Origin of the sequence: Pseudoflavitalea rhizosphaerae, assembly GCF_003991355.1 — a bacterium.
Taxonomy (GTDB): domain Bacteria; phylum Bacteroidota; class Bacteroidia; order Chitinophagales; family Chitinophagaceae; genus Pseudobacter; species Pseudobacter rhizosphaerae.
Map to the genome: position 1 here is coordinate 1 of NZ_RCSU01000019.1, position 115,343 is coordinate 115,343.

General features: G+C 47.1%; 84 protein-coding genes and 1 riboswitch (1 of these 85 running past the window's edge). Of the genes, 59 read left to right on the forward strand and 25 right to left on the reverse strand.

Features of this window, described 5'->3' with window-relative positions; translation table 11 throughout:
• Window positions 1–64 precede the first annotated feature (64 nt).
• From D9Y29_RS24055 to D9Y29_RS24070, 4 genes are all read left to right on the forward strand, one after another.
• On the forward strand, window positions 65–1,093 hold the full coding sequence (locus tag D9Y29_RS24055) for a nucleoside hydrolase (protein WP_127132798.1): 1,029 nt from the start codon (window positions 65–67) through the stop codon (window positions 1,091–1,093).
• Window positions 1,094–1,176: 83 nt separating this feature from the next.
• Window positions 1,177–2,223: an SGNH/GDSL hydrolase family protein gene (locus tag D9Y29_RS24060; protein WP_164735533.1), complete on the forward strand. Its 1,047-nt coding sequence runs from the start codon at window positions 1,177–1,179 to the stop codon at window positions 2,221–2,223.
• Window positions 2,224–2,583: 360 nt separating this feature from the next.
• Window positions 2,584–3,024, forward strand: a complete 441-nt coding sequence (locus D9Y29_RS24065) for a response regulator (protein WP_127132800.1) — start codon at window positions 2,584–2,586, stop codon at window positions 3,022–3,024.
• Window positions 3,025–3,076: 52 nt separating this feature from the next.
• Window positions 3,077–3,868 carry a S1/P1 nuclease gene (locus tag D9Y29_RS24070; protein ID WP_127132801.1) on the forward strand — a complete coding sequence of 264 codons (792 nt, stop codon included), beginning with the start codon at window positions 3,077–3,079 and terminating at the stop codon, window positions 3,866–3,868.
• A gap of 216 nt (window positions 3,869–4,084) precedes the next feature.
• Here D9Y29_RS24070 and D9Y29_RS24075 read toward each other — a convergent pair whose 3' ends face one another.
• The 4 genes from D9Y29_RS24075 to D9Y29_RS24090 form a co-directional block, all read right to left on the reverse strand.
• Complete coding sequence (locus tag D9Y29_RS24075) at window positions 4,085–5,272, reverse strand: C1 family peptidase (RefSeq protein ID WP_127132802.1); 1,188 nt, start codon at window positions 5,270–5,272, stop codon at window positions 4,085–4,087.
• A 101-nt stretch (window positions 5,273–5,373) separates the two neighbouring features.
• Entirely contained in the window at window positions 5,374–7,302 is a 1,929-nt protein-coding gene (locus tag D9Y29_RS24080; protein ID WP_127132803.1) for a PAS domain-containing sensor histidine kinase, read from the reverse strand.
• A gap of 85 nt (window positions 7,303–7,387) precedes the next feature.
• Window positions 7,388–7,783 (reverse strand): response regulator, encoded by a 396-nt coding sequence (locus D9Y29_RS24085; RefSeq protein ID WP_127132804.1) that lies wholly within the window; start codon window positions 7,781–7,783, stop codon window positions 7,388–7,390.
• Window positions 7,784–7,810: 27 nt separating this feature from the next.
• Window positions 7,811–8,353 carry a CinA family protein gene (locus tag D9Y29_RS24090; RefSeq protein WP_127132805.1) on the reverse strand — a complete coding sequence of 181 codons (543 nt, stop codon included), beginning with the start codon at window positions 8,351–8,353 and terminating at the stop codon, window positions 7,811–7,813.
• A gap of 38 nt (window positions 8,354–8,391) precedes the next feature.
• Between D9Y29_RS24090 and D9Y29_RS24095 the strand changes: the two genes are divergently transcribed.
• Window positions 8,392–8,943, forward strand: coding sequence for a putative glycolipid-binding domain-containing protein (locus D9Y29_RS24095; RefSeq protein ID WP_127132806.1), 552 nt, complete (start codon window positions 8,392–8,394; stop codon window positions 8,941–8,943).
• On the opposite strand, the gene bla is transcribed toward D9Y29_RS24095, so the two are convergent.
• Window positions 8,940–9,803 (reverse strand): subclass B3 metallo-beta-lactamase, encoded by an 864-nt coding sequence (gene bla, locus D9Y29_RS24100; RefSeq protein ID WP_127132807.1) that lies wholly within the window; start codon window positions 9,801–9,803, stop codon window positions 8,940–8,942. The two genes, D9Y29_RS24095 and bla, sit on opposite strands and share 4 nt — an antisense overlap.
• Before the next feature lie 155 nt (window positions 9,804–9,958).
• Between bla and D9Y29_RS24105 the strand changes: the two genes are divergently transcribed.
• The 13 genes from D9Y29_RS24105 to D9Y29_RS24165 all read left to right on the forward strand — a co-directional run bounded on the left by D9Y29_RS24105 (window position 9,959) and on the right by D9Y29_RS24165 (window position 24,281).
• Window positions 9,959–10,495: an RNA polymerase sigma factor gene (locus tag D9Y29_RS24105; RefSeq protein WP_241238033.1), complete on the forward strand. Its 537-nt coding sequence runs from the start codon at window positions 9,959–9,961 to the stop codon at window positions 10,493–10,495.
• Between the two features lie 4 nt (window positions 10,496–10,499).
• A complete protein-coding gene (locus tag D9Y29_RS24110; protein ID WP_127132808.1) occupies window positions 10,500–11,291 on the forward strand; it encodes an anti-sigma factor in 792 nt (263 codons plus the stop codon).
• Between the two features lie 136 nt (window positions 11,292–11,427).
• Window positions 11,428–12,138: a ferritin-like domain-containing protein gene (locus D9Y29_RS24115; protein ID WP_127132809.1), complete on the forward strand. Its 711-nt coding sequence runs from the start codon at window positions 11,428–11,430 to the stop codon at window positions 12,136–12,138.
• Window positions 12,139–12,148: 10 nt separating this feature from the next.
• Window positions 12,149–12,988, forward strand: coding sequence for a ferritin-like domain-containing protein (locus D9Y29_RS24120; RefSeq protein ID WP_127132810.1), 840 nt, complete (start codon window positions 12,149–12,151; stop codon window positions 12,986–12,988).
• 25 nt (window positions 12,989–13,013) lie between these two features.
• The gene (locus tag D9Y29_RS24125) at window positions 13,014–13,403 is read left to right on the forward strand and encodes a hypothetical protein (RefSeq protein ID WP_127132811.1); all 390 of its coding nucleotides are present in this window, start codon (window positions 13,014–13,016) and stop codon (window positions 13,401–13,403) included.
• Between the two features lie 153 nt (window positions 13,404–13,556).
• Window positions 13,557–13,967 (forward strand): YaaI family protein, encoded by a 411-nt coding sequence (locus D9Y29_RS24130; RefSeq protein WP_127132812.1) that lies wholly within the window; start codon window positions 13,557–13,559, stop codon window positions 13,965–13,967.
• Window positions 13,968–14,133: 166 nt separating this feature from the next.
• Entirely contained in the window at window positions 14,134–14,874 is a 741-nt protein-coding gene (locus tag D9Y29_RS24135) for an SDR family oxidoreductase (RefSeq protein ID WP_127132813.1), read from the forward strand.
• Between the two features lie 80 nt (window positions 14,875–14,954).
• Window positions 14,955–15,878: a helix-turn-helix domain-containing protein gene (locus D9Y29_RS24140; protein ID WP_127132814.1), complete on the forward strand. Its 924-nt coding sequence runs from the start codon at window positions 14,955–14,957 to the stop codon at window positions 15,876–15,878.
• Between the two features lie 114 nt (window positions 15,879–15,992).
• On the forward strand, window positions 15,993–16,580 hold the full coding sequence (locus D9Y29_RS24145; protein ID WP_127132815.1) for an RNA polymerase sigma factor: 588 nt from the start codon (window positions 15,993–15,995) through the stop codon (window positions 16,578–16,580).
• 107 nt (window positions 16,581–16,687) lie between these two features.
• A complete protein-coding gene (locus D9Y29_RS24150; RefSeq protein WP_127132816.1) occupies window positions 16,688–17,857 on the forward strand; it encodes a FecR family protein in 1,170 nt (389 codons plus the stop codon).
• 172 nt (window positions 17,858–18,029) lie between these two features.
• Window positions 18,030–21,683, forward strand: a complete 3,654-nt coding sequence (locus D9Y29_RS24155) for a SusC/RagA family TonB-linked outer membrane protein (RefSeq protein ID WP_127132817.1) — start codon at window positions 18,030–18,032, stop codon at window positions 21,681–21,683.
• A 10-nt stretch (window positions 21,684–21,693) separates the two neighbouring features.
• On the forward strand, window positions 21,694–23,028 hold the full coding sequence (locus D9Y29_RS24160) for a RagB/SusD family nutrient uptake outer membrane protein (RefSeq protein WP_164735534.1): 1,335 nt from the start codon (window positions 21,694–21,696) through the stop codon (window positions 23,026–23,028).
• 11 nt (window positions 23,029–23,039) lie between these two features.
• Window positions 23,040–24,281 (forward strand): TlpA family protein disulfide reductase, encoded by a 1,242-nt coding sequence (locus D9Y29_RS24165; protein WP_206513866.1) that lies wholly within the window; start codon window positions 23,040–23,042, stop codon window positions 24,279–24,281.
• Between the two features lie 60 nt (window positions 24,282–24,341).
• Here the strand turns inward: D9Y29_RS24165 and D9Y29_RS24170 are convergent, their stop codons facing one another.
• The gene (locus D9Y29_RS24170; protein WP_127132819.1) at window positions 24,342–25,013 is read right to left on the reverse strand and encodes a hypothetical protein; all 672 of its coding nucleotides are present in this window, start codon (window positions 25,011–25,013) and stop codon (window positions 24,342–24,344) included.
• 91 nt (window positions 25,014–25,104) lie between these two features.
• Complete coding sequence (locus tag D9Y29_RS24175; protein ID WP_127132820.1) at window positions 25,105–25,410, reverse strand: hypothetical protein; 306 nt, start codon at window positions 25,408–25,410, stop codon at window positions 25,105–25,107.
• A 364-nt stretch (window positions 25,411–25,774) separates the two neighbouring features.
• On the opposite strand from D9Y29_RS24175, the gene D9Y29_RS27100 reads away from it, so the two are divergent.
• The 28 genes from D9Y29_RS27100 to D9Y29_RS24315 all read left to right on the forward strand — a co-directional run bounded on the left by D9Y29_RS27100 (window position 25,775) and on the right by D9Y29_RS24315 (window position 70,584).
• Complete coding sequence (locus D9Y29_RS27100) at window positions 25,775–25,942, forward strand: hypothetical protein (RefSeq protein WP_420902519.1); 168 nt, start codon at window positions 25,775–25,777, stop codon at window positions 25,940–25,942.
• A gap of 225 nt (window positions 25,943–26,167) precedes the next feature.
• Entirely contained in the window at window positions 26,168–27,091 is a 924-nt protein-coding gene (locus D9Y29_RS24185) for a sugar phosphate isomerase/epimerase family protein (RefSeq protein ID WP_127132822.1), read from the forward strand.
• Between the two features lie 354 nt (window positions 27,092–27,445).
• Window positions 27,446–28,864, forward strand: a complete 1,419-nt coding sequence (locus D9Y29_RS24190) for a DUF5005 domain-containing protein (protein ID WP_127132823.1) — start codon at window positions 27,446–27,448, stop codon at window positions 28,862–28,864.
• A gap of 54 nt (window positions 28,865–28,918) precedes the next feature.
• Window positions 28,919–32,245, forward strand: coding sequence for a SusC/RagA family TonB-linked outer membrane protein (locus tag D9Y29_RS24195; RefSeq protein ID WP_127132824.1), 3,327 nt, complete (start codon window positions 28,919–28,921; stop codon window positions 32,243–32,245).
• Between the two features lie 10 nt (window positions 32,246–32,255).
• The gene (locus tag D9Y29_RS24200; protein WP_127132825.1) at window positions 32,256–33,746 is read left to right on the forward strand and encodes a RagB/SusD family nutrient uptake outer membrane protein; all 1,491 of its coding nucleotides are present in this window, start codon (window positions 32,256–32,258) and stop codon (window positions 33,744–33,746) included.
• Between the two features lie 46 nt (window positions 33,747–33,792).
• Window positions 33,793–34,791: a FecR family protein gene (locus D9Y29_RS24205; RefSeq protein WP_127132826.1), complete on the forward strand. Its 999-nt coding sequence runs from the start codon at window positions 33,793–33,795 to the stop codon at window positions 34,789–34,791.
• Window positions 34,792–34,861: 70 nt separating this feature from the next.
• The gene (locus D9Y29_RS24210; RefSeq protein ID WP_127132827.1) at window positions 34,862–37,150 is read left to right on the forward strand and encodes a GH92 family glycosyl hydrolase; all 2,289 of its coding nucleotides are present in this window, start codon (window positions 34,862–34,864) and stop codon (window positions 37,148–37,150) included.
• A gap of 8 nt (window positions 37,151–37,158) precedes the next feature.
• The gene (locus D9Y29_RS24215; RefSeq protein ID WP_127132828.1) at window positions 37,159–40,071 is read left to right on the forward strand and encodes a discoidin domain-containing protein; all 2,913 of its coding nucleotides are present in this window, start codon (window positions 37,159–37,161) and stop codon (window positions 40,069–40,071) included.
• A gap of 237 nt (window positions 40,072–40,308) precedes the next feature.
• Window positions 40,309–42,003: a RagB/SusD family nutrient uptake outer membrane protein gene (locus D9Y29_RS24220; RefSeq protein WP_127132829.1), complete on the forward strand. Its 1,695-nt coding sequence runs from the start codon at window positions 40,309–40,311 to the stop codon at window positions 42,001–42,003.
• Between the two features lie 19 nt (window positions 42,004–42,022).
• Window positions 42,023–42,448, forward strand: coding sequence for a DUF5004 domain-containing protein (locus D9Y29_RS24225; RefSeq protein WP_164735535.1), 426 nt, complete (start codon window positions 42,023–42,025; stop codon window positions 42,446–42,448).
• Window positions 42,449–42,463: 15 nt separating this feature from the next.
• Window positions 42,464–43,438, forward strand: coding sequence for a DUF4961 domain-containing protein (locus D9Y29_RS24230; protein WP_127132831.1), 975 nt, complete (start codon window positions 42,464–42,466; stop codon window positions 43,436–43,438).
• Window positions 43,439–43,481: 43 nt separating this feature from the next.
• On the forward strand, window positions 43,482–46,550 hold the full coding sequence (locus D9Y29_RS24235; RefSeq protein ID WP_127132832.1) for a SusC/RagA family TonB-linked outer membrane protein: 3,069 nt from the start codon (window positions 43,482–43,484) through the stop codon (window positions 46,548–46,550).
• Between the two features lie 11 nt (window positions 46,551–46,561).
• Window positions 46,562–48,262 carry a RagB/SusD family nutrient uptake outer membrane protein gene (locus tag D9Y29_RS24240; protein WP_127132833.1) on the forward strand — a complete coding sequence of 567 codons (1,701 nt, stop codon included), beginning with the start codon at window positions 46,562–46,564 and terminating at the stop codon, window positions 48,260–48,262.
• 24 nt (window positions 48,263–48,286) lie between these two features.
• The gene (locus tag D9Y29_RS24245) at window positions 48,287–51,322 is read left to right on the forward strand and encodes a SusC/RagA family TonB-linked outer membrane protein (RefSeq protein WP_127132834.1); all 3,036 of its coding nucleotides are present in this window, start codon (window positions 48,287–48,289) and stop codon (window positions 51,320–51,322) included.
• A 257-nt stretch (window positions 51,323–51,579) separates the two neighbouring features.
• The gene (locus D9Y29_RS24250) at window positions 51,580–52,971 is read left to right on the forward strand and encodes an SGNH/GDSL hydrolase family protein (protein WP_127132835.1); all 1,392 of its coding nucleotides are present in this window, start codon (window positions 51,580–51,582) and stop codon (window positions 52,969–52,971) included.
• 26 nt (window positions 52,972–52,997) lie between these two features.
• Window positions 52,998–55,532 (forward strand): glycoside hydrolase family 38 C-terminal domain-containing protein, encoded by a 2,535-nt coding sequence (locus D9Y29_RS24255; protein WP_127132836.1) that lies wholly within the window; start codon window positions 52,998–53,000, stop codon window positions 55,530–55,532.
• Between the two features lie 7 nt (window positions 55,533–55,539).
• A complete protein-coding gene (locus tag D9Y29_RS24260; protein WP_127132837.1) occupies window positions 55,540–57,849 on the forward strand; it encodes a GH92 family glycosyl hydrolase in 2,310 nt (769 codons plus the stop codon).
• 59 nt (window positions 57,850–57,908) lie between these two features.
• Entirely contained in the window at window positions 57,909–58,787 is an 879-nt protein-coding gene (locus D9Y29_RS24265) for an ROK family protein (protein WP_127132838.1), read from the forward strand.
• Window positions 58,784–59,809 (forward strand): LacI family DNA-binding transcriptional regulator, encoded by a 1,026-nt coding sequence (locus D9Y29_RS24270; protein WP_127132839.1) that lies wholly within the window; start codon window positions 58,784–58,786, stop codon window positions 59,807–59,809. The genes D9Y29_RS24265 and D9Y29_RS24270 overlap by 4 nt, the downstream gene beginning before the upstream one ends.
• Before the next feature lie 72 nt (window positions 59,810–59,881).
• A complete protein-coding gene (locus tag D9Y29_RS24275) occupies window positions 59,882–60,109 on the forward strand; it encodes a hypothetical protein (RefSeq protein WP_127132840.1) in 228 nt (75 codons plus the stop codon).
• A gap of 34 nt (window positions 60,110–60,143) precedes the next feature.
• Window positions 60,144–60,716, forward strand: coding sequence for an RNA polymerase sigma-70 factor (locus D9Y29_RS24280; protein ID WP_127132841.1), 573 nt, complete (start codon window positions 60,144–60,146; stop codon window positions 60,714–60,716).
• Window positions 60,709–60,909, forward strand: coding sequence for a HipA N-terminal domain-containing protein (locus tag D9Y29_RS24285; RefSeq protein ID WP_127132842.1), 201 nt, complete (start codon window positions 60,709–60,711; stop codon window positions 60,907–60,909). Before D9Y29_RS24280 ends, D9Y29_RS24285 begins: the two co-directional genes overlap by 8 nt.
• Entirely contained in the window at window positions 60,909–61,574 is a 666-nt protein-coding gene (locus D9Y29_RS24290; RefSeq protein WP_127132843.1) for a HipA domain-containing protein, read from the forward strand. Before D9Y29_RS24285 ends, D9Y29_RS24290 begins: the two co-directional genes overlap by 1 nt.
• Window positions 61,575–61,859: 285 nt before the next feature.
• Complete coding sequence (locus tag D9Y29_RS24295) at window positions 61,860–62,834, forward strand: ribonucleotide-diphosphate reductase subunit beta (protein WP_127132844.1); 975 nt, start codon at window positions 61,860–61,862, stop codon at window positions 62,832–62,834.
• A gap of 43 nt (window positions 62,835–62,877) precedes the next feature.
• Window positions 62,878–64,593: a ribonucleoside-diphosphate reductase subunit alpha gene (locus D9Y29_RS24300; protein ID WP_127132845.1), complete on the forward strand. Its 1,716-nt coding sequence runs from the start codon at window positions 62,878–62,880 to the stop codon at window positions 64,591–64,593.
• A gap of 99 nt (window positions 64,594–64,692) precedes the next feature.
• Window positions 64,693–64,886: riboswitch (cobalamin riboswitch) on the forward strand.
• A 180-nt stretch (window positions 64,887–65,066) separates the two neighbouring features.
• On the forward strand, window positions 65,067–67,391 hold the full coding sequence (metE, locus tag D9Y29_RS24305) for a 5-methyltetrahydropteroyltriglutamate--homocysteine S-methyltransferase (protein WP_127132846.1): 2,325 nt from the start codon (window positions 65,067–65,069) through the stop codon (window positions 67,389–67,391).
• 60 nt (window positions 67,392–67,451) lie between these two features.
• A complete protein-coding gene (locus D9Y29_RS24310; protein ID WP_127132847.1) occupies window positions 67,452–67,832 on the forward strand; it encodes an acyl-CoA thioesterase in 381 nt (126 codons plus the stop codon).
• A gap of 199 nt (window positions 67,833–68,031) precedes the next feature.
• Window positions 68,032–70,584 carry a zinc-dependent metalloprotease gene (locus D9Y29_RS24315; protein ID WP_127132848.1) on the forward strand — a complete coding sequence of 851 codons (2,553 nt, stop codon included), beginning with the start codon at window positions 68,032–68,034 and terminating at the stop codon, window positions 70,582–70,584.
• A 65-nt stretch (window positions 70,585–70,649) separates the two neighbouring features.
• On the opposite strand, the gene D9Y29_RS24320 is transcribed toward D9Y29_RS24315, so the two are convergent.
• Window positions 70,650–71,690, reverse strand: coding sequence for a class 1 isoprenoid biosynthesis enzyme (locus D9Y29_RS24320; protein WP_127132849.1), 1,041 nt, complete (start codon window positions 71,688–71,690; stop codon window positions 70,650–70,652).
• A gap of 196 nt (window positions 71,691–71,886) precedes the next feature.
• On the opposite strand from D9Y29_RS24320, the gene D9Y29_RS24325 reads away from it, so the two are divergent.
• A complete protein-coding gene (locus D9Y29_RS24325) occupies window positions 71,887–72,822 on the forward strand; it encodes a ring-cleaving dioxygenase (protein ID WP_127132850.1) in 936 nt (311 codons plus the stop codon).
• An 86-nt stretch (window positions 72,823–72,908) separates the two neighbouring features.
• Here D9Y29_RS24325 and D9Y29_RS24330 read toward each other — a convergent pair whose 3' ends face one another.
• From D9Y29_RS24330 to D9Y29_RS24340, 3 genes are all read right to left on the reverse strand, one after another.
• Entirely contained in the window at window positions 72,909–74,051 is a 1,143-nt protein-coding gene (locus D9Y29_RS24330) for an efflux RND transporter periplasmic adaptor subunit (RefSeq protein WP_127132851.1), read from the reverse strand.
• Window positions 74,052–74,057: 6 nt separating this feature from the next.
• Complete coding sequence (locus tag D9Y29_RS24335) at window positions 74,058–78,413, reverse strand: CusA/CzcA family heavy metal efflux RND transporter (protein WP_127132852.1); 4,356 nt, start codon at window positions 78,411–78,413, stop codon at window positions 74,058–74,060.
• Between the two features lie 93 nt (window positions 78,414–78,506).
• The gene (locus tag D9Y29_RS24340; protein WP_127132853.1) at window positions 78,507–78,827 is read right to left on the reverse strand and encodes a hypothetical protein; all 321 of its coding nucleotides are present in this window, start codon (window positions 78,825–78,827) and stop codon (window positions 78,507–78,509) included.
• A gap of 226 nt (window positions 78,828–79,053) precedes the next feature.
• On the opposite strand from D9Y29_RS24340, the gene D9Y29_RS24345 reads away from it, so the two are divergent.
• The 5 genes from D9Y29_RS24345 to D9Y29_RS24365 all read left to right on the forward strand — a co-directional run bounded on the left by D9Y29_RS24345 (window position 79,054) and on the right by D9Y29_RS24365 (window position 87,576).
• Complete coding sequence (locus tag D9Y29_RS24345) at window positions 79,054–79,635, forward strand: RNA polymerase sigma factor (RefSeq protein ID WP_127132854.1); 582 nt, start codon at window positions 79,054–79,056, stop codon at window positions 79,633–79,635.
• A 69-nt stretch (window positions 79,636–79,704) separates the two neighbouring features.
• On the forward strand, window positions 79,705–80,766 hold the full coding sequence (locus D9Y29_RS24350) for a FecR family protein (RefSeq protein ID WP_127132855.1): 1,062 nt from the start codon (window positions 79,705–79,707) through the stop codon (window positions 80,764–80,766).
• A gap of 72 nt (window positions 80,767–80,838) precedes the next feature.
• On the forward strand, window positions 80,839–84,003 hold the full coding sequence (locus D9Y29_RS24355) for a SusC/RagA family TonB-linked outer membrane protein (RefSeq protein ID WP_127132856.1): 3,165 nt from the start codon (window positions 80,839–80,841) through the stop codon (window positions 84,001–84,003).
• A gap of 10 nt (window positions 84,004–84,013) precedes the next feature.
• The gene (locus D9Y29_RS24360) at window positions 84,014–85,447 is read left to right on the forward strand and encodes a SusD/RagB family nutrient-binding outer membrane lipoprotein (RefSeq protein ID WP_127132857.1); all 1,434 of its coding nucleotides are present in this window, start codon (window positions 84,014–84,016) and stop codon (window positions 85,445–85,447) included.
• 23 nt (window positions 85,448–85,470) lie between these two features.
• Window positions 85,471–87,576 carry a hypothetical protein gene (locus tag D9Y29_RS24365; protein WP_127132858.1) on the forward strand — a complete coding sequence of 702 codons (2,106 nt, stop codon included), beginning with the start codon at window positions 85,471–85,473 and terminating at the stop codon, window positions 87,574–87,576.
• On the opposite strand, the gene D9Y29_RS24370 is transcribed toward D9Y29_RS24365, so the two are convergent.
• From D9Y29_RS24370 to D9Y29_RS24390, 5 genes are read right to left on the reverse strand one after another with little or no spacing between them, the layout of a single operon-like run.
• Window positions 87,560–88,312, reverse strand: a complete 753-nt coding sequence (locus D9Y29_RS24370) for a phosphatase PAP2 family protein (protein ID WP_127132859.1) — start codon at window positions 88,310–88,312, stop codon at window positions 87,560–87,562. The two genes, D9Y29_RS24365 and D9Y29_RS24370, sit on opposite strands and share 17 nt — an antisense overlap.
• A 35-nt stretch (window positions 88,313–88,347) precedes the next feature.
• On the reverse strand, window positions 88,348–90,303 hold the full coding sequence (locus D9Y29_RS24375) for an LTA synthase family protein (RefSeq protein WP_127132860.1): 1,956 nt from the start codon (window positions 90,301–90,303) through the stop codon (window positions 88,348–88,350).
• 3 nt (window positions 90,304–90,306) lie between these two features.
• On the reverse strand, window positions 90,307–92,709 hold the full coding sequence (locus D9Y29_RS24380; RefSeq protein ID WP_127132861.1) for a TonB-dependent receptor: 2,403 nt from the start codon (window positions 92,707–92,709) through the stop codon (window positions 90,307–90,309).
• Window positions 92,710–92,747: 38 nt separating this feature from the next.
• Window positions 92,748–93,791, reverse strand: coding sequence for a sensor histidine kinase (locus D9Y29_RS24385; RefSeq protein WP_127132862.1), 1,044 nt, complete (start codon window positions 93,789–93,791; stop codon window positions 92,748–92,750).
• Window positions 93,788–94,462: a response regulator transcription factor gene (locus D9Y29_RS24390; protein ID WP_127132863.1), complete on the reverse strand. Its 675-nt coding sequence runs from the start codon at window positions 94,460–94,462 to the stop codon at window positions 93,788–93,790. The genes D9Y29_RS24385 and D9Y29_RS24390 overlap by 4 nt, the downstream gene beginning before the upstream one ends.
• Before the next feature lie 73 nt (window positions 94,463–94,535).
• Between D9Y29_RS24390 and D9Y29_RS24395 the strand changes: the two genes are divergently transcribed.
• From D9Y29_RS24395 to D9Y29_RS24425, 7 genes are all read left to right on the forward strand, one after another.
• The gene (locus tag D9Y29_RS24395) at window positions 94,536–95,231 is read left to right on the forward strand and encodes an RNA polymerase sigma factor (protein WP_164735536.1); all 696 of its coding nucleotides are present in this window, start codon (window positions 94,536–94,538) and stop codon (window positions 95,229–95,231) included.
• A gap of 68 nt (window positions 95,232–95,299) precedes the next feature.
• The gene (locus D9Y29_RS24400) at window positions 95,300–96,439 is read left to right on the forward strand and encodes a FecR family protein (protein WP_127132865.1); all 1,140 of its coding nucleotides are present in this window, start codon (window positions 95,300–95,302) and stop codon (window positions 96,437–96,439) included.
• A 134-nt stretch (window positions 96,440–96,573) separates the two neighbouring features.
• Entirely contained in the window at window positions 96,574–100,020 is a 3,447-nt protein-coding gene (locus D9Y29_RS24405) for a SusC/RagA family TonB-linked outer membrane protein (RefSeq protein ID WP_127132866.1), read from the forward strand.
• Window positions 100,021–100,038: 18 nt separating this feature from the next.
• Complete coding sequence (locus D9Y29_RS24410; RefSeq protein ID WP_127132867.1) at window positions 100,039–101,463, forward strand: RagB/SusD family nutrient uptake outer membrane protein; 1,425 nt, start codon at window positions 100,039–100,041, stop codon at window positions 101,461–101,463.
• Window positions 101,464–101,480: 17 nt separating this feature from the next.
• Window positions 101,481–102,224: a DUF4843 domain-containing protein gene (locus D9Y29_RS24415; RefSeq protein ID WP_127132868.1), complete on the forward strand. Its 744-nt coding sequence runs from the start codon at window positions 101,481–101,483 to the stop codon at window positions 102,222–102,224.
• A 12-nt stretch (window positions 102,225–102,236) separates the two neighbouring features.
• Window positions 102,237–103,700 (forward strand): PKD-like family lipoprotein, encoded by a 1,464-nt coding sequence (locus D9Y29_RS24420; RefSeq protein ID WP_127132869.1) that lies wholly within the window; start codon window positions 102,237–102,239, stop codon window positions 103,698–103,700.
• Between the two features lie 2 nt (window positions 103,701–103,702).
• A complete protein-coding gene (locus D9Y29_RS24425) occupies window positions 103,703–105,853 on the forward strand; it encodes a redoxin domain-containing protein (RefSeq protein ID WP_127132870.1) in 2,151 nt (716 codons plus the stop codon).
• A 259-nt stretch (window positions 105,854–106,112) separates the two neighbouring features.
• On the opposite strand, the gene D9Y29_RS24430 is transcribed toward D9Y29_RS24425, so the two are convergent.
• The 9 genes from D9Y29_RS24430 to D9Y29_RS24470 all read right to left on the reverse strand — a co-directional run.
• On the reverse strand, window positions 106,113–106,526 hold the full coding sequence (locus D9Y29_RS24430; RefSeq protein ID WP_127132871.1) for an arsenate reductase ArsC: 414 nt from the start codon (window positions 106,524–106,526) through the stop codon (window positions 106,113–106,115).
• 14 nt (window positions 106,527–106,540) lie between these two features.
• The gene (arsB, locus tag D9Y29_RS24435; RefSeq protein WP_127132872.1) at window positions 106,541–107,620 is read right to left on the reverse strand and encodes an ACR3 family arsenite efflux transporter; all 1,080 of its coding nucleotides are present in this window, start codon (window positions 107,618–107,620) and stop codon (window positions 106,541–106,543) included.
• Window positions 107,621–107,638: 18 nt separating this feature from the next.
• Window positions 107,639–108,496 carry an arsenite methyltransferase gene (locus tag D9Y29_RS24440; protein WP_127132873.1) on the reverse strand — a complete coding sequence of 286 codons (858 nt, stop codon included), beginning with the start codon at window positions 108,494–108,496 and terminating at the stop codon, window positions 107,639–107,641.
• Window positions 108,497–108,553: 57 nt separating this feature from the next.
• Window positions 108,554–108,883: an ArsR/SmtB family transcription factor gene (locus D9Y29_RS24445; protein ID WP_127132874.1), complete on the reverse strand. Its 330-nt coding sequence runs from the start codon at window positions 108,881–108,883 to the stop codon at window positions 108,554–108,556.
• 90 nt (window positions 108,884–108,973) lie between these two features.
• Window positions 108,974–109,723: a hypothetical protein gene (locus D9Y29_RS24450; protein WP_127132875.1), complete on the reverse strand. Its 750-nt coding sequence runs from the start codon at window positions 109,721–109,723 to the stop codon at window positions 108,974–108,976.
• Window positions 109,724–109,741: 18 nt separating this feature from the next.
• Window positions 109,742–110,533, reverse strand: a complete 792-nt coding sequence (locus tag D9Y29_RS24455) for a hypothetical protein (protein WP_127132876.1) — start codon at window positions 110,531–110,533, stop codon at window positions 109,742–109,744.
• A gap of 26 nt (window positions 110,534–110,559) precedes the next feature.
• Window positions 110,560–113,991, reverse strand: coding sequence for a carboxypeptidase regulatory-like domain-containing protein (locus D9Y29_RS24460; protein WP_127132877.1), 3,432 nt, complete (start codon window positions 113,989–113,991; stop codon window positions 110,560–110,562).
• An 88-nt stretch (window positions 113,992–114,079) separates the two neighbouring features.
• Window positions 114,080–115,075, reverse strand: a complete 996-nt coding sequence (locus D9Y29_RS24465; protein WP_127132878.1) for a FecR family protein — start codon at window positions 115,073–115,075, stop codon at window positions 114,080–114,082.
• Window positions 115,076–115,126: 51 nt separating this feature from the next.
• Window positions 115,127–115,343 carry the end of an RNA polymerase sigma factor gene (locus D9Y29_RS24470; RefSeq protein ID WP_127132879.1) on the reverse strand. It continues 398 nt past the right edge of the window, so 217 of the gene's 615 nt are visible here — the last part of the coding sequence; its start codon lies beyond the right edge, outside the window; its stop codon occupies window positions 115,127–115,129.

Below are 115,343 nucleotides of genomic sequence, written 5' to 3' on the forward strand. Positions count from 1 at the left end.
AACAAAAGTCACTCGCCGGGAGGCGAGCGACTGCCCACACGCTGATCAATTCAAAAATTGTTTTATGAAAATAATCTCCTGTTTCGCATTTGCAGCATTCCTTTTTGTGAGTTGTAACAACAATCCCAAAGAGGAAAAACCAGTACCCGTATCCGTGATCTTCGATACCGATATCGGTAATGATATCGATGATGTTCTTGCCCTGCAAATGTTGTTCGATTACGAGAAAAGGCAAAAAGTGAAATTGCTCGGTATCACCATCAGCAAATCATATCCCCGGGTGATCGATTATATCGATGGATACTGCCGATTACACGGCCATGCCGATATCCCTCTCGGATATGCGTACAATGGCGTGAACCCCGAGCCGCGCCGCTATGTGCCTGCCACGCTGGATACTACCATCGATGGTAAGAAGCTTTTGTTCCCACAGCGAAGCATAGCCGATAGTCTGCCGGAAGGATACAAACTGATCCGCCAGTTACTGGCCAAAGAGCCTGATCATTCCGTGGTGCTGGTGGTGGTAGGGCCTGAAACCAATATCGCGCGACTCCTGCAATCCGGAGCTGATGAACACAGCCAGTTGAATGGAGTAGGCCTCGTAAAACAAAAAGTGAAACTGGTGTCTGTAATGGGAGGCGTTTACACCAATGAATTCAATTTCCCTGAATGGAATATTGTACAAGACCTGGAAGCAGCGAAAATATTATTTGCGCAATGTCCGGTACCGGTTGTGGCAAGTGGTTTCGAGATAGGCGACAAGTTCCGTTACCCGGCTAAGAGTATCCAGAACGATTTCGGGGGCGGTCATGCCAATCCATTGGTGATGTCTTACATTACTTATGATACCATGCCTTATGAGCGTCAGACCTGGGACCTCACCTCAGTATTGTATGCCGTTGAACCTGAAAAAGCCTGGTTCGATCTTTCTCCCAAAGGAAAGATCACAATCGAGGCTGACGGCAAATCCAGCTTTGCAGAAGGAAAAGGAGAGCAGCAATATCTCATATACAAGAACAATCAGCAACCCGTGCTGAACAGGCTGGTGGAACTGGTAACAGGAAAGTCAACTGAAAATAAAGATCAGCATTAGATAATATAGTGCCAGCCTGGTAAGACTGCAGCCATTATTTTTATCGGATAGAATCAAACCCGATTGCCCCGATGACAAAAATAATGGCTGCATTTTTTTTGCTGTTCATCTTCTGTGATGCCCGCGCACAGCTCAAATGGTATAGCGCTGCTGATCCGAACCTGCATTTTGTTGGCCGTATCGATTTCTCCAATCCTCAGCTTCCCCGTTTCTGGGCGCCTGGTGTGTATTGCACCGGTAAGTTCAAAGGAGATTCAGCATTGCTCCTGGTGAAAGATGAACTGCTCTGGGGTTCCAACCATAATTATATTACGATCGTGATGGATGATGAGCCGCCGGTCCGGCTGAAACTCAAATCTGCCTCCGATACCGTTTTGCTGAAAGCAAAAAAGAAAAAAAATACACACCGTTTTCTATTCTGCAAAGCCACAGAGTCAAATATCGGTTACTGCGTAATTGCGGGCATTGCCTGTGAAGCCTTGCTGGCTCCGGATCCGCTTCCGGTCAGGAAGATAGAATTCATCGGCAATTCCATCACCTGCAGTGCGGGCAGTGATGCTTCGGTTATCCCATGTGGTAAGGGAAAATGGGAAGACCAGCACAATGCTTACCTGGGATATGCTGCCATAACAGCGAGAGCATTGCAATCGCAATGGCAACTGACTGCCGTTTCAGGAATTGGCCTGATGCACAGTTGCTGTGGACTGAAAATTACTATGCCGCAGGTCTTTGATAAGATCAGCCTGCACAGGGATACGATTGCGTGGAATTTCAACAGGTACCAGCCTGATGTTGTAACCGTTTGCCTGGGCCAGAATGATGGCGTACAGGATTCAACGGAATTTTGTTCCCGGTATATCAGTTTCCTGCAAACATTGCGTGCGTATTATCCTTCGGCTGAACTGATCTGTCTTACCAGCCCGATGGCTGATGCGAAGCTCAATAATATGCAACGCAATTATCTGCGAAAGATCACCACTGCCATGCAGTTGCAGGGAGATCAAAAGGTCTCTCATTATTTCTTTTCGAAAATATACAACAAGGGTTGCGACTGGCATCCTGATCTGGAAGAGCACGCACTGATTGCAGCAGAATTGACAAAGTATATCCGGAAGCGGATGAAATGGTGATCTTATTCCAACCTCTTCAATTTTTTTTTCGGGGGACAGCTTTCTTTTTTTCAACCTTTTTTTTGGGAGGTTGTGGTGTTGCCCCCGGCAATTCTATTTTACGCTTTTTATTGGGCTGGCCGGGAGCTTTCTTTTTCTTGTCAGATCCATTGTTCATGATTCTTGAATTTGATACCTGAATTGTGGCACAAAACCGGAACCAGGCAGACAAGGCGCAACTTTTAACAGAATTATACAGCGGTCGGGGAGATAATTACGCAACTTTATTATCTGTTGCATTAGGCAAGCCCTCCGAATAACTGTCATTAAAAGTCAATAAGACCCCCTTAAATCCTATCTTAGCAATCTAAATTAGTCCATATGGGTGCTTTGGCTCTACAACGGGATATAATGCTGGCAGAAGATGATTCCGATGATGTTGAGATCTTCGATCTCGGTTTAAAGGGACTGGAATTCCCATATCTGCTCAGACATGCTGAGAATGGAGATGTGTTGTTCATCATGCTGAAAGACAAACTGCCTTATATTCTTTTCCTGGATATTCATATGCCCTGTAAGGACGGCATTGCCTGCATTGTAGAGATCCGCAAGAACCGGGAGTATGATAAGATGCCTGTGATCATGTACACTTCGGAAATTTCCAAAAAGATAATAGAGGAAGCCTATCGCAGCGGCGCCAATCTTTATCTCGCTAAAACCAATACCATCGCTGATCTCACGGATAAGTTGAGTAAAATATTTTCCATAGATTGGGACAATTACCTGCATTTCCCGCCACATAGCCAGTTTATAGTGGATTGACGGATGCAAAATCAGCGCAATTGCTGTATTTTGGCCGGGCAAATCATCTTGTATGAAAACAATGAGAAAACTATTGCTGGCAGCGATATTGTTCTATTTTCCCCTGCATTCCATGGCCTGGGGCGTACTGGGGCACAGGATCGTGGCAGAGATCGCAAATTCTTACCTGACCAACAAAGCACGCAAGCAGATCCAGCGGATTCTCGGCAATGAATCCATGGCCATGACCAGTAACTGGCCCGATTTCATCAAGTCCGATACCAGTTTCAATTACCTCAGCCCCTGGCATTATATCAACCTTCGTGAAGGGCTTACCGAAGCCGCAATCGAACTTCGCCTGAAACAGGATACTACCGTAAATGCGTATACTAAGATCGGCTGGCTTACCGAACAATTAAAAGACAGGGAACTTCCTGTCGATAAGAAACTCATGTACCTCCGCCTGTTGATCCATCTCGTAGGAGATGTGCATCAACCCATGCATGTGGGAAGATTTGAGGACCTGGGTGGCAATCGTATCCGCGTGCAATGGTTCAATAGTCCTACCAATCTACATGTTATCTGGGACGAGAAGCTGATCGATTTCCAGCAACTCAGCTATACCGAATATGTAAAGGCGATCAATCATACTACGAAAGAACAACGCAAAGCCTGGCAGGCAGAGTCCACCAGCCGCTGGATCATCGATTCCTATAATATTGCACAACAGCTCTACGCAGAGATCACATCGTCTGATCAGAAACTTTCCTACCGATACAATTTCGATCATGTAAAAACCCTCAATGATCAGTTGCTGAAAGGCGGAGTGCATCTGGCTGGACTACTGAATCAGATCTTTGGATAAAAGTAAAAGCTTCAAATGATGGGGCTGACTAAAAAGGTCAGAGAGCTGGCAGTCGCTCGCCTCCCGGCGAGTGTCTTGTATTTGTTCGCCTCCGGCGAACACTGAGTTGCCAGAGGCGACTGAATAAAGCTCACTCGCCGGGAGGCGAGCGAGTGGGCTCCCCGAAATTCTAAGAAGGTAGCTTTTGGGTCAGCTCCATTATTTGAAATCAGTTTTCTACAATTTCAGTTTTTGTGCAATGCCTTTCGGTACAGCGTTTTTGTGCACCATGATGGCAGTTGACTTGTATTGAACGTAGTTCTTGGTTACGTAGAGGAACCCTTTGTAGTCGTTAGACAGACCCCAGGAGTTCTTCACCACATAATATTCCCTGCCGTTCTGATCTTTGGAAATACCAACGATCTGCATGCCGTGGTCGTCCTGTGTTTCGTAGTTGTCGAATGCTTTTTGACGGAGCTCGGCAGTGATGGCCATTTCATTTTTGGGACCGTTGAAGAGATCAGCCTGTTCGGCGGGCGTCATTTTTTCGAAAGGTTTTTCGGGAACATAGGCAACGCCATTCTTCCAGCTGAAATATTTTTCGCTCACGTCTGTGGCCCAGCCTACAGAGTATCCTGCTTTCAGGGCATTGTCGATAATATCGGTGAGATCAGTATGTGTTACATTATACACGTAGCTGAAGCTCCAGTTATCGGGAACTGGCAGGAATGTTTGTGTGTAGAAGGGAGCGGTAGTGAGGGAAGACAGCTCGATATAATCATTGGCATTGAGGCCGATCACTTCTTTGGCGAAGGATTGCGGGGTATAGTTTTTGCCTTTGTAGTTGAAAGTTTCAGGAACTTTTCCGAGGTATGTATCCAGCACGGCAGTGAAAGCGGGCAGCCAGTTGGGTGTGAGCTGTCCATTGCTATTCTTGATAACGCCGTCCAGCATTCCTTTCAGGAGGTCCTGCATCTCGGCGAATTTATTTTTATCCGTACCATAGTTCAGGCCGGTGTACAGTTCCTGTGGGAGTGCGCCATACTTGGCGTAGATATTGGTAACATCGTGGAGAGCGCCACCATCGCCCCAGCTAACAGCGCCATGCATACGAACATAGTTCTTTGCTTTTTCGATGTAAACGCAGCGTGCGGTATAGATCTCAGCGATGTCTACCGGTTGACGTCCGGTACGGATCATTTCAGATTCCAGGAAGGAGTTTCCTGAATAGCTCCAGCAGGTACCGCTGCTGCCCTGGTTCTTCACATCTGTGCAGTTGAGGGAGATCACGGGAGTGAATACAAATTTTTCTTTGGCTTTTGCACTGGCATTCGCATTGAGCGAGTTCACCAGATTGTCCTGGGCGTAGGAGGCAATCGCAGCAAAGCCTGTGAGAGCGATGAGAGAGGCTTTCTTCAAGTTCATGTAATTTTTCATTTTGAGGGGCCAAAGATAGGGGCAATGAAAAATACAGGCATTACCGTACCTGTATCTTTTTTCATATTTTAATGTAGAAAGATGAAAAACTAGAACCGTTTGATGGGAATGGTGACGATAAAGGAGGAGCCTTTCCCTTCTTCACCGGTGGCGGTGATAGTGCCATTATGTCTCTCCACAATCTTCTTACAGAGAGCCAGTCCAAGGCCTGTTCCTTCATACTGGTCCCTGGCATGGAGGCGGGTGAATGTATTGAAGATCCTGTCTGCGTGTTCTTGTGAAAAACCAATACCATTATCAGTAAGTGTGATCTCCAGTTGTGGTTTTTCTGATTCCTGGTGAAGGAGGCTGTTGATGAGAATTACCGGCGGAACTTCTTTCCGGGCAAATTTCAGGGAGTTGTTGATCAGGTTATAGAACAATTGGTAGATCAGCAGTGGCGCCCCTTCGAATCCGGGAAACGACGAATACCGGATACTCGCACCTTTCTGCTGGATCAATACTTCCAGGTCTGTTTCGATATTGAGCAGGATCTCATGCAGGTTCACTTCACTGTAAGCCTGTTCCAGATTGGTTACAGTGGAATAATTCAATACACCTTCGATCATATTGTTCATCCTGTCTGTTGCGCCGTAGATCTTGTTAAGATAAAGGAATGCCGTTTCTGGTATTTGTTGTCCAAATTCCTTCTCCAGGCGATTGGTAAAGATCTTTACTTTTCTCACTGGTTCTTTCAGGTCGTGGGAAGCAACATGGGCAAACTGGAGGAGATCGTCATTGGAGCGTTGCAGCTCATGCGTTCTTTCTTTCACCAGTTGTTCAAGGTTTTCTTCCACTATTTTCCTTTCTTCAATATTGGTGAGGGCGCCAACCCATTTATGGATAGTGCCGGACTCATCTTTAATAGGATTACCTACAACATAGAACCAGTTGAAGCTGCCGTCTCTGGCCCTGAGCTGGAATTCTATTTTTACAGAATGCCCGGTTTGGATCGCTTCCTGCCATTTTTCAAACACTGGTTTAACATGAGAGGGATGGATGTATTTCGTCCATCCATCACCGGCAGAATCCAGTGCTGAGCCACCAGTATAATTATACCATTGGTGATTGAAAAAATCGCAGAAGCCGTCTGGTCTGGCTGTCCAGATCAGTTGGGGCAGTGATTGTGTAAGACTTCGGAATTTATCCTCACTTTGTTTGAGTGCGTCTTCGGCCAGTTTAAGATCGGAAATATCACGAGTAGTGCCGGCCACTGCTGTCACTTCGCCTTGTTCGTCCAGTACTGGTGCAAAAATGTAATCATAGATGCGTCTGCCGAGTGTGGCATGTGGAAAGGATACTTCTCCGCGGACAGGTCGTTTGGTGGCTTTCACCTGGTCTATTTCCCGTTCATGCATTTCTGCATGCCAGGGCTCATAACCCAGCTCTATCAGGTATTTGCCCATGGATTCTTCCCAGGTTTTGCCCCACATATCCAGCAGGGCTTTATTGGCATAAATGAACCGGTAATCGAGATCGAAAACATAGATGAGATCTGGCGTGCTGCCTGCAATGGCTTCATGTAATCTCTTGCTGGCCATCAATTCCTCTCTGGTTATCCTTAGTTCTTCTTCCACTTCTTTCCGGGCAGTAATGTCTGATGCAGTGCCAAACCATTCGATGATCTCATGCTGATCATTGAAAACGGGAGCAGCGCGGGTTAGGGTCCAACCGGGAGTTCCATCGGATTTTACCACGCGGTGTTCCAACTGGAATACTTTCTTATGAAGGATAGCATTGTGGATCGCGGATTGTATCAGATGCTGGTCTTCCGGATGGATATACCTTGTGAGCCAGTCGTTGATCGGCTGGCCGCTATCGGAAAGAAAACCTCTGCCATCCAGTTCATGCATGATGGTCCAGTCGGGGTTCATTCTGTATATTACGTCAGAAGTGGCGTTCACAAGCGCCCTAAACCTTCGTTCGCTATCTTCCATCAGCTGAATGGAATTGTCCATAACCTGAACAGTCTTCTTCATTCCCGGGCATTATTGGTTGGCAAATCGTGTGTGCCGATGTGTTTTACAGGGCAACAGTTATGCTTAAAAATTTGTGCCAGCAGCTTCAGAGGGAGAGCAGTTTGCCTGCCAGCGCCTGAAGTTCTTCCATCCTGTCTGGCTTCTTGAAAAAATGGGTAGCTCCGTTCTCTTTGCAGATCTTTTCATAATGCGTTGCGTTGGATGTGCTCCAGATCACTTTGAGAATATGGTTAAACCTTTCCACATTACGCAGGGTGGCCAGCACTTCCGCTCCGGTCATGTCCGGCATATTATAATCGAGGATAATGATATCAGGGAGCGGACCTGCGGGTCCGTTCATCAGTATATGCAGTGCCTGCCGGCCTGATTGTGCTGTGATTATTTCGGGTGCAGGCTGGTAGAATGAGAAGGCCTCATCCAGCAGCTCAATATCATCGGGATCGTCATCCACCAATAGAATCAACCTTTTCCCAACAGGCATAGAGGATAGTTATGAGCTAAAAATAGTTCATTTTACATTTTCCAAAAATAGTTGGGAGGATAAAAATTTATGTAATTCTTCCAGAACTGAATTCACATAAGCCAGTTGAACATCGGCCACAGGACTGATTTTCTTCCGGTGATGCAGTATTTTTTCCGCCAGTATCTTTTTCCTGAATGAAATTGAGAAATAAGCAAACAGACGGTTTTCCGATTCCGGTACAGGCGAAGCGTAACCTGTAATGCCGATACCCCAATTACTGCCGAAAAGTTCAGACACACCCTGGGCCATTTGCGATGCTACTATACCTGAAACAGCATTGCATTTATCCGCAGCAATGGGCTCAACGCCCAGGTGACGGAACTTCTGCGGAATATTGTATACGGTGATACCTCCCTGGTAGAACTGCATCGAGTTCTTGATTGAGCCGATGGCATGCTGGACCAGGCCCGTGGTAACGCTTTCTGCTACTGCGATGGTTTCTTCCCTTTTCAGCAATTCCTTTCCTATGGCAGATAATATTTTTTGATCGAATGGTAACATCTTTCTGGCCTTTGCGAATACAGGCATAATATTTATGCCAGCTGTACTATCTGAAACAAGGGCCTATGAAAAAGAAAACTGTTGTCTGGAGGGGATGTAACAATAACACCACGGAATATCTGGAACTGGTACAGGGTGAAAGCATCATAGTACGCGGACATATCACCGGCGAAGAAGAGGGAATGCCGTACTATGCTTCTTATATCCTGCATCTGAACCTGCAGTGGGAGGTGCAATCCGTTTTCGTAATGGTGAAGAGTATTGAAACCGTTGAGCTCTTCTTTGAAAAGAAGCCGGAGGGTTGGTTCGATAAAAATGGAAAAGCATTCATCACATTGAAAGATTGTACAGACATCGATGTATCACTGACCCCCTTCACCAATACATTACCTGTCAGGAGACTGGAAATGCCCAGGGGCGCCACAAGGGAAATAACAGTGCTGTATTTCAAACTCCCGGAAGGAGAGTTCTACCCTATGCAACAGAGTTATACCAATATCGATGATCGTTTCTATAAATATGAAAATATAGACGGAGAGTATGCTGCTGTACTGGATCTCGACAAAGATGGAATTGTGGTGTATTATCCCGGCAGATGGCAGCGGGTATATCCTTAATTGTTCTTTACCTTCTTATCATATGCATCCTGCAGCTCTTTCAATGCAGCGTCATATCCTTTTCGATCTTCAAAGGCGGCAGGGTTGTATGCTGCGCCAGGACTGCGTTTGGTGTGCAAATCGAATTGACTGGTATGGGCAGCGAGCCAGATATCGAAATTCAATTGTTTCATTTTTTTGAGTGTATAGGCAAAGTCCGAAGCTATGCGAGGATAGCTGTGTATCTCACTGAAATTCCTGTCAGAAATAATGGTGGGTAAATTGGCGATCAGTACGCGGTATGTTCTGTTTTCGTCTTTTACATCCAAAAGATAACTGGCAGATCCTTTTGTATGACCGGGATGATGCAGCATAACCAGTTTGGTTTCCCCGAGGCGGATACTGTCCCTGTCGTGCAGCACACTGTCCGGAACAACAGGAGCAAAACTGGTTCCCAGTTTACCCAGCTCATAATCCGAACGTCCTCCATCAGCCATCACGCCTGAATCCTTTGCATTCACCAGCAATTTTGCGCCGGTTAGTTTTTTGATGGCAGCCATTGCGCCAGTATGATCATAGTGTGCCTGGTTAGTGAGCAGTATCCTGATATCTTTCATCTTGAATCCCAGTTTCTCCACACCAGACCTGATCAACGGCAGTGAGGCTGCTGTTCCTGTATTGATGAGGATATGTCCTTTGCTGGTGGTGATCAGGTAACAGGCGAGATCATAAGTTCCCACATAATAGAGATTACCTGCGATACGAAAGGCTGGATAAGGTTTGGTCCATTCTGTATTGGAGATGGCCGGTTCTTTCACTTGTGCAGAAGCAGCAAATTGAAGAAGGAGCAATGCAGTAATCAAAAAAATATTGCGGGGCATAGAATAAGTTGATTTATGATAAAGTATTACCGAAAATACAGCATGAGGCACGCAGTTGAAAAGTTAAATCGTAAAATCCGGCAGATTTTATCTGTAAAATAAATCTTTCTTCCTCTGTGAGGCGTATATGAAGCGCAAATGTTATCAACCTACGATTGAAAGAGGCATATACATATTCCGAGCAGGAGCTCGTGGATGCACTCAAAATGCGTATTGGTAAGGCTTTTGGTTATTTATACGATCATTATTCGGCAGCGCTGAACGGGGTTATCATGGATATTTTACAGGATGAAGAATCCGCAGGCGATGTTCTGCAGGAAGTTTTTATCAAGATATGGAAACAGATTGAACAATATGATGCAACCAAGGGACGGTTGTTCACCTGGATGTTCAATATTGCCCGTAATGCTGCTATCGATGTTACAAGAAGAAAAGAATGGCAAACCAAAAAGCAGCATTTCTCCGTAAATGAATATACGTTCCTGCCGGACAAATCGCCACATCCTGCTGAAGACGCGGGTTTGAGAAGACTGATACAATCGCTGAAAGCTGAGTACAAGGTGCTGATAGAGTTGTCCTATTTCCAGGGTTATACCCAGGAAGAGATCGCTGAAATATTGAAGTTGCCATTGGGCACAGTCAAAACCAGGATGCGCACAGCTATCCTGCAATTAAAAAAACAGATCAGATAAAAGAGTGGACATTCATGCATACATACAAAGCGGCATCATAGAAAGCTACCTGTTAGGCATAGCTGGTGATGAAGAAAAACAGGAGCTGGACCGGTTGCGCCGCATTTACCCCGAAGTAGAAAATGCTATTCATCATGCAGAAGAATGGTTGCACGGCGTATCTACGCCTTCATCAACACCTGTTCCTGCAAAAGTGAAAGAACAAATATTTGCCACTATCCATGAAGAGCTAAGGAAGAGTGCCCGCACAGCAGAGATCCGAACTGGCAGGCCGTTGAACAGATATTGGATTGCGGCTTCATTGATCCTGCTGACCTCCAGTGTAATATTAAATATGGTACTCTATTTTAAGTATCGTACAGAAAGGGAGAACGTAATGGCATTACAGGAAGAACATAAGGGTCTTCTTGTAAAAAACAACCTGGTCCAGGCAAAGCTGATCAGCTTTGGAGATGATCTGAATAGAGTAACAGGATCCGGTTCATCCAGGATTGTAATGGATGCTGTTACCGGGAAAGGAAGTTTTCAATCTACCTTACTAATGGATAATACCGGCAAACAGTTGTTGCTGGTGAGTAATTCTCTCCCCACTGCACCCGCAGGGAAACAATACCAGCTTTGGGCCATCGTGAATGGAAAGCCGGTAAATGCAGGTTTGTTGAGTGATTGCATACCTTATTGCAAGTTCCCTTCAGTAGCTCACGCGCAGGCCTATGCTGTAACGCTTGAGCCTTCGGGGGGAAGCATAGGTCCTACACTTGATCAGATGTTCGTTTTTGGAAAAGTGAACAGTTGAAAAATAATAATCGAAAAATCTTCAGGCTCTAAAACTTTATTCACTTACCACGCGTACCTATTTTAGTTACCATTTGTTCCAATCTGCCTTCAAAGGGTTTACCACAATTCTATTGTTAACCTGCTAAAATGTAATCATGCAAAAAGAAAAATGGCAACTGCCTGAAAAAGGCAGTGAGGGGGTCATATTGCCCCAACAGCTGGGCAGAAGGAAATTCCTGACTTATATGGGGCTCGCAGCTTCTGTTGCAGGCGCTTCTGCTTTAATGACGTCTTGCAACAAGGACGATGATGATGATAGCAGTGGAGTGAATCTCGGCAGTGGCGATATCGGTATTCTCAACTATGCCTATGCGTTAGAGCAGCTGGAAGCAGCATTCTACACCCAGGTGATTGCATCGCAGTACACAGGCATTACAGCTTCGGAGCTGGCGCTGCTGACAGACATTCGTGATCATGAAGTAGCGCACCGCGAATTCTTCAAAGCTGCCCTCGCCAACAATGCTATCGGATCACTGCAGGTGGATTTTTCAAAAGTGGACTTTGCAAGCCGGACAAGTGTGCTGAATACTGCAAAAGCTTTTGAAGACCTTGGAGTAGCTGCATACAATGGCGCCGGCAAGCTCATTACTACAAAAGCTTATCTCGAACTGGCCGGTAAGATCGTTTCAGTTGAAGCGCGTCATGCAGGATACATCCGGGATTTGCTGAGCAACGGAAGTTTTGCTGATAATACTGTGGTGGATGCGCAGGGCCTTGATCTTGCCAAACCTCCTGCCGAAGTTTTAAGCACTGCTTCAGCATTCCTCAAAACAAAGATCAACGCATCCAATCTACCCACCTCTTAAATGTAATGCCATGAACTTCTTTGATATATTCAGCAAAATAGAAAAAGTAGACCCGGAAATATATGAAAGGGTTGATACCAGGAGGAAGACCATGCAACAGTTTGCCCGAACGGGCCGCGCTCTGGCGCTTACAGCATTGCCGCTGGCCCTGGGCAGCCTGTTCAAAAAAGCTTATGGTCGGGATACCGCCAGCGTTGTGGGGGTTCTTCAATATGCACTCACGCTGGAATACCTTGAAGCAGAATTTTATACCAGTGGGGTGGCAACTGCTCCGATCCCCGCAGGGCCTCCATTAGCAGCCATCACAACTATTCGCGATCACGAAAATGCGCATGTGACATTGCTGAAATCCGTGATCACGCAACTGGGAGCAACACCTGTTGCCAAACCAACTTTCGATTTCTCAGCAGGCAATGGTAGTAATAACGGCCCTTTCAAAGATGTGTTCACTAATTACGCGCTTTTCCTGGCAGTAGCGCAAACTTTTGAAGACACCGGTGTACGTGCTTATAAAGGACAGGCAGGTGAACTGATGGAGAACAATGATGTTCTTACAGCTGCTTTGCAGATACATTCGGCGGAAGCACGCCATGCTGCACATATCAGAAGTATGCGAAGGGCGCTGCTGAGTGATACCACTATCAAGCCCTGGATCACGGGCAAAGATACCGGTGGCATCGGCGCAGCTGTACAAGCCAGTTATAATGGAGAAGACCTTACCACGCAGGCAGGGGTTAACATAGTGAACATCGGCAATACAGGAATTTCAGTGGCTGCTGCATCCGAAGCATTCGATGAACCGCTCACAAAGGATGCAGTACTCGCAATTGTTGATCCTTTCATTGCCTAAACAAAAAACTTTAAATACAGAAAAAATGAAAAAGTCAATCTTGATACTGGCGCTTTGCCTGCCAGTTGCGCTGATCAGCAGCAGCTATAAAACATTGCCAGCTACCATCAGTTCCAAGGGTGATTGGATGAAATCCAAAACAGGGACCTGGCCCGGAATGAAAGATGGTAAAACCTATTGGTATAAACTGGATAAGAAAGCCGGCCTCTGGTGGAGTACTGATGGAAAAAAATGGGAAGCGGTTGGTGATGGCGCCTGGGCCGACAAAGACGGCAAATGGCTGAAGATCCATGAAGGAAAACTTGTATGGAGCACAGATGGCAACACCTGGAGTGAAGTACCTGAATGGAAATGGGAAGGTTCTGATGGCAAATGGTACAAGTTCGATAATAACTGGCAGCTCTGGGTAAAATAAGTGGTAACCTTTGATGCAGATTAAAAGGCCTGTGGTTAATTCCACGGGCCTTTGTTATTAATCAAATTCTGAAAGTTTTCTTAACAAACCATGAACTGAAAAAAATCGGTAAACCTTTTTTACAGTCAGCGGTCAGAATATAAAATTGATTTTATGAATAAGCAATACTTCCTCTCCGCGCTGACCATGATAATGATATTTGTTGCAGGATGTTCCTCTTCCAAAACGGCTTCTGCAGAGCCACCGGCAAAATGGGAAGTGCTGGGCGAAAAAAGAGTGAACTACAGGATGGACCGTGATGTAATGACAATCTCAGGCCACGATGTTTACAGGCAAATCCGCATTGCAGTGAATGGCGGTTCACTCAATATGTACCGCGCCACTATCTACTTTGAAAATGGCGGCAAGCAGGAGGTTGACCTTCGCAGCAGCTTCCGCCGCGGCAGTGCATCAAGGGTGATTGACCTTAATGGTAACCGCCGCCGGATAGATAAGATCACATTCTGGTACGATACTAAAAATAAGTCCCGCCGCAAAGCAGTGTTAACGGTCTGGGGTAAATAGATCAGAATTTTTCCTGAATACTGAACCGGGATTCCATGAGCGGAATCCCGGTTTCTTTTTTTACACTTTTCTCCCCAAACAGGGATTTTTACAACTCTTCCTGTAATTCTTGTATCTGCGTTTATCTGCTTATTCGCAACTTTGTTTTATCAAATCAAACAAGATCATGAGCACACTGAATAGCAAAGTAGTCCTGGTAACCGGTGCATCCCGCGGCATTGGCGCAGCGGTGGCGAAAGAACTGGCAAAGGCAGGCGCTAAACTGGTAGTCAATTATGCCGGCGGAAAGGCGGAAGCCGCTAAGACGGTGGAGGAGATCAAAGCTGCCGGAGGCGATGCCATCGCATTGCAGGCGGATGTGAGCAAGTCTGCTGAAGTAAGCAGACTCTTTGATGAAGCGATTGCGCATTATGGAAAGATCGATATACTGGTGAACAATGCCGGTATCATGATCACCAAACTGTTGAAAGATACTACTGATGAAGAGTTCACGAAACAGTTCGATGTAAATGTCCGCGGAACTTTCAATACCCTCCGGGAAGCCGCTGCTAAACTGGCCGATAAAGGTACCATCATTAATTTCTCCAGCAGTACCACGCGCCTGATGTTGCCAGGTTATGGAACTTATGTGGCCACCAAAGGCGCCGTTGAACAAATGACCCGGGTGTTTGCGAAAGAGATGGGAGCGCGTGGCATTACCGTGAATGCCGTGCTGCCCGGACCAGTGAATACGGAACTCTTCACACAAGGGAAGTCCGAAGAACTGATCAGTCGTCTCGCTTCACTCAATGCTTTCAACCGCATCGGTGAGCCGGATGATATTGCCAAAGTGGTGGTCTTCCTGGCAGGTGATGAAGCAAAATGGATAAGTGGACAAACCATCGGTATCAATGGAGCCATGGCATAGACAATTCCTATAAAAGAAGAATGGTTGCCTGCACTCCGGGCAGCCATTCTTCTTTTATAGGAATTGTCTAAATTAGATGCATGTCTTCCAATACACTTGTTGTAAAAGATTTGAATGAATTGTACGATCTCATGGGACTGTCTCATGATCAGATCGATTCCCGGGACGGGTTCTCGATCCTTTACCTGCAGGAGATCATGAAGAATCTTCCGCTTATCTCTGTACGTTATCGTCCTGATTTCTTCAGCTTTCTTTTCATCAAAGAAGCATTTGGGAAATATACTATCGATGACCTCCATTTCAATATGCAGCCCCGTACAGTTTACTTCACCAACCCCGGGAACCTCCGAAGTTTTGAATGGCATCAACTCAATGATACCTGTCTGATCGTTTTCACCGAAGCATTCCTCAAGGAGCAGGTGCATTCTGATATATATAACGATTTCTCTTTTCTGCTTACAGAAACTGTTGAGCCGCGTGTATTGCAGCCCGAACAGTTCATGGCCATCGAAGAACTTTACCGGATCATTCACCGGGAATATTCTTCCCATTCGCCTTACAGGAACAGGATGATCGGCAGCATGATGGTGTCTCTTCTTTTTAAGATCAAAGAATATTTCTTCCAGGATTACAATCCTATTCATGAAGGTAATCGAAGCTCACAGATCGTAAGGACTTTCAAGCAGGACCTGGAACAGCATTTCAGGGATCTGGCATGTGGAAAGACTGATACCCAGCTAAGAGTGCAGGATTATGCCAATAAACAGTACCTGCATGCAAACTACCTCAGCAGCGTTATCAGCAGCAAAACGGGGAAGTCTGTCAGCGCCTGGATTGCAGATAAAACTATTGCAGAAGCTAAAGCTATGCTGCAAAACAAACAGGTCAGCATCAAAGAAGTTGCCAGCCGCCTCGGTTTCCTGGAATCCTCTCATTTCAGTAATTATTTCAGGAAGCACACCCATCAAAGTCCTGCGGGATATCGTAAACAATCATTGGAGTAGAAGTTTTTAATTTTTTTCTGGCTCCAGGTATGGCGATATTTGGCGGCAACAAAACCACCGGTCATCATTTTTATTTAATATTGTAGCTGACACAGGTAAATAGGTTTACTCTCATTGACTACTGACCAGCTATACCAGGACCGGGAATTGTTCAGGCGCATTGCGCTTGGGGACGAAGATGCATTCCGCGTATTATTTCATACCTATAACAAAATGCTACTGCCTTTCGTGGTGAAACTGGTATCCGGTTTACATGATCCGGCGGAGATCCTCCAGGAAGTTTTTCTCCGTCTCTGGAAACACCGCGGGAAACTGGCAGATGTAGAAAATCCCAAAGCATATATTGTAAGGGTCGTTTCCAACGAAGCTACCACTTACATGCAAAAGCTGGCCCTTCAGAACAAGCTGATGGAAAAAGCCATCAGGCAGCGTGGCCAGGACCCGCTGACTCCGGAGGAACAGATCGCACTCAAGGAAACTGCCCGAATGGTCACAGATGCCGTTGAGCGGCTCAGTCCTGCCTGTCGCCAGGTTTATATCCTCAGCAGGGAAGAACACCTGACCCTTCCGCAGATTGCTGTAAAACTGCAACTGAGTGAAAGTACTGTCAAGAACCAGCTGGTAAAGGCTTTGAAAGATATTCGCCTGTATATTCGTAAGAACGGATTATCCACTTTTTTATCCTTTCCTATTATTTTTTAAAAAAAGTTCCGAAGGCTTTAGTCCTGAATTCAAAAAGGACAGTCTTGAAATAACAGCACCTTACCTGTCGCCCATCATCAACAACGCTTTGCCAGAAAAAAACATCAATGGAGAATTCAAGGATTGTCTATTTAGTCGCCGGCTATCTCAATGATACATTGACGCAGCCGGAAACCGACGAGCTGCAGGAATTATTGCTGCAGGAGGAAGAAAGTGAAGCGGTGTCCGCAGCTTTTAACAGGATTGTGCTGAACAGCCCGCCGGCAACCGATTACAAACCTGAACAATGGGAGTTCCTGGCGAGCCGGGTGCTCGCCCAAACGCAGGATGGTACTGATGTTCAGACCGCAGCAATCAAAAAAACGGGAAGTATCCGCCGCCTGCTTTGGACTGCTGCTGCTTCTGTGCTGATACTGGCTGGAGTGGGAACTTATTTTCTGCTGGATAATAAAAAAATGGAAACAACGGTGGCTGATGCGCAACCGGAAGATGTACTGCCTGGCAGGCAGGGAGCATTGCTAACCCTTGCAGATGGCTCACAGGTGCTGCTGGATACTATTAAAAATGGAATAGTGGCTTTACAGGGTGGCGCAATGGCTAAAGTAGTAAATGGGACCCTGCTCTATGAAGGAAATGGAAAAGAGGTAGTGTTTAACACCATGTCAACCCCGAGAGGAAGACAGTTCCAGTTGCGATTGCCGGACGGCACGCAGGTTTGGTTGAATGCTGCCAGTTCCATTCGCTATCCTACCCGCTTCACAGGAAAGGAAAGGAGGGTGGAAGTAACAGGCGAAACTTATTTTGAAGTGGCCCGCAATTCCAGATTGCCTTTCCGTGTGAGCGTGAACAATAAGGCCGATGTGGAAGTACTGGGAACAAATTTCAATATCAATTCCTACGATAATGAAAACAGTATGAATACCACCCTGCTCGAAGGTTCAATTCGCGTGAGGAAAGGAGCGGAGGCAGTGATCATCAAACCAGGCGAACAGGCACAGGTAAGCGATGGTATCAAAGTTGAGAAAGTAGTGGACCTGGAAAAAGTGATGGCATGGAAAAATGGATTTTTCAATTTTAATGGATTGAAGCTGGAAGAGACGATGCGCCAGATAGAAAGATGGTATGAGATCGAAGTGATCTATGAAAAAGGAGTTCCTGATGTTGATGTGGGTGGAGAAATGTCGAAAGATATTCCATTGAACAAGCTGATGTTCATTTTAGATAAGCTGGACGTGCATTACAGGATGGAAGGAAGAAAACTGATCATACTGCCATAACTGCTAAACCTTGTTCTGGATTTATAGCAATCATCAACTAAAATAAAGAAATAGAAAAAAGCCGGGCAGCTTAAAACGAAAACCGGAAGTGGGCGAACACTTCCGGCGAATGTTAAGGCTGATCCAAATGGTGTGAGTACCAATTCTAAACAACCAAAACTGTTCACAATTTATGCAAAAAACTGCTATGGGTGGCTGGAATGCCCGGGGCCTTGCATTCCCGCTATCGGCTCAAATGCTGAGAATTATGCGTATGGTTACTTTCTTACTCTTCGCTGCTTTCCTTTCAGTGCATGCTGAAAGTCCCGCGCAGAGTATCACGATGTCTGCAAAGAACATCCCCCTGAAACAGATCTTCACCGTAATTAAGAAACAAACCGGATTTGCTGTGCTGTATAATGAGCAGGTCATTTCTTCAGCCAAACCGGTTTCCATTAGTGCACATGATATGCCATTGCAGGAATTCCTTGGCGCCATCCTGAAAAATCAACCTATCGAATATAGCATTCAGGGAAAAACCATCGTACTGTCCCGAAAGCCTGTACCGGCTTCCAAAGGATACACTCCCATACTGATCAGCCAGGATGAAGAGACGCAGGCTCCGATAAAGATCCGCATCACAGATTCTACCGGGAATCCATTGGCCGGCGCTACTGTATCCGTCAGGAACAACAAACTGTCAGGGGTAACCGACGCAGAAGGTACGGTGAGCCTGAATGTAAAATCGGGAGATGTGTTGCATATCTCTTTTATTGGTCATGATCCCAGGACGGTGATTGTAACTCCTGCGCAATATGTTGCAGGCAGGATGACGGTGAGCCTGTCGAGGACAGACAGCCAGTTGTCTGTGGTGGAAGTGTCGCTGAGTACAGGATACCAGAAGATCCCCACCTACCAGATGACAGGCGCTGCATCAGTGATGTCTGAAAAAGAATACCAGCAACGGACAGCCGTAACCGGAAACTTCCTGGAAAGTCTGGAAGGTAAAGTGCCGGGCCTGGTGTATAACGGGCAAACCGGCGAGCTCACCATCAGGGGAGTTTCCACTTTCGATGCGGTGAAAAAACCATTGATCGTGCTGGATGGATTTCCTACGGAGATCGATCTGCGAACTATCAATCCGCTGGATATCGTATCGGTTAGTGTGCTGCGCGATGCCGCCGCCGCCTCCATTTATGGTGTTCGCGCGTCCAATGGCGTTATAGTAGTGGAAACGCGCCGTGGAAAATCCGGCAAGCCGGTCTTCAATGTTCGTGCTACACAGGCGTTTCAGCAAAAGCCGGATTTCAGCTACCTGAAATATGCTCCTGCCAGCGAGTTCGTTCAACTGCAAAAAGAAAATTTCGATATAGCAAAGACTTCTTTCCTGCTCTACGACTGGGGCTATTACAAAATGAACCCGGTGGAAGAGATCATGTTCGGTAAAACCCAATTGTCTGTATCCAATCCACTTCTTTCCGAAGAACAGGCGAATCAGAAACTGGCCGCTCTCGGTTCCTATGATAATCTCAAAGACTATGAAAGGCTTTTTTATCAGAATCGCCAAACCACCAACCTTAATGTGGATGTAAGTGGCGGCACAGACAGGAGTACGTACATGATGGGTGTGAACTATATCGCAGAAACGCCCGTGAATCGAAGGTCTGAGAATAAACAGATCATCCTCAACCTCGCCAATACTTTCAAATTCACGGATTGGTTGAGATTCGATTTCAGGGGGACCTATCTGCACCTTAAAGATTTGAGCGGCAAAACACCAGGGTATTCCGATTTCTTCCCTTATGAACGACTCACGGATGAAAATGGAAAAGCAGTGGCAGTTTCACTGGACCCTGGTCGCGACTATATATCCCGCGCCATTACCAAAGACAAGAATGATGCACTGTTAGCCGCCGGCCTGTACGACCAGTGGTATTATCCCTACAAGGAACTGTATGGAAACACCAACACCAACAAGGGTTCTGCAGCCCGCTTCCAGGGCAGGTTCAATGTGAAGTTCGCCAACTGGCTGAATATGGACCTGGGTGGCAATTATGAAAACCAGAGCACCATTCTGGACCAAATGCAAACAGAAGACGCTTACAATACACGCACACTGATCTCTGCCATGGCGCAGAAAGATCCCGCAACCGGCAAGGCCCTCTTCAACAATATGCCCAGGGGGAATATCCTGATGAAGACCAATCAGCGCGTAACCAACTACACTGCACGTTTGCAGTTCAACCTCAACCAAAGGTTCGGTGACCACGATATCTCCGGTATACTCGGCATGGAAAGGAAACAAACACTCACTGAATCTTATAAGACATCTTTCTTCGGGTATGATGGACAAACGCTTATCAGCAAGCCCATCAATATGTCTGCACTGAATGCTACAACCACTTCTCCGTATGACGAACTGGGCTTTTCCATCCCCCGGTTCAGAAGCACAGATTATTTCAACGAAAAGGAAATCGATAACAGGTTTATGTCGTACTACGGACAGGGAACTTATATCTATCGTGGCAAATATGTACTGACCGGTAGTTTCCGTATCGATCAGTCGAACCTTTTTGGCGTGGATCCGAAATACAAATACAAACCACTTTGGTCGGCCGGGGTAAACTGGCGATTGAGCGAAGAGGAATTTGCGAAAGACTGGAACTGGGCAAAGAACCTGCAGGTGCGTGCAGCTACTGGCTTTAACGGGAATGTACCCAGCAGCAACAATGGCGCTTTCCTGATCCTCTCAACAGGCTTGAATACTGTGCTGAACACACCGCTTGCATATAATGATGTGCTCACTCCCGAAAATCAATCGCTGCGCTGGGAAACCACCCAGAACTACAATTTCGGTATCGACTATACATTATGGAGTAACAGGATCTCCGGCTCTGTGGATTATTACATAAAGAAAAGCACCGATGTTTTCGGTAATCTCGATGCTGACCCTACTTCCGGTTTCAATCAGTATAATGCCAATACTGCGTCTATCCGTAACAGTGGTCTTGAATTCCTGATCAGCAGTCAACTGGTTAAGAAAAGAGGATTTGAATGGAGATTACAGGTGACCAGCTCTTTCAATAATAACAAAGTGCTGGCTGTAAAAGCTACTGAGTACGCCAACTCTCAACTGATCACCAGCGGCGCCCTGTTTGTAAAAGGACTCCCCATGAATGCGCTGTACAGCTACAATTACGGTGGCCTGAACTCCATGGGCCAGCCATTCGTATACGATAGCAAAGGCAATCAGAAAATCCTTGCTTTTTATGGAAATGCACAAGTGGATGTAACCAAGGATGACCTGGTCTATAACGGTACCACCACACCGAAATATGTACTGGGTCTCAATAACCAGTTCAGCATCGGCGCCTTCGATGTATCCTTCCTGTTCATGTATTATGGTGGTCACGTAATGAGGGTGGAGCAACCCAATCCCAATAATATCGGCTTCTTCGCCAATAATCCGCTGGCAGGTTCTTCCAATTTCTGGCGAAAATCAGGAGATGAGAAATTCACCAATATCCCCGGTTATGTTAGGGCCAGCAGTACTGCACCCGGGTATTATCAATCCTATGCTTTGTATGGCTACGAATATGCATCACAGTTTGTTCGCAAAGCAGATTATATCAGACTGAGAGATCTCATTGTTACTTACAATGCCAGGGGCGAATTCTTTAAAAACCTGGGATTGAATAATCCGCAGGTGCGACTCCAGGCGCAAAATCTTTTCCGTTACACATTCAGCGGTAACGATATTGATCCTGATGCTATCGACCGCGTATCCGGCACGCGCATGCTGGAAACACAGCCATTTTACAGCATTACCATTTCCACTGCTTTCTAAAACGAATTACATGAAGAATAATCTTTTCATAATTATACTTTTTGTGGCGGTATCCCTTACTGCATGCGATAAATACCTGGATGTAAAGCCCAAGGGACTGGTAATCCCCGAGAAACTGGCAGACTATGAAGGAATGCTGAATTCTCCCACCATGGTGCAGACCTTTCCTATCAACCTGCTCGATTTTGCTGATGATGTTTTCAATAAGATCGATGCGGTGAATCAATCACCCACAGCCAATGGTTATTATTGGAGACCGATGCTTACCATCAATGAGAAGGGAAGTCCCGATATCTGGGGGCCGGTCTATCGTTGCATCTACGATGCCAATGTGATCATCAAAGGAGTACCGTCTGTTCCGGATGGAACAAAAGAAGAAAAAGATAAAGTGGTAGCCGAGGCAAAAGTTATCCGCGCCAACAATTACCTGGAACTGTTAACCGTCTTCGCCAAATCCTATGATCCTGCTGCTGCGGCTACAGATCCCGGTATGCCGATGGTAACAAGTATCGACGTAACAGATGATATTCCTGCACGTTCCAGCCTGAAAGCCACGCTGGACGCTATCATTGCCGATGTGAAAGCAGCAATTGAGGTATTGCCCACTTCCAATGTGAACAGGTATCGGGTAACGAAATACTCTGCTGCCGGATTACTTAGTCGCATCTATCTGTATATGGGCGATTTTCCCAATGCCGCCATTTACACGGATAAAGCGCTGGAAGCGCCTCACACAATTCTGGATTATAACTCCTATACAGATGATACACAGATGCCAGTTTACGATCTCAATCCTGAAGTGCTATGGCAGCGTGCTTCCGTTTCCGGTTCTCCCATATTCATGATCTATTCCGATGATCTCAAGAGTTATTTCAACAGCTCGGATATCCGGTATAGTTTCCTGACCGTTACCAATAATGATGGACTTGGACGGGCTTCCTTACCTGGCAGGTACAGCTTTGGTATCGGATTTCCTGAAATGTACCTGGCAAAAGCGGAACTGCTGGCGAGGAACAATCATCCCAACGAAGCGATGGATATCGTGAACATGCTCAGGAAAAAGCGCATCAAAACTACCGATTACGTTGATCAGACTGCTGCTTCCGGTGAAGATGCACTGACTAAAGTTTTTGCAGAACGCAGGCGGGAGCTGGCATTCAGCGGACTCAGATGGTTCGACATGAAGAGGCTCGACCGTGAAGGACGAATGCCTGAAGTGAAAAGGATCAATAAAGACAATAACCAGGTGGAAGCCACGCTGGCTCCCCATAGCCCTAATTATACATTCGAGATTCCTGTGCGGGTGCAAATGTTCAACCCCAATATGGAATTGAATCACAAGTAAAAAAGTATAACATGAAACAATCTCTGATCGCCTTACTGCTCCTGGCGAATGGCAGTCTCTTTGCACAAAAGAATCCCTACGGACTTACCAATGATCTCCTTGATAACAAAGAAGAAACATTGGCGAAGTATATTCCTATGAACGGCAAAGAATATTTGTTTGCTGCCTATGTAATTGAACCGGATGAATTCCTGGGAAAACTGGAGGTATTTAAGAAGGATATCCAAACTTCCATCGATGCAGAACAGGATGCAACCGTGAAAGAATTGAAGTCAAAAGACCTGGATTATTATACACGCAATGTACTCAAACATTATATCCTGTATTATGGAATGGATTCAGTTGGCATGGTGAATGTAGAAAAGGTGCTGGTAGCCAAAAAAGGAGCGCCTGATTTCGGGAAAGCCATTGATTCTGCCTTCAAAAAAGTATACCTGAAAAAACTGTCGCCAGAAGAAAGAACAAAACTGGACGAAAAAGTAATGGAAGGAGGTAACCCGGATGAAGTGGCTTTGTTCAAGCGTTCAGGTTCTTATCGTCAATGGGTGGAAGAATATATTTCAAAGCTGCGAATGTCTAAATACAAGGCTGATACAACGCTTGGCTACGAAGGCCAGAACCTGGTAAAGCTCCGCGTGGTTCAGAAGGAGATCACTGAACCCTTCATCAAAGAATATCTCAGCTATAACCTGACCGGCCTGGTGATGAAGCTGGTGAAGAGTGAGACTGCCCGCGATGAGGCCTATCAAACTTTCATGGCAATGGTGACCAATAGCAATGCAAAAAATGAATTGAAGCAGATCCATGAGAACAATAAAATGATGGCCTCCAATGCCACAGCTCCGGACTTTAATTATGTAAATGTAAACAACAGGAAAGTAGCGCTGAAAGACCTTCGTGGTAAATATGTTTACATCGATGTTTGGGCAACCTGGTGCGGCCCCTGCAAAGCAGAGATCCCCTTCCTTCAGAAAGTGGAAAAAGATTACCACGATAAGAACATCAGCTTTGTCAGCCTTTCAGTGGATAGGCAATCGGATAAAGGAAAATGGGAGAAATATGTTCGCGAACACAACCTGGGAGGCATTCAGGTGATAGCTGATAAAGATTTTGAATCGGAGTTCGTAAAGAAATTCAATATTGCCGCTATTCCGAGATTTATCCTGATAGATCCGAAAGGAAAAATTGTTTCCGGTAATGCGCTGAGGCCTTCAGATCCTGAATTGAGGGTTCTGTTGGATAAGCTTCTGTAATGAATAAAAAGTGTAAAAAAATTCCTGCTTCAATTGGAGCAGGAGTTTTTTTATAGGGATTTATTTCACCTGGAGGTCTTTAAGAAATTCTTTATAGCTATCGAATGTTTCGGGATCAGGGAAATTGAATTGCAGCACCAGGTAATGATTGCTGATCCTTTTGATGCCGATAAAATGGCCCATCTTATTTCCTTTCTTGTCTGTAACGCCCGTGATGTATCCGTCGAAGACGGTGTTCCCGATCTTCACTTCGCCGGTATAGATCTCTTTGAAACTTTCGTCTGTGCATCTGAGACAGGTATAGCGCAGGAATGCATAAGTGCTGGTGTCTGTAGCTGTAGTGATGCCGAACGAAAAAGTTTTATCGGCATTGTAATCGAGCGGTTTCCTGATCACAATTCCTGAATCAGGCAATTTTGAAAAAGCGAACAGAATAGCGATAGAGTTCTTGTGGCTCCTGTTGAAATCCGAAATGGGTACACGCATCGGTTTGTTGTAGCCCATGATATGAACGAGTTTGGAACCTACTTTCACATAAGAAGGAGGGTTAGTGGCCCCGTTCATGAAATACCATCCTTTCGGGATGGGGAATTTCACACCGAGCCCTTCGCTTTTGTAAGTCCAGGAAGAATCTACATAGCCAAAGTCTACATGTGTTTGTGTGGAAACTGTTTGTCCATTTGAAGTAGTGGAAAAGGCAACCAGTAATAATATTGCCGCAAATGCTTTCATGTTATCAAATATAGCTACAATCATTGGCTCCTGATGAATGGATAAAACCATTTAACCTGTAATTGAAAAGGAGCCCCTGAGAGCTCCTTTATTAATCTGCATGGTTTTTTCCTGATGCTTCTATAGCTAATCCTGCGCTGCGGGATAATTCACTTTCCCGTCCTGTATCACAATGGACCCATATGCTTTCATTATTGCCTTTTATCTCTTTTATCCTTAATTCGCGGATAAAGATTTCGCCTTTGGGCTTGTCTTGTTTTACAGGAATGATCTCAATTGATCTTAAAAGGTAGTAAGGCTCCGAGTGATGTAATTCGGCAATTGCTGTCATCGGAACAACAATCTCAGATCCCCTGATAGGCATGTTGAAGTCGATCCTGAATTCTTTCTTTTTCATATCCTGTCTTTTTAGTTGCTGAATATTATTCCCGTCTGTTATGTCTTATTCAAAAGCTTTGCCAATAGGAGCTGAAAATGTTAAAAAAATGTTGAGAGGATAGTGGTTCGGGCTTGTTGGCGACACATAATATGGTTGTCGCCAAAAACTTGTTAATCATGAGGTTCTCTACATTCAGATTTAAATTATTGTTGCCGGTTGGTTTTATTGCGCTAATGACATGGAACAAGCAAGCCCTATCTCAGAAAGTGGATTATGCTTTGAAAGTGAATGCCCTGATCGGGAACAAGGGAAAGGGGGCAGCGAAACGGAATTACAGTTTGAAGCCGGGTTTACTGTACCAGGCGCTACCTATCCATTTGGCATGGTGCAGTTCACCCCTACATTCTTTGCTCCGGAAAAAGGTTTTGTTGTGAACCAGCTGAGTGGCGCAGGATGTCCTAACATGGGTAATTTTCCTGTATTGCCACAGGCCGGTGAATGGCGCAATTCCATTTCCCAGAACCAGAAAACCGCGGCACCATCATCATAGGTTCCGGCATCAATTCCAATGCCATAACGGACGCGTATAGCCGGATCGCCAGTCCAACTACCTGTGAGGGCTATGCAGACGGAGGTCCCCTGGTCAGCGCTCCGTAATGGCGGTAGCATGGAATTTACGCTTTCCGGCAAACCGGACAATTCCTGGGGTATAGCTGAAGAGCCTCCTTCATTTGATTATTAGTACATTTGGTTCTATTGTTGAAATCATCATCATATGAATAATTCCCGTCGTCAATTCCTGAAAAATACCACTGCCATTGCAGCCGGCTTTGCTGTGATGCCGTCATTTGCCAATATATTGCCCGCAAAACCTTTCTTCCAAATCTCGCTGGCGCAATGGTCTCTGCATAAAGAGTTCTTCAGTAAGAAATACGATGCGCTCGATTTTCCGGTACTGGCCCGTAAGAACTTCGATATCGGAATTGTTGAATATGTGAACACTTTTTTCAAAGACAAGGCCACGGACAAAACCTTTCTGGCGGCCCTGCTTCAGCGTTGCAAGGATAATAATGTAAAGAATCACCTGATCATGATCGATGGAGAAGGCGATCTTGGCAATACCAATGATGCCGAACGGGCCAAAGCCATCGGGAACCATTACAAGTGGGTGGATGCTGCCAATTATCTCGGCTGCAAAACCATCCGTGTAAACGCTTATGGCAAAGGAAGCCGCGATGAAGTGAAGAAAGCCGCTATCGATGGTTTGAGCAGGTTGGGCGAGTTTGCCGCGCAATCCGGTCTTAACGTGATCGTGGAAAATCATGGAAGCTATTCTTCAGATGGTGATTGGCTCCTTTCAGTAATGCAGGGCGTGAACAGGAAGAATGTTGGCATTCTGCCTGACTTCGGTAATTTCTGTATCCGTCATGAAAACAACCAATGCGCGGAAGAATACGATAAATACAAAGGAACGGAAATGTGGATGCCATATGCCAAAGGAGTAAGCGCAAAAACATTCGACTTCGATGCTGAAGGGAATTGCATCGAGACCGATTATCCGCGGATAATGAAGATCATTAAAGATTCCGGCTTTAAGGGGATCATCGGCATCGAATATGAAGGAAGCAGGTTACCTGCGGAAGAAGGGGTCAAAGCAACCAAAGCGCTGCTGCTCAAAACAGCAAAATCAATAAAATAGAAAACAGTACAGTCGGAGTGTGGCCAGTCGCTCGCCTCTGGCGAGTGACTTTTTTTTAGTCGCCTCTGGCGACGCGGTGTTCGCCGGAGGCGAACAAATATAACTCACTCGCCGGGAGGCGAGCGACTGCTCCCCACGAATGCATCCATGTCTTACGGCAATCATTCCCAATAAAAGCAGCCTGAAAACAAAAGTGATCATCCTTGAATTCTTATTGCATTGTTTGTACTTCAATACGTAACGCAACCGGCGCATTCCTTCTGGTGCGCTTTGATTTTTAATTTCCTTACCTGATGGCGGCATTGCTTCGCAGCCGTGACATACAATAGTATCAAAGACTAAAACCATTCTGCTATGCGATTGCTAATGCCTGTTCTCCTATGCGCCCTGATCTTTTCCGGTTGCAAAAAAGACGATCTGGAAAAACAGGAATTCGAAAAGGCCATCCTTTTCTTCAATGTGGAAGGTCAACTGGGAAAAACAGAGATCACCCGCGCGGTAGACACCAGCAGGGTGCGGCTGGCCATGCCAACCGGTACAGATATGTCGGCTATCGCTCCCAGTATCATGATCTCTGAGGGAGCCAGTATCCAGCCTGCTTCCGGAGAGATCATCAACTTCGCAGCCAACAACAATAAATACACTTACAAGGTCACTGCTAAGAACGGAGCTGTCAGGGAATGGCTGGTGGAGATCAGTGTGATCGATAATATCTACGACAGCCTGGTGCTCATTCCCAATACCGGGGAATGGGGCGAGCAGTTCATGGTGTTTCATGATACAGTTTACAATAACTACCTCACCCGCTATTCCGGATGGAATGGTGGCGATGGTTGCGTATCTATTCCGCTTCCCAATGGAAATGTGGTATGGTCGTTCCAGGACAGTTTCTTTGGGGAAGTGACACCAGACAGGGCGCGAATAGATAATGTGTTTGTGCGCAATGCAGGATTCATTCAGACCGGCAGGTCCACTGCCCCCACCAGTTATGTACAACTCAATCCCACCGGGCCTAATGGTAAAGCCGTTACCTGGGTTACTGTTCCAGGCGCTACCAATGGAGATGAAAAACTGTACTGGGGAGGACCTGCGCAGGTATTGGGTAATGAAGTACAGATGGTAATGGGGCAACTGCACCTGATAGGTGGCGTACTGCAACATCAATCCACCGATGTGGCTGTGTTCACGTTGCCTGACATGCAACAGAAGGAGATCATCCAGCAAAAATATATTGGGGCATTGCCTTTTGATGCCAGCCTGTTCAAATGCAATGATGGTTACACCTACATGTATACCACACAGGCTTTCGGCATCTGCGCTTCCAATGTTTTTGTGGCCAGGGCCGCCAACAACGATATTACCGGTCAATGGGAATTCTATACAAAGAATGGCTGGACTACATCGCAGCCTGCAACAGAAGATCTTGTAAGTCTGCTGGAAGACAATGCCACGCAGCCCAATGTATTTGAGAAAAATGGAAAATATTATCTCGTATCACAAACAACTTGCTACGGCCGCGATATCAGGATTTGGGAGAGCGGCAGTCCAACTGGGCCTTTCACCAACGGAAGAACATTGTACAGGATACCTGCCCAATATCAATTGCCGGAATTCATCAGTTACAATGCTGTAGTGCATCACGCCATCTCCCGTTACGGCGAGCTCGTGATCTCCTACAATATCAATCCCACTGATTTCTGGAGCAATTTCAACAACCCCGGCAGTGCAGACAGGTATCGTCCATACTTTGTGCGGGTGTTCAATTGGGAGTAATTGAAATGATGTAAATTGGGCAGTTGGTACCCGTGTTGTAAACTACTTGCAAGAATGAAGGATAAACTGACTGCCCCATATGTACTGGCTTGCCTGAGCCTCCTGGTCACAGGTTGCCTGTTGTGCAGCATCACATATGCCCAGGAAGCAGCACCGCGGTTGCAGCAGGTGTTCATCGATCTCTCTGTACGTAATAAGGCGCTGGATAGAGTATTGCAGGATATCGAAGCCCAAACACAATTCCGTTTCGTTTATAATAGTGCAGAGCTCAAAGCAGCAGACAAAGTTACCATTACCCGGAAACGGATCAGTGTGGAACAGGCGCTGCGCGAACTGCTGCCTGCAGGCCTGGAGTTCAAACAGCGTGGCTACAATATCCTGGTGCTGATAAAAGAAGATGTTGCCGCTCCGGCTCCAGATAAATATATTCTCGTCAGCGGCAGAGTGGTGGATGCAACCGCACAACCATTACCAGGCGTAACAATAGTGGCCGGAAATTCGCGCCGCGCCACGGTTACCAATGAGCAGGGGAATTTCGTGATCAATGCTGCCAGGTCTGGAAGCCTTCAGATCAGCTCGGTTGGGTTTGATGAGATCACGGTGGCCATCACTGGTCAGCCCTTACATATCGTACTCAGTCCAAACCGCCGCCAGGCATTGGACGATGTGATCGTGATCGGTTATGGAAATCTGCAACGGAAAAAAGTATCAACCGCCATCTCCACGGTTTCGGCTACACAACTCAGTGAGCGCGCCGCTTCAATGAATATTGTTGAAGCGATGGCCGGAAAAGTGGCGGGGGCCAGCATCCTGCTCAATTCAGGGAAACCAGGCAGCAATCCTTCCATCAGGGTCAGGGGCACCGGTTCCATCAATGCATCCAATACTCCTTTATTTGTTCTCGATGGAATTGTTGGGCTCGATCCGATGCTCATCGATCCCAATATCATACAGTCTGTGGACATCCTGAAAGATGCAGCCTCCGCCGCTATCTATGGATCGAGGGGCAGCAATGGTGTAATATTGATGACCTCCAAACAAGGTTTGAAGAACAGGTCGAATATCATTTTCTCCAACCGCATCAGCCTAGCAACACTCGCACGCGAGATCGATTTGCTGGATGCAAAAGGCGCATTGGAAATGATAGAAAGACAATATGCCTATGTTCCCGGCAGGCTGGCGCCGCATAAAGATCCCGCCAATGATTTCGCACGAAAAAGTGAATTGTTCAATCCCGATGGCAGGCCCCGCTATAATATCAACTGGCAAAAAGAAGCTACCAGGATTGCCCTCTCCACCAACAGCTCCCTCACTTTTACAGGAGGTAAAGACAATATGACCAGCCTGGTGAATGTATCCTACAAAAGACAGGAAGGCATCATGCTGAACAGCTCACTTCAGCAGATCAACCTCTTTGCCAATCTTGGCTGGGAAGTGAAGCCCTGGCTGAATTTCAAGGCCATCCTGAGCGGCGGGGGATTGCAGTCCCGCAATGTAGATCTCAATGCGCTTGGCTTCAATGCCATCCGTGAAATGTATGAATACCTTCCATTCATACCTGTAAAATACAGTGACGGGTCCTGGAGCCGTAAAGGCGATTATCCCGGTGCAGAAAATTCCGAGAACCCGATCCGCTTATTGAATGAAGTGAAATCAGTGACCGGTCAAACCTATGTGATGGGCAATATCACCGGCACCATTCACCTGAATAGGAAATTCGATCTCGTCACCATTTTCAGCGGACAGCTGGGCGGATCTTACAACAATTATTATTCCGGGAAAAATGTGTTCGGATTTTCTGATCTGGAAAATGGAATTGCACAAAGGGTCAACGGTAATGCCGGCGCCTGGACAAATGAGGATTATATCATGTACAATGACCGGATCGGAAAGCATAAGCTGAATGCACTGGCCGGTGCAAGCTGGTACTTCAATGCAGGTACTTCCACTTTTGCCGGGGCCGAGAATTTCTTCGACGATTTTTTCAGTTACAATAATCTCGGCGCAGGTACGGTAAGGCAGCAACCGGGGTCCGACAGGCAGCAAAACCAGATGAATTCTTTTTTCACCCGTGTGCAATACGATTATGATAACCGGTATCTCGCGGGGGCTTCCTTCCGGGCAGATGGCTCTTCCCGCTTTGGTTCCAACAATAAATACGGTTATTTTCCTGCTGTATGGACAAGCTGGCTGATCTCCGGTGAACGATTCTTTCAGCGCTGGCTTAACACCGTTAGTTACCTGAAACTGCGGGCCAGCCTGGGTGTAACGGGTAATGCAGAGATCGGTAATTACGCTACCTTGTCACGGCTCAATCCTACACAGGTAGTATTCGGAGGGCAACTGCAGCCTGCTGTGGTATTGTCAAATCCCGGCAACAAGGATCTGAGATGGGAACGGGGCCAGCAGTTGAATATCGGTATCGATGCCAGCCTGCTGAACGATCGGATCGCTTTCACAGCCGAATTATACCGCCGACGCACAACCGATCTGCTGTATATAAAACGATTACCCGCCACTACCGGTTTTGGTGGCATCTATGATAATATTGGTTCTATCCGCAACCAGGGACTGGAACTCAGTATCCGAACAAGGAATATTACCCGCCCCAACTTTGCCTGGACCAGTAGCATCAATTTTTTCCTGAACCGTTCCAAAGTACTTCAACTCAACGGAGATATCATTTACAACTGGGCAGGGCGCATCATGGAAGGGCAACCCACCGATCAATATTTCGGATACTATCGAACCGGTACCTGGAGCACTGCCGAAGCCGCAGAAGCCGCCGTGTTCGGAAGAAAGCCGGGAGATGTGAAATGGCTTGACCTTAACGGGAACAAATCTAAGGATGCAGGCGACCGTATGCCGCTTGGCAGCAAATTGCCGCGCTACCAGATCGATTTCACCAATACTTTCAGTAGTAGTCAGTTTAGTGTGTTCGTTGACGTAAGTAGTATGATCGGGCATAAGCTGGCCAATTTTACACGCTTCATCATGGAAAGCCATACCTCCAGCGTGAACAGTTATTCCAGCATCCTCGGCGCCTGGACGCCTGGGAAGCAACAGACAAACCTGGCACAGCTCAGGCTCCAGTCCGATGGAGGTGAGAACGAAATGGACAACTATTACATCGAAGATGGGAGTTTTGTGCGGGTGAGGAATATTGCTGTTCAATATGAACTGCCATCTGTTTTGTTGAAACGATTAAAAATGGAAAAATGTACCATCGGCATCAATGCGGAAAACTATTTCCTGTTCACGAAATACAAAGGCTTTGATCCTGAAACCACTTCCTTCGACAGCGATCTCAACCAGGGAGTGGATGTGTACCAGTATCCAAAACCTAAAACCATATCCCTGATGTTGCAGGTAACTTTTTAATGGAAAGTATATGAAGCAATCCGTTAAAATATTGATTGGTGTGACTATGCTATTGAGCGTTGGATGCAGCAAATTCCTGGAGGAAGATCCTGCCGGGTTCATTAGTCCGGATAAATATTATACCACGGAAGAACAGGTACAGGCGGCTGTGAATGGCGCCTATACAGGGTTGGATGATATTTTCACAACGGATATCGGAGTTGCTGTGAGCCCGTCTTTCCTGCTGGAATACCTTACTGGTTACAGTTTTCGCCTGCGGCCGGGAGGTAATGCCGATAACCAGTTCCTCCGCCTGGATCCCATCGATCCGGCAAACGGTTATCTTGAAAACTGGTGGAAGGCCGTGTATTATCCCGTAGAAAACTGTAATAGTGTAATCGGAAATTTGTCACGGACCACCTTCCTTACAGAAGCAGCAAAAAAGAAATTCCTCGGCGAAATATATTTTCTCCGCGCCTGGTATTATTTCATGGGAGTACGGCTCTTTGGTGACATTCCCTTGAAAACAACGCCCACTACGGATTTTACCAATGTACATATTCCCAAAGCGAAGCAGGAGGAGATCTATGATCAGATCGTGGCTGATCTGAAAATGGCGGAGCAATCAGGATTGTCCTGGACCGATGCATCAGGACGTGTATCGCTGGGCGCTGTGAAATCCCTGCTGGCAAAAGTGTACATCACTATGGCCGGTTATCCGCTGAGAAAAGGAAATACTTATTATCAACTGGCATTTGATAAAGCAAGGGAAGTGATCAGCAGTCAGGAGTTCTCTTTGTTTGACAATTACGCGGACCTCCGGAAAAATTCGCTGAAGAATATACGCGAACATATTTTTATGTTGCAGCGTGATCTGGCAACTGCCGGCAATTTGATGCATTTTGCGCTGATGCCTTTCCCTGATCTGCCGATCACCATTCAACCTGCCTACGGAGGAGCGCTGGCGCCCCGCCAGGAATTTTATCAATCCTTCGATGCCGCCGACCAGCGTAAAGGTGAGCAGGTTTTCTTTTTTACTGAATATCCTGAGTTCAACAATCCTTCCAATATTATCCCGTTGCCAGTGCCGCTGATCTTCAAATACTGGGATGAGCAGGCGGAGCAGATCGGGAAAACAGGACAAAATTTTTCTTACCTGCGCTATGCAGACCTGTTATTGATCTGCGCCGAGGCAAGGGCCAGCCTGGATGGGGGAATTACAGGCAATGCCTTTGCGATCGATGCCTGGCACCAGGTGCACCAGCGCGCTTTTCCCGGCAGTGCAAAACCAGCACAGCTCCGGGTCAGCGATGTGCTCAAAGAACGTTTTTGGGAATTGTGCTTTGAATGGCAGACCTGGTACGATATGTTGCGGACCCGCAAGGCGCTCAACACTGAAACCGGGCAGATAGTGGACCTGATCGGTTACCAGGCGCCGAATCACGTGCGTCCATTTTCAGAAAAGGACCTCCTGTTGCCCATTCCCCTGAGCGAGGTGCAGAAAAACCCTTTGCTCAAGTAGACTGCTTCAGATATTTTTGTAGTGGAACCGAAAATCATCATCCTGCATGGAACAAGAAAGATTACAGAAGTTGATCGATAAGGTACTCAGTGGCCAGGCAACCCTGTTGGAACAACAGGAGCTCGATCAATGGTATGCTGCGCAGGATGAGGTGCCTGGTCTTACTGAAGGAATGGATACGCAGGAAAAATCTGCGGTAGGTTCACAATTGTTCCGCTCCATCGAGCAAAAGATCCAATCAGGCGAAGTGCAGTCAGCGGCCCCCATATACGAAGTGCCGCGCCGCAATAACCGCAAATGGTGGATAGCCGCCGCAGTGGTGGCCCTGCTGGGATTGGGAGGTTTTTACTTTTTCAATAGCAGGTCTGCTGCGCCAGGGCTGGTGGCTGTCTGGAAGGAAGTGGAAACGAACACCGATGTGCGTGAGAGCCGCCTGCCTGATGGTTCCAAAGTTTGGCTGAACGCCGGTTCTTCCATCCGTTACGATACAGCTTTCTCCAATGGCAAACGGGAAATATGGTTGAAGGGAGAAGCTTATTTCGATGTGGCGCAACAACAAGCAAAACCATTCGAAGTGCATACCGGTGATATCACCACGCAGGTGCTGGGCACCGCTTTCAATATCGACGCTTACGATTCCTCCTCCAGGATTACCGTTATCGTGAAAAGTGGAAAAGTAGCAGTGCGTAATGCTGATAAAATATTAAGCCAGTTATTGCCCGATCAACGCATCGTTTGCCGGGCCGATGGCAGCTTCAGCAAAGACAGCACCGCGGCACATGATATGATGGCCTGGACCAGCGGACAATTAATTTTCCGCGATATGAAATTCAGCGATGTGGCCAAACGCCTCGAAAGGAAATTCCGTGCAGAGCTCATCTTCCGCGATGCCAGTATCGGCAATTGTTCCATCACCGCCAGTTTTACTCCTTCCACCACTTTGGAAGAGATCCTGGACATGCTTGCACTCATCAATGGCAGCGAGATCAGCGCCGGAAAAGGCGTCAATCAATATTATATCTCCGGCAGTAAACAGTGTAAATAGCAAACATCCCGCACAGTTACCTTCAATCATCCTATAGCGGTGTAGCCCTTTTGATGTGACATATATTCGTATGAATAGATCAGGTTATATCCGGAAGCTCTGCTATTGCTTACTGACCAGTTGCTTTGCCAATACTGCCTTTGCGCAGCAGGAACTGGTACAATATGTAAATACCTTACAGGGTACAGATTCTAAATTTGAACTGAGCTGGGGCAACACCTATCCCACAACAGCATTGCCATACGGAATGCATACCTGGGCCGCGCAGACCGGGAAGAACGGGGAAGGATGGAAATACCAGTATTCCATGAATTCCATCCGCGGATTTCAACAGGCTCATCAATGCAGTCCCTGGGTAAGCGATTATGGTGTGTTCTCGCTCATGCCGGAGGTCGGGGAACTGGTAGTGGACCAGAACAAGCGCGCTGCAGTCTTTTCTCACGCCAATGAATCAGCGAAGCCGCATTACTACAAAGTGAAATTCGATAACGGCATCAGCACTGAAATATCGCCTACGGAAAGAGGTGCGCACCTGCGTTTCAGTTTTCCAAAAAGAAAGGATGCATACATAGTGCTGGATGGTTACACCAAACAAAGCAGGGTCACTATCATTCCCGCTGAGCGAAAGATCATCGGCTATGTGAACAACCAGCGTTTTGCGCCGGAATCCTTTAAGAACTATTTCGTGATCGTATTTGATCAGCCCTTCGAAGCCTGGGGAACATGGGAAAACAGGAACAATAGCATCCAGCCAGGTGCATCGGATGCCGAAGGCGATGGAAAAGGCGCATATATCAAGTTCAGGAAGGGCGTGAAAGTGCAGGCGCGTGTAGCCAGTTCATATATCAGTCCTGAACAGGCTCAGGTTACCTGGGAGCGGGAACTGGGTGCACATAAATCGCTGGAGCAAACCAAAACCAATGCGGCTGTGGTCTGGAACAAACTGCTGGGGCGTGTACTGGTGGAAGGGGGGACCGAAGAACAGAAAGCAACATTTTACAGTTGTTTATTTCGCGCCAATCTTTTCAGCCGCCAGTTCTTCGAATACGATAAAAATGGAAACCCGTACTACTGGAGCCCATACGATGCCAAAGTACATACAGGTTATATGTACACCGATAACGGGTTCTGGGATACATTCCGTTCACAGTTCCCGCTGACCAATATCCTTCATCCGGCTATGCAGGGCCGTTATATGCAGGCTTTGCTGGATGCACAAAAGCAATGTGGCTGGTTACCCAGCTGGTCGTTCCCCGGCGAAACCGGTGGTATGGTAGGTAATCATTCCATTTCACTGCTCACCGATGCATGGGTGAAAGGCATCCGCAGTTTCAATCCGGATTCAGCGTTGAAAGCCTATGCACACGAGGCCATGAATAAGGGACCCTGGGGCGGCGCCAATGGAAGGGCAGGCTGGAAAGAGTACTGGCAACTGGGTTTCGTTCCTTATCCCGAATCTGAAGGCTCCACTGCGCAAACACTGGAATATGCTTACGATGATTTCTGCGCCTGGCAACTGGCGCGGATGACAGGCAATAAATTCTATGAAGGGATTTTCGGCAGAGTGATGTACAATTACCGGAACGTATTCGATTCCACCATCGGTTTCATGCGTGGCCGCAGGAATGACGGCAGCTGGAAACCGGATTTCGACCCATATGTATGGGGAGGCCCATATACGGAAGGTAATGCCTGGCATTACAACTGGTCTGTATTCCACGATGTGCAGGGACTCATCAATCTCACAGGAGGCGATAAAAGATTCACCAGCAAGATCGATTCCGTTTTCACTGTTCCAAATACCGTGAAATACGGCACTTACGGAACCATGATCCATGAAATGAAAGAAATGGTGCTGGCCGGAATGGGCCAATACGCGCATGGCAATCAGCCTATCCAGCATATGATCTATCTCTACAGCTATGCCGGACAACCCTGGAAAACACAATACCATGTACGGCAGGTAATGGAAAAACTGTACAACAGTTCCGAAAAAGGATTTCCGGGAGATGAAGACCAGGGCGGTATGTCTTCCTGGTATGTACTGAGCGCGCTGGGTATTTACAGTGTTTGTCCGGGTACCGATCAATACGTGCTGGGCAGTCCGGTTTTTCCAAAAGTCACCATCACCATGGAAAATGGAAAAAAGTTCATCATCGAGGCCGTTGGTAACAATAAAGAGAATGTATACATCCAATCCGCAACTTTGAACGGGAAGGCACACACGAAGAACTACATCACGTACGGCGACCTGGAAAACGGTGGCCATCTCAAATTTGAAATGGGCAATCAGCCGAACCAACAACGTGGCATAGCCGAAACCGACCGTCCATTTTCACTTTCTGCTCCTAAACGATAAATAGTATTATGTTCAGATCAATATTCACTTCGCTTATAATAGCGCTGGCATCCGTATCCCTCCAGGCGCAAATCCGTCAATCCCTCAACAGTGACCAGGTGGAATGGAAACTCATACCGCAGTCGGCCATTGGAAAAGACAGTGTACAGCTCTATTCGCCTGGTTTCAATACCAGCAACTGGATGAAAGCCCTGGTTCCTGGAGCCGTGTTCACTTCCTATGTGGAAGCCGGATTGGAGAAGGATCCCAACTATGGCGACAATATCTACCAGGTAGATAAATCCAAATACAATAAGAATTTCTGGTACCGTACAGAACTCAATATTTTCAATCAGCCAGGCCAAACCATCTGGCTGAATTTTGAAGGCATTAACCGCAAAGGCGAAGTGTTCTTCAATGGCGTTCGCCTAGGGCTGCTCGACGGATTCATGCACCGCGGTAAATTCAATATCACGGAGCTGGTGCAGGCGGATAAAAAGAATGTACTGGCTGTGCTCGTTTACTGGCCAACCTTACCTGTACCCAATCTTGCCAGCCCTACATATATTTCAAGCGATGGCTGGGATTGGATGCCATCCGTTCCCGGATTGCTACAGGGCATCACAGATGATGTATACCTCACCACTACAGGAAGCGTAACGCTGGAAGATCCCTGGGTCCGTACTGACCTTACCAAAGAGAAAGACGGTCTGGTGAATGTATCGCTTGACCTGTTCAACAATTCCGGAAAAGAATTGAAAGGTGTATTCACCGGCACCATCCAGCCGGGCAATATCAGTTTCAGCCGTAACCTGAATATAGGGGCAGGCAAGACCATCCGGCAAGTTTTCGATACAGCCGATTTTAGACAATTGCTCATCAGGGACCCTAAACTCTGGTGGCCTAACGGATATGGAGAACCGCATCTTTATACCATCGATCTTTCCTTCTCCGTGGATGGAAAAGTCTCCGACAGCAGGCAGATCAAATTTGGTATCAGGAAATATACCTACGATACACTTGGCAGCGTATTACATATCAGTGTGAATGGTGAAAGGATCTTCATCAAGGGAGGCAACTGGGGCATGAGTGAATACCTCCTGCGTTGCCGCGGAAATGAATACGATCTGAAAATGCAATTGCATCGTGAAATGAATTACAATATGGTGCGGAACTGGATCGGTTCAGTTACCGATGAAGAATTCTATGATGCCTGTGATAAATATGGCATCATGGTTTGGGACGATTTCTGGCTCAACTCCCATCCCAACCTGCCCACTGATGTTTTTGCCTTCAATCACAATGCTGTGGAGAAGATCAAAAGGCTTCGCAATCATGCAAGTATTGCGCTCTGGTGCGGCGATAATGAAGGCTACCCGCTGCCGCCACTCAATGGATGGCTGCGCGAAAATGTACAGGCATTTGATGGTGGCGATCGCTGGTATCATGCCAATTCCCATTCCGACGCATTAACAGGAAGTGGCCCCTGGGTGAACTTCCATCCCAAATGGTATTTCACCAAATATCCCGGAGGCTTTGGAGGCAATCCCGGCTGGGGCTTACGCACAGAGATCGGTACCGCTGTATTCACCAACTTTGAGAGTTTCAAAAAATTCATGCCCCGGGACAAATGGTGGCCCCGCAATGAGATGTGGGATAAACATTTCTTCGGCAAATCCGCTTTCAATGCCGGCCCGGATAATTATGTGAACACCATCAACAACAGTTATGGAGCTGCAACCGGCATAGAAGATTTCTGCCGCAAAGCGCAACTGGTGAATCTCGAAACCAACAAAGCCATGTACGAAGGCTGGCTGCATCATATGTGGAACGATGCTTCCGGCATCATGACATGGATGAGCCAGAGCGCTTATCCGTCCATGGTATGGCAGACCTATGATTACTATTACGATCTCACCGGCGCTTACTTCGGTGTGAAGAAAGCCAATGAGCCTGTTCATATCCAATGGAGCTATGCCGATAATTCCGTGAAGCTGATCAATACCACATTGAACAAACTGGAAAAGGTGAAAGCCAAAGCCATCGTGTATACCTTGGATGGGAAAGAAGCGAAGCAATATGGAAAGGAGATAACCCTCGATGCTGCGGCTAATGCTGCCACGCCCTGCTTCGATATCAATTTCAGTATCGATAATATCGCTTATAAAACAAAAGCCGTCGCCAGTTCTTTCTCACCTGAAGCCGGTGATGCGGGTGCCGTGTCCGATGGCAGCAGTGGAAGCCGCTGGAGCAGTAAGTATACAGACGATGAGTGGGTGTATGTAGATCTTGGAGAGAAGCAGGAGATTGCAGCCGTTACGATCAACTGGGAATCCGCCTATGCGAAGGCTTACAGGATCCAGGTGTCTGACGATGCCGTGATCTGGACAGATGTTTATAAAACGGAAAATGGAAAAGGTGGAGTAGACCAAATTAGTTTCAAGCCTGTACGTACGCGCTATGTAAAAATGCAGGGCATCAAAAGGGCTTCCGATTGGGGTTACTCCATCTATGATCTTGAAGTGTATGGCCGGGACCGCAGCAATGCTCTCCAGGAAATGCAGTTCATCAAATTGCTGCTTACAGATCAGCAGGGCAAACTGCTTTCTGATAATTTTTATTGGAGGAGCAATAAGTCGTCTGATTATACCGCGCTTAATAAGTTGCCGAAGGCATCTCTTAAAACAAGCGCCAGGCTTACAACAGAAGGAAACCGGTCTGTGATAGAAGCGGATATCGTGAATAGAGGAAAGGGCGTTGCATTCGCCATCCGCGTGCAGGCCATCGATGCAGCAACCGGGGAACAAATATTACCAGCGATCATGAACGACAACTATTTCACTTTGCTGAAAGGAGAATCCAAAACCATCCGGATCAGCTTTGATACAACCTTACTGCCTTCCGGTAATTTCAAGCTATTGGTTGAGGCTTACAATAAATAGCAGGGAGCCGGCAGTAAATAGCAGCGTGTGGCCAGTCGCTCGCCTCTGGCGAGTGACTTGTATTTGTTCGCCTCCGGCGAACACCGCGTCGCCGGAGGCGACTAAACAAAAGTCACTCGCCAGAGGCGAGCGACTGGCCACACCCGACTGCACACACTTATCACCCTGCTTCTTTTTATTACCGATGGCGGTAGTGCTTTTCCCATGTGACATATACATACGAATCATAGCTTGCTTATGACAAATTTGAAACTGACCGCCTGCGTTGCTTTGTTTGTAACGGCCATTGCCTGCAACAAAGGCGATTTCCTCGATAAGACCGCCACTTCAGATCTTACGGAAAGATCTGTATTCTCAGACAGCGCCCGCACCATGGAGTTCCTCACGGGCATTTATGCAGATATCGCTTATAGCTTCAATCCTTTCCGTTTTGGCGGAGCCGGTCTGGAATCCGCTTCCGATGAGGCTGAAGGCCCGGGCTCCAACAGTTCCAGCACTTATATCCAATGGGCTACCGGCAGCATCAACTCCAATGCCTGGGCAGCAGGAGATGCCTGGAATACATCCTATGCCAATATCCGCCGCGTGAATGTATTCTTCAAATATCTTCCTTTAGCACCCATCGCGAATTCACTGAAGACGAACGCAAAAGCGGAAGCCCGTTTTCTCCGCGCCTGGTATTATTTCAACCTGGTAAAACATTATGGAGGCGTACCGCTGGTTGGGGATACCATCTATACCGGTGATGCTCCCATCCTTGTTGAGCGCAATAATTTCGAAGACTGTATCAATTATATCGTATCTGAACTGAACACGGCCATACCTGATCTCCTGCCTTCCCAGTTCAGCAATAATTATGGAAGGATCACTTCCGGTGCGGCGCGTGCATTGAAAGCGCGCGTGCTGCTGTATGCCGCCAGTCCTCTTTTCAATGGCGGACAGATCGCTGCATCGGAACCGCTTCGCTCCATTACCGGATATCCCACTGCGGACCCTGAACGCTGGCGGCTGGCGGCGCAGGCAGCCAAAGACGTGATGGACCTGAACCTGTACAAGCTCAATGAAGACAATACCACTGCGCCTGGTTATGGCTTTTACAAACTCTTCACGCTTCGTAAGAATGATGAGCATATCCTGCAGGGCATGCGTAACAAGAACCGTGAGCTGGAAGGCATGTGGCTGCCGCCGAGCCGCGGCGCCGGTGATGGCGCCAATCCTACCAAAGAGATGGCCGATGCATTCCCTATGCGCAATGGAAAATCCATTTCAGAAGCAGGCTCGGGATATGATCCCACTCATCCCTACAATAACCGTGATCCACGATTCAATTATTCCATTATTCATAATGAATCCCTGGTATGGATCAATAATGGTCCCAAACAACCTGTATACACATACGTAGGTACACCGCAGGATGCGATCTATATCGGCACCAATACCGGCTTTTACATCAACAAGATGTTGCAGGAAGATGTGGTGCCCAACAATTTCACCGAAACCGAGCGCTGCTTTCCGCTGATCCGTTATGCAGAGATACTCCTCAATTATGCTGAAGCATTGAATGAAGCAGATGGTGCAGTGCCCGAAGTATACGAAGCAGTGGAAGCCATCCGCAAGCGCGCAGGACTTGACCCTTACCAGTTGCCGGCAGGCCTCACGAAAGATCAGATGCGCGCCGTCATACAGGCCGAACGCAGGATAGAGCTGGCATTCGAAGAGCACAGGTTCTGGGATGTACGCCGATGGAAGATCGCACCACAAACAGACAACAAGACAATGCACGGAACAGAGATCACTAAGAACGGGGGCAACTACAACTACCAGACCATCGATGTTCGTACCCATGTTTTCCGTGATGCCATGTACCTCTGGCCATTGCCACAGGGCGAGCTTTCCAAATCACCTGAACTCTTACAGAACCCCGGTTGGTAAAACATCAAAAAGAATTCCCATGAAAAAATGGATAAGCATTCTGATGGTAGCGATAACGATGGTTATCGCTGCCTGTCAAAAAGAGAAGGAGATGCATTTCACTGAATCCAATAAGCCGCTCACCGGCGCCTGGAAGATCGTGAAAGTGGTCCGCAATGGAGAAGATATGACCAACCGTTTCAACTTCGCGTCCTTCCGTATCAACTTCACACAAGATTCCTATACTATCGATAATCCTGTACCCTTCCTGGTGAATAAAAATGGCAAATGGCAATTCGACGATCCCCAGTACCCTATGGAACTTTCATTCACTCCTGATGGCGGAAGCGCCCTGAAGCCCGGGTTCCGCTATCCCGTTGTAAAAGGAAAACGGAACCTGGTGCTGATCTTCAGTCCGGGCTGTCATCAAAACCAATACGAATACACTCTCGAACCACTGCAATAGCATAAACACTGCAACATGAAACGATTGCTCAGGAAAAAGAATTTCAAGCAGCTCTTCTACCTCACACTGGTGGTAGCCATTGTGGTGGCCAGTTGTATCGAGATCCGCGGCGTATCTCACCCGGGTACCGTAAAAGCCGGTGATACACTTACCATTGAAGTGAAAGCCTGGATGGATCCCTACTGGACACAGCCACAGAGCCGGCTCATCATCGGGTTCATGGCGCCGAAGAGCTGGAATGCACGCGAGAACATGCGCATGTTTTATACCAGTTCATTCGCCAATGGGACCATGAGCCCGGTGCCTGCCAATGCAACGCCCTGGGGATCCAGTCAGAAATGGCCGGAAGCCATCATGGAGCGCATAGGCATCGGCGGTAATTATATCAATGACCTGGAATGGGTGGTTTTCCAGTCAGACTTAGCTTACGACATGAGTGATATCGCAGAGATCAATGCCACTGTTACCATCAAGGTGAAAGCCGGACCGGAGAACCTTCGCGTGAAGCTCGGTTATTTCAGCGCCAGCAGCGCACAGGAACTCAGTGAGCCGAAATTCTACGGCAAATGGTTCACAGACTGCCTGGAAGTAACGGATGGCGTTGGTGAGCTGATCGATTTCTGTAGTCCACAGATCAGCGCTGTTCAGCCTTCGTCCGCCACCGACAATGATATTATCACTTTCAAATATGATGAGGATGCCATTACCACTGATCTCAGCGGTGCAGATAAGGTTTTCCTTTGCGCCAAAGCCTATACCACCAATAATGAAGTGATAGAAGTGTGCAGTCAGCAACCTGCTTCTGCACTCACAGAACTGGGAGGAAAGAAATGGAGGATCGATCTCTGGCCGCGCAGTTATTTCAACCTGCGGGAAGACCAGACCCTCGACAGGATGGAATACTACTACACCGATGTAACGGGGACCATCAAAGTATTGAAACAGGGAAATACCGGCGACCCATTCGTTTTTAGATTCAATTGCCAGTAATAACAGAGGTCTTAACCAAACTACCATCGCTAAATCAATTCATATGTCTGCCAGGTATTGTAAAAATATCTTCATGGTCTGCTGCCTGATGTTGCTCTTCCTGCCTGTGGCAGTAAAAGCGCAATCCGCTGCTACCACTGCCATCAAGGGCAAAGTGCTGGACAATTACGGACATCCGCTGGCAGGCGCCCGCATTACCGTGAGCCAGTCAGGTATTACTGTATTGTCCAATTCAGAAGGATCGTTTGAAATTGATGCCCGTGCAGAAAACCTGCTGGTGATCACACATCCCTCCTTCCTCCTGGCTGAAATCAAAGTGGAAGAAGGTACCGAACTGCAAGTGAGATTGACGCCCCAGCCATTACCTGCCAATCAAATTCGGGTATTGTATGGAGAGAAGAACAGCGCCACAGCATTGGGCGCTACAGCAACTGTATACAATGATCAACTGATCACTACACCGGCATCGCTTTACGCATATGCGTTGCCGGGAAGACTCGCCGGCCTCTTCACCAAACAGGGTAATGGCTGGGGAGGATTATCATCTTCCCCCATCACACAGGGTGAGCTGCTCTTCAATATTCCCAATCAATCCCTGATCGGCGCTACCAGCTCAACCGATAACAATGAAATATTCCTTTCCTTGCGTGGACAAAATCCGGTGACGGTGATCGATGGCGTTCAGCGCGACATCTTTGCGCTGGACCCCGAAACCATCGAATCCATCTCCGTTCAGAAAGATGCGCTCTCCGGTATATTGCTCGGACAAAAAAGTTCACGGGGCATCTTGCTCGTCACAACAAAGAAGCCTCTCCAGGGAGCTCCTCATATCTCTTTTACGGCCCAGACAGGCGTGCAATCCCCGATCGGCCTGCTGGATCCATTACCTTCTTACCAGTATGCCTACCTGCTGAATGAAGCCCTCGTGAACAGCGGTCAGGCGCCGGTGTATACCAAAGAAGATATCGAAGCCTACAGGAATGGCAGTGATCCCTATCGTTATCCCGATGTGAAATGGCAGGATGAAATGCTGAACAAACATTCCATGCTCAGCCGCTATTCCCTCAATATCTCAGGCGGATCAAAGGTGGCCCGTTACCTGGTGGAACTGAACTACACAGACCAGCAGGGCATGTTCCGGGAAGGCGGCAACAATAGCTATAATACTTTGCTGCAATTGAAGCGTTACCTCATCAATACAAAAGTGGACGTTGATCTCAACAAGAACCTGAATGTTGCCTTGCAGATCTTTGGCCGCATCCAGGATGGCAACCAGCCCGGCGCCGGATACCAGAACATCTTTCAGAACATGCTGCTGCTGCCCAATAACGCTTACCCGATCCTGAATCCCAATGGCAGTTTCGGCGGCACCACCAAGTATCCTGCCAATCTCTATGCGCAATTGGCCAACTCCGGTTATATTCTCAACAACGATAAAGAATTATTGTCAACCGTTGATGTAACCTACAAACTGGATAACTGGGTACCTGGTCTTTGGGTCAAAGGAAAGGCCAATGTATCCGTGCTCACGTCTTCCATGATCAACCGGAGCAAGCAGAGCCCCGTTTTCCAGATGAATGTGAATGGTTCGGATACCAGTTATTCACGCTATGGGAATATCACCAACCAGGTGAATAATTTCGATATCACTTCAAGTGGACAGTCGTGGTTCTACCAGGCATCACTGGGCTATACCAAACAGGTGGGCCGGCACAATATAGAAGCAATGACATTATTCGATCAGTTGCAGACCACTTATAATTTCGACCTGCCTTCCAAATACACCAATATCGCTGCAAAGCTCGCTTACAACTTTGACGGGAAATATATGGCGGAAGCAGCAGGCACTTACAGTGGCTATGATCGATACAGGCCCGGCAACCGTTTCTACTTTTTCTATGCTGCAGGGCTGGGATGGAATATGGCGAAGGAAGCTTTCATAACCGAAAATCTTCCCTGGCTCAACACTTTCAAATGGCGCGTCAACTACGGCCTTACAGGCAATGCCAATATAGGCTATTTCACCTGGAGGCCTGCTTTCCAGGACGAGTTCCAGAGCTATGGCTGGGGCACCACCAATGTTCCGCTCAATGGCGTGCTGGAAAGACCATTGGTGAATGTGAATGCGGAGCCCGAGAAAGCACATAAGCTGAATATAGGCGTGGATATCGCCGTATTGCGCAACCGCCTGCAACTGACTGCTGAATACTATCGAGATGATTATTTCGACCTGATGCAGGTGCGCGGTCGCAATATTGCGCTTATAGGTAACAGTTATCCCGCAGAGAATATCGGACGGAACCGGTTTTCAGGAACTGAATTCACGCTTACCTGGCAGGATAATATCCGAAGCTTCAATTATTACCTCACTGCCATTGCCAGTATTGCCAATTCCAGGATCCTGTTCATGGATGAGATCGGCCGCCGCTACCCCTGGAATGTAAGGACAGGCAATATGCTGGGATCCACTTTCGGGTATATCGCGGATGGCTTCATCCAGACGCAGGAAGAGGCGGAAAATTCGGCTACTGTTGCCGGTTATACGCTGCAGCCTGGTGATATCAAATACAGGGACCTCAACGGCGATAAGATCATCGACCAGTTTGATGAAACAAATATCGATGGCAACAAGCCCCTGGTATTCTATGGCATCACTGCCGGCTTCCGGTATAAGGGATTCAACTTCAGTGTGCTCTTCCAGGGCGTACAGAACAGGAAGATGTACCTCAACTCCTGGGAAACGGAGTTTGAATTCGGCGCCATGAACCGGAATGGTACGCTGTACAATCACCATCTCGGACGCTGGACGCCTGAGACTGCCAATACCGCCACATATCCCAGGCTGACCTATGGCGCCAATGCCAATAACCATATCATGAACACCACTTTCTGGCAACACTCTGCAGATTATATCCGGCTGAAGAATATCGAGATCGGCTATACATTACCGTATCAGTTGGCTAAAAGGCTGAAACTGGGTGCAGTAAGGGTTTTTGTGAATGCGCAGAACATGGTCACCTGGGCCGAATTCGGGCGGGTAGATCCCGAAGTGAGCGGTAAGGAATATCCTATCCAGCGCGTGATCAATACCGGTATCAATATCAAATTATAAGTATACGAACTATGGTTTGCCAATATAGAAAATACAATATCATTGCACTGGCGGCCTGTCTGCTGATCACTGCTGCCAGTTGCAGGAAGACCTGGGAAGATGTTCCGCTGGAGCAGTTCACCGAAGAATATGTATGGGATGTGGAAGACTCGCTGGGAGTGAAAGCCAGGGGATTCCTGGGCGCCCTGTACAAATTCCTGCCGGATGGCTATAACCGGCTGGGCAATGACCTGCTGGACGCCGGCTCCGATGACGCCATCTCTTCCGCCACCGGCGCTACAGATGTACAAAGACTTTCAACAGGCAGTTATAATTCCGTCAACAGTCCCGATGATCAGTGGAACACCTGTTACAGCAATATCCGCAAAGCCAGCATCTTTCTCAATAATTTCGATAAAGTGCCGCTCAATATCAAAATGGCCGATGGCAGTTCCGCCAAAAAAGCCTGGAGGGCTGAAGCGCGCTTCATCAGGGCTTTTGCTTATTTCGAATTATTGAAAAGATACGGCGGCGTACCGCTGATGGGAGATGAGGTAAGACAGGTGAGCGATGACCTGGCCTTACCCAGGAACTCCTTTGAGGAAGTGGTGAACTATATCGTATCTGAATGCGATAAAGTGGCAGACAGCAGCTGGCAGGACCCCATCGAAGATTCCCGTTATGGTTATGTTACCAAAGGCGCTGCGATGGCACTCAAAGCGAGGACGCTCCTGTATGCCGCCAGTCCGCTTTTCAACGGCGGCAATATCGATGCAGGCAATCCGCTCACCGGCTACGCCAATTACGATGCAGAAAGATGGCGCCTGGCCGCCGAAGCCGCCAGGGCCCTCATCGATTACAATAAATTCAGTTTGCTGCCTGAATTCAAAAAGATCTTCATCACACCCGGGAACCGGGAAGTGATCTTTGCCAAAGTGAGCGGCAACAACAAGAACGTGGAGACCAACAATGCGCCGATCGGTTATGCATCGGCGGTATCACAGGGGCGTACCAGCCCCACACAGGAACTGGTGGATGCATTCCCCATGAGCAATGGTTTGCCGATCACTGACCCCGCCTCCGGCTACGATGCCAATTTCCCTTATGCCAACCGTGATCCCCGTCTTACCTATACCATTTTCTTCAATGGCGCGCAGTGGCTCAACAGGAGCGTACAAACTTTCGAGGGTGGTCTGGATAAACCCAATACCAACGTACAACAAACACGCAGTGGTTACTACATGCGCAAGTTCATGGGAGAATACGAATCGCAAACCAGCTATTCAGATATCCCGCATCCTGTGATGCTGTTCCGTTATGCGGAAGTGCTGTTGAATTTTGCGGAAGCGCAGAACGAGTATGCAGGTCCTGACCAGGATGTATACAATGCCGTGCAAGCCATCCGCCAGCGTGCCGGTCTCAATCCTTACCAGCTGCCGGCAGGGCTCACAAAAGAAGCGATGCGCCAGCAGATCCGCAATGAGCGCCGTGTGGAGCTGGCTTTTGAAGAACATCGTTTCTGGGATATCCGCAGGTGGAAGATCGCTGAACAGGTGATGAACAGTCCGCTGCATGGGATGCGCATAGACGTTAGCAGCAGTGGCGCCAGGACTTATACTGTTACGCAGATCCTCACTACTAAATTCCGGGCTCCTGCCATGTACCTCTTCCCTGTGCGTTACGATGAAGTGGCGAAGAACCACCAAATGAAACAAAATCCCGGCTGGGAATAATCTAACCATCGCTAATTCATGTTTATGAACAAGATCTCCATAGGGCTTATTTTGAGCATCCTGCTGATACCCGTGCTCACGCTGGCGCAGCGCACCGTTACCGGCGTTGTGAAAGACGATAACGGCCCGGTAACCAGTGCGAGCATCACGGAAAAAGGAGCTGCAGCCAATGGCGTATCTGCCGGGGCTGATGGCCGTTTCAGTATCACGCTGCGCGGGAAGTCCAATACCATCATCGTCTCCAATGTTGGTTATGTGCAGCAGGAAGTGAATGTACGGGGACTCAGCAATGTGGAAGTGGTACTGCAGGCCAGCCGCAACGCCATGGAAGATGTGATTGTAGTGGGCTTCGGTAAAAAACAAAGGATCACCAATACAGGCTCCGTGAGCACCATCAAAGCGGAAGAGATCCGGCTGGTGCCCACTGCCAATGTACAGAACGCATTATCCGGAAGACTGCCCGGCTTCTTTTCGCAACAAAGATCAGGACAGCCCGGCCGTGACGCAGCCGATTATTTTATCCGCGGTGTGAGCTCGCTCAATGCAGAGGGTAATAAACCCCTCATCATTGTGGATGATATCGAATACACTTATGTGCAGTTGGCGCAGATCAATGTGAATGAGATCGAAAGCATCTCTATCCTGAAAGATGCCAGCACCACTGCTATCTATGGTATCAAAGGCGCTAATGGTGTACTGGTAGTGACCACCCGCCGCGGACAATCAGGTAAGCCACGCATCAATGTACGTACCGAAGCCGGGGCACAGGTGCCCACCGTGAAACCCAAATTCCTCGGCGCTTATCAATCTGCCCTGCTGGTGAATGAAGCACGCAACAACGATGGATTGCAGCCGCTCTTCACGCAGAAGGATATGGAACTTTTCAAAAACGGGGAAGACCCATACGGTCACCCTGACGTAAACTGGTACGATGCCGTGTTCAGGGACTATTCCCTCCAGGCCAATACCAATGTGGATATTTCCGGCGGTAACAATACCGTAAAATATTTCACTTCTTTCGGAGCGCTCACACAGAATGGATCGATTAAAGATTTTTCAAAAGCGGGTGGAGAGAATTTGAATAATAACTATTTCTTCCGCCGTTTCAATTTCCGCACCAACCTGGATATCCAGGCTACCAAAACATTGAGCCTTCGGTTGGATGTTACCGGTAGGTTTGGAATGATCAATACACCCAACACCAGCAATATCATGGAGGAGATCTACAATTTCGATAAGATCACTCCCTATGCCGCTCCCTTCATCAATCCCAATGGCAGTTATGCATACGCGTACAATACGAAGGAAAGTCTGCCTACGCTCAATGCGAGGCTTGCACTTTCCGGATACACCCGTACCAAACAGAATGATCTGAACATCCTGGTGGGAGGTACGCAAAAACTCGATGCAGTATTACGCGGATTATCCCTGACCGGCCGCATTGCTTACGCCAGTACCTGGGATGTATGGCGTAAACTGCTGCGCGACCTGCCGCCCAGTTATCATTATGATGCAGCAACCGGCCAGTACAATATCGATCCCCGGGGCCGCTACAGCATGCCCACTTATGCAGTGAGCGCCGGCAGCGATATCTCCGACAAACGTGTGAACATCCAGGCTATCCTGAACTATGATCGAATCTTCGGCGATCACCAGGTCCGGGGCATGGTGCTGTTCAATCAGAACAGTTATACTTTCAAGGAGAGAGTGGCTGAAAACTTCAGAGGTTATAGTCTTTCTGCCGGGTATAATTTCCAACGGAAATATTTGCTGGATGTGAACCTGGGTTATAATGGATCCGACCGTTTCGCCGGAAGCAAACGTTATGGATTGTTCCCGGCTGTGTCTGCCGGCTGGAATATAGCGGCAGAGCCATTCTTCGAGAAGATGTTCCCTGGCATCAAATTGTTCAAGGTCCGTGCAGGTTATGGCATGGTAGGGTCAGATGCGGTTGATGGTAATCGTTATATTTACGAGCAGGTATACATTCCGCAGGGTAATTATTCCTTTGGCGAAACGCCAGGCATCAGCAATGGTATCCGCGAAGGCATGCTCGGCAACAGCAATGTTACCTGGGAGAAAAAGAAATCACAGAACTATGCGCTGGATGTGAATATGTGGAACGATAAGTTGTCGTTCACCCTGGAATATTTCCGCGATCTGCGGATCGATCAGCTCGTGTACCGCGGTTCTGTTCCCAATGTGCTGGGCATTGGCACTGCGCCGGTGAATATCGGCCGTGTACAAAATCACGGATGGGAATTGATTGCCACTTACCAGGACAAGATCGGCGAAGTGCAGTTCAATATCACACCTACGTTCTCATTTGCAAAGAACAAAGTATTGTACCGGGATGAAGCCACGCAACGATATCCCTGGCTGGCTGCTACCGGTCACCCAATCAACCAGCCCTTTGGTTACAAATTCATCGGCTTCTACCAGAATGAAGCAGACATCGAAAAAAGCGCGAAGCCTATCTCCGGCGCAGTAAAACCCGGCGACCTCAAATACGCTGACCTGAATGGCGATATGATCATCGATCAAAATGATATGTCGGCCATCGGCAAACCCAATCTCCATACTACCAACGTGGGACTTACGCTCGGCGTACGGTACAAAGGTTTCAGCATGAACGTCCTTTTCCAGGGCGCTTATGACTACAGCTTCAGCATTGTTGGCAGTGGGATCGAGCCATTCAAAAGCCAGTTCCAACCCATTCACTTACAGCGATGGACACCCGATAATACGGGCAATCCATTGTTCCCCCGCCTCACCACAGATGCGGGCAGTGTGAACAGTGGCAGCAATTATATGTCGGACTTCTGGCTGATCGATGCACATTATATCAGACTGAAAACTGTTGAGCTCAGTTACCAGTTGCCGGATAGATGGTTACCGCTTCGCCTGAACAATGCGAGATTCTATTTAAGTGGGTACAATCTTTTCACCTGGACCAACTATAAAAAATATCAACAGGACCCGGAAGTGGCCAGTGGATCGATAGGGGATTCCTATCTTAACCAGCGCGTAGTGAACCTGGGTATCCAGATCGGGTTGTAGATTATTGTACAGAGATTACATTTCATTCAATGGGGTGGTTAAAAAGTGTTATTACATTTTATTAGGGTGTTGCCAGTCGCTCGCCTCCCGGCGAGTGACCTCTGTTTTGTCGCCTCCGGGCGACACAGTGCTCGCCGGAGGCGAGCAAATACAAGTCACTCGCCGGGAGGCGAGCGACTGCCGGCCCTCAGACCCTTTAGTCAGCCTCCCACAATTTNCCTCAGACCCTTTAGTCAGCCTCCCACAATTTCAAGCACATGAACAAGATCCTTAAAAAAACATTCGTAGCCCTGGCATCGCTGAGCAGTATTGCCGCGCAGGCCCAGGTGGCGCCATTCAAAAAAGGCGACCGCGTAGTATTTGTAGGGAACAGCATTACAGATGGAGGACATTATCATTCCTATATCTGGCTCTATTACATGACCCGTTTCCCCAATCAGCGGATCGATGTTTTCAATGCCGGTATCGGTGGTGATGTGGCAGCGCAGATCCTGGGCCGCTTCGACGGTGATGTGTTGCCCAAAAAGCCTACAGCCATTGCACTCACTTTCGGGATGAACGATACCAAATACATGGAATACCTCAGACCCGGAGCTGATGAAATGGCTGCCCAAGCCGTACAGACCTCTTTCGGGAATTACCAGCAAATAGAAAGGAAACTGAAGGCATTGCCTAATGTTCGGAAGATACTCATGAGCTCTTCTCCCTATGATGAAACCACAAAGGGCAAAGGCAATTACTATCCCGGCAAAAGCAAAGCCATGCTGAAAGTAGCGGAATTCCAGGAAGCAGCCGCAAAAAAGAATAACTGGGAATTTGTTGATCTCAACCGTCCAATGACTGCCATCAATCAGCAGTTCCAGCAAAAGGATTCCACTTTTACCATTTGTGGTGGAGACCGCATCCATCCTGGTCAGGACGGTCATATGGTGATGGCTTATCTCTTCCTGAAGGCACAGGGTCTCGCCAATAAGGAAGTGGCGGATATTGTGGTGGATGCAAAACAGAAAAGAATACAACGCGCCACCAATAGCGCTGTTACCAATCTTGCAATTGCCAATGGAACCGTTCAATTCGATTACCTGGCCAAAGCCTTACCTTATCCGTTGGACACTGTGCCGCGTGGCTGGGGCGCTACCACCAGGCAGTCAGAAGTGGTGGACCTCGTGGACTTCACAAAGGAATTCAACCGTGAAATGTTTACGGTAAAAGGATTACAGTCCGATAGAAAATATTTGCTGTTGATCGATAAAGATACGGTGGGGATTTTCACCGGCGCTCAGTGGGCTGAAGGCGTCAACCTGGCGGAGATCAGCCGGACACCGCAGTACCAGCAGGCTACAGCAGTGATGTTGCTGAACGAAGAACGCTGGGAACTGGAAAGGAAATTCCGTCAGCATGCCTGGGTGGAATTCAATATTCTCAAAGAACATGGACGATTGAATAAAGATGATGTGAATTCGATGGCCCTGCTGCAGGAGCTTGGAAAGGAGAACGGATGGATCAGGGGCAATCTTGATAACTACTCGAAGAGCCGCGTGCCCGCAATCCGGGAAGCCTGGCAGAAACAGATAGAAGTACTGGTGAGCACCATCTATTCCATCAATCAACCAAAGAACAGGCATTGTGAGATCAGGCAGTTGAACTGATCCCTGTTTTTTATAAAATAACCCTGATGGTTATACGTAAGTATTTACAGAAGCTATTCCTGGCATCGATTGTGATGGGGAATAGCTTCACGCTTCCGGCTCAACAATCCTGGTTCATCGATGGCTATCACGGGGGCATCTGGGGGCATTACCCCGAAGGCTACACGAAATTCATCATTGAACAGTTGCGGCAACATCCTTCCTGGAAGATAAATCTCGAGATAGAACCTGTTACCTGGGATGCAGTGAGCACAGAAGACCCACTTGCTTATCGTTCACTGAAGGCAATGGTGGCGGCTGGAGACCGCATCGAGTATGTGAATCCCGCATTCGGTCAAAGCTACCTGTTTATGGGTTCCGGTGAAAGTATGATCAGGCAGTTCAGTTTTGGAATTCAGAAATTGCGTGAACATTTTCCCGGCATCAGTTTCAAAACCTACTCTTCAGAAGAGCCTTGTTTTACCAGCGCTTTGCCGCAGGTATTGAAATCCTTCGGTTTCAGGTATGCATCCCTGAAGAACCCGAATACCTGTTGGGGAGGTTATACCCGCGCATACGGCGGTGAGTTGGTGAACTGGACCGGTCCTGACGGCAGCAGCATTCTCACAGTTCCAAGATATGCATCAGAGGAACTGCTGAAAGGGTCCACCTGGCAAACCATTGCCTGGAATAGTGGCCGCGACTATGTTCAATCGGCGCTCCGCAATGGCGTGAAGCATCCGGTTGGCATGTGTTTACAGGATGCAGGCTGGCGCAATGGTCCCTGGCTTGGGAAAAGAACAGATATACAATACATCACCTGGCGGAATTACTTTGAAAAGATTGCTGATCACAAACTGGCCACCAACTGGAAATTATCGCAGGAAGATCTCCTCGTAAGCCTGGTTTGGGGATCGCAGGTACTGCAGCGCATTGCACAGCAGGTACGGAGTGTAGAAGACAAGCTGGTGGCAACAGAGAAGCTGGCCAGCATAGCTGCTGTACGATCAGGCTTTGCCTGGCCGCAGGCCGCTTTCGATCGCGCATGGAAAAAATTGTTGCTGGCACAGCATCATGATTGCTGGATCGTTCCGTATAACGGTGATCGCGGAGATACATGGGCAGACAAAGTGCGTAACTGGACTTCAGCTGCAGAGCAGATCTGCGATAGTATCCGTAGTGAATCCATGAAGTTGCTGGTTGCCCCTGCTGCCAATTCAGAAGCTGGTGTGATCAGCGTTTTCAATACAAGCGGTGTGGACCAGCATGCATTGGTGGCGGTTCCGGCCACGGAAAATATTACTGCTGTTGAATCAGGTGAATACCTGCTGCCCGTTCAATATATCACCAATGAAAATTCCGGGAAGAAGGAACTTCTTTTCAAAGCGAAGGCGCCTGCTGCCGGCTCGCAAAAATTCCGTCTGGTCAATAATAAGTCCTTCGGATCTAACGGGGCAACAGCCACAGTTGAAAATGGCAGGTATGTGCTGGAGACGGACCTCTACCGCCTGGTGATCGATCCTGCAGCAGGAGGCGCCATTACAAGTCTTGTGAGTAAGAAACTGAACAACAGGGAATGGGTGAAGCAGGGAGACGCAGGCTTCAATACATTGCAGGGAAATTTCCATCAACATGGAGGGCAACTCAGTTCGGCAAAACAACGGGTAAAGGTGCAGATCACTGAGCAGGGGCCGCTTCGCGTAAAAGCAAAAATTTACGGAACGATAGCCGGTCAGTATTTCATTCAGACCATTGCCCTCACACAGGGCGAGCCGCGAATCGATTGTAATCTCCATATCGCCTGGGAAAAAAATATTCCGGTGGGAGACAATTACGGGCAACAGGATTACAAAGCAGAAGATTACCGCAAGGCATTCTATAACGATGAAAAGAAACTCTTGCTGTTATTCCCGGTAAACCTTTCCAACCAGGTCATTCACAAGAATGCGCCTTTCGATGTTACAGCCAGCAGGCTGGACCATACATTCTTCAACAGTTGGGATAGTATCAGGAATAATGTAATACTGCACTGGGTGGATATAACCGGTGAAAAAGAAAAAAATGGAATGGCATTGTTCACAGACCACACCAGCGCATATGTACATGGCAATGAACACCCGCCCGGGCTGGTAGTGCAATATTCCGGCAGGGGTTTGTGGGGAAGGGACTATACGGTGGATGGGCCTACCAGTATCAAATATTCACTGCTGCCTCATGCCGGTCCCTGGGATGCAGCGCAACTGGAAACTGAAAGAGTGAAAATTGCAGAACCATTACTGGCTACTGAAGGAACAGCGATCAATCAAAGCTTTGTTCAGTTCAGCCAGCAAGGCTGGGAACTCAGCAGCATGACCGTTCAGGGGAAAGACCTGCTGATGCGTCTTTATAATGCATCGGCAATGGACTCGGTGGTGACCGTTAAAATATCGATGAATGTGAAAAAAGCTACCCTGGAAAACCTGGATGGGTCGTCCATCAAAACAATTCAATCAAAGAAGAAAACAAGAAGCAGTGTGTCCTTTACCGTTACTGCTCCACGTTTTGGCATAAGAACGATCAGGTTGCATAACCTGGCTAAATAGATCAAGTATGAAGAAATATGCATTTCTCTCAGCAAATATCCTGGCCATGTTGATGGCATCCGCTCAGCAACAACCTGCTGCTTATGTAAACCCGTTTATCGGCGCCAGTACAAGTACTGGTAAGGCAGGTGTTTATCATGGACTTGGAAAAACATTTCCCGGCGCTGCCACTCCTTTCGGAATGGTGCAAGTCAGTCCGAACACTATCACCGGTGGCGATAACGGTTCCGGGTACAGTTATGAGCATACCACTATCGAAGGGTTCGCTTTCACGCAAATGAGTGGTGTGGGCTGGTTCGGTGATCTCGGGAATTTCCTGGTGATGCCTGCTACTGGTCCGCTGGAAACTGCAGCCGGCAAAGAGAATGCGCCACAAAAAGGCGGTTATCGTTCTGCTTACGATAAAGCCAGTGAAAAGGCTTCCGCAGGTTATTACAGTGTGCGTCTCACCAAACACGATATCAAAGCTGAAATGACAGCAGCTCCGCATAGCGGTATGCTGCGTTTCACTTTTCCTGCTCATCAGCAATCCCGTATCCAGATAGATCTGGCCCGCAGGGTAGGAGGTACATCCACACTGCAATACGTAAAACTGGTGAATGAACATACCATTGAAGGCTGGATGCAATGCACGCCTGATGGTGGTGGCTGGGGTAACGGAGATGGTAAAGCGAATTACACCATCCACTTCTATGCACAGTTCAGCAAGCCTTTGAAGAAAGCAGGCATTTGGAGCGCCAATATTCCGGATGACCAGCCACGTAAACGGGAGAATATTGAAAGCGATGAATACCAGCAAAGGATCGCCAAAGCTGAAATATTTGAAGGATCGAAAGAGAAGGAAGGTAAGCATCTCGGCTTCTACACTGAATTTGCAACTAACGCCGGGGAACAAGTGCTGATGAAGGCCGGGATCTCGCTGGTAAGTATCGAAGGCGCTAAAAAGAACCTGCTGACAGAGATAAAGGGCTGGGATTTTGACCAGGTGCAAAAGAACGCGTTTGAATTATGGAATAATGCACTCGGTAAACTCAATGTTGAAGGTGGAGATGATGATAAAAAGACGGTATTCTACACTGCGCTCTATCATACCATGATCGATCCACGCGCCATGGCAGACGTGGATGGGAAATACCCCGGTGGTGATCATCGTACACATCGTACCAAACAATTCACCAAGCGTACTGTATTCAGTGGCTGGGATGTGTTCAGAAGTCAGATGCCACTCCAAACAATTATCAATCCCGTTGTGGTGAATGATATGGTGAACTCCCTGGTAGAGTTGGCCGATCAGACCAGTAACAAATATTTCGAACGCTGGGAATTCTTCAATGCTTATAGCGGCTGCATGCTGGGCAATCCCGCTATTTCCGTGGTCACCGATGCTTACGCAAAAGGGATCAGGAATTTCAATGTACAGAAAGCGCTGGCCTATGCCATCAACTCCTCTGAGAAATTCGGTAATGGGGTGAAAGGTTATACGCCAGGCGGCTTGTCTGTTTCCCATACCCTGGAATATGCCTATACGGAATGGGCAACCGCTAAACTCGCCGGGTTCCTGGGAAATAAAGAAGCAGAAAGAAAATACAGAAAGCGAGGCGAGTTGTACCGTAATATTTTCGACAGCAGCAAACAATGGTTCCGCCCTCGTAAAGAAGATGGCAACTGGGAACCCTGGCCGGAGGAAGGAAGATTGAAAGAATGGTATGGCTGTATGGAGGCCAATCTTTATCAACAGGGATGGTTCGTTCCGCATGATGTGCCAGGTATGGTGGCTTTGATGGGCGGAAAGGAAAAAGTGCTGGCTGATCTCAATAACTTTTTTGAGAATGTACCGGAAAACATGATGTGGAATAATTATTACAATCATGCGAATGAACCCGTGCACCATGTTCCTTTTCTCTACAACCGGATCGGTGCTCCCTGGCTGACGCAAAAACGGACAAGAGCCATCTGTGACAGGGCCTATAAGAATTCAGTGGAAGGGTTGGTGGGGAATGAAGATGTGGGACAGATGTCTGCCTGGTATGTGCTTGCCGCCAGTGGCCTGCACCCGGTTTGTCCCGGCGAGACCAGGTACGAGATCACCAGCCCGGTTTTCGATAGCATCCGCTTCAAACTCGATCAGAAATATACCAGTGGTAAAACCTTTACCATCATCGCTAAAAACAATTCACCCGAAAATTTATACATCCAGCGTGCCAGTCTTAACGGTTATCCATATACGAAATGTTATATTGATCACAAGGATATTGCGGCTGGAGGCACACTTCAGTTGGAAATGGGACCTGAGCCCAACTACCAATGGGGCAAATAGTTGCGTGAGATGCCGTTGAAGGAATAGCGGCTTCAACTTGTATAAGTGACATTAAGGTTATGAACAATTCATTCCTGGCCGGTGTGGACATCGGAGGGTCGCATATCACGGCGGCACTGTTAGATAAGGCAACCGGTGCTATCATTCCTCAAACCTGGCATAGAAGTTCCGTACCCGCTGGCGGCACTGTTGAAGAGATCATCGGTGCCTGGAGCAGTGTGATCAGGGCAAGCTTTGAAATGCATGCAGTTCCTGCCCGCATCGGTATTGCAATGCCCGGCCCCTTCGATTATAATGAAGGTATTTGTTATATCCAGGGGCAACAGAAATATGAGTCGCTCTATGGCCTCAACATCAAAGAACTGCTGGCTGTTAGTCTCGGTTTTCAAAAAGAAAATATCCGCCTCACCAATGATGCCGCCTGTTTTTTGCAGGGTGAGGCTTTCGCTGGCGCAGCAAAAGGTTGTTCATCAGTGATAGGGCTTACACTGGGGACCGGGCTTGGCTCTGCCACCTGTTTTCACCAGCATGCAGAAGATGCGGCCTGGTGGAATGCTCCATTCAAAAAGAGCATCGCAGAAGATTATCTATCGTCCCGCTGGTTCGTTCAACGTTATCATCAGCTTACAGGATTATCTGTTCCCAATGTAAAGCAATTACTGAATACCGGGGATCAAACTAATATTCAGATCGTGTTCGGGGAGTTTGGCCATAACCTGGGTACATTCCTTCTGCAAAAATTGCAGCAGCAATCCGTTGAACTGATCGTCATTGGCGGCAATATTGCCCAGGCATTTCCGCTGTTCGAGAGATCGCTCCATGAAACTCTGCGGCAGGACGATATTCAGATACCTGTAAAACAGGCGATCCTCGGAGAACAGGCAGCGCTTATCGGCGCTGCTACAGCCGGAGTGGACAGGAAATTAAGTCTGTCATGAAGAATATCACCATTAAAGATATCGCCCTTAAAGCAGGAGTAGCGCTATCCACTGTTTCTGCCGTGCTCAACGGCAAGACCCGGGAGAGCCGTATCAGTGAGCAATTGGCCAGCAGGGTACGTGGCATTGCTGCGGAACTGGGTTATCAGCCCAATCATACTGCTGTGGCCCTGCGTACAGGTAAGACCCGTGTGTTGGGATTGATAGTGGAAGATATATCGAATGTGTTCTTTGCATCGCTGGCAAAGATCATCGAAGAGGAGGCCGATTCCATCGGTTACAAAGTGCTTTATTGCAGTACCGAGAACAATGAAGACAAGGCCCGTGAACGTGTGCGAATGCTCAGTCAGCGGCAGGTAGATGGCTTTCTCATCACACCAACACCCGGTATGCGCGCGGAGATCGACAAACTCGCCGGACAGCATAAGCCTCTTGTGCTGATGGACCGCTACTTTCCCGGACTTTCGGTTCCGCATGTGGTGGTAGACAATTATAACGGTACACAAATGGCTATGCAGCATCTCCTGGAAAAGAACTATCGCCGCATCGCTTTCGTGACCATTCAACTGGACCAGGTGCAGATGCACCAGCGCCGTGAGGCGTATGAAGACAGTCTCAGGATTGCAGGGATTCCCGTGGAGGAAGACCTGGTGCTGCAGTTACCCTATCGCTGCAAACCTGAAGAATCTGTACAATTGATCCATCGGTTCATCAGTAACAGGCCAGGACTTGATGCCATTTTTTTTGCCACCAATTATATAGGTGTGTACGGACTGGAAGCCATCAGGGACCTGGGGTTGTCCATTCCGGACCAGTTGGCCGTTATCTGTTTTGATGATCACGATATTTTCCGTTTGTATTCACCGGCTATCACCATCGTGAAACAGCCCGTGGCGCTGATTGCGCAGACCGCCATGCAGTTGCTGGTCAGGCAGTTTGAGAAAAGCGCCGGGGCGAAGCTGCCTGCGCAAAGCTTCCAGGTATTGCAACCTGCTCAACTGGTGGTCAGGGCATCGACATAAAAAATAAAAAAAAATATAGACAGGGATAGCGGTACTTGCCGTTCCATGTGACATTAAACATAATGAGCTATTATGGATGCTAAGAAGCTAAGCCAGGTAACAGGTGGTGCACAGCCGGATTGGCCCACTCGTGAGGAGTACCGGTTGTTGGAGGAATGGTATCATAGTTGCGAAACCAGGCCCGGATTGTTGCAGCAACTGAGCAGACCAGAGTTGGTCACCATGAAGCAACAGCAGTTCCGGCTTATAACCGAAAGACTGGAACCGAAAAAAAATAAACTTGTCCTGGTGGTTGTTTGATATTAATTTAGTTCATACCTATAATACGATTTGCATGTCTTGCTTGCCCCAGCACTATGCTAACCTTGATGACGCACAGCTTTTCAGGCTGGTGAAACAGGATGATATTAAAGCGTTCGAAGCGCTTTATAGTCGTTACTGGAGTGACCTCATCGATGCAGCTTACCGCCGCCTGCAATCGCGCGAGAAAGCCGAAGACATTATCCAGGATATTTTCGTTAGCCTTTACCAGAAAAGACATACACTCGATATCACCGTTTCCCTCGAAGGATATCTCTTTCAGTCCCTCAGATACAAAGTACTGAACATGATCAGGGACGAATTGACCCGCACCGCCTGCAGGAAGAAAATTTTTTTTAAGGAGCAATGCAAAAACGATTCGGCTGAATATTGCGATGCAAAAGAATTGAATAGCCGGATCGGACGTGTGCTGAGCTCATTGCCCGATAAATGCCGCGAAGCATTTCTGTTGAGCAGGGAACAGAACCTCTCCAATAAAGACATCTCGCTTGGGATGAATATTTCCGTTAGTACCGTTGAAAAGCATATCGGTAAAGCACTGCGCATTTTGCGGAACAACCTGAGGGATTATACATTCAATGCCTAGTTTCCACCGGGTTCATCGAAGTAATACACTCTTTGCATTTTTTGACGGACTCATTCCGGAAGGTTGGTTGCTTGACATTGCCAAAGATCATTGGAAGGTCAACCGGAATGACCGGTTTGAATTATTATTACTCACATGCCGGGATGCAATTGGCGCGGTAAGCGTTGTTCCCGTAGAAGAAAACGTTGTATAATGCCAAACTGTTTGATTTGTTACCAGGATGCAGCGGGCGATCATTTTCATGATAAATGCGCCAAAAAACTTTTTGGCACAACCAGCATGCCTACACTGGAACTCGATAAAAAATTATTGAAAGACCTGGCAGCGCAAACCATCAACCAACGTATTGCTGTAACAGGGGTACAGCCCAAACTATCGGTGACCCTGGAAAAACATCAGGGTAATGGACGTTTAATGATCGTTGGATTATGGGGTGAATTTATTCTCAAGCCACAGCACGAAAAATTGCAGGCAATGCCGGAAACGGAAGATTTGACGATGCACCTGGCTGGCATTTTTGATATAGGTGTATGCGAACATGCATTACTGAGAGCCACTGACGGAAGTCTTGTATACCTGGCTAAACGATTCGACAGAGAGAAAGGTCGGAAAATCCATACTGAGGACTTCTGTCAGTTGTCGGAGTTTCCGACGGAAAATAAATACAAGGGCTCTTATGAAAAAGCTGGCAAGCTCATTCTTGCCTGGTGTACCAATACAGGCCTGGATAAGCTCCGCTATTTTGAGTTACTCCTAATGATCAAAGCATCTTTTCTCACCGCGGACCTGCAGGAGCGGTATTGGATGATCTGGAAAAAAAGCAACAGATTTTTTCATAACCTGAAGACAGGTGCTTGATGGCCCGCCAATAAATTGGTCAGCGGGCCTTACTATTTTCAGCCAGTCATTAAATTTATTTCAAATATGTTTCCTCTAATTCAGGCGGTCATTGAGCTGTCAAACTCCCCCGATCTTTTATTCACAGACTGTTGATTTCTTTATCCTCCCTCAATTGAATTTATTGTGAACTTTATTCAACTGCATTACGCAATATTTCCTTTTATATAGGGTCATACGTTAGGGATCAAATCAGTCAGAATGTTTGGGCCCAGGGGATTGTATCACGATTAAAGAAATTGATTTATGGGATTATTTGACAAGAGGGTTCAGTACAAACCATTTGAATATCCGGAAGTACTCCAGTACACATCGGCCATCAACAAATCCTTCTGGGTTCACTCGGAAGTTGACTTTACGGCCGATATCCAGGATTTTCATGCACATCTGACCCCTGCGGAACAGAATGCTGTGAAGAACAGCCTGCTTTCCATTGCCCAGGTGGAAGTGGCAGTGAAATCTTTCTGGGGCAACCTTTACCATCATTTCCCCAAGCCCGAGATCAACGGACTGGGCGCTACCTTTGCCGAGTGCGAATTCCGCCACTCCGAAGCATATTCCCGCCTGCTGGAAGTGCTGGGTTATAACAACGAATTCGAGAACCTCCTGAAAGTTCCGGTGATCCAGGAGCGTATCAACTATTTGTCAGCCGCGCTGGCCAATACCAAATCCACCGACAAAAAAGAATATACCGTTTCTCTCATCCTCTTCAGTCTCCTGATCGAGAACGTGAGCCTTTTCAGCCAGTTTGCCATCATCCTGGCCTTTACCAGGTTCAAAGGACTGATGAAAAACGTGAGTAATATCATTGCCTGGACTTCCGTAGACGAACAGATCCACGCCAATGCCGGTATCTTCCTCATCAACAAACTGAAGGAGGAATATCCGGAGATCTTCACGCCGGAAACCATCAATCATGTACACGAGATCGTGAAACTGTCCATCGAAACGGAGAGCCGTATGCTGGACTGGATCTTCAATGCAGGGAATATCGAGATCGTGAACAAACAGGACCTCACCAACTTCATGAAGAGAAGGGCTGACGACAGTCTCCAACAGATCGGCATGCCAGCCATCTTCAACGTAACTGCGAAGGAAGCCGGCGCCATGTTATGGTTCGAAGAGGAAGTGTTCTCCAATAGCCTGGACGATTTCTTTGCCAAGAGGCCCGTTGAATATACCAAGTTCGACAAGAGCATTTCTGCTCATGATTTGTTTTAATTGATTGCGAGTGTTTATCCAAACCCATTAAATCTTTTAGTGTATGACAACATTATTTGAAACTGCCGCACCCGCTGCGGACCAATTACCAGATATTGCCGGCAAATATGAGCAGGAAAAACTGTGGTGGAAGAATGAAGAAAGTGAACAGATCCTGAACAGGGGCTATCTGCTGAAAGGGGAGACTGTTGAAGGGGCGATTGAACGTATCTGCAGTGCTGCAGCACAACGTTTGTATAAGCCCGAGCTGAAAGATGCTTTCAAAGAAATGGTGGAAAGAGGATGGATGAGCCTCAGCTCTCCCATCTGGGCCAATATGGGTACTGAAAGAGGGTTGCCGATCTCCTGTTTCAACGTACATGTTCCAGATCATATCGAAGGCATCACCCACAAGCTGGGTGAAGTGATCATGCAAACCAAGCTCGGTGGCGGGACCTCCGCTTATTTCGGCGCCCTCCGCGAACGTGGCAGCGCTGTGACCGACAACGGTAAGAGCAGCGGAGCCGTTAGTTTCATGCGTCTTTTCGATACAGCTATGGACACCATCTCACAGGGTGGTGTAAGACGCGGTGCATTTGCGGCCTACATGGATATCGATCACGGTGATATTGAAGAATTCCTCTCCATTAAAGATATCGGTCACCCCATCCAGAACCTTTTCTACGGAGTTTGTGTGCCGGACTACTGGATGCAGGATATGATCGACGGCGATATGAAGAAAAGGGAGATCTGGGCCAAAGTGCTGGAAAGCCGCCAGCAGAAAGGACTTCCCTATATCTTCTTCTCAGATAACGTGAACAGGAACAAACCACAGGTTTATAAAGATCAGAACCTGACCATCCACGCCAGTAATCTCTGCTCAGAGATCATGCTGCCTTCTTCTATTGATGAGTCATTCATCTGCTGTCTCTCTTCCATGAACCTGGAGCTGTACGACGAATGGAAAGATACCAATGCCGTAAAGCTGGCAGTATTCTTCCTCGATGCAGTTTTGCAGGAGTTCATCGCCAAAACAGAAGGCAATCATTATCTCGAAGCTGCCAATAAGTTTGCGAAAAGGCACCGTGCGCTTGGATTAGGCGTACTGGGATGGCACTCTTACCTGCAAAAGAATATGATCCCGTTTGAAGGAATGCGCGCCAAACAACTGACCGCCGCCATTTTCAAAGATATCCAGGAGAAAGCCAACAAAGCCAGCAAAGACCTTGCATGGATCTATGGCGAGCCTGATCTGCTGAAAGGATACGGCAAGAGGAATACCACATTGCTGGCCATCGCTCCAACAACTTCTTCCAGCGCGATCCTGGGACAAACATCTCCCGGAATCGAACCATTCAGCAGCAACTATTATAAGGCAGGTCTTTCCAAAGGCAATTTCATGCGCAAGAACAAATACCTGAAGGAATTGCTGGTGAAGAAAGGGATCGATAACGAAGATACATGGCGCGGCATCATGCTGAACCATGGTAGCGTACAGCATCTGAAAGAGCTGACACAGGATGAGAAAGATGTTTTCAAAACTTTCAAGGAGATCAGCCAACTGGAGATCATTCAACAGGCTTCCATCCGTCAGCAATATGTTGACCAATCACAAAGTCTGAACCTGAACATCCCTTCAGACCTTCCTGTAAGAGAAGTGAACAAGCTGCTCATCGAAGCATGGAAACTGGGAGTGAAAACCCTTTATTACCAGCGTAGCCAGAGCGTTTCAAAAGAAATGGTCACCAACCTGGTAAGCTGCAAGAGCTGCGAAGCATAATCGAAGTATCATCATATTGAGTAAGGCGCAACCGTTTGGTGCGCCTTTTTCTTTTTCCTGCAAATGCACTAATTTGCACCCTCAAGTTCTTTTCTATACATCTTATCAAACAGTATAGGTTCCCATGTAAGATGGGATTAATAGGGAATTGTGTGTGAATCACAAGCTGTCCCGCAACTGTAAGTAACATACCTGAGTTTTTACCCTCGTTGTCCACTGTTCTGCAAACACGGAATGGGAAGGACGGTAGAAACGTTACAAGCCAGGAGACCTGCCTTTATTGTATTTGACAGTGCTTTCGTGGAATGAAGCGATTGTTGAATTGATATGTGCTCAACACAACTCCCTGCAATTTCTGCAAGGGCTGTGCCTGCATGCGCATATTCCTCTCTTCCATCTTTCTTCTTTTTCATTATTGCATTCCTGTTTAGCGAAGGGCTTTTAACTGATTCATCATCTTTAAAAGCGAGAACATGCAAACACAAAACCTCGGCTACCCGCGGATTGGCGGCCAAAGGGAACTCAAGAAAGCATCGGAGCAGTACTGGGCCGGAAAGCTTACGGCACAACAACTGATGCAAACCGGCAACGCCATCAGATTACAGAACTGGCAAATTCAAAAAAACGCGGGGATCGATCTCATTCCCTGCAACGATTTTTCTTTCTACGACCAGGTGCTTGACACCAGTTTGATGCTCGGGGCTATCCCTGCCCGTTATCACGGACTGGTGCAGGAGAAACAACTACCGCAGATCGATCTGCTCTTCGCCATGGCAAGAGGCTATCAAAAAGACGGCTACGATATCACTGCCATGGAAATGACAAAATGGTTCGATACCAATTATCATTACATAGTTCCGGAATTCACCGCCAATCAGCAGTTCACCTTGTTCAGCAACAAAGCACTGCATGAATTCAATGAAGCCAGGCAACATGGCATTCAGGCCAAGCCGGTCTTACTCGGACCTGTTTCTTATCTCCTGCTGGGGAAAGAAAAGGAGCCAGGTTTCCATCGACTCGAACTGATCAAAAGATTATTGCCTGTGTATTTGGAAATGCTGGGCAAGCTCGAAGAGGCCGGCGCTTATTTTGTTCAGTTGGATGAGCCCTGTCTTTCACTTAATCTTACTGATGCAGAACGGCAGGCATTCGCCAAAACCTACCAGGAGATCAAAAACAAATTCCCACAATTGCAGATCATCCTTGCCAGTTATTTCGAATGTTATGGAGAGAACCTGACAACGGTACTGAAACTCCCGGTACAAGTGCTGCATCTTGATCTGGTTCGTTGTCCTGCTCAGCTCGATGATATACTTGCCACGGATATCGCACGCACACGAACTATCCTGTCGCTGGGCGTGGTGGATGGAAGGAATATCTGGAAGAATGATTTCGAAGAATCCCTTTCGCAGGTCCATAAAGCTGTTGCCAAACTGGGAGCCGATAGGATCTGGATTGCGCCTTCCTGTTCATTGTTGCATGTTCCCTGCGATCTGGAATTCGAGAAAAATGAAAAAACACTCAGTCCTGAGATCAAACAATGGCTGGCTTTCGCCAAACAAAAGATCGAAGAAGTGGTAACCCTCAAACAACTGGCGGCAGGGGAGAACAATGAAGTTGTCAGCGTCAGGTTGAAGGAGAATATAACAGCAAACAAGAACCGAAAAACTTCCGGCCTGATCCATAATGCTGCCGTAAAGCAGCGCGTGGCTGCCATCACAACAAAGGACGCGTCTCGTAACAGCGATTTTTCGATCCGAAAAAAATTACAGCGCGAAGCATTGAAGCTGCCATTATTCCCTACCACTACCATCGGCTCCTTCCCTCAAACAGCTGAGGTGAGAAGCTGGCGGGCAAAATGGAAAAAAGGAGAACTTACGCAGGAACAGTACGATGAGCTGATTGCAAAAGAAACGGAAGAGAGTATCCGCTGGCAGGAAGAGATCGGTATTGATGTACTTGTGCACGGGGAATTCGAGCGCAACGATATGGTGGAGTATTTTGGTGAACAGCTCAGCGGTTTCGTGTTTTCGCAGAATGGCTGGGTGCAGAGTTATGGCAGCCGCTGTGTGAAGCCGCCCATCATTTATGGAGATGTGAGCCGTCCTGCTCCCATGACCATCCGCTGGACTTCCTATGCGCAATCACTCACCGCCAAACCTGTGAAAGGCATGCTGACGGGGCCAGTCACGATCCTGCAATGGAGCTTTGTTCGTAACGATCAGCCACGCAGTGAAACCTGCACCCAGATTGCGCTTGCGATCAGGGATGAAGTAAACGGTCTCGAACAGGCTGGCATCGGCGTGATTCAGATTGATGAACCTGCCATCCGCGAAGGGCTTCCTTTGCGCAGGGAGAACTGGTCGGCATACCTCAACTGGGCAGTTCGTGCATTCAGGATCTCCGCCAGCGGTGTGAAGGATGCCACACAGATCCATACGCATATGTGTTATTCCGAGTTCAATGATATCATTGCAGAGATTGCGGAGATGGATGCGGATGTGATCACCATCGAATGCAGCCGTTCACAAATGGAATTGCTCGATGCCTTTGCAGCGTTTAAGTATCCCAATGAGATCGGGCCCGGTGTGTATGATATCCACTCACCGCGTGTGCCATCGAAAATGGAAATGATACAGCTCATGGAAAAAGCCCGGGCGGTGATACCTTCGGAGCAACTTTGGGTGAATCCCGATTGCGGCCTGAAAACCCGCGGCTGGATCGAAACAAAAGCAGCATTGCAGGAAATGGTGGATGCCGCCAGGGAACTGAGAAAGAATATTGCCGTTCAGGCATGAACTATTTATCCAATAGGCTGATTTGCTCAGCCTGTTGGTTTCATTCTTTAAAAAACACTGATGAACCAGGAACGAAGAGACCGGTCCGTTACAAGGATCTTCAAAGCAGTATTTCCAGACAGCACCAATCACTACGACACATTATTCGGCGGCACCGCTATGGCGCTCATGGACGAGGTGGCCTTCATCACCGCTACACGTTACAGCCGGCAACGCATGGTAACGGTGAGCAGCGATCGAATCGATTTCAAAATGCCGATCCCTGCCGGCACCATCATCGAGCTGGTTGGCATGGTGTCATATGTTGGCAATACCAGTCTGAAAGTAAAAGTGGAAGTATTTATCGAGCAGATGTATTCCAACGACAGGGACAGGGCCATCAGTGGCGAGTTTACATTTGTAGCCATAGATGAAAACAAGAAAGCGGCAAAGATCTCTTAGGGTAGCCCGGCTGCATTCAGAACTGTGGATGCAGCAAGAAAAGTTTGAAGCGCAGGGCCTTCCGTTTTTCATTGACCGTCTGTCAATTTGAATAATTGTTTGCGATACTGGTGCCGCTATTTAAGCCATTTACATAGTATATACCCGTTTTTGTCAAAGATTCGCATACTTTCATGGCACTTAAAAATTCGAACTATAGATGCGTAAAACAATTTTGCTGATGAGTGCCGGCCTTATGCTTGCTACGGCATCCATCGCTCAGCGGAAGAAAGGGCCAGCCCCCCAACCTGCTGATACTTCCAAAAAACCGGCCATGGCTCCTCCTGCGCCCGGTATGATGGGGCGCCCAGGTGCTCCCAAAGCAGGTCCAAAACCATACAGTGAAGTGATCACTTCCAAAGCTGTAACAAGAAAAGGAATGTTCACTGTGCACAAACAGGACGACCGCTACCTTTTCGAGATCCCTGATTCCCTGATTGGCCGTGACGTTCTCGTAGTGAGCCGCATCTCCAAATCCGCTGCCGGCGGACGCGCCCAGATGATGGGTTATGGCGGGGACCAGATCAATGAAACAGTGATCCGCTTTGAGAAAGGTCCGGATGATAAGATCTTCCTGAAGACCATCTCTTACACTGAACTGAGCACCGACTCTTCCGAAAACGGAATGTACAGGTCTGTGATCAACTCCAATCTGCAACCTATTGCTGCGGCATTTGATGTTAAAGCCTATAATAAGGGCGTTGTGATCGACCTGACGGATTACATTGCAGGCGATAATGATATCCTCTTCTTTGAAGCCCGTACGAAACGAGCACTCGGCCTCACAGCCATGACACCACCTGCCTCTTACATTTCCGAAGTGAAATCTTTTCCTGGCAATGTGGAGATCAAAACCGTTAAGACCTACACCAAAACCAGCACCCCTCCCATCCCTGGTATGATGGGTGGCGGAAGCACCGGCCCTGCTACCTTTGAACTGAACACTTCACTGGTACTGCTTCCTGCTGTGCCGATGAAAGCTCGTCATTTCGATGACCGTGTTGGTTATTTCGCTACTGGTTATACTGACTTCGATGCCAACCCGCAGGGTGTAAAGAAGGTCAGCATGATCACTCGCTGGAAACTCGAACCCAAACCTGAAGATGTAGAAAAATACAAACGTGGTGAACTGGTAGAACCACAAAACCCGATCGTTTATTATATCGATCCCGCTACTCCAAAGAAATGGGTTCCTTTCCTCATCGCCGGGGTGAACGACTGGCAGGTTGCTTTCGAGAAAGCTGGTTTCAAAAATGCCATCTATGCCCTGGAAGCTCCCAAGAACGATTCTACCTGGAGCGTGGAAGATGCCCGTCACAATGTGATCGTGTACAAACCTTCCGATATTCCTAACGCCAGTGGTCCTCACGTTCATGATCCACGCAGTGGCGAGATCATGGAAACACATGTGAACTGGTACCATAACGTTATGAACCTGCTGCGCAACTGGTACCTGATCCAGGCTGCCGCTGTAGATCCCAAAGCACGCAAAATGAAATTCGATGATGAACTGATGGGTCAGCTGATCCGTTTTGTTTCATCTCACGAAGTTGGACATACGCTGGGCCTTCGCCATAACTTCGGCTCTTCTTCTACTGTTCCTGTAGAGAACCTGCGCAATAAAGCATGGGTTGAAGCTAATGGCCACACGCCTTCTATCATGGACTATGCACGTTTCAACTACGTGGCTCAGCCTGAAGATGGTATTTCCGAAAAAGGAATTTTCCCACGTATCGGTGATTATGATATCTGGGCTATCGAATGGGGTTACAAATGGAAACCTGAATTCAAGACTGCTGCTGATGAAGCAACCTGGTCTAATAAATGGATCATCGAAAGACTGAAGGCTAATCCCCGTCTCTTCTTTGGTACAGAAATGGACCGCGACGATCCACGTTGTCAGAATGAAGACCTGGGCGACAATGCCATGAAAGCAAGTGCCTACGGTATCAAGAACCTGAAGCGCGTACTCGCAGGTATTCCCGAGTGGTCCAAAGAACCCAATGAAGGATATGACAACCTGGCTACACTCTACAAAGAGGTAGTAGGTCAGTATAGCCGTTACATGGGCCATGTTACAAAGAATATCGGTGGAATCGAAACTACACCCAAAAGCGTTGAGCAGCCGGGTGATATATACGAATTCACTTCCAAAGCCCGTCAGAAAGAAGCGATGGCTTTCCTGCAGCAGCAACTGTTCACCACACCTACCTGGTTACTGGATTATAAACTCATGCCGCTTATCGGTGGAAATCCTGGTACCCAACTGGCAGGCCTGCAGGTACAGGTGGCTTCCCGTTTAATGAACCCTTCCACGCTCGGTAAGCTGGACCTGTTTGAAAAAACGAAAGGAAGCGCTGCTTACACTTCCACTGAAATGCTCAGTGATCTGAAGAAAGGTATCTGGAGTGAACTGGCTACCCGCAAAGCCATCGATCCTCAGCGCCGTATGCTGCAAAAAGGATATGTTGATGCACTGATCGCTATCGTTGCGCCTCCTGCTGCTCCTCCTGCTCAGAATATGGGCGGTATGCAAATTCAGATGGGCGGTGGCGGATCAAAGATCTCTGACGCAATTTCATTGCTGAAAGGTCACGCACGCAGTCTCATGGCTGAGGTCAAAGCTGCTGCAGCTGCTGCTCCCAACCAGGCTACACGCCTGCACCTGCAGGATGTTGCCGGAAGACTGAGCGATGCACTGGATAAGAAGTAAGCTCTTCTCCTGATAAATATGTTTAAGCAAAAGGGGTGATAGTTATCTGTCGCCCCTTTCGCTTTTTATTTTTTTCCTGTATTGCATAATTGCCGGACGTATCCCACCCATCTTAATTGCCGGGGCAGACTATCCATATCGCATACCAGCTCTTTCCGGCTCGCCTCACTGAAGGGCTTTTGTACAGCCACTTCCCGCAACTGCTGTAAACTCATCCAGCCCATCGCATTGAGCGCATGCGTTCTGATCAGGAAATTTTTCCGGTTGCTTTCCGGGTATGTCATTTGCGCCACCTGATTGTTGATGGAATTGATCTCATTCAAAAACATTGTTTTCAGTTTTTCATAATTCCAGTAAAGATTCGGAATGGTATAAAGGCTTTTCTGAAGGTCCTTCCAAACATCGAATACATCATTGGTCAGCTGCATCAGTCCTGATACAGGATAAAGCAATGCATTCATTGCCGCACCCGGATCAAATTCCAGTACTGAACAGAATAATAGAATACTGTAAAAACTTTTGTTATAGGTGATCTGTGTGAGCTCTTCTTCCGGTATCTCCCTGTTGAATTGCTTCAGGGATTGCAGCTCCCAGTAAGCTACTTCCTTCAGGTATTGGGTGAAACGATCAGGTGCCGGAATTTCACGGAGAAGCTGAACGTACAGATTTTGTACAATGGAATCGATGGTATTGGCAGGTGTATAAACTTCCGGATCATTGATCAATGCTTCGATCTGGGGATAGTTGAGAAGCCGGTCATCGAAAAGATCATCGAAAAGTGGAAGGAAAACACTGAGCAGCAGGATATTCCTGTGTTCGCGGGTATTGAGTTCTTTTCCGGCAAGCTGGTAAACATTATCGCAGACCAGGTTAAGTGCGAGCTGATAATATTTCGTGATCCGCAGTATGTCTTTGGATGAGAAACTGAATTGATCGGGAGGAATGATAGCAGCGATCAGCTCAGGGATTTCTTCTTTGCACTTTTGCTCCTGCAGCTTCATTTGCCTGTGCAGACTGAACATATGCCGGGCTACAGCCAACAGGCTGGTATTTGGTAAGCTAACGGTGCCAGGTAAGCGACTTGCTTCCTGTAGGTGGATCTGCATGGGCCCAGGATTTAATAAAGCTAAAATACTGATTCGGCTTCAATAATCCCCAACCTTGCAAGGTAATCAACAGGAAATGAGACAGCTGTAAACCAGCTTTCGATTTTTCTTAATGTAGATTAATTCAATTTCTTAATGTATGTCATTGGTGAGCATCTTGCCAATGCTGAATTTTGTGTTATAAAATTGAATGACAATGAACGAACAAATACTTGGACTGCACCATATAACTGCAATAGCAGCAAATGCACAAAGGAATCTCGATTTCTATACAAAAGTACTTGGACTTAGACTGGTGAAAAAGACAGTCAACTTCGATGATCCCGGCACCTATCATTTTTACTATGGAAACGAAGAAGGCATACCCGGTACGATATTGACCTTCTTTCCCTGGCAACATATTGGTCAGGGCCGAAACGGGGTAGGCATGGCAACTGAGATCACCTATGCTGTTCCTGAAAACAGTCTCGATGCATGGAAAGAACGTTTAACAAGGTTCAATATTCCTTTTGCTGAAGGAACACGTTTTGGTGAGCCTTATGTTTCTTTTACTGATCCTGATGGTCTCAACCTGAGCCTCATCGTACCTGCCAAAGCTGACATAAGAAAGCCCTGGCAAACTGAAGAGGTAAAGGAAGATATCGCTACAAAAGGATTTCATAGTCTTACCTTGTCTTTGAGAAGGACGGATGGAACGGCTGCTGTGCTGACCGGCATATTTGGTTATCGTTTACTGGCCCAGGAGGGTAACCGTTACCGTTATGTAACCGATGCTGTGGAGCATGCAGGCATCATCGATCTGCTGGAACTGCCTGATGGCAAACCCGGTTACAATGCAGCAGGCACCAATCACCACGTAGCTTTCCGGGTAGCCGATGATACGATCCTGATGAAGTTCCGGGATAAAGTGGTAAGCAAAGGTTTGCAAATCACTCCGAAGATAGACAGGGACTATTTCTTCTCTCTTTATTTCAGGGAACCCGGCGGCGTATTGTTCGAGATCGCAACAGACAATCCCGGATTTACTGTGGACGAACCACTGGACCAGCTGGGAACAGGTTTGAAATTGCCCAAACAGTATGAGCCTATCAGGGCGGATATCGAAAAAGAACTACCTGAATTGGTTGGTTAATAAAGGTTGTATATAAGCGGTTGTTTTAATTTTCATGGCAGAAATGAAGGCGTCTCAAATACAGATTTGAGGCGCCTTCTGTATTACTAACCTTCTTCCTCCGCATTCATCAATTTCATCAGCAACGAAAAAGCATTTTTCAACACCAGTTTCGTATCAGCGCTGATTTCCTTACTTTCTATTTGTTGCTTATTCCCGTTCAGAACGCCGGGAAGCACTTCCGTCATGGTGAAATCGCCATTCCCTTTTTCTACAAATACATAATGTTTGTTGGCCCATCTCACAACAGCTTCTTCAGGCACCACAAGGCTTTTCACATCCTGTACTGCAACATCTCCATTCATGAACATGCCGGGAACCAGTTCCGCCGCATGTTTATCAAAATGACAATGGATCTCCGTACTCCGGTTCTCATCAAATGTCCTGTTGACCAGGAATACTCTGGCGGCGTATTTTTTATCCGGGTTGTTATTGCTGTAGGCATACACTCTTTCGCCAACAGCGATTTTTGGAAGATCCTTTTCAAAGACCTTTAAAGAAAGGTGCAGATCGGATGGGTCGATCAATTCGAAAAGAATATCCGTGGGCGATGTATATTTTCCGATGCTTATATTGATTTTAGAGACGAATCCGTTGATGGGCGACAATACCGGGATCTCTTTCCGGATATTGACGGGTGTGAGGTTGTTGGGATCGATGCCCAACAGTTTGAGTTTCTCAGCAAGTGAATTGATCAGGATATTTTCCTTGTCCATATCCGTCTTTGCCTGCTGAAACACTTTGTCGCTGCTGGCCTTGCTGCTGTTCAGATAACGTTGCCTTTCATATTCCTTTTCATAGAATGCGAAATTGGTTTTGGCGGTAAGGAAGTCTTGTTGCAGTTGAATGAACTGCATGTCCTCGATGTATGCCATCACCTGTCCTTTCTTTACGGTCTTACCCGGCAGCATATTCGTGGATTTGATATAGCCCCCCAACGGGAAGCTGAGTTTCACCGTGTTTTGTGGCGGCACATCCACCATGCCCTGCAGGGCAATGGTGCTGCTGATGTTTTCATATTGAGGAAACCCTACTTCGATCCCTGCGTTGGATCGCTGCTGTGCACTCAGTGACACTGTTTGTGCTGCAACTACGGAATCCGTTTGCGGAACATTTTCTTTTTCTTCTTTCTTTCCGCCGCAGGCGGTAAACAGAATTGCCACTACGCAGCTTAATATGATTTGTTTCATTTTTCCTTATTTATTGCTGAGTTTGTGTAATTGGATAACAGCCTGGTTGTAATTGTTGAGATGATCGATATATTCCTTCTGAATGCCGATGGATTGATTTACGATAAGCACCCATTGGAGATAATCGATCTCGCCTGCTTTGAATTGCTCGTCAGCGGTGCTGATCAATAGTGCTGCATTATTGAGTCCGCTGGTTTCATAATAACGGATGGTTTCGCGGAATTTGTCCACTTCCTGTTTGGCGATCTGCAATCCGGTGCGGAGTTGTATTTCCACCTGGGTGGCTTCTTTAACCTTGCTTTCCCAGGATAATTTAGCAGACTTTACACGTGCAGCCTGCGCGCCGTAGAACAGCGGTATGCTGATCCCTGCACTGAAATAACTGAAGCGATGTCCACTATTATAGAATTTATCCTGTCCATCTATATTCTGCACACCTTGCAGACTTTGGTTATTATAACCGATGGTAAGATCAGGTAACAGTTTTGCTTTTTCCAGTTTGAAACGGTTGTATTCGTTCCCGGCAATCAGTTGAGATCGCTGCCAGGCAGGCAGCTCACGGATCGAAACAGATGGATCGCTCTCTGACACTGTTTCCGGGAATTTCAGATTGGCGGCATCAGGAACACGCGGTACAGAGTCCTGTATCAGGTAATTGAAGCGGTACAGCACAATTTTTATATCAGTTTCCAGTTGCTGCAATTGAATGCTGATCTGTTGTTGCTGCGTTTCTGCGGCTGTCTTCTCCAGGATATTGGCGGCTCCACTTTCAAACCTTTTGTTGGAAGTGGATGCAAACAGGCGATACAGGCTGTCTGCATATTGCAACAATGCCTGCCGTTTTATCATCGATACATATTCAAAGAATGCGGCACGCACCTGTGCCTGCAATTCCAGTTCAGACAAACGTGTATCCTGTTGCGCAACCTGGAAATCCGTCTTCAGTATTTTGGACCGTTGCGTGTATACAGATGGGAAATTGATGGTCTGACTGATGCCGATACGCGAATCATTGTAGGCGCTGTTCACATGTCCGTAGTCGCCTGTCAGTTCTGTTTTGGCCGGATCAAACCCTGACCTGGTCAGCTTCTCAGCAGCCTGCTGGTTTAATCTTGCACTTTGCATTTGCAGGTTATTGCGGGATGCCAGTTTTTCTGATTCCTGCAAGCTTACAGGAGTTTGACCCGATGCAACTGCTCCGAGCGCAAGGCAGAGGATCATTGCGGATACTGGTTTTTTCATTCGTTTTATTGTTGCCCGGTTAAACAATAGATACAAGGCAGGCAAAACGAACAAAGTGAGGAAAGTAGCAGAGATCAGTCCACCTATGACCACGGTTGCAAGTGGGCGCTGCACTTCTGCGCCTGCACCGTTGCTGGCAGCCATCGGGAGGAAACCAAGGCTGGCTACAGCGGCCGTCATCAGCACCGGCCTTAAGCGGTTACGCGTTCCTGTTAATACCAGATCCAATGTATCGGTGATATGGCCGTCCTTTTTGATGCGGTTGAATTCAGAAATGAGTACGATACCATTCAATACCGCCACACCGAACAATGCGATAAAACCTACTCCTGCGGAGATACTGAATGGCATATCCCTCATGGCCAGCGCAAATACGCCGCCGATGGCCGAGAGTGGGATGGCCGTATAGATCAGTACACTTTCTTTCAGGGAAGAAAATGCAAAATACAACATGCCGAAAATGAGAAGGAGCGCTACAGGTACGGCTATGCCTAACCGCTTTTTTGCCTGTTGCAGGTTCTCGAATGCGCCACCAAAACTGACGGTATAGCCGGCATCCATCTTCAAACCTTTTTCTACTTTTTGCTGCAGCTCCTCAACAATGGATTGCACATCGCGGCCGCGTACATTGAATCCTACAATAATGCGCCTTCTCGTGTTCTCACGCTGGATCTGGTTGGGCCCTTCGATCTCATCGATGGATGCAACCTGGTATAAGGGGATCTGCAGGCCGCCAGGAGTGGCAATCTGAAGGTTCCTCACATCTTCGATATTCCTTCTTCCTTCGTCACCAACCCTGATGGTAAGATCGAAGCTCTTTTCGCCTTCATATACTTTACCCGCTGCTGCGCCAGCAAATGCTGCGTGGATGGTGGTATTGATAGTCTCGATATCCAGACCGTATTTTGCGATCTCATCCCTGTTGAAATCCACCACAATCTGCGGCATACCGGTAACCGTTTCAATATACCAGTCTGCTGTTCCATCCACTGTTTTTGCGATGGCGCCCAGCTCACCTGCATAGGCCGCTAGTTTGTCGAGGTCTTCGCCGAAAATTTTACAAACCACATCCTGCTTGGCGCCCGTCATCAATTCATTGAAGCGCATCTGAACAGGATACTGGAAACCTGTGGTGACGCCAGGCACCACTTCTTGTGCGGTGGCCGACATTTTATCCGCCAGTTCTGCAAAGCTTTTTGCATTTGTCCATTTTTCTTTTTCTTTCAGCACAATGATCATATCGCCGCCTTCGATGGGCATCGGGTCTGTTGGGATCTCCGCACTGCCGATACGCGATACGATCTTTTCCACTTCGGGATATTTTGCTTTCAGAGTATCGGAGATACGGTTGATGGCAGTGATGGTGGTGGAGAGATTGGCGCCTACCAGCAACCTGGTCTCCACGGCAAAATCACCTTCTTCCAATTGTGGAATGAATTCTCCTCCCATTCGATTGAAAATGATGATCGCAAACGCGAACAGCAGGAAAGTGGCTGCCACAACCAGTTTACGCACCATCAGCACTCTCCGCAAGGCCCGTTGATAAAGCTTTCCTGCTTTCTCCATGATCCTTTCACTGATATTGAGTTTGTGTGGGATTTTCTTACTGATGAGCAGCGAACTGATCATCGGCACATAAGTAAGGGAAAGAATGAAGGCGCCCAATATGGCAAAGGCCACGGTCTGTGCCATCGGCTTGAACATTTTACCTTCGATGCCGGTGAGCGAAAGGATCGGCAGGTATACGATCAGGATGATGATCTGCCCGAATACCGCTGCATTCATCATACGCGATGCAGAGGAAGAAACAGCTTCGTTCATTTCTATCTGCGAGATCCTGTTGGTATGCGCAAATTTTTTGGAAGAATGGATATAATGCAAAATGGCTTCCACGATGATCACCGCTCCATCCACGATCAATCCAAAATCCAGCGCACCGAGACTCATGAGGTTACCGCTCACGCCGAAAAGGTTCATCATGGCTACGGCAAAGAGCATAGACAAAGGGATCACTGATGCCACGATCAATCCTGCACGCAGGTTGCCGAGGAACAATACCAGCACCAAAATCACAATGAGCGCACCTTCCAGCAAATTCTTTTCAACTGTACCGATTGCGTTGTTCACCATTTTGGTCCGGTCGAGAAAGGGTTCTATCACAATTCCTTCCGGTAATGATTTTTGAATATCGATGATGCGGGCTTTCACTGTTTCGATCACCTGTGAGGAATTGCCTCCTTTGATCATCATCACGATGCCGCCGCATACTTCACCTTCGCCAGCCATCGTGAGCGCGCCATAGCGCACGGCGGAACCGGGCCTTACTTCGGCAACATGGCTGATCAATACCGGTGTGCCGTTGTTCACTTTTACAACGATCTTGTTGATGTCCGCAATGGTCTTCGTTAAGCCAACACTGCGGATGAACAATACTGCCGGGCCTTTCTCGATATAAGCGCCGCCGGTGTTCTGATTGTTTTTCTTCAGTGCGGTGAACACATCTGAGATGGTGATGTTCATGGCTTTCAACCGGGCAGGGTTGACGGCCACTTCATATTGTTTCAGCATGCCGCCAAAGGTGGATACATCGGCTACGCCTGGCGTGCCGAGTAATTGTCTTTTCACCATCCAGTCCTGTATAGTTCTCAGGTCTGTGAGCGAGTATTTCGTTTCATACCCTTTTTTAGTTCTGAGCACATACTGGTAGATCTCGCCAAGCCCTGTTGTGACGGGAGCGAGAGAAGGTGTATTCGCGTTTTCGTTTATTTCAACCTGTGAAAGTCTTTCTGTAACCTGTTGCCTGGCCCAATATACGTCTACATCATCTTCAAATACGATGGAGATCAGGGAGAGCCCGAAGCGCGACAAGCTCCTGCTTTCCTTCACACCCGGCACATTGCTTACTGCCAGTTCGATGGGAAATGTGATCAATCTTTCTACATCTTCTGCGCCGAGTGATGGAGCTGTGGTGATCACCTGTACCTGGTTATTGGTGATGTCCGGAACTGCGTCGATGGGCAATTGCGTGAGTTGCCAGGACCCGTATACGATCCATACCAATGTAAATAGAGCAATTGCCAGTTTATTTCTAACTGAGAACCTGATTATCCTGTTAAGCATACGATCTGAGTATAAATGCACGAACGATTAACCACTTACCGGGATGGTAGTGGCATTACAAACAGCGTAATAGCTGTACGATGTTGTTGCGATCTATGCTCTGGGAGGGCGGAAAAGCGATTGTCCGGCAGGATTATAATAGAAATCCGGTTGTTCGATGCCGAAATCTTTTTCGATGATCCAGTTATGCGGCGTTAACGCGGGAAGTTTATGATTGGATACGAAAAGGGTGGCGAGAATATTGATATCATATTTTTTGAAGGGAAGCTGCATGTCCTTCTCATCATCATCATCGTTGAAATCCTCTCCCCAATAGTGCATGGAGAGGTATTTCAACATGCCTACCTCAGGGTTGAGCGCCCTGTGTTCCTTAAAATGCTCGAACAGTTTGGGCAGTTTGACCAACTGTACCATGTTGGTGGATTGACCAATAAGCACTAACAGTAATATGTGCAGGAAGCACTTTTTCACCGGGCAAAGGTAAAGAGATTTCTTCTAAAACCCGAACCTGCACTCAACCGGAAATGTCCTGTATGAAGGGCAGGTTCAAAATTTCTTATAACGAATGCTGTCCTTTACATTTTCTTAATACTGATTTGATAGCAATACTGTTGGCTGCTTCCTAATTTCGTTCATTGTAATGATGCTCCCCGCAAACAATGAATTGGTACAGGCACTGAATGCAAGCGATGAAACGGCTTTCAACGCATTGTATGATCATTATAGTGATGCATTGTTCAGGAATATTTTCAAGCTCTTACCACATCAGCAGGAAGCGGAAGACCTGCTCCAGTCTGTATTCCTTCAGTTATGGGAAAACCGTTCACGTCTTTACAACAGTCAGTCCGTTGCCGGCTGGCTATTTACCACCAGCTTTTATTTGACCATGAGCCGGGTTCGGCTCCTGGCCCGTCAACGTCTGCAATCACTGGAAGAGAGCAGCTCCGATCCTGCAGACAGTAACGATAATGCCTCCGATGAGGTCTATCTTCATAAAGTCCGGCTCCTTTCCAATGCCATTCACAGGCTGCCCGCCCGTAAAAAGCTAGCCTTCGAACTCTGCAAAATGCAGGGAAAATCCTACAGCGAAGCTGCATCAACATTGAACGTTTCCGAAGACACCGTGAAGGAATACGTGAAATCCGCTATGAGTACGCTCAAAAGATATGCATTACAAAAAGACCTGAGCATGTATATGCTATTGCTCTGGATCATGCAGTGAATCACTTAATATTTAGATAACATTCCCGGCGCCCCCTTTTTTGTACCCTTTTACATTTTATAATAGAACATGCAGGATATCTCATCACTTATCAGGAAGTCATTGAACGGATCAGCCACGGCTGAAGAGTTGCAACAGTTGCTTGAATTGCTGCAACAAGAAGAGGCGGGTATATATGCTGAATGGATGGAAAACAAGGATGCTGTTCAAAGGGATACAACCATCGCCCAGCCTGCATTTGACAAGGAGGGAGTAAGGCGGTTGATCGGTCAGGAAATTCAACAGGCAGCCATTACTGCTGTGAAGCAACAGGGCGTGTACCGTCAACTGCCATGGTGGAAAAGGAAACTGGCGCTTGCCGCAGCTTTAGCAACAGCTGCGCTGACCATCACAGCCTGGCTGATACTCAGCCACAACACGAAGACTAAAAGTGAACAAGCTACACAGCTGGCAATGAAAGATCAGGTGGTCATCAGTTCAGGCGACTCATCAAGATCCCTCCTGCTTAAAGACAGCAGCACGGTTATACTCTATCCGGGAAGTTCTCTCCGGTATGATGCCTCTTATAATGTAGAAGGAAGAAAATTATACCTTGAAGGAAAGGGCAGGTTCTCCGTAAAAAAACTGCAGGATCAGCCATTTGTTGTGTATGGCAAGCATCTTTCCACTACTGCATTGGGAACCGTATTTGAAGTGTCTGACAGTATTGATAGTACAATAGTTGAATTGTTAGAAGGTAAAGTAAAAGTACAGGATTACGCAACGCCTGCCGCCAGAACGGTGTATTTGTTGAAAGGGCAACAGGCAACAGGTTTTCACAATCAAAGTATTGTAGTTGTTCAGAAAATTGTCAAACCTGAACCAGTGCAACAAATGGTTGACAGGATAAAAAAAGGGAAACCAGGGCCCTTAGGGCTCTCTTTCAAACAAACACCACTGGAACAGGTGTTGAATGCGTTGGAGAAGAAATACAAAGTGAATATTCAATTCGATAAACAGGACCTGTCTGGCATCATGTTCACTGGAAACTTCGAAGCAGGCCAGGAAATTGAAGCCATATTGAAAGTGATTGCTGCTTTGAATAAACTAGAAGTCCAGTCTTTCCAGGAAGGATACAAGATCATCAAATAATCCTCAATAAATAAAAGTTCGATTGTGCGCTCCCGGGTGCGCACAGGACAGCTTTTGCTCAAACCCAATTGTATGACTTTATTGAAATGTTTAAAAATAGTTACGCCACTGCTTTTCCTGATGGCGCTGCTTCCGGTTGAAGCATGGGCCCAGGACGGCGTTATCAAAGGAATGATAGTAGATGAGGCCGGAGAACCCATAAGGGATGTAAGTGTGGAATGCAGGCCACAGGACAAATCCGGCAAAATACATTATGCCAGCAGTAATGAAAAAGGAGAATTCAATACAATCGGTTTAAAGCAGGGTACAAAATACGATATCCGGTTCACTCACGTCAACTATCAACCGAATAGTATTACTGGCATCAGTATCAAGAAAGGAGAAAACAATACGCTCCTGGTGAAACTGAGAACACTTAACAAAGACCTCGAAGAAGTGGTGGTTACTTCACTGGGTATTACCAGGGCGAAAAAGAAGCTTGGCTATGCAGTTCAGGAGGTGAAGGGAGATGATATGAATACTGTAAAAGGCGGTAATGTGCTGAGCAGTTTGCAGGGAAGGGTTGCCGGTTTGAACATGACCCAGGTTTCCGGTGGGCTCGCAGGCTCCAACAGAATAGTGTTGCGTGGGGAATCATCGCTCAATATCAACAAGAACATCGCCATGGTAGTGGTGGACGGCGTGCCCATCAATAACAATCTTGGAACAGCCAGCACCAGTGATCTGTCTATCGACTATGGAAGTGGTGGCGCAGAAATAAACCCGGATGATATAGAGAGTATTAGTATCATGAAAGGTCCCAATGCTGCTGCCTTGTACGGATCACGCGCGGCTAATGGCGTACTGATCATCAAAACCAAAAAAGCATCTGGCAGCAACAGGCTGGGAGTATCTGTAACCAGTAATATCAGTTTCGACCGGGTTTTGAAAACACCCGATTTCCAGAATGAATATGGCGGTGGTACAGGTGTTGGCCTCAAATACTATTCTTATGGCGATGGCCCCGATGGCCCCAATACCTCCAATTCCGGGCACAACTGGGGCGCGAAGTTTGAAGGACAGGAATTTGTACAATTCGGATCACCTGTAGGCCCAGATGGAAAACGTACAAGGATTCCCTGGAGAGCATATCCTGATAATGTAAAGGATTTTTATGTTACAGGCCGCACCATGATGAATGGCGTTTCCATTCAGAAATCCGGTGAGGTAGGTAATTTCAGGGTGAGCTACAACAATTACAATCAAACCGGCATCATGCCCAATACGGAGTTGCACAGGCATCAGTTCAATACCAACAGCACCGTGCACCTGAGCTCCAAACTCAGTTTCAATGCCAATATCAATTATATCAGCAGCTATAGTGAGAATCTTCCTGTGATAGGCTATGGTGGCGCTTCTCCTACTTATAATTTTATCTGGACGGAAAGAAATGCAACCATGGACTGGTTCAAAGATTATTGGATCAAAGGCCAGGAAGGAATAAAACAAAACTATTATTTCACCTGGGGCGATAATCCATACATGACTATGTATGAGCAGCTCAACAGCATGAAGCGGAACCGTGTATTCGGTAATGCTTACCTGAACTATTCCATCCTGCCGCAGCTTTCGTTGATGTTGAGAACAGGTATCGATTATTCAGGTGAGAACAGGGCGTCGCAAAGACCTATAGGTTCTGTAGTGGCAGTAAATGGACTTTACAGGAGGCAGGACATCAATTATTTCGAACGCAACTCTGATTTCCTGCTTACCTATACAGCGCCGAAACTGGGCAACTTCAATATCACTGCCAGTGCAGGTGGCAATAACCTTCAGATCAACACCAGCAGCAATACTGTAACGGCAAACGGACTGGTGATCCCCAATGTATACAACCTGGGCAACGCTTCCGGACGCCCGATCGTTGATGAGGTCAATACCGTGAAGCGGGTGAATAGCTTGTATGGCGTGGCCGATATCGAATACAGGAATATGCTTTTCCTGCAACTGACTGCGCGTAATGACTGGTCTTCCACATTACCAAAAGGCAACAATTCCTATTTCTATTCTTCCGCTTCATTGAGTGCATTGATGACGGAGTTGTTTCCCATTCGTTCAGCAGTGTTGAATTACTGGAAAACAAGATTGTCGTATGCTCAGGTAGGTAATGATACGGATCCTTACCAGACCAGTGCTTATTATGAATACAACACGCTTCCCGGCACAGTTGGACTTCCTTCAGTAATTCCCAATACCGCATTGAAGCCGGAGATCACCGGATCTTTTGAAGTGGGCACAGAGCTGAAGCTTTTCAACAACAGAGTAAGCCTCGATCTTACCTGGTATTCCGCTTCCAGCCGCAACCAGATATTGAGAAGCCCGTTGAGCACCGCCACCGGGTATGGCGCCAAAGTGATGAATGCCGGAAAGATCAACAACAAAGGATGGGAAGCTGTACTGGGGATCACACCTGTGAGATCGAAACTGGTTTGGGATGTAACATTGACTGCATCCGCCAACAGGAGTGAAGTAGTGGAGCTTGCCGATGGCGTTGAAAGTTATGTAATGGCCTCTGCCCAGGGAGCTACCATCGAAGCAAGGGTTGGAGGAAGAATGGGCGATATCTATGGCGTAGGACTTCTGAGAAACCCTGACGGCAAAGTGGTGTACAAGAATGGTGTTCCCGTATTCACCAGTAATACGATCAGGCTGGGTAATTACAATCCAGACTGGATCGGAGGTATCAGGAACAGTTTCAGGTATAAAGACTGGTTGTTCAATTTCCTGTTCGATGGCAAGTTCGGAGGAAAGATCTATTCCTATACCCATGTCACCGGCACCGAAGCCGGAAGCCTGGCCAATACACTGCCTGGAAGGGAGGAAGGATTAGTAGGTGATGGCGTGGTGCAGAAAGGTGATGGCAGTTGGGCGCCCAATACAGAGCGTGTTGCTGCGTATACTTATTACAGGGGCTATTACAAACGCCCGAATGTTGAATCCAGCACTTTCGACGCCACTTATGTGAAACTGCGTGAAGTGATGATCGGTTATCGCCTGCCTTCGAGGTTGCTGAAGAATAAGTTCGTGCAATCCGCCCAGCTTAGTCTTACAGGCCGCAATCTGCTGCTGTTCTCAAAAGTACCCAATATAGATCCTGAAACATCTTTTGTATCCGGCGGTACCGTAGTGCCGGGTATCGAAAATGCGCAGATCCCATCTACAAGAAGCATTGGCTTCGATCTGAAAATAACTTTCTAAATCATTCGTTATGAAAAAATATTTCATACTCTTTATAATATCCGCAGGACTGAATGCCTGTTCTAAAGTGGACAATGTCAATCCGAACGTTCCATCTTCCGTAAACCCCGGCGTGATACTTCCGCAGGTGATCTACAATGCCTCCAATACACTTGTAGGCAATGCATTTGAGTTGAACAACGAGTTGATACAATATACCTGTATGAACAATACGTTCACTGAAGTGCAAAGATTCAAATTGTTACCGGCCAACTCGAATGGGATCTGGGGGCTATACAACAGGTTGAGGGACCTCGATGATATCATTGCCATGAGCGAAAGTGGCGACGGACTTTCCAACTACAAGGCCATTGCGCGGGTATTGAAAGTATATCTGTTCTCTGTACTGACGGATACATACGGCGATATCCCATACAGCAATGCCGGCAAGGGCGCTGCAAGCGAGTTTACTCCCGTATACAATTCACAGGAAGATGTGTACAAGGGGATGTTACAGGAACTGGCTGATATCGCCACCTCCTTCGATACCACGGAAACCCTGGTGTATAGTGGAGACCCGGTATACAAGGGAAATATCCAGCGTTGGAAAAAATTCACCAACAGCCTGCGGCTTCGTTTACTGATGCGTGCTTCCGGAAAGCTACCGGCGGCTGTTACTGAGATGCAGGCGATGCTGGCTGATCCGCAGCAATACCCTTTGATGGAAAGCAATGATGATAATTTCCTGTATCGATATAGCGGCGTGCTGCCAGATGTATATCCGCTTGCGCCGGGCTATGTGCGTGACTTCGATTTTAAATACAAATCAGTGAGCGCTTTCATTGTGGATTCCCTGAAAAAATTTGACGATAGCAGGCTGTTCCAGTACGCCAGGCCCACCAATGCCAGTGCCGGTTCCAGCAATCCTGAATATGTAGGATTGCCCAACTCACTGCCTGTAACGGAATCCGCCAATTACAATGGAGGGTATAATTACCAGTCGTACCTCGGCACCAGGTTTCAGTCCAACACAGAACCTGCTATCTGGATCACCTGGTCTGAAGTATTGTTCCTGAAAGCGGAGGCCGCGCAGAAAGGATATTTCGCAGGAGATGCTGAAACCTTATACAATGCAGCTATTGAAGCCTCATTCAAATATTGGGGCGCTGAGTTCAACTCGTCGTACCTGGCGCAGCCTGGTGTGAAGTATGATGGCACACTGGCTAAGATCCATCTTCAAAAATTCTTTGCACTTTTCTTTACAGGAATGGAGGCATGGAATGAATACCGTCGTACCGGCTATCCCTTACTGGTGCCCGGTCCAACCAATGTGAACGAAAACAAAGTTCCCACCCGGATCCCCTATCCGCTGAGTGAGCAATCTTTGAACAGGGTGAATTATACAGACGCTGCTCAGCGGATGAGTGGCGATAACATGAATCACAGGATGTGGTGGCAACAATAATTTCTTACCATTTGAACACGACCATGAAAATTACACTATTGTTGATATTACTGGAATTGTTCTGCTCTGCTGCGCTCTTTGCGCAGCAGGCAACAGTTCCGCAGGAATGGAATGATGAGATCCGGAAATATTTTGGAAACTGGACCATACAGGAAGTTGCAGCCGGTGGCAGGATCGATGCCATCCGCCAACTGGATAAGAATGTGGTGCTATGTGCTGCACGCGGCGCCAATAAAGGAAAACTGTACATCAGTTATGATAATGGACTTCACTGGCATTTTCTCGCTCAACCGGTACCGGTAGATATCACCTGTATTGCCGAAACCGGCAACAGGAATGAGTTCTATATCCTCACTGGTACTGCCGAAGTGTGGGGTACAACCGATGGGGGAAAAACATGGAAGCATCTCAGGACCCTGTTGGATAAGAACAGGAATCGAGAAAAATATGCAGCTTCTTATGCCATCATGTATACCAGGCTCGGAACATTACTGGTAACTGATACGGATTCAGATGGTGGTCATATCTATCGTTCGGAAGACAGGGGGAGGACCTGGCAGGATATGGGCGCCATATCCCAAAATGCATTGTACAGACTGGAACGTACCGGGAATGGAATAGTAGTGAATGGCTGGCAGGGCGTAGTCTACAAAAGCATCGATGATGGCATCACCTGGAACAAAATGCAGCAACTGACTAATGCTGCATTGTTTGCAACGGAGTACCTGGGCATGAGCGTATTGTTACAGGCCGATCAGTCCGGCAACCTGTATCGTAGCACCAACCTGGGTTATGTCTGGGATTCCGTAACCAACCTCGTTGACGCCGCAGATGATTTTGTGAATATAGGATATGGCGCAGCTTATTACAGTACCTATACCGGTAGAAAGCATGTATACGTTACCGTTAATAATGGAAAAAGCTGGCATTCGCTTGATGCTCTGCCAACTGTGGCGAATGATTGGCTCGACCATGGGATCAGGGTTGAAACGGTAGATTCGGTGATCACACTTTCCGGGACCAACAAGGGATATATTGTAAGAACAGCCTTCAAAAAGGATGAGCTTGCCGGATTTCTCTACAAGGTAAATGGAACTGCAATGGCCGATAATATTCCCGGCGCCATCCCTTTATCATCAACCAGTATCTTAGGAAAGATGGTTGATATCGATGCATTGAACGAACCGGAGGACATTCTGTATGACAATGGTTTTGCGTATGTTCCTTGCCGTGATGGAAACAATGTGGCTATCATCGATTGTAAAGACGTGAAAAGACCAGTTATGGCGCATAGTTTGAAGGACCCGGATATCCTGGATGCTTTCAGTGTTGCCATCTGGGGGAAATATTTGTATGTACTATCCATGACTAATCATGTAGTAAGTGTCTATTCCATTGAGAATCCCTATAAACCTGTAAAAGTTGCAGCGATCAGTATTGGAGGATCAGGTTCTTATCTTTCTACCTACAGGTCGGACTACACCAGGTTGCGGAAAATCATCATAAAGGATGGGTACGCATACGTAACGCACAGCTCTGAAAGCAAACTGTATATCCTGGATATCAGGAAACCCGCTGCACCTGCCATAGTCAGTAGTTTTCATACCGGTGATGGCGCATTTGCTGCATTGGTGAGCAATGATGTTCTGTATTTAGCAGGTTATGGTCCTGGCTCTTCCCTGATCACTGTGGATGTGAAGGATAAATCAAAACCTGTGATCACTGCCAGAACATTTGATGCAGCGCACCTGAAAGGCACCTGCGCCCTGGCCATTCATGGCAATCATTTGCTGGTAGCAGCATATAATGCAAACAAAGTATGGAGTTTCGATATAACTGATCCGTTGAAGCCTGTTGCTATCGATACCCTGAGCCACCCGTCTATGCTGGGACCTGGCCGGATCGCTTTTTACAGGAACAGGGCATTTGTGTTGAATTCTGTGAGTAATACAGTGTCGGTTACAGAGGTAGGTGCAGATGGAAAAATGAGATTGACCGGTTACCTGCAACATCCCTTGTTGAAGCGGGTATATGGTATTGCCATCGATAAGAACAGACTGATGCTGGCCGGGAGGGAGGCAAAGAGTTTTATGATCGTGGATATAGAGGGTGTTAATTCAATAAAGTAGCGTCTAAAATAGCTCCGCCTGAATAAAAAGGCATAGCCACCACCGGTTTACTTTTTTTCTTTTCAAAAATCCTTTTCACTGAGGGATACAGATAATATGCCAGATCAGTGGATAGAATACCCACGCCTGCGCCAGCAACCACGTCACTCAGCCAATGTTTGTTGTTGTACATGCGCATGTACCCGGTGGTGGCTGCAACGGCATAACCAGCTATTCCATACCAGATCGATACATCTTTATACTCTCTTCGCAGGAACTCTGCTGCAGCAAAAGCATTGGCTGTATGGCCTGATGGAAACGAATAACTATTGGATCCATCCGGTCGCCATTCCTTGCTGATGCTCTTGCCTGTAAAAACAAGGGAAGACATGATAGCGGTACTCATTCCGTATATGATGGTTCGGTCGCGGAAATTGTGCGCACCCTTTATGCCCATTGCATTGAGCCCATATACCGCAAAGGCAGGGGCCCATTGCAAATAATTGTCGATGGACAAATGCTTGTGTGAGCGCTCTGTCCAGAGTTCTTCTTTCATGTTTGAATTGACTTCTTTCAGCTTTTCGTTTTTGATGGAAATGATACCGTAGCTGATCATGGTTGCCGGAAGCAGGATCTGGTATTTTGGAAAAGGCTTTTTGATAGTAAGACTATCCTGCTTCATTGTTCCGGGAGATTGGGCATTGCAAAGCTGCGCCACCAGGCTCATTACAAATAGAAAGGGAAGAGGGAGTTTCATGCTTTTATGATTGATGTTTTGAACGGCTTGTGATCTCAGTATTTGAGCCCTCCGTTTTTGTACAGGTAATACGCCGACTGGTAAAATGCGATCGCTTCATTCACAGCATTCCCATTGAAGGCGGCAGGCAATTGTTCATTGTTTGCGAACAGGTATTTATAGGTTTCCACTTTTTGCTGTGGTGACAAAATAACCAGGCTGTCTTGTTTCAGGTATACCAGTTTTTGGTAAGTACCCAGGAAGGCCCTGGGCTGATATTTTTCTTCAAGCACATTCATGCCATATAAATTGGAAACATAATTCCAGTTCAGGATACCAAAAAGGGTAGGGAAAAGATCTACCTGGGAGCAGAGTTTTGTGATGTGCCCTGATGGCTTGCCAGGAAGGTTGCAGATGATGGCTGGTATATGATACTTTGAAACATCGATCTCATTCTTGCCGGCGCTGGAGGCGCAATGGTCCGCAATAAAAATAATAACGGTGTTCCTGGACCAGGGCTGCTTCGAAGCAGCTGCAAGGAATTGCCCGATTGCATAGTCTGTATACCTGACAGCGCCTTCCCGTCCTGATCCTGAAGGGATATTTATTTTCCCATCGGGATAAGTGAAGGGGCGATGGTTGGAAGTGGTCATTACAAAATCGAAGAAGGGTTTCCCTTCGCGATGTTTTTGGTTGGCGTCCCGGATCACAGCATCATAAACATCTTCATCGCAGATCCCCCAGGCATTGCGGAAATGAATAGTGGAGTCGGGTATCTGGTAGCGGGCAGCTGCGAAGCGGTCACCCACCATCAGCTTGCGACCCTTATCGGTAATATCATAACCATTGCTCCCAAAAAACTGGTTCATATTATCGAAGTAGCCATCGCCACCATAGAAGAAACCCGTTGCATATTGTTTGGAACGGAATATGGCGCCAACCGTAAAGAGGTTGTCGTTATCAGGCCTTCGCACGATACTGCTACCCGGTGTTGGCGGAATGGCCAGTGTAAGCGCTTCCATACCCCTCACGGTGCGTGTGCCGGTGGCATACATATTCTCGAACAAGATGTTCTGTTTGGCCAGGGAATCCAGTATAGGTGTGAGGTGTTGCTTGTTGCCAAAATGGTCCATGAAGTCTGCACTGAGGCTTTCGATGGTAACAAGGATCACATTGGGACGCACTTCAGTTCCTGAATCGATGATTTTTCTGCGGATACTATGTTCATCAATCAGAAACCGGGTCCCGGGATCCTGCAAAGCGTTTCTTGTAATACTAAAAGCTGTCTCGTTATTGATCCTCCTGTAAAACTGATCGTAATTGAGCTCATTGTTCCTGAATGCAGAGAAGAATGAATAGATACCTGATTTCGACAATTCATTCTGATAACGGTTATGGCCGGTTTCCGCTAACTGGTTACTGATAAAAAAACTGTACAGTGTACCCAAGCCCAGTAACAACAACCACACAGCAATCCTTATGCGAAAAGGTGCATGATAATTGAACGTATTTCGGAAGATCCCCTGCTTCACGAATAGCCAGGTAATCAGCAAAGCGGCCAGTACCATACAGGAAATAAGAACGGGCAGCGGATAGGATTCATTGATGTTCTGTACTACTTCGTATGTATAGACCAGGTAATCCACAGCAATGAAATTGAATCGACTTTCAAATTCCAGCCAGAAGGTAAGTTCCGCAAAGAAAGAAAACATCAGTACCAGTGTTCCGAGAAAAAAACTTGAATAAGTAATCAGTTTATTGATAATGCTGTTGCTGAATTTTGCAGGGAATAATAATAAATATGTTGCGTAGGGAAGCAAGAAAAACACAGCCACTCCAATGTCGAATAATAATCCAAAACCGAAAATTCGGATGAGGGAGGCTAAAGTTGGTGCTGCGTTGCTGATAGAAACCACCAGCAGTATCACCCGCATCAGGAGCGATAATGAAAGATACATAGCACCAAATCCTGTCAGGAGTTTATACTGGTAAATTCCGGATTTGTTTTTCATATTTTAGAATTTGTAAGCATATCCCAGGCGAAACACCTGTGTTTCATAATAGTCTGAGCTGGTATACCTGAATCCATTTCCATGCACTTCTTTTTTCAGTTGCAGTGTATTGGCAATATCTGTTGCATTGAGAAAAATTTCTCCCTTTCCTTTCTGTATTTGTTTTTTTACGCCCATATCGATAGAAAACCGGTCGAAGGTTTTGCCCTGCGGAACAAGGTCTGGCGCCTGATAGATTGATGTCAGCTGTGCTTCTGTTTGATAAGGCAGGTGGAAATTTATGTTTAGCTTGATATTGCCTGAAAAAATATCTTCTTTTTCAGCAGTGTAAATGCTCTCCACGGGGTATCGGTTCAGGATACTAAAGGCATCGATGGTATTCTTATAACCGTTGAGATTAAGATTCAATGTAGCCCATTTTGCTGTCTCCTGTGTGAGCATGAGCTCTATTCCGTAGGCGTTGCTTTTTCCTGCATTCTGGAAAATATTATAAATGATGGTGCTGCCTGGAGCTATAGTGCCGATACGTGTTATGGTGGCGTTGGTGCTTTTGTGGTAAGCTGCGGCAAAGAAATTACCAGACTGCCAGGATGTTTTATAGCCCAGTTCGAAGTTGTTGGTGAATTGAGGACGCAAGGTGGGATTTCCCACCTTGATAATCTCTGCATCATCATATTTCGGAAATATCCTGATGTCTACTTCGTTGGGTCGGTCCACGCGTCGATTATAGCCAAACGTGAGTTTGTTGTTGTCATCGATCTTATAGCCCAGACGCAGGTTTCCAAAAGGCTGTAGATAATGGTAGTGGTCGCTTCTGTATACATGGTGATCCGGGTTAACATCGTATTCCACATGCACATATTCAACGCGGATACCGGCTTCAATTTCAAACTGCCTTCTCTCTAAAATGTAGTTGCCATAGATTGCAGGTATTGTTTCGCTGTAATCTGCCCAGCCACCGGCCCTTGCATCGATTGGGGAATTGATGCCGGGTTTGAATTGCATGTTAACAGGAATGAAGCGTCTTCTGAATTTGAGACCTGTTTCAAAACGTCCATGTTTCAATGGTTGCACATAATCCAGGTTGAGGTCGGCAACATGCTCATCGGATAGTAAAGCAAAGGAATCAAGCCCGGTAAAGGAGGGCATGATATTGGTGAAGAAATATTTTTCGTCTTCGCGGTGAAAAGTGTAATTGAAATTCACGTTCAGCAACCGGCCCGGTTGAGCAAATTTATGTTGCCAGACTGCGGTGGCTGTGGCAGTTGTTTTTACTTCATCTTCGAGGAACTGCCAGAGGCGGTATCGCTCCTTGAGCGTTGCATTGTAGAAAGGTTCATCGCCACGGTCCTTAATACTTTCACTGCTGAATAAACCGGAAACAGTGAAAGTGTTGGATGCATCTTTGAACCAATCCACTCCCGTTCTAACAGTTATGAAATTGGTGTTGCGGTTCCTTTTTGTTTGTTGACGAACAGTATCCCCGTTATCATAGTATCGATCTGCAAATTCGTTCTTGTTGAGTGTTTGGGTATACAAATTATCCGCCTGCAGGAAAATATTCGTTTTGTTCTTCCGGTAATTGAGTGACACCGATGGATTGATCTTTGGCGTTACCTGGTATTGCGGGCGGATACCAGGATAATTTTCTTTCTTGATCCATAAAGCGCCTGCGCCTGCACTCAATCCGATCTTCCCATTGAACCCTTCTTTCTTTTCTTTTTTAAAAATGATATTGATAATTCCGGCATTCCCGTTTGCATCGTATTTGGCGGAGGGGTTATTGATGATCTCGATCTTCTCGATGGCAGAGGCGGGAATATTCCCCAAACCTGATTGTCCACCGAAACCCGTGAGGGCAGTTTGTTTGCCATCGATCAAAACCATCACCTTGTCACTCCCGCGTAAAAGCAGCAAGCCGTTGCTGGTTGTAATGCCGGGCAGGTTCCTCATGGCATCCAGCACGGAGCCACCGGCCTGACTGATATTGCTGCTCAGACTGAAGGTTGTTTTATCCATTGCGGTTGATACGCCGGATCGGTTGGCGGTTACCGTTACTTCGTTGAGGGATGTAATGGAAGGACTTAGATTAATGAATCCAAGGTCCTGGAAACTGCTGAGCCTGCCGATGAGAACAGCCTGTTCCGCGGTCTGGTATCCGGCATAGGAGCATCGAATGATATAATTACCGGGTTCTAAATTTCCGATGGAGAACATTCCTTTCTCGCTGGTGATAGTGCCTGCCACCAGGTTGCTATCCTTTGCAGCGCGCAGGGTTATGTTCACGAACGGGAGTGCGGATCTTGCCGTGGCATCACGCACCATTCCGGATAAGGTTGTTTTGGATGGCTGAGCCTTTGATGTGAGCTGCCACAAAACACTTAGGAGTAGCAGGGAATACTTCATGGTGGCAGATTACGACCAGATTTGAAAGGAATTTTAAATTAGAAGCGTACTGTAAAAATATGCCTGTTGTCTTCAAATTGATAATCAACCTTCCAGTGATAACGGTCGGCAATTTGTTTAACAATTGCTAAACCTAAACCTGTTCCCGGGGCGGGTGAGCCGGCAGTGGCGAAGCGCATAAACAGGCGGCTGGCATCGAGCGGAGTAGCGCCAGCATTGGAGAGTTGCAGCATTTCTTTGTTGAGCGATATGGAAATGGTTGCGCCCTGGTGGCTATGCCGGATGCTGTTGTTGATCAGGTTTTGTACCAGTATCTCTACCAGGATGGGGTTTCCCCGTACTTCGATATTCTCCTGGATGGATTGGGTAAGATGGATGTTCTTATCGTCCAGGAAATTCTCCAGCATTTGAATGGTATCAGTAAGAAGAGCGGAGAGCGCGATCTTTTCCCGTTCGGGATATTGATTGTTTTCGATCTTGGTGAGTAGGAGAAGATTCTTGTTGATCCGGCTCACGCGCGCCAGTGCATTGAGCGCTTCTTCGATCTGTTCGTATTGATCATTGTTCAATGGCTGGCTTTGCAGCAATATTTCAAGTTTTGATTGAGCAATGGCGATGGGCGTCTGCAATTCGTGGGAAGCATTATCTGCAAATTCTTTCTGCCTGTGATAGGCGTCCATATTGGCCGATAGAAGTTTATCGAGGGTTTCGTTCAATGTGGCGAATTCCGCAATATCCGTGGGCTCGAATTGTACTGGCTGTTGCCGGTTCAGATCGAACTGGCGGAGGCGGTCCATTGTATTGTAGAAGGGTTGCCATAGCTGCCGGGAGATCCTCCTGTTGATGAGTATAAAACCTCCGAGCAGGAGCACGAAGAAGATAACAGTAAGAATGGTTACAGCACCAATGATGAGAAGACTGTCTTCCCGCCCGGCCTCCGGCGTGAGTATGATCTGATGCTCATCCATTTCATAGTGCCAGAGCCTGCTGATGGCAAGGTAGTAAATGGGGATCCCGGCCATCAGGATGAGGCCGGCATATAAGAGGAGTCTTTTGAGGGAACGGTTGAGCAGGTTATTCATATATCCCATTTATATCCGGTTCCGTACAATGTTTTCAGGTAATTGGCACTGCCGACATCGCTGAGCTTTTTCTTGAGGTTCCTGATATGAACATAAATAACATGATGGTTATCGAAGAGGTCAGCCATATCTCCGGTCAGGTGTTCGGCAAGCGCGTTCCTGGAGATCACACGGTTCTTGTTGCTGATGAAATAAAGGAGGAGATCGAATTCTTTTTTAGTGAGCGCCACTTCCTTATTGTTGACCATTACTTTCCGGGCCAGCAGGTCAACCCTGATCTCATTTTGTTCAATAATATTGGAATGACCGAAATGCTTCCGGCGGATCACGGAATGGACGCGGGCCGCCAGTTCCGGCAGGTGGAAGGGTTTGGGGAGATAGTCGTCTGCACCAATCTTCAGTCCGGTTATTTTATCATCGAGTGAATCCTTAGCGGAGATGATGATCACGCCGTCCTGCTTGTTTTCTTCTTTCAGATGCCGGAGCAGCTTCATGCCATCGCCGCCGGGCAGCATCAGGTCCAGTAAGATGCAGTCGTAGGTGTACAGGTCTGTTTTCTCCAGGGCCTCTGCATAGTTGTACGCCACTTCGCAAAGATATTGTTCGGTGGTCAGGTACTGTTTTATACTTTTAGCTAACTCCGGTTCATCCTCTACGATGAGAATTTTCATACTGCAAATTATCATTGAATTTAAAAGAAAATTTAAAGGGCGTTCAAAAAGATTTTGGATGCCCTTTTCGTTTATGATATTTTTGATTTTCGAGCATCTCACCATTCCTGCCTATCCTCAATTTATTAACCCCCGTCAAAATCCTGATAGCTGTTCATTGCCCGTTGATCAAACACATATTGAAAAGGAACTCTTACAACTTTCAGCTGGTGGAGATCAGGCTGCTTTTACACAGCTTTTCCTGCAGAACAGGCATAAGCTGTTCAGCTTCCTGATGCGGTTGACGCAATCGCCCGAGGCAACGGAAGATGTGATACAGGACATCTTCATGAAGCTATGGCGTAACCGGACTTCGCTGGTGGAGATCGAAAATTTCAGCAGCTACCTGTTCCGGATGGCGCAGAACCAGTGTCTCACCCAATTTAAAAGGATGGCGAAGGAAACGCTGATCCTTTCCCGGATAGCATCCGGTACATCCCTTTCGCAATCCACTACAGAGGAACGGATTGGGCTGAAAGAAGTGCAGAAACAATTACAACAAGCCGTATCCAAACTCACGCCACAACAAAAAATCGTTTTCTCCCTGAGCCGAGAAAAAGGATTGAAATACGAGGAGATCGCGGCTGAACTGAACATCTCTCCTTCTACTGTAAAGAACCATATGATCGATGCACTCCGCATCATCCGTCTGCATTTCCAGGCATCTTCCAATACCATTGTGATCAGTGGTTTATACTTGTTGCTGGACACCCTCCAAAAAATTAAATAAAAAAATCCTGTTTTTGACCAGGCCTGTTTTGTTTCCCGTTAGTCGTCTGTACAGGAAATCCAACTAACATGCCTACAGAAAGGATACAATACCTGGCCCGGCAGTTTTTCAACAATAGCTGTACTCCTGAGGAAAAGGAGGAACTGGCTGCCTGGATCAATATGCCGGGCAATGATGGACCTCTGAGAGAATTGCTGCGTAATGCCTGGGAAGAACATACGCCTAACACAGACATGCCGGAAGATATGTCGAATAGACTATTGAAAACCATGTTCAGGGAAAAGAGAAAAACTGTACGTGTTCACTATCTCAGGTGGGCTGCGGCTGCTGCAGTAGTTATCATTGCATTCATGGCCGGCTGGTGGCTCCCGAAAAAAGAGAAACCTGTACAGCCAATCGTTGAGAACTCTATTGTCGGACCTGGCTCCAATGGCGCTATCCTCACGCTGGCAGATGGTAGTAAGATGGTGCTGGACAGCATCGGGAACGGTGTCATCGCCAGACAGGGCAATACTTCCGTTTCCATCAACAACGGGCAACTGGTATATGATGCAGCAGCCGGCGCCGGTACTACAGGGTTCAATACCATGACCACGCCTAAGGGCAGGCAGTTCCAACTGGTGCTGCCCGATGGCACCAATGTATGGTTGAATGCAGCATCGTCTATCACTTATCCCACTTCATTTTCAGGGAATGAAAGAAAAGTCTCCGTCACCGGTGAAGCCTATTTTGAAGTGGCAAAAAATGCAACACAGCCTTTCAGAGTGAGCATCCCTGATAATAAAAGTCACACTATAGATGTACTCGGAACTCATTTCAATGTGAATGCTTACAATGATGCTGGTTATATCAGCACAACCCTTCTGGAAGGAAAGATCAAAGTTGGGCAGGCGATACTGCAACCAGGTGACCAGGCTAATTCGGTTGGTAATTATCCTGCACGTGTCATACAAGGGATGGACCTGGCCTACGTGATGGCCTGGAAGAATGGTCTCTTCCATTTCAACCAGACCAGTCTTCAATTGGTGATGAAGCAACTGGAAAGATGGTACAATATAGATGTACAATATGCAGGTTCACCGCCCGAGCTCAGGATCAACGGCAAGATGGACCGTGGGCTCAATCTGCAGGATATCCTCCTTTGGCTGTCGAAAAATAATGTGAGGACAGAAATGAAGGGAAAGACAGTGATCGTATATGGGCAATAAAAAATCATGCATAAACCTGCCATAAAACAAAAGCCGGAAGTGTTGGTACCACTGCCGGCGGATGTTTGGCGATTATAAACAAGGTCTGAACGAAGACTACTTATTCAATTTGATCACCAAAACGCTACGAAAGTATGCAAAAAACTGCTATTGGTAGTGGTGTTACCCATGGGGGTAGCCGCACCATCACCAAAACCTGCTTGCCGGGAAGGCAGGCGCTGTTAGTAATGAAACTAATAGTTGTGTTATTGACTGCGGCCTTTGTGAATGTGAGCGCTGAAGGCCTTTCTCAAAAAGTAAGTTACTCAGGAAAGAATGCAGATATCAAGTCTGTTTTCCTGGAAGTGGAAAAGCAAACCGGTTATCTTTTCGTGTACAACGAGCCGGTATTGCAGAGTGTAAAGCCTGTATCTATCCAGGCCAGCAATCTCCCCTTACAACAATTCCTCGGTTTGTTGTTCAACAACCAGCCCATTGATTTCATGGTCAAAAGCAAGACTATTCTCCTGTTCCGAAAAACTGTTGAACCCACCAGGGAAGAACCTGCAAGGATCATCATTGGCGCACCGCCTCCACCGGTAACAGGATTGGTCACAGACGAGAACGGCAAGCCAATGCAGGGCGCCACTGTAACGGTGAAGAACACCAAACAGGCCGTTGTAACCGGCGCTGATGGCCGTTTCTCCATCGCTGCCAAAACAGGCGATGTGCTGGTGGTTTCTTTCGTGAACTATGAACCGGAAGAAGTGAAAGTAACGGACAAGTCCATCCGCATTACGCTCAAGCCACTGATAGCGAAGCTGGAAGATGCTGTAGTGAATGGTATCTACAAAAGACCTGTGGAAAATTATACAGGAGCTGCACAATCCTACACGGTTGAAGAATTGAGAAAAGTGAACAACACGAATGTGCTTGCTGCTATCCGCTCACTGGATGCATCCATTCAAATGCCTTCCAATATCAATGCAGGCTCCGATCCCAACCAGCTACCGCAGATCCAGGTGCGCGGTTCCAACAGTATCGCCAACACAGACCTCACCAGTCAGTATGGCTATATCAGCAACCCGCCACTTCTGATCCTCGACGGCTTTGAAGTGCCACTGCAAAGGATCTACGATCTGGATATGAACCGTGTGGCAAGGGTAACCATCCTCAAAGATGCAGCGGCCACTTCCATCTATGGTTCCAAGGCAGCCAATGGCGTACTGGTGATCGAAACCCTGCAACCGAAGAAAGGCAAATTGCAATTCGGCTATAACAATAATCTTTCACTGAACACTCCCGATCTAACCAGTTATCATCTTTTGAATTCAGAACAGAAACTGCAGCTGGAGCTGGCTGCCGGTATTTACAATATCAATTCTTCAATGAAACTTGAGGAAAAAGTAGAACGGGAGCGTTTGTATAACCAGCGTTTGGCTGAAGCCGGGAGAGGCGTCAACACATATTGGTTATCAAAGCCCCTGCAAACATCTTTCGGGCAGCGTCATAGCATTTTTCTCGGAGGTGGCGATGATTACATGCGATATGGTGTAGACCTCGCCTACAACAATGCACCCGGCGTGATGAAAGGATCGAAGCGTGAGAATATTTCCGGCGGTGTGAACCTGATGTACCACAAGAACAACCTGCAATTCACCAACTACCTTTCAGTTACCCATAACAATTCAGTCAATTCACCTTATGGAAACTTTTCCCAGTATGCAAAAATGAATCCTTACTGGCGCCCGGCAGACAGCGTTACTGGAAAAGTGAACAAGATTTTACAGGGGCCGGATGATCCGGCGAGCTGGTACTTCATCGCCTACAATCCACTCTATAACTCCACTTTGAAAACGCATAATTATACGAAGTACCTGAATGTTACCAATAATTTCCAGGCCGACTGGAATATATTACCCGTTTTAAAATTCAGCACCCGCTTCAGCATGTACACGCAGAAGAATGAAGGCGTGGTATTCCTGCCAGCCGATGCCGTGGAATTTGTAAGTACGCCGGACAGTTTAATTTCAACACGCGGATACTTCCAGCAAATGAACGGTAACAATACCAGCTACCAGGGGGATGTATTCCTGAACTATGGAAAGAATTTCGGTAAGCATACTGTATTTGCAACAGGCGGTTATCATATTCAGCAAGACAGAACTTATACCAGCACAATTACAGTGCAGGGTTTTCCCAATTCAGAAATGGATGATCTGCTCTTTGGTTTGCAATACCCCGTGAATGAAAAGCCAACAGGATCAGAAACCATATTACGACTGGTGAGTTATTACGGGAACTTCAGCTATGCTTACGACTATCGTTACCTGCTGGATGTATCTTTCCGTCGCGATGGCTCTTCCCTCTTCGGTTCCAATCAACACTTCGCGCCTTTCTGGTCAGTGGGAATCGGATGGAACCTGCATAAAGAAAAATTCATTCAACTGCCTGAACTGATCAACCGTTTCAAACTGCGTGCATCTTACGGATCTACCGGTTCACAAAATTTTCCTTCCTTCGCTTCAACGCAAACTTATTCCTATCTCACTTCCACGAGATACCTTGATCATATCGGCGCAACCATGCTTAGTCTCGGCAATCCTGATCTGCGCTGGCAGCAAACCAATAAGCTGAACGCAGGGGCAGACCTCGAGTTTTTCAAAGGGCGTATCCAGGCAACCGTCAACTACTACCAGGAAAGAACGGAGGATCTTTTCACTTCCATCAATACCACACCTTCATCCGGATTTGGTAATTACTTCGCCAACCTGGGTGTGGTACAGAACAAAGGCATCGAGCTTTACCTCACTGCCTTTGTGATGAAAAACGACAAGAAAAATCTGTACTGGAGCTTTTATGGCAACCTGCTTCATAACAAGAACAAACTGCTGAAGATCTCCGATGCCCTTAAAGCGCAAAACGATAAGGCGCTGGGTGAACAAACAAAATCCGAAAATCCAATCACGGCGCCGGTACTGCAATACAAAGAAGGGCAAAGTGTGAGCACTGTCTATGCAGTCCGCTCCCTTGGTATCGATCCCAGTACTGGTAATGAGATCTTCCTTACGCGAGATGGACAACAAACCTACCTGTGGAGCCCGCTCGATCAAGTACCTGTGGGCGATAACCAACCCAAATTGAATGGAAACCTCGGCACCAATTTTATGTACAAAGGCATAAGCATCAACGTTAGTATGCGTACCGAACTGGGAGGACAGGTATACAACCGTACCCTGGCAGACAGGGTGGAGAATGCCGATCCTATTTACAATGTTGATGAACGCGTACTCACAGACCGCTGGCAGAAACCGGGTGACCAGGCACGTTTCAAAGGTATCGCCACCATCGGCGGCACGCCCCGCACAGATATTACCAAAGCAAGCTCCCGCTTCATACAAGACAATAACTCCCTGTACTGCGATGCCATCACGCTCGGTTACCTGTTCCCGAAAAACCTGACCAGCAAATGGCGTATGAGCCGCTTCCAGTGCTATTTCTATATCAATAACCCGTTTGTGGTTTCTTCAGTAAGGCAGGAGAGAGGATTGGATTATCCTTTCGCCAGAAACTATGCCTTGTCACTGCAACTCGGTTTCTAATACGTAAAAAAGAATTGTATGAGACTCTTACTGATTTTCATTTCGCTGCTCACTATAGCCTCCGGTTGCAATAAATGGCTGGACGTAAAACCAAAGACCCTGATCGAATCAGAGCAATTGTTCAAATCTGAAAAAGGATTTGAAGATGCCATGTACGGTGTGTATACAACCATGTCGCGGTCTTCATTGTATGGAGAACAACTCACGATGAGCTTCCTGGATGTGCTTGCCCAGCAGTACAACTGCCAGTCCAATCCCAGTCATACTTTTTACCAGGCTGCTAACTACAATTACCTCGATGGAGGCGTGAAGTCAAGGATCGACAGTATCTGGAGCCTGATGTATTTTTCCATCACCAACCTGAACAATGTGCTGCTCAATATCGAAGGAAAGAAAAGCATGTTCCAGCCGCAGAATTATGAACTGATCAAAGGAGAAGCCATCGGCCTGCGGGCCTTCATGCATTTCGACCTACTGCGTTTGTTCGGCGCTCCTTATATGACAGGCGCTGCTAAACCTGCCATTCCCTATATCAAAACTGTATCCGGTGGCGTTACACCGTTGTCTACTGTGAGTGCTGCACTCGATTCGGTGATCTCGGAACTCAAAATTGCTTCAGCATTGCTGAGTGGTTACAAGACCATCAACTATAACTATTACGAACCGGAAAACCAGTTGCAGAACGATTGGCTGAACCATCGCCAGAGCCATTTCAATTACTGGGCCGCAGAAGCAACCCTGGCAAGGGCTTACCTCTATAAAGGTGATAAGCAGCAGGCGCTGGTGCATGCACAAAATGTGATAGACGCTGGCTTCTTCGATTTCCAGGCCCCGGACAGGATCTCCAATCTTGGCGACAGGACCTTCATTCCTGAACATGTATTTTCACTCAGTAAATTTGATATACGTCCGCTGGAAAACAAATATTTCAGGGTCACAGGAGGCGTGAATGTTGGCACAGACGTACAGCTTACCAATTCTTATGGTAATGGTGGAATTGTGGATCAGATCTATGAGATCAATGCCGGAGGGGTGAGCGATATCCGTTACGGGCGCCTCTGGGAACTGAGTGGCAGCGTGTACTTCTGCTCCAAATGGTGGCAGGAATCCACCAATCCCATATTCAATAATTGGGTGCCCCTTGTCCGTCTTCCTGAAATGTATTATATCGCAGCCGAGTGTTCCGATCCTGAAACAGCTACTACCTATCTCAATACGGTGCGTGAACAGAGAGGTGTTCCGGATCTGCCAACCGGCCTGGATGCTGCAGCTATTCAACAGGAACTGCTGAAGGAATACCAGAAGGAATTCTATGCAGAAGGACAATTATTCTACTACTACAAAAGATTGAACAGCCCGGTTATCAGGTTCTCCGTTATTGTTCCATCTGAAAGGGTGTATACATTGCCTCTGCCTGATTCCGAACTGCAGTACAGAAATTAATCATTCAACAATCGATCATGAAACAAACGATCATTTATATAGCATTACTTGGATGTCTGTCTGCCTGCAAAAAGGATGAGATCAGCCCTGCATCCAACGCATCGCCATCCGTGTATTTTATTTATGATATGCTCCGTCTGGTCAATATCGACAGCGTCAGTTACACTTTTGTTGAAAAAAGCAGCACAGTGGAAACAGATACCATTTGGCTGAACGTACGTGCATCTGGAAACACAGCCGATAGAGACAGGAATATCAACCTGGTGGCAGACAATGAAGGCACTACTGCTGTAAAAGACCAGCACTATAAATTCCTGAACAATTTCATGCCCAAAGGGAGTTTCGATACCAGGCTGGGAGTGGTATTGCTGCGCGATGCTTCCCTGCTCAGCAGCTCTGTTGTACTGAACCTGCGTCTGCAGCCATCCAAAGATTTTCCGGTATTGATGAAAGATACCATCATGGGCGATGGCCGCTATTACGGCAGGAACACAGTGAAGATCATTTTCACAGACAGGCTACTGAAGCCAGACAACTGGGATTCTTACCTGATCACATTTTTTGGCGCTTACAGCAACGTGAAGTTCAGGTTCATTACCGGTGTGCTGGGTGTATCAACTTTTTCTACAACCGGTCCCAATCCGGTGAACTTCCCGAAAATGCAATTCTATCAGAACACAGTGAGGAACGCATTGCTGGAATACACCACCGCCAATGGACCGCTGATAGACGAAAACAACAATGTTGTAGTAATTCCCTAAAACATTTGATCCATGAAACGACTTCTTTATATACTCATTATGGCAACTGTACTGAACAGTTGTTACAAAGACAAAGGCAACTACAGTTATAATGCGATCAATGATATTGTAGCAAGTTTCAGTGCCGATACATTTCGCGTCAACAGGCTCGATACCCTGCACATTATCCCACAACTATCCGGCCCCGATACCAACAGGTTGAAATTCGAGTGGCGCGTTGTGGGTGTTAGCGATCCGGCTGAGCCGCTGAGCATCGGCAAGATAGTCACCATCTCCACGGACCGTAGTATCCGCGAACAGATCACATTGCAGGCTGGCCCATACTATTACCCATTCTATTTTGTAGCGATCGATACTGTGACCAATGTGAAATATTTCAAGCGCCTGCACCTGCAGATCACTACAGAACTGCAAACCGGCTGGATGCTGCTGGAACAAACCAGCGGCAATGCAGACCTGAGCTTTATTACACCCGGAGATAAAGTTATACGGAATGTGTATTCTGCAGGCAATCCCGAAAAGCCATTGCCGGCTACAGCGCGTGATGTGATCAGCATCGCCACAGGAAGTCTATTAGGTACATTGAATCTCGTGTACTTCGATGGCGGAGGTTATGTGCTGGACAATACTTCTTTGCAGGTAGCAGGAGATTATGAAGATATGTTCTATGCCAGGCCACCGGTGGTGGATCCATACAATATGCACAAACCAAGTATTTTCCAGTATGGCCCTTTTACTTTCAATAATGGAAAAGTGTACGCGCTGAATGGGACTTTCGCCTCGCTGCTTTTTGGAACGGCTTATACACAGCCCGATAACAAGGGTTATTCAGTGGCACCTTTTGTGGCAGGTGGACTGGGCTATGGAGCCATCTTCTTCGATCAGGCCAATTACCGTTTCCTCTACGACGGCGGCAGTACTTCCACATCCCTGAAAGTATTTCCTGCCAATACAAGCATGGCATTCGATCTGAACAATGTACACAAGAAGATGCTGACGATGAAACCCGGAATGGGCTGGGATCTCTGGCCGGATAACTGGTATGCCATTTTCAAAAATGAGGATGATGATAATTGCTTCCTGTACACCATCAATGCAAACGGAAATATGACCACTACGCCCGTAGCTGCTGCCATGCAACCGATGCTGAGCAGTCCTGATATACATCGCAGCCCGGAATATCTCTTTCCGGCCACGGTCAGGCAAATGTATTATGCGGCAGACAATAAGCTCTATCTCTATGATATGGCTGCCAACCAGAGCCGCGTGATCTACCAGTTTGAAGCCGGCGAAAATATCACTGCGATGAAACTAAAAGATAATGCCATCACACTGGCTACCTACAATGGAAGCGCAGGCGGCGGCAGCGTATACTTCCTTCCATTGGCCACTACCGGGGATATCAGTGGCAACACATACTCCAAAAAATTCAACGGATTCGATAAAATTGTTCAACTGGCATTTAAAGTAGGATAACCATGAAAAAATTAACGTTCATCGCATTCGCGTTGCTGCCTTTGATCAGCAATGCGCAGAAGGGTCTTTGCGTAGTAAATCTCGATATCGATACCATCAAAGCAAAGAAGGCTTACCTCGTTTATAAGGTCGGGGAACAATCCTTTGTGGATTCCCCCGGCATTCAAAACGGGAAAGCCAGCTTTCGCATGAGTATCCCATATCCTGTGAATGCACAGCTCAGCCTGGATGCTAAAGGATATGGATATGTGAATGGGCAACGGCCCGATCTGCTTAGATTCTACCTCGAAAAAGGAACCATCCAAATCAAAACAAAGGATCTTGTCAGGAATGCCGTGATCACCGGTTCCAAAATGAATAAAGAACTGATGGAATACAACCAGTTCATCTCGGGTCCCATCAATTTGCTGGAAGATGCAAATTTTATATGGATGACAGGAGGCGATACACATCGTGCGGACACCAATGCGCAAAAGGAATTCAATGCAACGATGCGCAAAGGTGTAACCTGGCTAAAAGACCTGCAGGAGCAATGGATCAAGGCGCATCCTGATTACTATTGCAGTCTGCAGGCACTGCAAACAGTGGCAGGCTCAAATATCGATGTTGCCAGGGTGGAGCCTTTGTACAAAATGCTCGATGCAGGTATCAGGAATTCAGTGGAAGGAAAAGAAATGGGAATGCGTATAGCTGCCGCCAGCCGCACTGGTATTGGCGCAGAAGCTCCTGATTTTACACAGAACGACCCCAATGACCAACCTGTTAAACTCTCCGATTTCCGCGGTAAGTATGTCTTGCTGGATTTCTGGGCAAGCTGGTGTGGGCCCTGTCGTGCAGAAAATCCCAACTATGTAAAAGCATATAATCAATACAAGGATAAGAATTTCACTATACTGGGTGTTTCGCTCGATGCACCGGGAAAGAAGGACGCCTGGCTGGCTGCTATCAAAAAAGATGGACTGGAATGGCCGCAGGTATCCGATCTCAAATACTGGAACAATGTAGTGGCGCAAATGTATGATGTAAAAGCTGTGCCCTCCAATTTCCTTATCGATCCCAATGGTAAGATCATCGCTAAAAATTTACGTGGCGGGGAATTACAGAAGAAACTGTCGGAATTGTTAGGCAGCGCCGCTGCACCATTTACCATCAAAGGATACGTGGCCGGGGAGAAAGAAACCAAAAAGGTCTATCTGCGTTATGGTCAGCAATTCGATTCAACATTAATGAAGGATGGTCGTTTTGAGTTCAGCGGTTATGTGAGCGATCCCCTCCGCGCGACGATCTGGTGCAACAGGAACAACAGTATCGATTTCTACCTGGATCCAGCCGATGTACAATTGAGCAGCATGAATTCCCTGTCCGGCGCTGTGGTAAATGGTGGTCCTACTGAAATGGAACACCAGGTATACAAAAAAATGATGGAACCCCTGGATGGAAAACGCGATCAGTTGATGCGCAGGAAATATGCCAACCGGGAAAATGAAGATTCTGTATTGTTGATCACGAAAGAGATTGCAGAATTGAACAAGGAGAGTGGGAGTAAACAAGTGGAATTCGTTACCAGTTTCCCCGGATCTCATTTTAGCAATGAACTGATGGAGGCCAATTCGTTCATCATTAATCCTGATGTGCTGGAACCAATGTTGAATGCTTTGGACCCGAAGCTCCAGAAACCGGAAGTGCTGGAAGATATCAGAAAAAGACTGGCCATTGCAAAGAAAACCTGGATCGGGAAGCCTGCGCTGGACTTTACACAGACTGATCAAAATGGAAAGCCGGTTTCGCTGAAATCTTTCCGGGGAAAATATGTGATGATCGATTTCTGGGCCAGTTGGTGCGGCTGGTGCAGGATTGAGCACCCTAACCTGATCAAAGCTTATAACAGGTATAAAGACAAAGGCTTCACTTTATTGAGTGTTTCCCTGGATGATGAAAAAGGAAAAGAGAAATGGCTCGAAGCTATAAAGAAAGATGGACTGCCATGGCAACAGGTTTGCGATTTGAAAGGACGTGATAATGAAGTAGCGAAATTGTACGGTATCAAAGGGATTCCGCAAAGCGTACTGATAGGGCCTGATGGCGTGATCGTGGCGAAGAATTTAAGAGGCGATGATCTAATGGCTAAATTGAATGAGTTGTTTGGAGAATAGAGGATTTCATTAATAATATGATGGATGGCCGGCTGCGAACTTTCTTCAGCCGGCCTATCGTGGTTTTAGATGTCTTTTAGGGGTTGACTAAAAAGGTTGCTACATTTCATTTCGCTGTGCCCGCTCGCTCGCTTCCCGGCGAGTGAGTTTTGTTTAATCGCCTCTGGCGACGCGGTGTTCGCCGGAGGCGAACAAATATAAGTCACTCGCCGGGAGGCGAGCGACTGTCAACTCTCCGCCATTCTTAGCCCCACCCCATTTATAAATTATTTACAACAAAACCCCTGCAATATTCCTTAATCAGCTCCCGCACTCTTACAAACTCCTTCATGATTTCTTCTTCTGTTCCAGATGCCTTTGCCGGATCGGGAAAATTATAATGGAATTTTTGAGCATTGCCTGGGAAGAATGGGCATCTTTCTTTAGCATTATCACAAACGGTGATCACATAATCGAATTCGATTCCAGCATATTCACTGATATTGTTGGAAGTATGGTTTGAAATATCGATATCATCTTCAGCCATCACAGCAATGGCCCTGGGATTTACACCGTGTGTTTCAACGCCAGCGCTATAGATGGCAGCCTTATTCCCTGCAAAATGTTTCAGGTATCCTTCTGCAATCTGACTACGGCAGCTGTTTCCTGTACAGAGCACCAATACTTTTTTCATGAATGGATGTTTTGTTAAGTTGTAATTGTGTTTTTATTGGCATACCATCTCTTGCGGAACCAGAAAGCAACGTTCACCAGGGCAATCAGTGCCGGTACTTCCACCAATGGTCCGATCACTCCAACAAAAGCTTGTCCGCTGTTGATCCCGAAAACCCCTATCGCTACTGCGATTGCCAGCTCAAAATTGTTGCCGGCCGCCGTAAAAGAGATGGCGGCATTCTGGGAGTAATCTGCTCCCATGTATTTGCCAAGGAGAAAGCTCACCATGAACATGATGATGAAATAGATAAGGAGCGGAACCGCGATCCTCAATACATCTCCGGGGATCTTTACAATCAGTTGCCCCTTCAGGCTGAACATAACAACGATGGTGAAAAGAAGAGCAATAAGCGTAATGGGAGAAATTACAGGAATGAATTTGTTTTGATACCAGTCTTCGCCTTTCAGCTTCACCAGGAAAAATCTAGACAAAAATCCGGCGGCAAATGGAATGCCCAAATAGATGGCAACGCTTTCAGCGATCTGCTCAATGTTGACCTGCACTATTGTTCCCTTTAAACCAAAAACAGGAGGAAGTACGGTCAGAAACAGGTAGGCATAAACGCTGTATAGCAATACCTGGAAGATACTGTTGAGCGCAACAAGACCAGCAGCATATTCTCTGTTGCCTTCAGCGAGCTCATTCCAAACGATCACCATTGCAATACAACGCGCCAGTCCGATCATGATCAGGCCGGTCATGTATTCAGGATAGCCGTTTAGAAAAAGGATCGCCAGCAGGAACATCAGCACAGGGCCAATGATCCAGTTCAAAACCAGCGAAGCAGTCAACACGCGTGTATTCCTGAATACTTCCCGCATATTCTCGTATTTCACTTTTGCCAATGGCGGATACATCATAAGGATCAATCCTGCTGCCAAAGGAATATTGGTGGTGCCTGTGGAGAACGATTGAATGGTATCCGATGAGCCCGGAAAAAAATAACCCAGCGCTATACCGGCTGCCATTGCGAGGAAAATCCAGAGAGTCAGATATCTGTCAGTGAATGAAAGCCGTTTCCGGTCTGCCGGATTGCAGTTGTTTGATAACATAATTGATAGAATATTGGATTAGCAACAGCCACTACCAGGCTCACAGCAGGCTCTTTCATCCTTAGCTGGTTTCTTTGCAAATACTGTGATACTAACGATCTTGTTCTGACTGGATTTGAATGCAGCAATATCCTCTTCAGTCAGATATTGTTTCAGGATATCATCAGGCAGCACAATCTCCTTTTCTTTTTGAATGGTGATATCAGAGAACCCGGCTTCTTGTATGATAGCCATGTATTCTTCCTGCTGGATGGCACCGCTTACACAGCCGGCATAGAGCTCCGCCACCTGTTTCCAGGAGGGCGCCAGTTCGCCTTTCAATACAATATCTGAAATGGAAAAATGTCCATTGGGTTTGAGGGCGCGATATACTTCGCTGAATACTTTATGTTTGTTCGGTACCAGGTTCAACACGCAGTTGCTGACGATAACATCAGCCAAATTGGAAGTTACCGGCAGATCCTCGATATCACCCTGTCTGAACTCTACATTGTGGTATTGCAGCTTCTCCGCATTTTCCCTCGCTTTCGAGATCATTGCGGGCGTGAAATCTACCCCAATCACTTTTCCGGAAGGACCAACTATTTTCCTGGCGATGAAGCAATCATTACCTGCGCCGCTCCCCAGGTCTATTACTGTGTCTCCTTCTTTCATATGTGCATACTCTATGGGCAGACCGCAACCCAGGCCCAGGTCGGCATCGGCATTGTAGCCTTCCAGTTTGGTATAGTCTTCCGACATAATATTGTATACATCGTCTCCGCAACAGGAGCTGGTGGCGCCACAGCAGCTGGAACTGTTCTGCGCTTTCGATTGCCCGGCTATCTCAGCATATTTCTGTTTCACCAGGTCTTTCAATTGTTCAGGTGTTTGCATCACAAAATATTTAATCGTTTTATTGCAATATTGCGATATAATGAAACAAAAAAAAGGTCAGCAACAACCTTTCTTGTTATCATAAGCTATGAAGAATGTATCGAATGCACTCTTGTACTGATTCCAGACTTTGGGATCGATGCAATAGCAAACGCTGGTGCCCTCGATGGTCCCCTGGATCAGCCCCGCATTTTTCAACTCTTTCAAATGTTGTGAAATGGTTGCCTGCGCCAGTCCCAGTTCTTCCACCAGATCACCACAGATACAGGCCTGGGCCTTCACCAGGTACTGGATGATGGCGATCCGTGCAGGATGCGCAAGGGCTTTCATCATGGAAGCCAGCTTGTTCTGCTTCTCTGTGAATATCTCTGATTTTGTAAGTCCCATATATAATCGCAATATTACGATTAATATTTTACCTGCAAATAAAAAAAGGGGAACCTGTCCCCTTTTTTTGATCAATATGGAATGCTATGATTATTTTGGCTGTTGGAACAATCTCACAACTCTCAGATCTACAGAGCCGGGTGTTATGAAGTAAGAACATACCCGTCCTTTTTCTCCATGCTGAGGCATGAACATGGCGTCTTCGGAGCTCAGGCTCATATATTCATTGTCGTTGAAAGCCCAGGCATCTGTAGTGCCTGCTTTGGTGAAATTCAAAGTGTAAGTCGTATTGGGATTTTCGAATCCGGGCTGGGTAAGATAGTCTGAATATACCCAGGTAGAAGGTTGTACGTTTTTTGCCAGGTACACCATTTGCCCTTCGGGATTTTTCATAATGATATCGATAGGATCGCTGCTTTGAGGATAATGGATATAGAAACCCAGCTTATTGGTGGCGGGATCTGCGTCAGGCGGCTTCAGTTCAAGCTGATGGCCATCGATGAGTACAAATTGAAAGAAGCGCTCCATATCGGCATTGTTCAGCTTCAATTGCTGTGTGTACACTTCTTTACCAGATGTGAGGTCCTTTATTTTCAGGGCCACTTCATTGGTTGAAGAGTGGTAGGTGAAGATCTTTCCAAAATTCAGTTCCTGGTTGGGTGCTACCTGTAAGTTGCGATAGACCAATGTGTCTACCGAGATCTGTAGCTCAGCATTGCCGATATTGAAACCTTTTATCTCAATGCTTACGGCTTTTGTTACAGTTGCTTCTTTGTTGCAGGCGGCAAGCCCGGCCAGTAAAAGGGCTGACAATCCCCATTTTTTTATATCAGATTTCATCCGTTTCATGTTTTGATTTTATTGTTCCAGTTTAGTAAAGAATCTCATGACATTTCCAGCTGGTTGCTCAGAGAAAATGTAAAGTTTGGAAGACGGGGTGGAAGATGCCGGCTTTGGAGCAGTTGAGTTAAGAACATTCCAGGTATATTCTGTACCATCGATATAAGGAGTGTTGGTGCCGGCCTTGTATACACGCACTGAAAACAACGCGGATGTCATCACGCCATTATACTCCTGTCTGGCAACGGAGAAGGTGGGGATAATGGCAGGCTCACTGAATTCATAAGGTTTTAGATTGTTGAGTCTTGCCTTCTCTTCAAACACCTGTGGGGTTAAGTAGTATTTCCCGAATACCAGATCTACGGGTTCACTGTATTGGGTCACCGATGGAATGAACATGTAGATGATCTTGACCTTGTCTTCTTCTATTGCAGGCTTCTCAGGCATGTTGCCAACTCTTCCATCCAGGTAGAAGAAACTGAATAATGCTTGTCCGTCTTCTTTTTTCAGTTCTTTCTCCAGTACGGATTTACCGGTAGTTTCTTCGGTGACGCTTAGTTTCACCGTGTTCTGATTTCCGGAGAATAAAAAGGCGGTGCTGGTGTTGAAGGATGAATTGGCTGACAATGTATGCGGGGCAGTAAAAGTATCCAGCTTAATGATCAGCCGCTCATTGCTGCCGTTGTACCCTTTAAAAGCAACGGGATATAATTCTTCCTTGTAGAAAAAATTGTTTTCCCCTTTATTGCAGGCTGTCAGCAGTATGACAACTACGCACATGCAGACGGTATGGATCGTATATTTTTTCATTATTTCTTTTTTATCAAAATATCATATTAAAGATGCCAGGTTACAGTCAGGCTGAATGAGCTGCCTACCTTACGGGTGAGTGTGTTGATGTCTCCGATGCGCCTTTTCTCTTTGCCATCAGGATCGGTTTCATAATAGCCTTCTTCATACTTATCAGAGAAGCCGAATTTCCACTCATATACATCCGACCACTCTTTCATTTCCATGATATTTGATCCCGGTTTCACTTTATAGGTTTCCTGAGAGTTGATGAAAAAACGGAATGGGCTGTTGAGCAGGTTACTCATGTTCAGTTTGGCTTCTATTTTTTTACTTTTCGTGAATTTGTAGCTTAACTGTGCGTCCATCTGGTTGCGGGGGCGTTCATATTCTGAATATTGCGGAAGCATTCCAACGGTAAGTGTTTTATAACCAGCATGGTTGAACGCAATATTCGCTCCCAGCCTGCTTCCGGTATATTGCAGACCGATATTATACAATACGGGCACCTGTCCATACAGGGGACGTTTTTCTTTCAGCAGGGTTTTGTGGCGAAAGGAATATTTTACGCCGTTATGATCTTCTCCTGCGCCTAAGGCCGTATAACGGAAACCGCTGGCCTGCACTTCCGACCTTTGAAGTGTAAGGTTACTGCTGAACCAGATATCTTCCAGGACCTTCAGGCCCTTGTTGATAAAACCAAGGTTCTTGCGCAGGTCAAATTCCAGGCCGTCAACATCTGCATTATCCGAGTTGGCGGTAAGCAGTTCAAGCTGACCATTGGTGGTGGTGATATCCATGTACATTTCCACGGGGTTCTTGAAGTGCTTCCTGAAATAACCGGCAGAGATCACTTCACCGGCGCCCGGGTACCATTCAAGCCTGAAGTCGTAATGGGTAATGATGGTTGAAATCACACCCGTATTGCGTTGCAGGCGTCCGTAGAGATAGTTGAAGCGCGCGAAGCTGGAGTTCTCGATCAGAGAGGGCCTGATGGCAGATTTGGCATAGGAAGCACGGATATTGAAATTTTTCAGCGGGGTAATGGTAAGGTTTACTGAAGGCAGGTGCTGCCATTTTATTTCTTCGGCACTGGCATCGATGGTCCTGTGCACCAGTTTGCCTGTTTCCGGGTCCACATATTTTTGCTTGTCGAGGTCCTGTATCACATTCAGGGCTGCTCTTTCTGCCGCAGCGTCTTTCACTTTTTCATATTTATAATATTCTGCCCTGAAGCCCCATACCAGGCGCAGCCAACTGGTGAAGCGATTATCCATCATTGCGAAAATTGCCTGGTTGTTATTCCTACCCTCATAATTGTTGTTACTGAAATCGGCTGGATAGTAATAAGGATCGTTCAGCGGATCTTTGAAATCCATGCTCCATTGCTGGATCGGCCGATGGATCACGGTTGATCCGATTCCGCTGGTAACCCCGATGGGTAATATATTCCAGTGATAATTCCCCTTTTTCTCCAGAAATTGATAACCCGCTTTCACTACCTGGTCCAGCTTCCCGATCCTTGTTTTATAGCTCAATGCAGCATCAGCCATCCAGTTGCTTTCCTCATACTTGTATTCGGAACGGTTCAATGTACCTACGCCGGGGTTGGTGGTGCCGCCGGGCGCATAGTTGTACAGTTTTCCATTAACGGTTGTTTGTGGACTCAGCCAGGCTTCTGTAGCATCCTGTTCCAGGTTGGTGACCTTGTTGTGCGCTACGCTCCAGTCGATTTTGAATTTACCGATCGTATGCTCTGCATTGATCCTGTTCTGCAGCAGGTCAATGAATTTGGGACGATCATATTCGCGAATGGCGGGATCATCACCAAAGCCAAGGTCCTGGCCCCATCCTACTGTACGAAAGAACTGGTTGGCAAATACCCTCGAATAGAAATTACGTGCAACGATCTTGTGGTTCTTGTTACTCCATCCGAAGTTGAGAAGTGCGCCCCAGGTGGTGGTGAAATTATATTGCTTAGCCTGGTTGGGTTTTAATTCCTCTCCGGTTGCTGCATCGTATTTGTTAGCATTCATCTTGTTGAAATCGCCGCGTTCAAATTGAACGAAGTCATCGATGCTCTGCTCATTGCGATAACTGAGTGAACCTACAAAGCCGATACGGCTTTTGCCTGTATTGTAGCTGCGGCCGAGGCTGAACTGGTAGTTCTGTCCGGGTGCTGCACTGTAGGTCCGTGTGCCCAGTCTTTCCAGTCCTCCAATCCTTTTGTTCTGCGCAGCGATCATTTCCACGGTGGTTTTTTCAACTCCCGCCGGCGGCTGGTAATTGTAAGGATCGGTGGGTTTATAATTCAGTCCTGTGAAAATGATCACATCCTTTGGGAAATGGTCCCTGCTTCCATCATCAAATCCGAGGTAGTCGTGCTTTCCGCGGCCGTATCCCAGGAAATCTTTTCCTGTGCTGCCTTGTACGTATTTGGTACCGGCGCTGAAAGTGGTGAAATTATTGTTGGGAATACCCAGTGTATTGATCTGCACCAGGCCGCCACCGAATCCGAAGCTCATATCTGGCGTTGCGGTTTTTGAAACAATCACATTGTCTACCATATTGCTGGGAACGATATCGAATTCAAAGTCGCGCACCTGTACATCGGTACTGGGCAAGGTTGCGCCATCCATCATGGCGAGATTATAACGTTCAGCAATACCCCGTACCACTACACGACGATTGTCTGTGGTACTTACACCTGAGATACGCTTCAAAGTTTCACCGATATTCTTGTCGGGAAGCGCAGAGATCTGTTCGCGGCTGATCCCGTTGGAAATGCCTGCTTCATTTTTCTGTCGGGTGTAAAGTGAAGCGATGCTTTCGCGACGGACAGAAGATCTTACGGTAACTCCTTCCAATGTGTTCTTTTCTCTTTTTAAAGTGATGTTCAGTTCCAGTTGTCCATTTTCTTTCAGTTCGATATCAGAAATGATCTTCTTACCATAACCAATGGAAGATATTTCGGCTTCATATTTCCCTGGAGCGAGGGTGATGCTGAAGCTGCCATCTGAAAGGCTGGTAGTGCCTTTGTTGCCGATGCGGATGGTAACATCCGATATTGGTAATCCGGTTTCTTCGTCTAGTAATATTCCACTGACCCGGCCTGGTTCTTTTTTGGAATGGGAAGATGGAACTGCTTTGTTATTTCCCTTTTTTACAAACCAGGCAACGCCTCTTTTCTCGATCACGAAGCCGGAACGGGTAACAAGGTCCGAGAGGATCTGCTCTACCGTTTTATTGTTGTACGTTGATGCCTGAATGGAAATGCCCTGGACTTCTTCCTGGGTATAGGCAATGCTGGTGCCTGTGGCTTTTCTTAATTTGATAAGCGCCTGTTCCAGGCTGCCTGATTCAAACCGGATGCTGTACCTGGCATCCTGCTCCTGCGCTATGCCGGGGAGCAGGGTAAAAATCAGTATGGTCAGGGTAAATAATCGCCTGAGTTGTTGCTTCAACCGTTTAGGTAACATAAATTTGCTTTTGCTTTTTTGTTGTTTTTTACAATGAAAAAAATAGCATGGGCCCTGTTCGTAGCAGGGCTTTTGCTTTTATGGGATGTCAATGGAGCTCAATGGAGTTGGGGCCTGTTTCACGGAAACTGCATCCGGCGAATGAACAGAATACGCCCAGTATATCTATTGCGGATTGTTTCCTGTTGAAGTTGACGCTCACGCCGGTTTGTAAGAGATCAGTATTCAGTTTACTGCTCAGGGTAATGCCAAAATGATTTTGCAGTAAGATGGCCAGGTCATTGAAACGGAGGTTCTCATAATCCCACTCACCTTTGGTCCAGCCTGTAACGGTTTCTGTGTTCACATCATGGGAGATGGTATATGATTTTGCTGTTCTCTGATAACGGATGGCCTGTGAGCGCGTAAGTGTATCCAGGCACTGTTTCCCCCGGTTCACTGCTACAATACCCGATACAACCGTGATGCGGGTTTCCTGGCTTTTGTCATAGCTCTGGATATTGAAGCGGGTGCCTAGAACAGTGGTGGCAAGACTATCACTGGTGCTTACGCTGAAAGGATGGGATTTGTTGTGCGCAACAGAAAAAAGCGCCTCTCCGTGAAGCCGTATCTTGCGGTGTTCCCTGAATCCGGGATGATACTCCAGCCTGGAGTTGGCGTTGAGTGTAATTTCCGAGCCATCTGGTAAAAGAAAATGTTTCACTTCTCCTTTTCCTGTTTGAATGAGCCGGTATGCAACCTGCGATCCACTGCTGTTGAACAAGGGTTTGAGGATACCGGATTTCCAGGTGACGATACCTGCGGAGATGATTATGGAAGACCATACGGCTGCGGCTCTCCAACCGGTTAGCATTATGCGCAGTTTGCTGTTCTTTTTCTTGTTGTTTACAAATGCCTGCCTGTCCTGTTCTGCATGGATACGGTCAAGTAACTGCAAACGGTTATCCTCACTCAGTTCAAGATCAGTCCTGTGAAAGTTTCCGCCTTTCTCAAACCATTTTTCCAGTATTTCTTTTTCCTGCGGGCTGCAGGCGCCGGCCAGGTATTTATCCAGCAATTCCCTGAAACGTTGTTCTGTTTGCATACAATGGAATAGAGTACTATTTGCAAACTTCAACTACCGGAGAAATCCGGCTTAATGATTTGGTAACATAGCAAAAAGGAAAAATGAAATAGCAGGCCATGAGAAGAGGAGGGATGCCAGCCTGGATACTACATCGTTCAAAAGTTTGCGTACTTTCGAAAGATGGTTCCGGACAGTTTGCGGAGCAATTTGCAGGCGATCGGCAATGGCAGTTACGCTCATACCTTCTTCGGTATTCAGCAGGTACACTTTTTTCATTTGTTCAGGG

Excerpts from the sequence above, each read along its gene's own strand:
- D9Y29_RS24055 (WP_127132798.1), top strand. The coding sequence starts at position 65 with ATGAAAATAATCTCCTGTTTCGCATTTGCAGCATTCCTTTTTGTGAGT.
- D9Y29_RS24060 (WP_164735533.1), top strand. The coding sequence starts at position 1,177 with ATGGCTGCATTTTTTTTGCTGTTCATCTTCTGTGATGCCCGCGCACAG.
- D9Y29_RS24065 (WP_127132800.1), top strand. The coding sequence starts at position 2,584 with ATGGGTGCTTTGGCTCTACAACGGGATATAATGCTGGCAGAAGATGAT.
- D9Y29_RS24070 (WP_127132801.1), top strand. The coding sequence starts at position 3,077 with ATGAAAACAATGAGAAAACTATTGCTGGCAGCGATATTGTTCTATTTT.
- D9Y29_RS24075 (WP_127132802.1), bottom strand. The coding sequence starts at position 5,272 with ATGAACTTGAAGAAAGCCTCTCTCATCGCTCTCACAGGCTTTGCTGCG.
- D9Y29_RS24080 (WP_127132803.1), bottom strand. The coding sequence starts at position 7,302 with ATGAAGAAGACTGTTCAGGTTATGGACAATTCCATTCAGCTGATGGAA.
- D9Y29_RS24085 (WP_127132804.1), bottom strand. The coding sequence starts at position 7,783 with ATGCCTGTTGGGAAAAGGTTGATTCTATTGGTGGATGACGATCCCGAT.
- D9Y29_RS24090 (WP_127132805.1), bottom strand. The coding sequence starts at position 8,353 with ATGCCTGTATTCGCAAAGGCCAGAAAGATGTTACCATTCGATCAAAAA.
- D9Y29_RS24095 (WP_127132806.1), top strand. The coding sequence starts at position 8,392 with ATGAAAAAGAAAACTGTTGTCTGGAGGGGATGTAACAATAACACCACG.
- bla (WP_127132807.1), bottom strand. The coding sequence starts at position 9,803 with ATGCCCCGCAATATTTTTTTGATTACTGCATTGCTCCTTCTTCAATTT.
- D9Y29_RS24115 (WP_127132809.1), top strand. The coding sequence starts at position 11,428 with ATGCAAAAAGAAAAATGGCAACTGCCTGAAAAAGGCAGTGAGGGGGTC.
- D9Y29_RS24120 (WP_127132810.1), top strand. The coding sequence starts at position 12,149 with ATGAACTTCTTTGATATATTCAGCAAAATAGAAAAAGTAGACCCGGAA.
- D9Y29_RS24125 (WP_127132811.1), top strand. The coding sequence starts at position 13,014 with ATGAAAAAGTCAATCTTGATACTGGCGCTTTGCCTGCCAGTTGCGCTG.
- D9Y29_RS24130 (WP_127132812.1), top strand. The coding sequence starts at position 13,557 with ATGAATAAGCAATACTTCCTCTCCGCGCTGACCATGATAATGATATTT.
- D9Y29_RS24135 (WP_127132813.1), top strand. The coding sequence starts at position 14,134 with ATGAGCACACTGAATAGCAAAGTAGTCCTGGTAACCGGTGCATCCCGC.
- D9Y29_RS24140 (WP_127132814.1), top strand. The coding sequence starts at position 14,955 with ATGTCTTCCAATACACTTGTTGTAAAAGATTTGAATGAATTGTACGAT.
- D9Y29_RS24150 (WP_127132816.1), top strand. The coding sequence starts at position 16,688 with ATGGAGAATTCAAGGATTGTCTATTTAGTCGCCGGCTATCTCAATGAT.
- D9Y29_RS24155 (WP_127132817.1), top strand. The coding sequence starts at position 18,030 with ATGCAAAAAACTGCTATGGGTGGCTGGAATGCCCGGGGCCTTGCATTC.
- D9Y29_RS24160 (WP_164735534.1), top strand. The coding sequence starts at position 21,694 with ATGAAGAATAATCTTTTCATAATTATACTTTTTGTGGCGGTATCCCTT.
- D9Y29_RS24165 (WP_206513866.1), top strand. The coding sequence starts at position 23,040 with ATGAAACAATCTCTGATCGCCTTACTGCTCCTGGCGAATGGCAGTCTC.
- D9Y29_RS24170 (WP_127132819.1), bottom strand. The coding sequence starts at position 25,013 with ATGAAAGCATTTGCGGCAATATTATTACTGGTTGCCTTTTCCACTACT.
- D9Y29_RS24175 (WP_127132820.1), bottom strand. The coding sequence starts at position 25,410 with ATGAAAAAGAAAGAATTCAGGATCGACTTCAACATGCCTATCAGGGGA.
- D9Y29_RS27100 (WP_420902519.1), top strand. The coding sequence starts at position 25,775 with ATGGTGCAGTTCACCCCTACATTCTTTGCTCCGGAAAAAGGTTTTGTT.
- D9Y29_RS24185 (WP_127132822.1), top strand. The coding sequence starts at position 26,168 with ATGAATAATTCCCGTCGTCAATTCCTGAAAAATACCACTGCCATTGCA.
- D9Y29_RS24190 (WP_127132823.1), top strand. The coding sequence starts at position 27,446 with ATGCGATTGCTAATGCCTGTTCTCCTATGCGCCCTGATCTTTTCCGGT.
- D9Y29_RS24195 (WP_127132824.1), top strand. The coding sequence starts at position 28,919 with ATGAAGGATAAACTGACTGCCCCATATGTACTGGCTTGCCTGAGCCTC.
- D9Y29_RS24200 (WP_127132825.1), top strand. The coding sequence starts at position 32,256 with ATGAAGCAATCCGTTAAAATATTGATTGGTGTGACTATGCTATTGAGC.
- D9Y29_RS24205 (WP_127132826.1), top strand. The coding sequence starts at position 33,793 with ATGGAACAAGAAAGATTACAGAAGTTGATCGATAAGGTACTCAGTGGC.
- D9Y29_RS24210 (WP_127132827.1), top strand. The coding sequence starts at position 34,862 with ATGAATAGATCAGGTTATATCCGGAAGCTCTGCTATTGCTTACTGACC.
- D9Y29_RS24215 (WP_127132828.1), top strand. The coding sequence starts at position 37,159 with ATGTTCAGATCAATATTCACTTCGCTTATAATAGCGCTGGCATCCGTA.
- D9Y29_RS24220 (WP_127132829.1), top strand. The coding sequence starts at position 40,309 with ATGACAAATTTGAAACTGACCGCCTGCGTTGCTTTGTTTGTAACGGCC.
- D9Y29_RS24225 (WP_164735535.1), top strand. The coding sequence starts at position 42,023 with ATGAAAAAATGGATAAGCATTCTGATGGTAGCGATAACGATGGTTATC.
- D9Y29_RS24230 (WP_127132831.1), top strand. The coding sequence starts at position 42,464 with ATGAAACGATTGCTCAGGAAAAAGAATTTCAAGCAGCTCTTCTACCTC.
- D9Y29_RS24235 (WP_127132832.1), top strand. The coding sequence starts at position 43,482 with ATGTCTGCCAGGTATTGTAAAAATATCTTCATGGTCTGCTGCCTGATG.
- D9Y29_RS24240 (WP_127132833.1), top strand. The coding sequence starts at position 46,562 with ATGGTTTGCCAATATAGAAAATACAATATCATTGCACTGGCGGCCTGT.
- D9Y29_RS24245 (WP_127132834.1), top strand. The coding sequence starts at position 48,287 with ATGAACAAGATCTCCATAGGGCTTATTTTGAGCATCCTGCTGATACCC.
- D9Y29_RS24250 (WP_127132835.1), top strand. The coding sequence starts at position 51,580 with ATGAACAAGATCCTTAAAAAAACATTCGTAGCCCTGGCATCGCTGAGC.
- D9Y29_RS24255 (WP_127132836.1), top strand. The coding sequence starts at position 52,998 with ATGGTTATACGTAAGTATTTACAGAAGCTATTCCTGGCATCGATTGTG.
- D9Y29_RS24260 (WP_127132837.1), top strand. The coding sequence starts at position 55,540 with ATGAAGAAATATGCATTTCTCTCAGCAAATATCCTGGCCATGTTGATG.
- D9Y29_RS24265 (WP_127132838.1), top strand. The coding sequence starts at position 57,909 with ATGAACAATTCATTCCTGGCCGGTGTGGACATCGGAGGGTCGCATATC.
- D9Y29_RS24270 (WP_127132839.1), top strand. The coding sequence starts at position 58,784 with ATGAAGAATATCACCATTAAAGATATCGCCCTTAAAGCAGGAGTAGCG.
- D9Y29_RS24275 (WP_127132840.1), top strand. The coding sequence starts at position 59,882 with ATGGATGCTAAGAAGCTAAGCCAGGTAACAGGTGGTGCACAGCCGGAT.
- D9Y29_RS24280 (WP_127132841.1), top strand. The coding sequence starts at position 60,144 with ATGTCTTGCTTGCCCCAGCACTATGCTAACCTTGATGACGCACAGCTT.
- D9Y29_RS24285 (WP_127132842.1), top strand. The coding sequence starts at position 60,709 with ATGCCTAGTTTCCACCGGGTTCATCGAAGTAATACACTCTTTGCATTT.
- D9Y29_RS24290 (WP_127132843.1), top strand. The coding sequence starts at position 60,909 with ATGCCAAACTGTTTGATTTGTTACCAGGATGCAGCGGGCGATCATTTT.
- D9Y29_RS24295 (WP_127132844.1), top strand. The coding sequence starts at position 61,860 with ATGGGATTATTTGACAAGAGGGTTCAGTACAAACCATTTGAATATCCG.
- D9Y29_RS24300 (WP_127132845.1), top strand. The coding sequence starts at position 62,878 with ATGACAACATTATTTGAAACTGCCGCACCCGCTGCGGACCAATTACCA.
- metE (WP_127132846.1), top strand. The coding sequence starts at position 65,067 with ATGCAAACACAAAACCTCGGCTACCCGCGGATTGGCGGCCAAAGGGAA.
- D9Y29_RS24310 (WP_127132847.1), top strand. The coding sequence starts at position 67,452 with ATGAACCAGGAACGAAGAGACCGGTCCGTTACAAGGATCTTCAAAGCA.
- D9Y29_RS24315 (WP_127132848.1), top strand. The coding sequence starts at position 68,032 with ATGCGTAAAACAATTTTGCTGATGAGTGCCGGCCTTATGCTTGCTACG.
- D9Y29_RS24320 (WP_127132849.1), bottom strand. The coding sequence starts at position 71,690 with ATGCAGATCCACCTACAGGAAGCAAGTCGCTTACCTGGCACCGTTAGC.
- D9Y29_RS24325 (WP_127132850.1), top strand. The coding sequence starts at position 71,887 with ATGAACGAACAAATACTTGGACTGCACCATATAACTGCAATAGCAGCA.
- D9Y29_RS24330 (WP_127132851.1), bottom strand. The coding sequence starts at position 74,051 with ATGAAACAAATCATATTAAGCTGCGTAGTGGCAATTCTGTTTACCGCC.
- D9Y29_RS24335 (WP_127132852.1), bottom strand. The coding sequence starts at position 78,413 with ATGCTTAACAGGATAATCAGGTTCTCAGTTAGAAATAAACTGGCAATT.
- D9Y29_RS24340 (WP_127132853.1), bottom strand. The coding sequence starts at position 78,827 with ATGGTACAGTTGGTCAAACTGCCCAAACTGTTCGAGCATTTTAAGGAA.
- D9Y29_RS24345 (WP_127132854.1), top strand. The coding sequence starts at position 79,054 with ATGATGCTCCCCGCAAACAATGAATTGGTACAGGCACTGAATGCAAGC.
- D9Y29_RS24350 (WP_127132855.1), top strand. The coding sequence starts at position 79,705 with ATGCAGGATATCTCATCACTTATCAGGAAGTCATTGAACGGATCAGCC.
- D9Y29_RS24355 (WP_127132856.1), top strand. The coding sequence starts at position 80,839 with ATGACTTTATTGAAATGTTTAAAAATAGTTACGCCACTGCTTTTCCTG.
- D9Y29_RS24360 (WP_127132857.1), top strand. The coding sequence starts at position 84,014 with ATGAAAAAATATTTCATACTCTTTATAATATCCGCAGGACTGAATGCC.
- D9Y29_RS24365 (WP_127132858.1), top strand. The coding sequence starts at position 85,471 with ATGAAAATTACACTATTGTTGATATTACTGGAATTGTTCTGCTCTGCT.
- D9Y29_RS24370 (WP_127132859.1), bottom strand. The coding sequence starts at position 88,312 with ATGAAACTCCCTCTTCCCTTTCTATTTGTAATGAGCCTGGTGGCGCAG.
- D9Y29_RS24375 (WP_127132860.1), bottom strand. The coding sequence starts at position 90,303 with ATGAAAAACAAATCCGGAATTTACCAGTATAAACTCCTGACAGGATTT.
- D9Y29_RS24380 (WP_127132861.1), bottom strand. The coding sequence starts at position 92,709 with ATGAAGTATTCCCTGCTACTCCTAAGTGTTTTGTGGCAGCTCACATCA.
- D9Y29_RS24385 (WP_127132862.1), bottom strand. The coding sequence starts at position 93,791 with ATGAATAACCTGCTCAACCGTTCCCTCAAAAGACTCCTCTTATATGCC.
- D9Y29_RS24390 (WP_127132863.1), bottom strand. The coding sequence starts at position 94,462 with ATGAAAATTCTCATCGTAGAGGATGAACCGGAGTTAGCTAAAAGTATA.
- D9Y29_RS24395 (WP_164735536.1), top strand. The coding sequence starts at position 94,536 with ATGATATTTTTGATTTTCGAGCATCTCACCATTCCTGCCTATCCTCAA.
- D9Y29_RS24400 (WP_127132865.1), top strand. The coding sequence starts at position 95,300 with ATGCCTACAGAAAGGATACAATACCTGGCCCGGCAGTTTTTCAACAAT.
- D9Y29_RS24405 (WP_127132866.1), top strand. The coding sequence starts at position 96,574 with ATGCAAAAAACTGCTATTGGTAGTGGTGTTACCCATGGGGGTAGCCGC.
- D9Y29_RS24410 (WP_127132867.1), top strand. The coding sequence starts at position 100,039 with ATGAGACTCTTACTGATTTTCATTTCGCTGCTCACTATAGCCTCCGGT.
- D9Y29_RS24415 (WP_127132868.1), top strand. The coding sequence starts at position 101,481 with ATGAAACAAACGATCATTTATATAGCATTACTTGGATGTCTGTCTGCC.
- D9Y29_RS24420 (WP_127132869.1), top strand. The coding sequence starts at position 102,237 with ATGAAACGACTTCTTTATATACTCATTATGGCAACTGTACTGAACAGT.
- D9Y29_RS24425 (WP_127132870.1), top strand. The coding sequence starts at position 103,703 with ATGAAAAAATTAACGTTCATCGCATTCGCGTTGCTGCCTTTGATCAGC.
- D9Y29_RS24430 (WP_127132871.1), bottom strand. The coding sequence starts at position 106,526 with ATGAAAAAAGTATTGGTGCTCTGTACAGGAAACAGCTGCCGTAGTCAG.
- arsB (WP_127132872.1), bottom strand. The coding sequence starts at position 107,620 with ATGTTATCAAACAACTGCAATCCGGCAGACCGGAAACGGCTTTCATTC.
- D9Y29_RS24440 (WP_127132873.1), bottom strand. The coding sequence starts at position 108,496 with ATGCAAACACCTGAACAATTGAAAGACCTGGTGAAACAGAAATATGCT.
- D9Y29_RS24445 (WP_127132874.1), bottom strand. The coding sequence starts at position 108,883 with ATGGGACTTACAAAATCAGAGATATTCACAGAGAAGCAGAACAAGCTG.
- D9Y29_RS24450 (WP_127132875.1), bottom strand. The coding sequence starts at position 109,723 with ATGAAATCTGATATAAAAAAATGGGGATTGTCAGCCCTTTTACTGGCC.
- D9Y29_RS24455 (WP_127132876.1), bottom strand. The coding sequence starts at position 110,533 with ATGAAAAAATATACGATCCATACCGTCTGCATGTGCGTAGTTGTCATA.
- D9Y29_RS24460 (WP_127132877.1), bottom strand. The coding sequence starts at position 113,991 with ATGTTACCTAAACGGTTGAAGCAACAACTCAGGCGATTATTTACCCTG.
- D9Y29_RS24465 (WP_127132878.1), bottom strand. The coding sequence starts at position 115,075 with ATGCAAACAGAACAACGTTTCAGGGAATTGCTGGATAAATACCTGGCC.